The following is a 115343-nucleotide window of genomic DNA, read 5'->3' as shown; positions in this document are numbered from 1 at the left end:
GAAAAGGGCGGTATCTGATAGTCACCTTCGCGTTCGACCGAAAAAACCTTTCGTCCAGTCTGGTCAAGTTTCGTGATTTTCGTTCCCGTCGCGATGAAGAACTTGCCGTTGGGCTGATATGTGACATTTGCAAGATAGGGATCATCAATCCACACAATTTCAAACGTCTCTGTCCCACTTGCATTTTTCAAAATCGGCGCATTGGTCAGCTTCGAGGGTCTAAGCATTTCCGGATAGGTGACATCAAGGACTGTGCATTTTTCCAGAAATGCCAAAAGCAAGAGCATGGACAGCCCAAGGGTCAAAACACGATACATGCGTTTACTCAATGTCATGGCGCTGAACGTAAATGCTTGTTTCCGTGTTTGCCAGCTTTCGGGGTAACTTTGATCGCGCCCGCTTGACTCTCTGCGCATCAGGCCCGACAGAACGCCTATGATCTGGACCACTCTTCAAGTCGCTCTTGGTGGGGCTATTGGGGCATCGCTGCGTTTTCTCGCGGGCGTTGGTATCTTCAGGCTGACCGGGCCTGGATTTCCCTATGCGGTGCTCAGCGTGAACATTATTGGTTCGTTCCTGATGGGGGTTTTCGTGGTCTATGCGGCGCAACGCAGTGCGACTTATCTGTCGCCTTTCGTCATGACGGGTATTCTAGGCGGCTTCACCACATTCTCGGCCTTTTCGCTTGAGGCTTACACGCTCTTTGAACGTGGTCAGACCGGGGCGGCTGCGATTTATGTTGCAGTCTCCGTTATCCTGTCTATTTCAGCCCTCATTGCGGGTATTATGCTGACCAGAGGGGTTTTCGCATGAGCCGTGTTCAGACAGTTCACGTTGGCGATGATGAGGCCGAGCAGCGCCTTGACCGTTGGTTTCGGCGGCATTTCCCGCATGTATCCCAAGGTCGGATCGAGAAGATGTGTCGCAAGGGTGAAATCCGTGTTGATGGCGGGCGGGTAAAGTCCAATTTCCGTGTGGTCCCAGGTCAAGCTGTGCGCATCCCCCCGCTGCCCACTGAGGAGCAGATAGAGGCGCAGGCAAAGACCGCACATATTTCCAAAGCTGATGCTAAGATGATTCAAGATTGTGTGATATACAAGGATGACCACATCATCGCGCTGAACAAACCACCGGGTCTTGCGGTACAGGGTGGCTCGAAGACGTCGCGCCATGTGGACGGCATGGCCGCAGCGTTGAGTTTTGAACGTGACGACACGCCCCGCCTTGTCCACCGTCTTGACAAGGATACATCGGGTGTTCTGGTGCTGGCGCGCACGCAGGCCATGGCGTCGGCGCTTACGGCGGCTTTTCGTCACAAACACACCCGCAAGATTTATTGGGCGCTGGTCGCCGGGGTGCCTTATCCCAAGATTGGCACGATCAAATACGGTCTTGTCAAAGCTGCCGGTCATGGCAAAGGGGGCGAGGGGGAAAAGATGCACTGCATTCACCCGCGTGACGTGGACAGCACGCCCGGCGCCAAGCGCGCGCATACGGATTATGCGACCATGTGCTTTCTGGGGCAACGCGCGGCATGGATGGCGCTGGTGCCTGTTACGGGCCGTACCCATCAGCTGCGCGCGCATATGGCACAGATGGGGCATCCCATTGTGGGCGATGGCAAATACGGCGGCAGCGGTCAGGAAAATCAAGGCGATGGTTGGGGTGCGCAATTGGGCGATGAGATTAGCAAGAAACTGCATCTGCATGCCCGCTTTATCAGTTTTGAGCATCCTGTGACGGGCGAAGAGATCACCATTACTGCCCCGATCCCTGATCATATGAAACGCAGCTGGGATTTCCTTGGCTGGACTGAGAAAGATGTGCCCGCAGACCCGTTTGACGAGGATGAAGAATGGCAGACCTGAAGCTGGTGCTGTTCGATGTCGATGGCACCCTCATCGATAGTATTGCCCATATCGAGCAGTTGATGGCGCAAGCTTTCGCTCGTCATGCCTTGACCGAGCCAGCACTCGGCGCAGTACGTTCGTTGATCGGGATGTCGCTTCCTGTGCTTCTGGACCAGCTGCATCCGGGGTTGAGTGATCGTGACCTGCGCGCGCTTGGGCAGACCTACCGGGATATGTTCAGTGAAAGCTGCATCGCACTGCCTGCGGATCAAACCTCGCCATTGTTTCCCGGCGCTAAAGCTGCGCTTGATCGTCTTTCAACACGCGATGACGTGATCCTTGGGGTTGCTACCGGCAAGTCCCGCCGTGGTTTGGATCGGTTGCTTGAGGCGCATGGGATGACTGGGTATTTCATGACCACACAGGTTGCCGATGATCATCCGTCAAAACCACACCCTTCTATGATTGAAGCCGCCCTGCGTGAGAGCGGCACTGATGCCAGAGACGCGATCATGATCGGTGACACATCTTTCGACCTGCAAATGGCGCGCTCTGCCGGTGTTCTGTCAATGGGCGTGACATGGGGCAATCATACACCTGATACTCTGAGCCCGCTGGCGGATCATATGCTAGACAATTTCGATGAATTGGATGAAGCAATCGCTCAAATGTGGCAACCCGCATGAGCGAGTGGGCCGCAAAACGCTTTTGGAAAGCGGTCAAGTCTGTACCTGAACAGGACGGTTTTGCGATCCATCTTGATACACGACCGGTACGCACGCCTGCCAAGGCCCCATTGATTGTGCCGACCCAAGCCATGGCTGATGCAATCGCGCAGGAATGGGATGCGCAGGGTGAAAAGATTGATCCGCGCACGATGCCCGTCACCCGCTCGGCCAATGCGGCGATTGACAAGGTGCGCACACAGAAGGGTGAGGTGGTTGACCTGATTGCAGCTTATGCCGATAGCGACCTGATCTGTTACCGGGCTGCCGCGCCGGAACAGTTGGTAGCGTTAGAGACCGAGGGGTGGGATCCGCTTATAGCTTGGGTCAAACACCGCTTTGATGTGACACTGCAAAGCCATGTCGGTGTGATGCATGCCCCGCAAAACGCGGTAGTTATCGACCGATTGAAGGCGGAAGCCTCTACGTTCAACTCGTTTCAGATGGCGGCATTTCATGATCTGGTTGCGCTGTCGGGTTCTTTCGTGATCGGTCTTGCGGTCATTCACGACTATCTACCCGCGGCAGAGCTATGGGAAATCAGCCGAATCGATGAAATATGGCAGCAACAACAATGGGGCAGAGACGAAGAAGCAGCCGCCCATGCCGATATTAAAAGGGCTGATTTCCTACATGCAGACTATTTTTTTCGTCTTAGTGTCTGATATGCGGGCTATTTAGTCTAAACTGCGCTGGATTGTTGAACAGATCGAGAAAACAAACCTGACTCTTTGAAAAATCCTAGACTTTCCCTTGGGTAAATTGAGGCAAATGCCTTGACCTTAGGCGTTTGTTTTGGCCTTATTCTGGCTCACCGGGAGGATATGGTCCTCTCGCGTATCGTTCCCGGCTTACTCAGGCTGGAAAAACCGCCCCAACGGGCGGACCATCAGGAAGAGGTAAAAATGAATAAATCCGTATTTCTTGGCGCCCTTACCGTCGCAGGCATCGTTGCCAGTGGCGCATCGGCTGCCACGCTTGACGAAGTCAAGGCGCGCGGCAAACTGAATTGTGGTGTAACCACAGGGCTTGTCGGTTTTGCGGCCCCTGACGCGAATGGTAAATGGGAAGGTTTTGACGTTGGCGTCTGCCGTGCCGTTGCAGCTGCTGTGCTGGGCGATCCCAATGCTGTTGAGTTTGTTCCAACGACAGGCAAGACGCGCTTCACGGCACTCGCATCTGGTGAAATTGATATGCTGGCGCGTAACACCACTTGGACATTCTCACGTGATGTGGACCTGAAGTTCACATTTGTTGGCGTGAACTATTATGATGGCCAAGGCTTTATGGTTCCGAAAGAGCTGGGTGTGTCCTCAGCCAAGGAACTGGATGGCGCAACTGTGTGTATCCAGACCGGTACAACGACCGAGCTGAACCTGGCTGACTATTTCCGCGCTAACAATATCAGCTACGAGCCTGTGCCTATCGAAACCAATTCTGAGGCACAGCAGCAATATCTGGCTGGTGCATGCGACGTTTACACAACAGATGCGTCTGGCCTCGCATCCACACGTGCGACATTCGAAAACCCCGGTGATCACGTATTGCTGCCCGAGATCGTGTCTAAAGAGCCACTGGGCCCATTGGTCCGTCATGGCGATGATGAGTGGGGCGATATCGTTCGCTGGACTCTGAACGCGTTGATTACAGCGGAAGAGCTGGGTGTTTCCTCTGCTAACGTGGCTGATCTGTCTGCAGAAGCAGGTGATAACCCCGAAGTGAACCGCCTTCTTGGCACCGAAGGCAACTTGGGCGAAATGCTGGGTCTGTCTGCGGATTGGGCTAAAAACGCGATTGTTGCCGGTGGTAACTATGGTGAAATTTTCGAGAAAACCATTGGTGAGAAAACACCAATTGGTCTGGCGCGCGGTTTGAATGCGCAATGGACCGATGGTGGCCTGATCTACTCTCCACCATTCCGGTAAAACAGAATACAAAAGGGCGCGGTTACACTCCGCGCCCTTTTCCTATGTGACGACCAAAACAGATCCGGCCTACGCGCAACGACGCGATACATAAAATACACCGGACCAAAACAGGGAACGTCTTTGATGGCGACAATAACCGACCCGCAGGAGGAGTCGTTCAGGCTCTCTATGCTTATAAACGATACACGGTATCGTTCGCTAACATTCCAGGCAATCGCGCTACTACTGCTTATTGTTGCTATCGCCTACTTGGGGAACAATCTGGTAAACAACCTGCGCGCAGCAGGGCTAAACATCAGCTACGAGTTTCTAGGGTCATCTGCTGGCTATGACATCAATCAGACGCTGATCCCCTACACGAGCCAATCCACGAACATGCAAGCAGCATGGGTCGGTATTCTCAACACATTACTTGTGGCGGTGTTGGCGTGTGTGACGGCCACTATTTTTGGGGTAATCGCTGGCGTGCTACGCCTGTCAAACAACTGGCTTGTGCGTAAGCTAATGGCCTTTTATGTGGAAATTTTTCGCAATATTCCGGTTCTGATCTGGATTATTATTATTTTCACAATCATGACTGCAACAATGCCTGGACCGCGTGCGTTTCGTGGTGAAGACCCGTCTGCCACAATGTTGCTTGACGCCTTTGCGTTTACGAACCGCGGAGTTTATATTCCGGCTCCGGTTTGGGGCGCGGGCTCTATGGTGGTGGTGGCAACCTTCATCCTGTCCATCATCGCCGTCTTCGCCTATCGGCGCTACGCGACAAAGCTACTCTACGATACGGGTAAGATGCTGCCGGTTCTATGGCCCTCTGTAGCGATTTTCGTGCTACCCTCCCTGATCATGTTCTTCCTGATGGGAAGTCCGATCTCGCTAGATTATCCCGAGCTTAAGGGCTTTAACTTTGCCGGGGGTATAAAAATCGGTGGTCCGCTCATCGCACTTTGGTTCGCGCTGTCGGTATATACGGGTGCCTTCATCGCCGAGAACGTGCGCGCCGGTATCATAGCCGTATCCAAAGGCCAGACAGAGGCTGCCTCGGCCCTTGGTTTGCGCCCTGGGCGCGTTATGAACCTTGTTGTATTACCGCAAGCACTGCGTGTGATTATACCGCCGCTTATTTCGCAATACCTCAACATCACTAAGAACTCTTCATTAGCGATTGCCGTTGGTTACGCTGACATCACTGCGACCCTTGGTGGCATCACGTTGAACCAGACGGGCCGTGCTATCGAATGTGTGCTTCTGTTGATGCTGTTTTATCTCGTCATCTCATTATGCATTTCAATCATCATGAACATCTACAACAATTCAATGAAATTGAAGGAGCGCTGATCTCATGTCTGATACACATGCACACTCCGTAGCCTTTGTTCGTGAAACAGAAATTCCTCCTGCGCTGCCACCTGCCACGGCCACGGGACCAGTCAAATGGATGCGCGAAAATCTCTTTGCGACTTGGGCAAACGGGTTACTGACCGTTGCTGCACTTTATGTGATTTTCCTGATCCTTGGCTCTACATTGCCTTGGATATTAGGCGGCATCTGGAACACAGACAGCCTTGCAGAATGTCGTGAGGCGCTTAACGGCGTTTCTGCGGCTTGTTTCTCGGTACTGGCGGAACGCTGGAACCAATTGCTGTTCGGGTTCAAATACCCGCCCGATCTCTATTGGCGACCAACAATAGCCTTTGTGCTGCTTTTTGCAGCCATGGCACCTGTGTTGTTCTTTGACCTGCCGCGCAAGCTGCTGATCTTTACAGGCATCTATCCGTTTCTCGCCTATTGGCTGATCTGGGGCGGGACGATCTTCGCGCCACTGTTGGCATTAGTGGGCGTAATTGCCGGCTTCCTTGTCTACAACCACTTTGTCAAAAACAGTTTTGCCACAGGTTTTGTAGGTGGAATTGTGGCGGTTTTTTTTGTGTGGATTATTGGTGGGGCTCTCATTCCCGATACAGCATCCAACAACGCGATGTTGCAGGCGGTTCCATCCCGCGACCTCGGTGGTTTCATGCTGAACATGATGCTGGGTATTACATGTGTTTCGCTGTCACTGCCCATCGGCGTTGCGCTTGCGCTGGGCCGCCAGTCTGATCTGCCGCTGATCAAGGGTGTTTGTGTGGTCTTTATCGAATTCGTGCGCGGCGTGCCGCTGATCACACTTCTGTTTGTCGCAAACGTCATGCTGGCTTACTTCTTCCCGCCCGGATCCGGCGTTGATCTGTTCCTGCGTGTGGTGATCATGATCACAATGTTCTCGGCTGCCTATATCGCCGAGGTGATCCGAGGTGGTCTCGCGGCATTGCCCAAAGGGCAATATGAAGCTGCGGACAGCCTTGGTCTTGATTATGCACAGGCGATGCGTCTGATCATTCTTCCACAGGCCTTGAAGATTTCCATTCCGGGCATCGTGAACATCGCCGTGGGGTTATTCAAAGATACAACGCTTGTCTCGGTCATTTCCATGTTCGACATCGTCGGGATGATCCGCGGACCAATTCTGGCATCAACCGAGTGGAACGGGGTCTATTGGGAACTGTTCATGTTCGCATCCATCCTGTTTTTCGTTGTTTGCTACAGCATATCACAATACTCGCAATGGCTCGAACGCCGCCTTGCGACAGATCACCATTAAATGGGGAGTTACGGCATGGCCGAGACCGCACAAATGCAGGTATCCGACGAAGTCGCGATCACCATCCAGAATATGAATAAATGGTATGGTACGTTTCACGTACTGCGCGATATTAACCTGACGGTAAATCAGGGCGAGAGGATTGTGATCTGCGGGCCGTCAGGTTCTGGCAAGTCCACCTTGATCCGCTGTATCAACGCGCTTGAGGAACATCAGCAGGGCTCGATCACAGTTGACGGTACGCTGCTATCCTCTGATCTCAAGAATATCGATAAAATCCGCTCTGAGGTCGGTATGTGCTTCCAGCACTTCAACCTGTTTCCGCATCTGACTATTCTGGAAAACTGCACACTTGCCCCGATCTGGGTGCGCAAGACGCCTAAGAAAGAAGCCGAGGAAACGGCGATGCATTTTCTGGAAAAGGTGAAAATTCCGGATCAGGCCGATAAATATCCCGGCCAGCTATCAGGCGGTCAGCAGCAGCGGGTGGCGATTGCGCGATCCCTGTGTATGCGCCCTCGTATCATGCTATTTGACGAACCGACTTCGGCCCTTGACCCAGAGATGATCAAAGAGGTGCTCGACACGATGATCGAACTAGCTGAAGAGGGCATGACCATGCTCTGCGTGACCCATGAGATGGGCTTTGCCCGTCAGGTTGCCAATCGGGTGATTTTCATGGATCAGGGCCAGATAGTCGAACAGAACGAACCTGAAGAGTTCTTCAATAATCCCAAGTCGGATCGTACGAAGCTGTTTCTCAGTCAGATCCTGGGGCACTGACGGTAAAGGCGTTCAGTCGGCATCCAAATCTTTGGGTGTCACGAAGTCGATAAGCTGCATACTGCCGAATTTCAGATCGGACCATGTAGCAATATCGGTCTCTGCGATCAGTGTTGCCGCAGTCGGATATTGTCGAAATTTTGGGTGATCTGGCTTCTTGGATATGAGCAAGCTGGCGAGTGAAGCAAATCCCGGATTATGACCGATCACCATCAGATCGCTATCCGGGGCTTTCTGGATATGGCGCAGGATCGTGTCGGGCGATGCGTGATATAGCCCGTTTTCGAAGGAGGCGACGGGTCTTGGTTTCATAGGTTCAATTGCCAGCGCACAGGTCCACTTGGCCCGCTCCGCCGTTGAACATAGAACCGTGCCAGGGATATGGTTTTTGCTGACCAGCCATTCACCCATAAGCTTGGCTGCGGCCCGCCCACGATCATTCAAAGGTCTGTCATGATCGTCCAGCGCTAGATCGTCCCAGCTGGATTTGGCATGGCGTGTAAGGATAAGTTTCAGAGCATCACCTGTAAAATTTCACCAAAGACTAAACTTCTATCAATGTAACAACGGTTTCAATCAGATTGTAGGGCAATTATTTTAGGCGCACTTGGCCTCACTCTTTACGCTTGAATGGTAATGCCAAGCTCCATCCCAGTTTAGAGGGACGCTCATCCTGCCATTGCAAGCCGATTAACATAGCGTCATGGCCTTCACCGGGCTGCGCTATATATGTGCCGAAAAGCCGATCCCAGATGGACAGGGAAAACCCATAATTACTGTCATGCTCTGCCCGGTGAACGGAGTGATGAACGCGGTGCATGTCCGGTGTCACGAAGACCTGCCGCACCATAGCATCCAGCCAGAGCGGTAACTTGATATTGGCGTGATTAAACATGGCGGTGCCGTTCAGGATAATCTCGAACAGGATAACCGCCAGCGCGGCGGGTCCCATCAGATAGACTAACCCAATTTTCAGGACCATAGACAAGGCGATTTCTACCGGATGGAACCGGATTGCAGTGGTCACGTCGATATCAACATCCGCGTGATGCACTTGATGCAAACGCCACAGAATTGGCACCTTATGAGTGATCAGATGTTGTAGCCAAATCGCGAAATCCAGCACAAGGATCGAAATCATAACTTCAAGACCAAAGGCCCAGTCGAGGGTATTGAATAGCCCCCACCCGTTTTCAGCAGCATCATAGGCTGCACCAACAGCCAGCAGCGGCATGGCAAGGGCCATTGCACGCAAAGTGAGTGTATCGATGATGATGATCGCCCAATTGGTTGTCCAGCGCGCAGCGCGTGTTTGCGTGCGGGCACGCCTTGGGGCCCAAGCCTCAAGCGCTGCGAATAGGGCAAAAAGGCCTGCAAATATAGTTAGGCGAACAAGGGCTTCATTTTCCATACGATGAAAATACGGTGATCCGCCATTCAGGCAAGAGACGCGATGCCGCGCCACGACCACGTTTGCGTGAGCTAGGCCCGGATTATTGAGCCTGCGCCATGATCCGTGAACAGCTCTAGTAAGCAGGCATTGGGCGCGCGTCCGTCAAGTATAACGACAGCGCGCACGCCAGCGCTCAACGCGTCCAGCGCGGTTTCAGTTTTCGGGATCATGCCGCCGGCAATGATCCCGTCTTTGGTTAGAGTGCGGATATGTTCTGCGGTAAGTTCTGTGACGACCTGCCCGCTGTCGTCCTTCACCCCCGCAACATCGGTCAGTAGTAACAGCCGGTCTGCTTTCAGCGCAGACGCAACAGCCCCTGCGGCTGTGTCGCCATTGACGTTGAATGTCTCGCCATTTTGACCCGTCCCGATAGGGGCAACAACCGGGATGATCTCGGCTTCGTGCATTTGATGCAGCACGGCAGGGTTCAGGTTTACAGGGGTTCCGACAAAGCCAAGTTCCGGGTCTGTCGGCTCACAGATCATCAGGTTAGTATCCTTGCCCGACAGCCCGACAGCCCGTCCCCCCTGACCATTGATTGCCTGTACGATACGTTTGTTGACTTTACCGGACAGAACCATCTCAACCACCTGGACCGTAGTTTCATCGGTGATACGCTTGCCGTTCAGAAATTCCGATTGCACCCCCAGCTTGGACAGCATGTCATTGATCATCGGACCGCCGCCATGGACGATTACAGGGTTCACGCCAACCTGCTGCATCAGGACCACGTCACGGGCAAAACTGTCCATCGCCTCATCACTGCCCATCGCGTTACCACCCAGCTTGATCACAACAATCGCGCCGTCATAGCGCTGTAGGTAAGGAAGCGCTTGGGACAGGGTCCGGGCCGTCGTAATCCAGTCTTGGTTCATGGCATTCTGCTTTTTCATCTCAGGCCTATTGGTATCGGGAGTTAACAGGACTGCCAAGTTGCGTTTCACTAAGGGCGTGTTACGGTTGCACCATTGGCACAAGGATGATCGCGATGGCCAAAGCTGACACCCGTAAAACCATGCTACTGACCGGTGCCAGCCGGGGGATTGGGCATGCCACTGTGCAGAGGTTCAATGCGGAAGGCTGGCGGGTGCTGACGTGTTCTCGCCACCCGTTTCCTGCGGAATGCCCGTGGGGCGGCGGGGCCGAAAATCACATCCAGATCGATCTGGCAGACCCAAAGAACACAATTGAAGCTATTGAGGTCATTCGCGGCAAATTAGATGGCCACCTGAATGCACTTGTCAACAATGCCGGAATTTCACCTAAGGGCGAAGATGGCGGACGGCTGAACACGCTTGAGACCGATTTGCGCACATGGGGCCATGTGTTTCATGTGAACTTCTTTGCCTCTGTGGTTCTCGCGCGTGGGCTTAAAAACGAATTGGCGCGCGCCAAGGGATCGGTGGTCAACGTAACCTCGATTGCGGGTAGTCGGGTGCATCCTTTTGCGGGCGCTGCCTATGCGACCTCCAAAGCGGCCTTGGCGGCGCTCACACGGGAAATGGCCTTTGATTTTGGCCCAATGGATGTGCGCGTTAATGCCATTGCACCAGGTGAGGTTGAGACGGCGATTTTATCACCCGGGACCGACAAGATTGTCGAGAAGCTGCCCATGCAACGGTTGGGTCAGCCCGAAGAAGTTGCTGCTGCGATACTGTTCCTGTGCTCTGAGGAAAGCTCTTATATTTCGGGAACCGAAATAGAAGTGAACGGCGCGCAGCATGTGTGAGGTGTGAGAATTTTCTGCGAAAATTCGTTACCTTACACCTCTGACAGCTTGTCTAATATTCTTGCCCAGCTTCTTATGCCTTTATGGAAGCTCTCAAGATCATATTTCTCATTTGGCGAATGGATTTGATCATCATCCTTGCCAAAACCGATCAGCATGGCGTCCATACCAAGAATTTCCTTGAAATGCCCGGCAATCGGGATTGACCCGCCGCAACCTGTGAAGGCCGCAGCATTTGGCCATTCGTCAGACAGGGCCTGACGGGCCTGCTCAAACGCCGGGTGATCCGTTGCCATTTGCGAGGCGGAGGATGCCCCATGCTGATCGAACGTCACACTACAATCTGGTGGCAGTTGGTCTTGCACATAGGCGCGAAATGCTTTGCGGATGGCATGGGGGTCCTGATCACCCACCAGACGAAACGAAATCTTGGCAGTTGCTTTTGAAGGCAGGACGGTCTTGAACCCATCGCCTTCATATCCGCCGGAAATTCCATTTACCTCGCAGGTTGGGCGCGACCAGATCATTTCAAGCGCGGTGCGACCCTGCTCACCCGCAGGGGTGGACAGGCCGACTTCACGCAGAAATTCGAAATGGTCGAAATTCAGATCATCCCATTGGCCAGCGATATCGGTTGGTAGTTCTGGAACACCTTCGTAGAAATCAGGCAATGTGATCCGTCCCGTTTCATCATGCAGGCCGGCAATGATCTTGGCGAGCACCCGGATCGGGTTCATCGAAATACCACCATACATACCGGAATGCAGGTCTTTGGACGGGCCAGTTATAGTAATTTCCTCGCCGAGCAATCCACGCAGGCGCGTCACAATCGCAGGTGTCGTTTCACCAAACAGGCCTGTGTCGCAGATCAGTGCGATATCCGCCCGCAACTCATCTGCATTGTCCTTCATAAAAGGCACAAGGGATGGAGAGCCGCTTTCCTCCTCACCTTCGAAGAATATCGAAATCTTCGCAGGTAGCGATCCGTTTACAGCTTTCCAGGCGCGACATGCCTCCACAAACGTCATCAACTGACCCTTGTCATCGGACGATCCGCGCCCCCGGATCACCTTTCCTTTTGGTGTGTCCTCGATGGCGGGCTCAAAAGGGGGGCTATCCCACAGGTCAAGTGGATCAACAGGTTGCACATCATAATGACCATAAAACATGACGTGCTGACCGACCTCTGGCCCGTGGGCTACGACCATCGGATGGCCGGGGGTCCGTCGTTTCGAGGCTTCAAACCCGATCGAGTTTAAATCATCCACCAACCAGTCTGCTGCCTGATCGCAAGCATCCTTGTAAGCCGGATCAGTACTGATGGACGGTATGCTCAGCAGCTTTAATAGCCTGTCAGTTGCGTCCGGAAGGTTTTCGTCTATATGCGCAAGTACTTTGTCCAGTGCCATCTGGATACACCCATTTTCAATATCAGCCCTTTTTGAGACTAACACGACCGTGATCACTGTCCAGCCATAAGTCACTGGAATATTAGCGAAAGTTGCGGTAGCTAGAGGTTTCTGCAACGAGTGAAGAAACAATATGAGAGACAGGATTATATTGATTGCAATTCAGAACTCGACCGGCGGGACAGGTCATGCTGAGTTCCTCGGGTTCAAAATGATATATGGCCAGAAATTGAGTGGTTATTGTCATAGATCAATGAAACCGCAATTCCCTGTACATAGAACTGCAGGGGCGGCAATATGTACCCTTCGCGGGTGTAGTTTTTCGCATTACACACATCAAATATCCGAGATGAAAGCTGCCTGATTTGACTTATGATACTGCACTCGATGCCGCTCTGAACCGCCTGCATGAAGAAGGCCGCTACCGTACTTTTATTGATGTGGAACGTGTGCAGGGTCATTTCCCGCGTGCAGTCTGGTCACGACCTGATGGATCGCGTCAAGACGTGACAATCTGGTGTGGCAACGACTATCTAGGCATGGGACAACATCCGGTGGTCCTGTCTGCTATGCATGAAGCAATTGATAGCGCTGGTGCCGGATCTGGTGGGACACGGAATATCTCTGGTACAACGGTCTATCATAAACGGCTTGAAGCGGAATTGGCTGATCTGCATGGTAAAGAGGCAGCGCTTGTCTTTACGTCAGCCTATATTGCAAATGATGCAACGCTGTCGACTTTGCCAAAACTTTTGCCGGGGCTTGTGATCCTCAGTGATAGCTTGAATCATGCATCAATGATTGAAGGTATTCGGCGTAATGGTGGCGCTAAACGCATTTTCAACCATAATGATCTGGGCGATTTACGTGCGCAACTCGAAGCGATTCCGGCCGATGTGCCAAAGTTGATTGCGTTTGAATCAGTTTATTCCATGGATGGTGATTTCGGCCCGATTGAGGCGATCTGCGATTTGGCCGACGAATTCAACGCGTTGACCTATATCGATGAGGTTCATGCCGTGGGCATGTACGGGCCGCGCGGTGCAGGTGTGGCTGAACGGGATGGCCTTATGCACCGCATCGACATTATTAACGGCACGCTCGCCAAGGCTTATGGCGTTATGGGGGGCTATATCGCTGCAAGTGCCAAGATGTGTGATGCCATACGATCTTATGCGCCGGGTTTCATTTTTACGACGTCCTTGCCGCCTGCAATCGCGGCGGGGGCTGCAGCATCCGTGGCGCATCTCAAGACAGATCAGGCCCTGCGCGATTTGCACCATCAATGTGCTAATGTTTTGAAGCTAAGGCTGAAAGGTTTGGGTCTACCAATTATCGATTATGGCAGTCATATCGTTCCGGTTCATGTGGGCGATCCGGTAAAGTGCAAGATGATCTCGGACAGATTACTTGATGATTTTGGTATTTACGTCCAACCTATAAACTTTCCGACTGTTCCACGCGGAACAGAGCGTTTGCGCTTTACGCCGTCACCTGTGCATAATGGGCCGATGGTGGATGCATTGGTGCATGCAATGGATGAACTTTGGGGTCATTGTGCACTCAGCAGAAACGAACAATCAGCCTGATAAGTTCTGTACGTGCATAATCACGTAAAGTTGTGCTATTGTTCATTTAAACGTAGCGACTCATACCTGAATCGACTGCGAAACGGGGAAACGGAATAAAGCGGGCAGAGTGGATGTTGGGGCGCAAAACGCAACTCAATCCTGAAAAACCGGAGGAACGTCGAGGTTTCGACGCTTTCGATCTGCGTCTTGGCGATATAATGCGCGGTGAGCGTGCGACGCTTGGCAAATCCCTTCTCGATGTGCAGCGCGAGCTTAAAATCAAAGCCAATTACATTGCTGCAGTCGAAAATGCCGATCCTTCTGTGTTTGAAAGCCCTGGCTTCATTGCTGGCTATGTGCGTTCTTATTCCCGGTATCTTGGCCTTGATCCTGAATGGGCTTTCGAGCGGTTTTGCAAGGAAAGCGGGTTTGCCGGTGTCGAGGGGTTGTCCGGTGGGACTGCAACCAAGTCAAAAACTCAGCAAAACACCAAGAATGCTCGTATCGTTGATGACCCGTTCGGCGGTACATTTGGTGGCCATGCGCCAATTGGTGATGGGCTGTTCAGTAGTATCGAGCCGCGCGCCATTGGATCAACAATTGTTCTGCTTGGGCTAATTGGTCTTCTGAGCTATGGCGCATGGTCTGTTCTGCAAGAAGTGCAGCGGGTGCAATTTGCTCCTGTGGATCAGGCTCCAGGCGTGGCTTCGGATGTGGCGAGTTTTGAAGCAGACGCGAGTTTGCCTGAAGGCGAAGATTTGGCATCAGAATTTGTCGCGCCCTCTGCTGATGCGCTGGACCGGCTGTACCGCCCACAAGTTCTGGAAGCGCCAGTATTTACTGCCCGCGATGGCCCTATTGCTTCGCTTGATCCTAATTCAATTGGTGCATTGGTCGATGAGCCATCAGAACGGCTTGCTTCTGCTGCAATGCCTTATACACCGGATGACGCACCAGTTCCGACCCATCCGGCACATGCGGCACCTGTGAAGGTTGTAGAAGACACTGCGCCAGATGTAGCTCTGTTCGCTGTGCGCCCGGCTTGGGTTCGTGTATCGTCCTCGGATGGAACAATCCTGTTTGAAAAAATTCTCGATGCTGGCGAACAATATGTGCTGCCGCAAACCGATGAAGATTCTATCCTGCGGGCCGGGAATTCAGGATCGCTTTATTTCAGCGTTAAGGGTAAAACCTTTGGCCCCGCAGGTAATGGCACATCCGTCGCCAAGAATGTAGCGCTGGGCGTAGAGGCGATCACCGAGAACTATGCCGAGGCCGATCTGGATGCAGACCCGGCTCTGGCCGATATCATAACCGCTATGGCCGAGACTGAGACGCTGGAAGAGGATCCTTCTGCCGCGTCGGAATAGTATCGGAATAACATCGGAATAATTGGCCAGATTCGTTGCGGCGATAGCCTGTTCGCTCTATATCAATGATGACTTGTAGAAAGCGGATTTGATCCCATGTCACTTCATGCCATCCGCCCCTGGCGGCAGATTGATCGCAGGACGTCGCGCAAGATTTACGTGGGCTCAGTCCCTGTCGGGGGCGACGCGCCGATTTCGGTGCAAACAATGACGAACACGGATACATCTGATATCACAGCAACCATCGCGCAAGTTCAAGCCTGTGCCGAGGCAGGTGCGGATATCGTCCGTATCTCGACGCCGGATGAAAGCAGCACCCGCGCCTTGAAAGACATTGTTGCAGAAAGCCCGGTTCCCATCGTCGCGGATATTCATTTCCACTACAAACGTGCGATTGAAGCTGCCGAAGCCGGTGCGGCCTGTCTGCGGATCAATCCAGGCAATATCGGTGATGCTTCCAGGGTACGCGAAGTGATCAAAGCCGCCAAGGATCACGGTTGTTCCATTCGGATCGGGGTCAACGCAGGCTCGCTTGAAAAACACCTGCTGGATAAATACGCCGAGCCTTGTCCGGAAGCCATGATCGAAAGTGGGCTCGATCATATTCGCATCCTCGAAGAAAACGATTTTCAGAACTACAAGATCAGCTGTAAGGCGTCTGATGTGTTTCTCGCGGCCGCCGCTTATCAGGGGCTGGCCGAAGCAACGGACGCGCCGATTCATCTGGGTATTACCGAGGCAGGCGGGCTGACCTCGGGTACGATCAAATCTGCTATCGGACTTGGAAATCTTCTATGGATGGGTATTGGCGATACGATCCGCGTGTCGCTATCTGCTGATCCGGTCGAAGAGGTAAAAGTCGGCTACGAAATCCTGAAATCCTTGGGCCTGCGCCACCGCGGCGTAAACATTATTTCCTGCCCATCCTGCGCGCGGCAAGGCTTTGATGTGATCAAGACCGTTGAAGCATTGGAAAAGCGTCTTGAACATATCAAGACCCCCATGAGCCTTTCTATAATTGGTTGCGTGGTCAATGGGCCGGGCGAGGCATTGATGACCGATGTGGGCTTCACAGGCGGTGGGGCCGGATCAGGCATGGTGTATTTGGCTGGCAAGCAAAGCCACAAGCTGAGCAATGATCAGATGATTGACCACATCGTTGAGCAAGTGGAAAAGAAAGCCGCCGAGCTTGAAGATGCAGCTGATATGGCGGCCGAGTAGGGTTGATTTCTCATTTATACGTAAAAAGGCAGGTCTATGCTTAAGATTGTCATATGTAGCATTGTCCTATGTATCGTCGGAGTTGCGGCTTATGTGCGGCTTGCTTCGCTAGACGTAAAGCTGTTGCATGTAGATCCCGAAACTGCTGAGCGACCATCCGTACCCGGTCATGTATTGCTTCGCAAAGGCGGGGATATTGAACCGGTGATCTATGACATGACCGCCGAGGTTTTGGCGCAAAAACTGGCTGGGATTATTGAGGCTACTCCACGCACCTCTTTGCTTGCGGGCGATCTTTCGGAAGGCCATGCAACATATGTCACGCGCTCGGCGCTATGGGGCTTTCCGGACATAATTTCGGTTAAGGTAATCGATTTGGGGGCCGGCCAGTCTACTTTGAACATCCTGTCGCGGCTGCGTTTTGGTTACGCGGACATGGGTGTGAACAAGGCACGTGTGGAATATTGGTTAGGGCAGCTCTAGTGTTTAGCTAGAGATGCAGCCATCACCGGTTTCACGCCACATTGGTACATTAAGCGACATCTCACACCGGGCCTGAAAAATGCGCCCGCCGACAGTAAGGCATCTGAATTCCCCCAACTCGACGCGGTTGCCTTGTTTGTCGGTGCAGTAACATTCCACCGTTTTGCCGGATGCCGCCGTAGCGGTGAGCGAAAAAGGCGCAGACAAAACCAGAAATATGATCGCAATTCTTGACATTTAGTGATGATAGCACAGTCAATCCCTCTTGACCAAGCCTCTGCAATTGGACAACAGGTGGGCCATGGTTCCATTGGATAAACTTCAGCAAATCACCGAAAGGTTTGAATATCTTGAGGCAAAACTTGCCTCTGGAAATGCGGATAATGACATCGCAAGTCTGAGCCGCGAATATTCAGAACTCAAACCAGTGGTTGAACAAGTTGCCGCCTATAGGCAGCTTTTGTCCGATCTCAAAGAAGCGGAAAAGCTACTGGCGGATCCCGAAATGAAAGCTCTGGCCGAAGAAGAGTTGCCAATGATCAAGGCGCGTCTTCCAGACGTTGAGGCATCTCTGCAATTGGCGCTGTTGCCGAAAGATGCAGCGGATGCCCGCCCCGCAATGGTGGAGATCAGACCCGGCACAGGTGGGGATGAGGCGGCTCTGTTTGCGGGTGATCTGCTGAATATGTATCGCAGATATGCCGAAGCCAAAGGCTGGAAGTTCGAGATCGTCGAGGAACAGCTGACTGAACTTGGGGGGATCAAGGAAGTCACCGCGCATGTGCAAGGCGTAGGCGTCTTCGCGCGGTTGAAATATGAAAGCGGTGTGCATCGGGTCCAGCGTGTCCCAGTGACAGAATCCGGCGGGCGCATCCATACATCTGCTGCGACAGTTGCCGTTTTGCCCGAGGCAGAAGAGGTTGATATCAACATTCCGGCCACAGATATTCGCATTGATACGATGCGCGCCAGCGGGTCGGGGGGCAGCACGTCAACACCACGGATTCGGCAGTGCGCATTACGCATATCCCGTCTGGTATTGTTGTGACGTCATCCGAGAAATCTCAGCACCGTAACCGCGAGATCGCAATGCAGGTGTTGCGTGCCCGGCTTTATGATCTGGAACGCCAGAAAGTAGATGAGGCCCGTTCGGCCGACCGGAAGGCCCAAGTCGGCAGCGGAGATCGGTCTGAGCGGATCAGGACGTATAACTTCCCCCAAGGTCGCATGTCTGATCACCGGATCAACCTGACGCTTTATAAGCTGGATCAGATCATGCAGGGCGATCTGGATGAAACGATCGATGCGCTGGCTGCGGATGCGCAGGCGAAGTTGCTGGCTGATATGGACGCATGATCGCGTCTGAGCTTTTGAAGGCGGCCATTACACGTCTGACAGCCGCTGGAATTCCCGATGCTCCACGCGATGCGCGCCGTCTTCTGGCCCACGCGCTGGGGGTGTCTGCGGATCGGATTACCTTGATCCTGCGTGACCCTGTGCCGGATACCAAGCAGCCGATATTTGAACAGTTGGTTGTTGCGCGTTGCAAACATCAACCCATTTCTCAGCTTACAGGGCTGCGTGAGTTTTATGGCCGCGATTTTAGGGTCATGCCAGATGTGCTGGACCCCCGCCCTGAAACCGAAACCCTGATCGAAATTGCGTTGCAAGGGTCTTTCGATACCGCGTTGGACCTTGGCACTGGATCGGGTTGTATTCTTTTATCCCTGCTTTCGGAACGGCCATCCATCACGGGGTGTGCCACAGATATCTCTGGTGCGGCGCTTGCGGTGGCGCGCAGCAATGCGGATCGGTTGGGTTTGGCCGGGCGCGTTGAGTTCCTGCAATCGGACTGGTTCACGCAGGTAAAGGGGCGGTTTGACCTGATCGTCTCGAACCCGCCATATATCACGGCGCAAGCTTACGATGCGCTGCCCCGAGACGTGCGGGACTTTGAGCCGAAACTTGCCCTGACACCCGGTGGTGACGGGCTTGGACCGTACCGCGCCATAGCCACGCAGGCACCTGCTTTTTTGAGTGAGGGTGGGCGAGTTCTGGTCGAAATCGGGTATGATCAGGGCGCTGCTGTTCAAGCACTGTTTCAGCGCGCAGGATTCGCAAGCGTCGAGATTTTCCCAGATATTGATGGCCGGGATCGCGTGATTAGCGCGAAATTGGCGGTTTAAGGCCTAAATCCAGCAATAATTGCTGTACGCACTCAGAATCCCCTTGCAATAGAGGCACCGCACATGCTTACCCTATTCATGGTAAGACGAGGTGAATTTCACCCCTTACGTTTAAGCCAAAAACAAAGGTCTCGATCCTAGTCATGGGGACACCGCAATTGGAAGCGGACAGGATCGAAAGATGGCCGATATACAAAGGCTGGAATCAAATTAATATGAGATCATCGAAGTCACGGTCGCGGGGCAAAGGGAACCGCAACAATAACAATCGCTCTATGGGCAATATCATCAATCGAGTTTTCGATAGCTCTGGCCCAGAAGGCAAAGTGCGCGGTACTCCTCAGCAGATCATTGACAAATATCTGACGCTGCACCGCGATGCGCAATTGTCCAATGACCGCGTGGCCGCAGAAAATTTTCAGCAACATGCGGAACATTATGCCCGCATGATGGGTGAAGCTCAGCGTGAAATGGACGCGCGCCGCGAAGCGCATGAAGCCCAGCAGCGCGAGCGTCAGCAAGAACGGGCGGAAAGCAATGCAGAGCAATCGGGTGATCAGCAACAGTCGAAACAAACCCGCCAAAGCGATGATGCACCCAGCGACAAAGGCAGGGACGCGGCTCAGGCTAGTCAGCCGGATGTCATTGATCTAAGCAACGAGAACTCTGACAGTGGTTTGGTTGAGACGATCGAAACTGCGCCCAAAACACCAAAGCCCCGTAAACCGCGCGCACGTAAGCCAAAGGTTGCCCCGGCAGAAGAAGCCCCGCAGCCTACGTCTGAGGAAAACGGACAATCCGCTGCGGAATAATCACGTTCTAGCGATTTCGCGGGCCAGGGCGCAGAAACCCTCCAGCGAAATCTGCTCGGCGCGTTCTGTCGGGGAAATACCTGCAGCCAATAATCTATCCTGGATATCGGGTGCCAGCGCTTTCAGAGAAGACCGCAGCATTTTGCGCCTTTGATTGAAAGCCATTGCTACGATACGTGACAGGAGCGCTGCGTCAGCTTCAAAGCGTGGTTTATCAAGACGTGTAAGGTGGACGACAGCTGAACGGACTTTGGGTGCCGGAACAAATGCCTCTGGCGGCAAATCCATTACGATGCGGGCGTTGCAGCGCCATTGTGACAGCAGTGCGAGGCGCCCATAAGCTTTGCTGCCCGGTTGTGCGACGATCCTCTCGGCCACTTCGCGCTGAAACATCAAGGTCAGGCTACCCCAGAATGGTGGCCAAACAGGCGGTGTTAACCAGCGCACCAGCAGCTCGGTTCCGACATTATAGGGCAGGTTCGCAATGACCCGCACAGGTGGTGTCAGATGGGCCAATACATCGACCTCTAACGCATCGCCATGTATGATATGTAACCTGTTGGGATAGGTCGCAGAAATCTCTTCCAGAATGGGCAGGCATCGTGCATCTTTTTCGACGGCCAGAACGCGGCGTGCGCCTTCTGCAAGCAAAGCACGGGTCAATCCACCAGGGCCGGGGCCAACTTCAAGAATATCCGATTGCGACAGATCACCTGCCTGTCGGGCAATCTTGGCCGTCAGGTTAAGGTCCAGAAGAAAATTCTGCCCGAGCGCTTTCTTTGCGCTAAGCCCATGGGTGGCAATGACCTCGCGCAGCGGCGGTAGATTATCAATCGCCGCCATGACATCCGCTGGTTCTGCCCGCCATATCCCAGGCAAGGCGCAAGGCGGCAATCAAGCTGGTTGGGTCGGCGATCCCTTTGCCCGCGATGTCAAAAGCCGTGCCGTGATCCGGCGAGGTCCGGATGAATGGCAAGCCAAGCGTCACATTCACCCCACCCGCGAAATCCAGCGTCTTAATCGGTATCAAGGCCTGATCATGGTACATGCAAACGGCCACATCATAACTGGTACGGGCAGCTTCGTGGAACATCGTATCTGCCGACCGGGGGCCGGTGATATTCAGGCCCTGACCGCGAAGGCGTTCAAGAACAGGGGTGATGACGTCAATCTCTTCCCGGCCCATTGTGCCACCTTCACCAGCATGAGGGTTCAGACCAGCCACGGCCAGACGAGGGGAGGCGATTCCAAATTGTGTTTGCAAAGCGGTTGCTGTGATCCGAATTGTGTCTTCCAGCAATGTTTCGGTCAAATCAGTTTTAACCTGTTCCAGCGCGATATGGATTGTCACAGGCACCACGCGCAAGTCAGGACAGGCCAGCATCATGACGACACGCTCAACCCTTGCAAGCGCCGCCAGATACTCTGTATGGCCGGGATAGATGAAATCTGCACCGTCCTTGAGAGCTTTCTTATGGATTGGCAGGGTGCAAAGGGCGCTTGCCTGACCATCTGTGACCAGCTTCACGCCTTGGGCGATTACATCGATGACGGCTTGCGCATTTGCCGGGGCAGGGACCCCCGGTGAGTTTGGCGCAGGGAAGGGATGGTGTAGCAGTGGCATATCAGTAGCCTGCGCCACTTCGGACATATCCGACACTTCAGACACCGGACCGTCCACGTGCGATTTGTCTGCAATCAATACAAAGGGAATACTACCTTGCAGCTCGTCCCAGGCTTTCCGTGCTATCTCAAGGCCAATACCTGCAGGTTCCCCACAACTCAGCGCTATGGGCGCGCGCCTAGTTTTCGATGATGATGGCATCTGCGCGCAGCTCTTCAAGAAAACTGTCCGCGTAAGAGGTCAGGCGCTGATTGACCAATTGCGATCTGATCTGAGCGCGTAGATCAACCTCTTCGCCCTCTTCATCAATGGGCGTTTCGGCCGTTCGCCCGCACAGCATCAGAAACACCAGAAACTGATCATTCTGACGGGTCAGGGATGTGGAAGTCTCGTTATTATCCAGCTTCGCCAGTTCCAATGCAATATCAGCAGGCACTTCTGGGATGGGCAGCGTAACGCGTTCGAAGTAATCACCCGGCAGTTTTTTGGCAGGCGTATACAGATCGTCACAAGTATCGACCGAATTCGCCAGTTTCTGTGCTTCTGCCTGTGCTGCAGCACTACGCCCGCCGGGAATTAGGACAGTGGCGTATTCCAGTGCAAGCGTGTCTGGCTCGGCTGTTTCAAGTTCTTCCAATGCGCGCAACTGAAAGAGGCCAAGCGCTGGGCCAAGGGGGATCGGGTCCGTCACCTCACCTGGTTGCAGGGTCAGAACGGCACTGCGTAGTGCTGGCGGGACATTTGCCAGTGGCAACCATTCCAACCGCCCACCCGCGCCACGGGTCGGAGATGCTGAGTATTGCCGTGCTGCTGCCGAAAACGCGCTTTCTGTTTTGAGGGTTTGCGACAAGCGATCTGCCAAGGTCCTGTTGCGCACCTCAACTTGCGGTGCCAGTGGCAATATAATTTCTGCCAACAGGACACGAGCCCCACTTTGGTTGGTAGACAGGGCCAAGGCGCGATCGATTTCGGCATCGCTGACCTGTGATCTTGGGCCAAAGCGACCTTGTACATAATTTCGCCAAGCAAGACCTGCTGTTACGAAATCACGAAAGGTTTCTTCGGCCACGCCTTCCTGTGCAATTGCCTGAATGAATTGCTCGGCGCTCAAGTTGGCACGCCCTGCGAATTCTTCCATACCGGTTTGAACCTGTTCCGGTGTCGGGTTGATACCAGCGCGGCGGGTTTCTGACAAACGCAGGCGGTCTTCGATCAGGCCATCCTTTGCCTCTTTGTCCAGATCGCCGGGTGTGCGCAGTAACGTCAGCAGCTGTTTGCGTTGGTCAATCTCGTATTGCGTGATTGCCATATTATTGACGGTTATAGCCGTCTGGAAAAGCCCCTGCGCCTGCCCAATAGCCGGGAATAGTATAAATGTCAGGACGAGAATACGGAGAAAGGCGTGTAAGGTGGTTGTCATTCTGCTCTGCTCAATCATCAATTGCACTGTCTTGCGAAACTGCTGTCATTGGCCCCGCTTGCCCCGAAACCTGCGAGTTGGACAGAGAGATTCACATCCGTTGTCGGGGTTACATTAGTCGAAGACGTAAAGCGGCGCGAGACCGAAAGATCAACCTTTGCACATTCGTTTTGATAAGTTAGCCCGATGGCAGCACGGGTCGCGTCATCTGTTACAAAATCATACCGTGCGCCGCCTGACAGGGTCCAGTGGCGACGAAACCTGTAAGACCCTTCGATACTAAGTTCAGCAGTATCAATTGGTCTATCCTCGGTCACATCTGCTTCAAGCCAGACAAGACTGGAGCCGAGAGTGTAATCCTCCGTTGTCCAGTTCAAAAGCATCTCGTTGCGCGCAAAGGTCAAAGTATCATCGAAAACGGCGCGGTTGATCAGGTTCAGACGGTCGCCAACCTTTAGCTGGGCGGCGACGAGCCAGTCCGACGATTTGCCATCCAAGCCGCTGGAAGGGGCGAATTGTTCGTAATCCCTATCTCGAAGAACGCGTCCAACGGTCAGGCCCAATGACCATCCTGTTGGCGCTTCGCGCGTATAGGTCAGCCCAAGGTTCAGGCGATTGCCCTGCTCCTGCGCATCGACACCGGGAAAGCGGCTGAAGGCGAACAGGTTCGTTTCGTCAAATTCAACAAGCAGGCTGTCTTCGTTCTGCACATTCCGCGTGCTGTCCTTGGCAAGAACCAGCTGCGCGACGGGTTCCAGAAGATGGGTGGTTCGCGACGACTGCCGTATCATTGGCCAGCGCCATTCTAGTGCGGCATAGGGTGTTACTTCTGTCTCATCACCGAAAACCAGACGTTCATCCTGTCGGATTTCGTAGAAATCGGCGCGTAATTCGCCTTCCAAGGCCAAAATCATTCCGTTGTTCAGAGTCCAGTCCCGTCGCCAATCTGCGACGGTGGATAAGCGCAAGACGTCACGGGCAAGCCCGCTATCCGTCGCATCGAAACTTGCGCGCCGGTATTGGCTGTTCAGCTCAAGCTGAAGGCCGGCCGTGCCACCGATAAGAGAAGGTTCAAACCGTTTGCGATATATTGCATCCCCAACGATCGTTGGAAGCGTTCGGTTATTATCTCCGGCGCGTAAAGATTGGAAAGTAACAAGTTCTGCACCAATGTATTCGTCCCGACGTGTGCGATCTATGGTGATTGCACTGTCCAGACGGTCCTTCTCGGAATAACCGTAAAGGAGCAGGTATCCGGGGTCAGATGTTATCTCGACATCGAAGCTTGCTGTAAAGCCTCTTGGCAAAGCGAAAGTACCATCGGCAAACAGATAACCCCGGAATGTATCATCTGTAAGGTTATCCTGAGTGATCGCGCCATTTATCTCGATCTCGCCAAAAGTGAATTTCTGACGATAGCGCGTTTCCAGTGTGCGCGCGTCTTTCGTGGTGATCCAAGGTGTAAGCGTCACATCCGCATGATCGCCCAAGGTGAAGAAATAAGGCACCTTTAATCCAATGCCCAATTGCCCATTTGATCGCAGTTCTGGTACTAGAAAACCACTGACCCGCTCTACGGCAGGGTCGGGAAGGCGCAGGCGTGGGATATAGAAAACAGGGATACCCGCGACCCGCAGGCTGGCATCTTCGAAATATAGTTGCCGTTCCTGTGCGTCATGAACGACGCGTTTTGAGCGAATTTCCCATAAAGGTGTTGGATTGCTTTCGCAGATACGACAACTGGAGGCGACGGTCTTGTAAAGTTGGGTATAGCGCCCCTCGGTTCTACGGATTTCATTTGCTGCGAGTTGTAATTGCCGGTCGAACACCAGCCGTGCGCTTTGCAACACACCTGCCTGCAAGTCACCGTCAAGCTGCGCGAAATCTGCGATAAGAACGGTATCGTTGCCATCCAATAAATATAGAGGCCCTGTGACGGTTAGCTGGTCTGTCACACCATTGTAGCTGACCGAGCTTGCCCGCAAGCGCGTCCCGTCATGCAGGACTTCTACATTGCCTGTTGCGCTTAGTTGTTGGGTGTCGCGGGCAAAAACTACGGTATCGGCAGACAGAGTCGCTGTCCCAGACTCCTGCGCGACAGTTGCGAGCGGGTGCAGCAATAGCGCAAGCGCCAGTATCGCCCCCGCATTATCCATCCTCCGTATGCAGCAGCAGGCCCAGCGACAAAAATATCCCGGCCAAAGGTGGGGCCCAAGCCGCAGCCAATACGGGGATTTGGCCATTAACCCCAAGAACCTGTGCAAAGTTGCGCAGGAAATAGATTGAGAAGCCAAATAAAACTGCCAAAAGTACCATCACACCAGTGCGCCCAAACCGCGTATGACGCATGGTAAAGCCTGCCCCGATCAGCACCATGGCGACGAGCAAGAAGGGGGTTGCAAGCTCCATCTGAAACCAAACCCGATGCTGCAAGGCGGAAAATCCCGCGCGGTCAAGCTGATTAATAAAGGCAGGCAGTTCCCAAATGGGAATGGCACTGGGGCTACCAAAGCTATCACGTATCTGGTCCTGCGTGAGTTCTGAAGGTATGTTTAGCGTTTTGTATGTCTGAGCACCCTGTTCGGGATTTTCACCCTCTGCAAAGGTCCAGCGTTTGGCATTTGATAAGACCCATTTCCCAGGTCTCAAAAGGGCGTCTTCCGCCTCAATACGGTAGGTTGTCATCGCCTGTGCATCAAAGCCATAGAAGCTGACACCAAAAAACTGCGTGCCATCCAGATTAGAGCGCGCGGCGCGGATCACGATTTGACCATCCGTTCCAGCTTGCCGTAACCAAAGCCCTTCTTCGCTTAGCGACGATGTACTTGCACCACCAGTTTTATAGCGGTTCGAGACAATCTCGTATTGTTTCGAGGTTGCTGCCACGATTGGGTTCAGGGCGGCAACGCCCACAGCACCAAAGAGGAAAGAAGTTAATACCGGAGCAAGAAGCGATCTGAGGGCCGAACGTCCCGACGCGCGCGCCACAACCATTTCCGAGGTCCTTGCCAATCCTAGAAACAAAGCAATTGTGGAAAGGATCACAAGCAGTGGCAGCATTCTGTACATCGCTTCCGGTGCATTCAGCAAAGCCAGTTCGGCGGCTTGGGGTAGGCCCAAATCCTGGCCACTGAAGCGGCGGATTTGTTCAACCATATCAATAAGGATCACGATCCCGAAGAATACCCCGGTGACAAGTGCGAACGACCAGACAAACCGACGGGCGAAATAGAGATCCAGCTTCATGTGGGCCTCCGTAATTTTGCGCGCCGTATCTTGTTCATTGAAGCGATCCACAGAAAAGTTGCAGTTGCCAGCGCGCCCAAAGCCGGGGCCAGATAGGCAAGGCCCCACATATTTTCGTTCGAGCGTGCCATATCTTCAGACGCATTGGCTGCCATTTGCACCAGAATGATCAACACCACTGCACCAATAATCTGACGCCACACGCCGAAGCGCGAAAACCCTCCGATCATCAGCGTGGCAAACCCCATCAAAGGCACCACGATTGCCAAAAGCGATTTTGCAAATCGATCATGCCCTTCGAACCGAAAATCCGCTAATCCGCCGCGTGCGCTATCTAGATCAGCTTGGCTGGGGTTTAGCAAAACCGATGTTGGAAGCTCCCGCAGATCGCGGATGCGCATGTCGCCAGCATGCATCAAAGCGCCAATGTCATAGGCAAAATCGTCGAAAGCGATGGTTGAAAGTTGCCGGCTTTCCGGTTGGTAAGTCTGTGCCAGCCCATTGATCATCACAAGCCGAGGTCCTGTATCGGCACGCACCAGAAGTGCCTTCTCGGCGGTATAGGTCACAATTGCTTTAGGGTTGCGGCTGTCTTCGAGAAATAGTTCTTTCAACTCTCCGCGGTCGGAAATTTCGCGAATGTAGACGGATATATCGCCAGTCGGATGCAGAAACTGCCCCTCTTTCAAAAATTGCGCGACGATATCACGGGAAATCTCGGCACTGCGCGAAGCAAGTTCACTTCGCGCGGCGGGCACCAGAATATGGGCCAGAATGGCAACCATAGCTGCAACAAACACCCCGAAGAAGAAGACTGGGCGCGCAATGCGAACAGCGCTTGCGCCAGCAGTTTGTAACACGACCATCTCGCTTTCAGCGCTCAGGCGGTTGGTAACATATACAGCGGCCACAAAGGCTGAAATCGGCAACACGATCAAGATCACATATGGCAGTGTCAGGGCGGTAAACTCCAGAAATACCAACGCCGATTGGCCATCGCTGATTAGTTGGTCAAATAACCCAATAGCACGATTGACCCAATAGACCGATACTAGGACAAGTGAGAAAAAGCCAAACAGGACCAGAAGCTGCGACAGCATGTATCTGTCGAGATCGTGCCACGTTCTGTCCCCCTTCTTTGTTCTCAGCGCGAAATTAGGGGAAACTCTGCCTGACCACCAGACCTGAAGCACGGGTTCTGGTGTTCCGGGCGGGGGCGCGCTAGCTATATGGAATCCCCAAGTTATGAGGTCATATATGACAACGCCCCTTTCCCCTGATTTTATCGAGACTGATATTGACCAAATTAAAGATGCAAAAGGTAAACTTGCTGTTTTCGTCCCTGAAGCCGGGTCTCTTGATGTAACGGCCCGCCGGGTCAACCGCTTGACGCGCGGTGCTGTGGCACGTCTCGTTGGTAGCGAGACCTTTGGCAAGCTGGGGGTCGGCAAAACGCTTACACTGGCTTTTCCTGCAAATGTTGCTGCTGATGCGGTCGTTGTCGTTAAACTGCCGCGCCGTCCGTCCGTTGAACAGGCACGTAAAGCTGGGGCGAGCTTGGCGAAGGAGCTTGGCGCGGACCCATTTATGGTGCTTTGCGGTAATCTGGCCCGTGCAGATCAGGTCGCGCTTGGTCTTTGTTTGCGGGCCTATGAGTTTGACGATCACAAGACTGCGGATAAGGATGGTAAAGGTGCCGTCAGCTTCATGGTGAATGATGCGAAGGGTATAAAATCAGCGTCGGCTGTGAATGGCGCCATTGCCGAGGGCGTTTTCTTCACCCGTGATCTGACGAATGAACCTGCCAATGTCCTGACCACAACAGAATTCTCAGATCGTCTTGCCGCGCTTGAAGCTCTTGGTCTCAAGGTTGAAGTTCTGGAAGAGAAAGAGCTGGAAAAGCTGGGCATGCGCACATTGCTAAGTGTGGGGCAGGGTTCGGACAGCCCGACCAAGGTTGTGGTTATGCAATGGAATGGTGGCAAGAAGGATGACAAGCCCTTTGCGCTTATCGGTAAGGGCGTGGTGTTTGATACAGGTGGCATCTCCATCAAACCTGCCGCCGGTATGGAAGACATGACTATGGACATGGGCGGTGCTGGTGTCGTGGCAGGGGTCATGAAAACCTTGGCGATGCGTAAGGCAAAAGCCAATGTAGTGGGGCTGGTGGGTCTGGTCGAAAACATGCCGTCCGGCAATGCGACACGCCCCGGTGATGTCGTGACCTCCATGAAAGGAGACACGGTTGAGATCATCAATACCGACGCAGAAGGCCGTTTGGTTCTGGCCGATGTTCTTTGGTATGCGCAGGAAAGGTTTGAGCCGGTTGGTTGCATTAACCTTGCAACCCTGACCGGGGCGATCATTATCGGGTTGGGTCACGAAAATGCTGGTGTCTTCTCAAACAATGATGCGCTGTCCAACGCGTTCCTGAAAGCCGCAAATGCCGAGGAAGAGGGTGCGTGGCGTTTGCCCTTGGGGCAGGCTTATGACGACCTGCTGAAATCGCGGATTGCCGATATGAAGAATGTGGGCGGCCGTGCAGCAGGCTCAATCACGGCAGCGCAGTTCCTGCAGCGATTTATCAAGCCTGAAACGCCGTGGATTCATCTCGATATTGCCGGGGTTGCTTCGGTCAAGACTGAAACGGCTTTTGCACCCAAAGGGGCTACAGGCTGGGGTGTGCGCGCGCTCAACCGTCTGATCGCTGATAATTTTGAGGAGTGATGGCCGAGGTTTTCTTCTACCATCTGACCCGTCAGCCATTAGAAGTCACCTTGCCCATGCTTTTGGGCAAGGCGCGCGGGGCGGGTTGGCGTGTTGCGGTGCGCGGCAGCTCTGCCGAGCGGCTTGACTGGTTGGATGAAAAACTGTGGGTGATGGATGATGGCTTTTTACCCCATGGCCGCTTGGGAACTGGGTTTGATGCTGATCAACCGGTCTTACTAACCGAAAGCAGTGATCTGCCGAACAAACCCGATTGCCTGATTTCGGTAGATGGTGCCGAGCTTTCAGCGGATGAAATCAAACCGCTGACACGCGCAATGATCATTTTTGACGGTAATGATGAAGATGCCGTGGCCCATGCACGTGTGCAATGGAAGACCCTCACCGAAGCTGGCCTGTCCGCACAATATTGGTCGCAACAAAGCGGCAAGTGGGAGAAAAAAGCGGAAACTTAATAGCCGATAACTTATTTGGCCAAATAATGTTCCGGCTATTTCCCGCTAATGGGAAAAATAGTTTCAAGCGGAGGATAGCGCACATAATTGCACCCTTCTGAATTTGATATACTCGCTTAGATAATATGGCATTACCTGCGTGATCTCTATGTAAATCAGAGGTCCGAGTGCCAAATTGAACCAGAAAGGTTTTCATATATTATGAAAACACTGACGGAATTTTTGCTGAGTATCTATCCTATTTATAGCCGGATAAGATCTTTTTCATTTTCTCAATTCTCGGAGGATGTGCTTCTATACACGTTACTGCCTCGCAAAAAGGGGGTCTATGTCGATGTGGGAGCTTACCACCCATGGAAAGAATCTAATACCTATAAGCTTTATCTTCGCGGGTGGAGCGGTTTAACAATTGAGCCAAACCCAAAGTTTATTCCGCTTTTCAAGATAATGAGGCCACGAGATACTCATCTCAATATTGGCGTCTCCAAGAATACCCAAAAATTAGAATATAACTATTTTAAAGATCCTAAGAATAACAGCTTTGATAGTAACCAGTCTGATAGAGTGCAAAGTGACGTCATAAAAAAGCAATTAATCGATTGCATGCCTTTAGACTATATTATCGATACTCATCTGAAAGATGTTCAGATTGATCTATTATCGATTGATTGCGAGGGATATGATTTTGAAGTCCTCTCGACCATTAATTTCCAACATGCACGACCATCGGTTATCGTTATTGAGGATTTTGATATTTTCCTAAAGCAATGGAATGCAAACCCTGGCAGCAAGATAAATGAATTCTTGTGTGAAAAAGGTTATGTTCACGTCGCGCAAGGTGTTCTGAGTTCCATATATGTTGATAAAACGACCTTAGAGACTAACGATTGCAAAGGTTTCGATCTTTCGCATTCTTTAGTTCACAGGGTTCGGACCGCTGCGGAAAGCGGTTGATATGCTAACTTTCATTATCCCTGTACGTCATCCGGCAACGGTCAAGAACTGGGCGCGGGTTAAGGAAACGATGGCCTTAACGCTGCGTTCAGTTGCCGGGCAGGATCATCCTGATTGGCATTGTGTCATTGCTGCTGATCACGAAGCAGATTTGCCAGAAATGTCGGAAAAATTTACGGTTGTTCCCACAAGAATTCCGGCAGCGCATCTGCCCAAAAATGATATTGCTGCGCGTAATGCAATTGTGCGTCGCGATAAAGGAAAAAGGTTATATTCCGCCTTTAATGCTATTCGCCCAAAAGGGCATGTTATGTTTTTGGATTATGATGATCTGGTCAGCCGTCGTCTTGCGGGCATATCTGCAAATGCGCCCACGGCAAGGGGGTGGTTCTTTGATGAAGGGTATCTTTTTAGCGGCACCCGTTTTGCATTTCTGAAAAAAACGGATTTTTTCCGACTATGTGGGAGTAGTCATATTATTAATAGTCAAAAGTTTGATGATATTAACGAAAATGATTTTCCGACTATCGATCGTATGCTGGGAAGTCATATTTATATTAAGGACGATCTTGATCTGGAAAATAGTCCATTGCAAAGGCTTCCGTTTCCCGGGGCTGCATATCGCGTAGGTCATTGGTTTGCGACCAGCAAATCTGTAAGCTCATGGCGTTGGATTGCAAATATGCGCCATCCACGATCAGGCCTGCGCGCTTTGAACAACAGCTGTTACATGGGGCGTCGCTTCCGCGATGAGTTTTATGGTTAGTGCGCCGATGTTTCACTGCTTTTGTGTCTAGCGAACAAAGGCTTCAGAATTTTGGTAACGACTGGGATCAAAAGCAGGCCAAGCATAAGTCCAAGGATGCCATCAATAGTTGCGGTCACAAGCCATGTGACAAATCCTGTCGCACGACCAACCATGTCTGCGGTGGTTTTGGCGATATGCTTGATTTCTTCATAAGGGAGGTGCCAGCCTAAATCGTGAAGCCCATGCACAATGATATTACCCCCAACCCATAGCATGGCAGCAGTGCCAATCGTGGCGATCAGTGTCATCAGGGTTGGCATGAAATGCACAATGCCACGTCCCAATGCCCGGGTAGTGGCAAGCCGCCCAACTTTGCTGAGTTTTAGCCCCACATCATCCGCCTTTACCAGTAGCGCAACCGCACCATAAACAAGGGCCGTAATCCCAATGGCCACGGCTGCCAGCGTTACACCTTGTACCCAGATATTATCGGCTTCAATCGCCGCGAGTGAGATTGTCATGATTTCGGCGGACAGGATGAAATCGGTCTTGATAGCGCCTTTGACCCGCTCTTCTTCAAGATGCGCCGCGTCAAGGGTTTCGGCTTCTTGCGGTCCATGTTCTTGGTGCGGCACGATTAGATGCCAGATTTTCTCGGCGCCTTCAAAACATAAATAAGCCCCACCTAACATAAGAAGCGGTGTTATCACCCATGGTAGAAATGCATTAAGAACAAGCGCCAGAGGTAACAGGATCACTAGTTTGTTGAAGAAAGACGCCCGTGCGATTTTCCAGACGATGGGCAATTCACGCGCGGCAGGCAGGCCGGTGACATATTTTGGAGTGACAGCAGCATCATCAATGACAACGCCCGCAGCTTTGGCACCAGCTTTGGTGGCCTGCGCTGCGACATCATCCATTTGCGTCGCAGCCAGTTTGGCAATTGCGCCGACGTCGTCGAGAAGTGCCAGCAATCCGCTCATAACATTTGTCCCGTGCCTAAATGAACTGAATTACCATTCCAGAACAAGTTTGTCGCTCTTGATCTCGACCCGTTCAAAACGTTCCAGATACGCCATTCCCAGTAGGGACGTATCAAGTGCCCCTTCATTGACCCATGCGATGAGGCGGCCTTCATCGAATTCCCCGATACTTACATCATCAAGGGTTACGCGGGCCGTGCGGACCTCGCCATTTGCGGTCAAGGCGCGGCCTGAATAGTTGAGTGTGTCCAGATCGATACCCACGCGCTTGGCATCCCCTTCGCTCAGAACGATATCTGTCGCCCCCGTATCGACCACAAATTCCACAGGTTCGCCTGCGATGTTGAGTGTCAAATAGAAGTGGCCATCCCCACGGCGGGGGGCTTCGATGCGGCCTTCCTCGGCAAAGACGGCTTGTCGCGGAAGAACAGTGTCGCGCAGATCATTCCACAGACCTATACCAACAATCACGCCAACAAAAATCAATGCCCACAAAGCAGCCTGCCGCGCCATCTCGCCCATGCGCTCACGGTTGGACATGAAGAAGTATCCGCCAATCACACAGCCCAGCAAGACAAGGTAGATCAACCGTCCAAATTCGTCTTCGCCCATCACGTGGACCCTTTTGTTGGTTTTCTGCCTATATAGGTATGTTTTTAGCCGGTTGCGACAAGTCCAAAATCGCGCAGGCCATCCAAAACGAACTGCACCGAAAGAGCAGCTAGCAGCATCCCCATCAACCGCGTGACGACTTTGATGCCCGTTGCGCGCAGAAGACGTTCCAACAAACCCGAAGCCATAAACATCACAAACACAGCCAAAACAACAACGAACATCACCAGATGTATGCCAAGAACATCCAGCCAATCCGCCTCTGGCGTACTTGTCAGCAGGATCATGGTTGCAATGGCACCGGGGCCGGCGATCAAGGGCATGGCCAGTGGAAAAACGGACGGATCGTCTTCATTTTGTTCTGCCTGATCTTCACGGCGCTGCGTGCGCCGTTCGAACAACATTTCCAACGCAGTCAGAAATAGCAAAAGCCCACCTGAGATGCGAAAGGCCGCCAATGAGATGCCGACGAATTCCAGCACGGCTTCGCCAGCCAATCCGAATAGTGTCAGCAGAAACACTGCAATAACGCAGGATCGCAATGCGATGCGAAAACGCTGCGATTGGGTCATGCCTTGGGTCAGGGCTACAAACAGCGGGGCCAGCCCGATTGGGTCGATGATCACAAACAGAGCGACAAAGACAGTTATGGCAAAACTTAACTCCATTCAGCTTTCGGCCTTTTCCAGCTTCTCCTGCGCCCTGAGCCACATGACTTCGGCGCGGTCCTGCGCCTCCATCACTTCGGCATATTTCTTCTGCCATACCTCACGTTTCTCGGCCATATCTTCGTGATAGACTTTGGGGTCACCAAGGCGTTTGGCCAGCGTATCTTGCATCTCAGACAGCTTTTCGACGCGTGCCTCACATTTGCGAACCTCGGCGCGCAGCTCCAGGATATTTTCACGACTGGCACGTTTAGGCTTTGGCTTGTCTTTGGCAATTTTTTCGGGCGGGGTCAGTAGCATTTTTCGATAGCTTTCCAAATCACCCTCGTATGGATCTACCGCCCCGTCTTTCACCAACCATAGGCGATCCGCGACAAGTGATAGAAGATGCATATCATGACTGACCAGAATAACCGCGCCAGTATAGGCAGTCAGCGCTTCGACCAGCGCTTCGCGGCTTTCTATATCGAGGTGGTTGGTCGGCTCATCCAGAATTAGCATATGCGGTGCGGGCAAAGTGGCCAGCAGCAGCGACAAACGCGCTTTTTGCCCGCCTGATAAACGCCCCACGACGGTTTCGGCCTGATCCGCCCCAAGGCCAAAGCCTGCCAGTCGGGCGCGCAATTTGGCTTGCCCTTCATTCGGGCGTTCCCTTAGCAGGTGTTGCAAGGGCGTTTCATCCACGTGCAACTCTTCGACCTGATGCTGAGCGAAAAAGCCGATCCGCAGTTTGCTGGATTGATTGATCTGACCGCCCATCGGGTCCAATCTGCCAGACAGCAGTTTTGACAAAGTCGACTTGCCTTCACCATTGCGCCCCAAAAGTGCGATGCGATCGTCCTGATCAATGCGCAGGTTCAGGTTTTTAAGAACAGCCGTGCCATCATAGCCGACTGACACGCCTTCAGTTGCAATGATTGGCGGGGACAATTCTTCAGGTTTCGGGAAGCTGAAAACAGTACGGGCTGCGTCTTCTGGTGCGGTGATCGTCTCCATCTTTTCCAGCATTTTAACGCGAGATTGGGCCTGCTTCGCCTTGGAGGCCTTGGCCTTGAAGCGATCCACAAAGCTTTGCAGATGGGCGCGTTTCAATTCCTGCTTTTTCGCCGCCGCTGCCTGAACGGCACGCTTGGCAGCCCTTTGGCGCGCAAATTGATCGTAAGGCCCAGTATAATAGGTGAGCTGCTTGTTTTCGAGATGCAGAATGGCGTTTACGGCGCGGTTCAAAAGCCCGCGATCGTGCGAGATAATGATTACCGTATGGGGATATTTTCCCAGATAGTTCTCAAGCCATAGCGCGCCCTCAAGGTCTAGATAATTCGTCGGTTCATCTAGCAGCAGCAGATCAGGCGCGGAAAACAGCACGGCCGCCAACGCCACACGCATCCGCCATCCGCCGGAAAAGGCAGAGCATGGCTGTTGCTGTTCTTCATGGGTAAAGCCCAAGCCCGCCAGGATCGATGATGCCCGCGCTTCGGCAGACCATGCGTCAATATCTGCCAGCCGGGTCTGAATATCTGCGATACGTGCGGGGTCGCTGGCGCTGTCTGCCTCGGCCATCAGCGCGGCACGTTCCGTATCAGCTGCAAGGACTGTATTGATCAGCGAAACCTCATTCGACGGCACTTCTTGCGCGACCCCTCCGATACGCGCGCGCGATGGCAAAGAGATGTCGCCGGATTCAAGTGGAAGCTCTCCCCTGATGATGCGGAACAAGGTTGTCTTGCCTGCACCATTGCGGCCAATCAGGCCAACCTTGTGACCCGTTGGGATGATGGCAGAGGCGTCCTCCAGCAGGGGACGACCTTCGACGGAATAACGCAGATCAGTGAGCCGTAACATGGGCGCGGTGTGGCGGAACACGCGGCAGGTGTCAATTGGGCGCTTTTCACCAGCGTGACCCCATGATACGGACGCGCCAAATTACAACTCAACGGAGCTGAGCCCATGGCCATTCAACGCACATTTTCGATTATCAAACCCGATGCCACCAAACGCAACCTGACCGGCAAGATCATTGCCAAGTTCGAAGAAGCGGGTCTGCGCATCATCGCGTCCAAGCGTATCCAGCTGACACTGGCGCAGGCGCAGACATTTTACGGTGTTCACAAAGACCGCCCATTCTTTGATGAACTGTGTGAGTTCATGATTTCCGAGCCGATTGTGGTGCAGGTTCTGGAAGGCGAAGACGCAATCGCAAAAAATCGCGAAGTTATGGGCGCAACAAACCCGGCAGAAGCGACTGATGGAACGATCCGCAAGGAATTTGCTCTGTCAATCGGCGAGAACTCTGTTCACGGATCAGATGCCCCGGAAACCGCTGCTGAAGAAATCGCTTTCTTCTTCTCAGGCCTGGAACTGGTCGGCTAATCAGGCGGCAAAGTTTTTGGCCCCGCCCAAAGTGGCGGGGCTTTTTTATGTGGACTACTGTCAAGCCTGACTAGCGATGCCGCGAGTGCTCAATCCGTCTTCCAACGGCAGCTTAGAGCCCACTTTGACCGATGCTGCGCGATGCACGAATGGCTGTTTTGCACAAAAAACTCCTTCGCTCACGTTTTCCCGAAAATGTAAATTTACCTTAAGGGACTTTAGGCGAGATCCGAACCAATACGTGTGAAACGCTGTGTAAGCCGGTCAATAAATACTCCAAGATGCGGCTGATCACGCGCCTGCAAGCGGGTCACAATAAAAACTGGTAGCGTTGGAAGCTCCAATTCTGGAGCCAAGGCGACCAAACTGCCAGCGGCGAGTTTCGGCAATACGGCTGCTCCTATGCCTAGCTGCACTGCAACCAACTGTGCGGAGAAGGATGAGACACGCAGCTTTGCGTTGATAAATCCAGCAGCGCGGGCCGCTTTCATGTGATCTTCGTGCGCTAAGGGTGGCAACAGACCAACAAGAGGAATTTCCTCGAAAGGAGATTGATTTGACAAGCTTTGTGCAAGGATACCTGAGCAAAATATGCCATATTCGACATCCATGATTTTGCGGTATACGAGTGAAGGCTCTCCGTGGTGAGCCACGCGGATCGCTATGTCGACATCTCCACGTGCTACTTTGCGATATTCAGTTTCGACGCTGTATTCGACGGCGCAATGGGGGTGCAATTCAGAAAACTCGGCAATCTCGCCGAGTACTATGTCTTGAAAACCGTCACCGGACGATATCTTGATGGTGCCGCGCAATGGTGCTGCTGCTGAAGCACTCGTCAGCTCACGGTCTAGCTGCCTGGAGGTCTGGCGCGCAATATCTACAAACGTCTGCCCTCGGAACGTTAACCGACAGCCATCCACATCGCGTTCCAGTAGTACTGCATCTACAGCCAGTTCAAGCTTTGACAAGCGCCGCGATACAGTTGACACAGATGTGCCCAGAAATCGTGCAGCTCCAAGAAGGCTGCCACGCTCGGCCACAGCTTCCAATAGGCGTAAGTCATCCCAGTTCAGCGGTGATTTCATCAAGTTTTGCTTTCCATTTTTGCAAATCTATTTGGCCTTTATGCATCTTTTTTGCAAATATAGTAGCCCCATATCTCGTTTGTTGCGGCATCCGCCGAACGATCAATAGTAAGAGATGGACATAGAATGACTTCAATAAAAACAGCAGTGGTAACAGGGGCTACAAGCGGTATCGGGGAAGCCATCGCGCGCGCGCTCATTGCCAATGGCTATAACGTAATGTTGGCAGCGCGGCGCGTGGACAAGCTTGCGACACTTGCAGACGAATTGGGGGCAAAGGCAGCCTATCACCCGACAGATGTGACAAGACATAGCAACCTCATTGATCTTGTGGCAGCGACTGAGGTCGCATTTGGCCAAGTTGATGTCTTGGTAAATAATGCAGGGATCATGCCGCTGTCTCTCTTTGAAACCCGCAAGGTCGACGAGTGGGACCGGATGATTGACGTGAATCTCAAAGGAACGCTTTACGGTATTGATGCCGTTCTTTCTCAAATGGTGTCTCGGCAGGACGGACATATCGTGAATGTTGCGTCCATCGCGGGGCTGCAGGTTAGCCCTGCATTTGGAGTGTATTCGGCTACAAAATTCGGTGTGCGGGCACTGAGCGAAGGATTGCGCCAAGAAATTGCGGGCAAGAATGTTCGTGTGACAACGATCTCTCCGGGCTCGGTCGCGACAGAACTGTTCTCAACAATCACCGACCCAGCTGTTCTTGCCGCGATGCAAGGCGGCTTTCCATATGATCCCATGCAACCCCGTTCAATCGCCGATGCGGTAATCTATGCACTCAGTCAGCCAACCTCAGTGTGTGCTGGTGAGATAATTGTCCGTCCCACGGGGCAAGGCGCGATGAGTTAAAATACGCTGACAGGCCCGGTCCACACGACCGCTTCAATGCCTTTTCAATTAGGTTAAACCACATGTGGCCTGCACCCTCGCAGGCTGCATGGCCCTAATGCGTTTCGGAAAATCAACTGTTCTTATTGGAACAGATCCTTAGTCAGTGTTCTAAAAGCTCAATAGCAGCTATTCGCAAAAATGTGGCCAAGGTCCGCTCCGTCCCGCGCAGTCGATCTTGACTTTGAGACGCAATGGGTTGGTCTCTTCGCGCATGTTGCAGTAGTGTTTACCGCGCTGCGTAAGTCTTTTCTTATTCGTGCTTGCCTGGATGCAGGACCACCAAGTACCGCTTTCGGTACGCGCTGGTTGATTGGGATGCTGCGCTTTTTTGCTATTGATTATTCCGACCAGAACCTGCTCGCAGCTGTCAGCCGCGCCGTTGTCCAGCATGGTATTTTTGCGGGGCCAATAGCCCAAAGTCTAACTTACGGAATTGATATGGGGCGGCCAATATGTGCACTCCATTTTGGGTGCGGCGTAACAGTTGGGATCAGTCGCGCTTTAGGATGGGCCAAATATAACCTATGAAAGAATAGAGCATCGCGAATTTTGGAGAGATGTAATGATAGATCATATCACTTTTGGGGTTACTAATTTCTCTCGTTCTATTGAGTTCTATGATCAAGCATTTGCGCCTCTTGGAGTAAACCGGTTGTTCGATGTGCCCTTGGAGCATTCTGATGGCGTAAAGGTAACTGGCTACGGTGATAAACGGCCTTGGTTTTGGCTTGCGGAACAAAATGCCACGACTGGAATGTTACATATCGCCTTGCATTCGGATGACCGAGCCAGTGTCGATGCGTTTCACGCAGCTGCACTACGAGCAGGAGGAATAGATAACGGACCGCCGGTCTTAGGCGTCATTACCATGCGGACTATTACGGCGCGTTTGTTCTTGATCCTGATGGACATAACATTGAAGCCGTATGCCATCATCCGCAAGGTTAATGATGATTGGGGAATACGAGACAACTTCATCTCAGCGCTTTTTGATAATCCCGATGGCGTCCAACTCCGCCTCTAATTTGCTGAGACCCGTATCGTGGTTCTCGGCTTTCAATGCATCGAAGCGCTTGCGCAAGGCGGCTTTCTCGGCCCCTTTACAATCGTTCCAGGGACGACCCTGTAGGGCCATGACCAACACATAATAACCGATGAAATGCGGTTTTGTGCCGTTGCGCAACAAGGCCGCATAAGCCGCGTCAGCACCAAGATCGTAGAGCTGCTGGGCGGTCGTGATCCCGACCTGCGCCAGACTTTCTTCGTAGGCGGGACCAAGGTTACGGATACTGGTGACGGGATCGGACATGAGACCAGATTAGCCCCATGTCCGATGTATTTGAATGCTCAACAAGCCTAAATACTCGCCCAATCCATGAATCGAACGGGTGGCGCAGGTTTGGGAGGTTTTCTATCCTGCTCCACCGGCTTTTGCGGTTGTTGTGCCATGATGTGCTCCTTTTTTAAGGTAGCGTTTCTGCCTCAGACCTTCAGGCCACCATCGAATAAAGGCAAAAATCTGTTTTTATTGTGTCAAAATGATGGCAGACGTGTTGGCGATGCAGATTGGTCACGCTGATATCAAGGGATATGAAGGATGTGATTTGATCTAATATGTTAGAAAACTATCATTGGAATATGTGGAGGTGGGGCATATGCGCTTATTGGTTTTCCTGATATATTTTTTGCCTGTAGCTGCCTTTGGCCAAGATAGAACACCTAGCCATTGTATCGCTTTGGCACAGAACACGCCGGGTCTGGAATACCTTCATAAGGCAAGTTGGCAAGACCCGCTGGCATCTGAGACGGTTCGGCTCAGTTATGTTGCCCACTCGACATATCTATTGCAAACGGCAGGCGGTTTAAGCGTTGCCACGGATTACACCGGGTTTCTGGGAAGTGCTGATTTGATCCCTGATGTCGTCACCATGAACCATGCCCATGACAGTCATTGGACCGCCTTGCCTGATCCACAAATCTCTCATGTTTTGAAAGGGTGGGAGGATGGGCGCACGCCTGCTGATCACCACCTTGATCTGGGGGAGATGCTGGTCCGCAATGTCCCTACCGATATTCGCAATAGCTATAGTGGTGGGACCGAGAAGTATGGCAACTCGATCTTTGTGTTTGAGGTGGCGGGTCTATGTATTGGTCATTTGGGCCATTTACACCACGAGCCGGACCCCGCGCAATATGCCGCTTTGGGGCGATTGGATGTGGTTATGGCGGCGGTGGATGGCGGCTTAACCGTGGATTTGCCGACAATGATCCGCATCATGAAAAAGTTGAAATCCTCGGTCGTGTTGCCGATGCATTGGTTTAGTGGCACGTCGCTGGATGTGTTTGTGGCTGGCATGCGTGATGAGTTCGATATCGATCGTCGCGACAGTAGCGATATTGAGCTGTCTTTGCGTACCCTGCCCAAACGCCCGACGGTAATCGTGTTGAACCCGTCATACCTAAACGCGGAATAGACGTTTAGTTTCTCTGACTTTCATCCCATAACTTGGGCCATGTTGAACCCTGTAACAGATAAAATACGCGCTAACCTCAGAGCCATGTTGCCTGAGGCTGCTTTTCGCCCTCTGGCCCAGTCCTATCTGGAGGAACCTCGTGGCCGTTATGCTGGTGCGGATGGGTTCCTGATTGCCCCTGCCTCAACCGAAGAGGTCGCAGAGGTGGTAAAGCTCTGCGCAAAGGCTGGCGTCGGTATTGTTCCTTATGGCGGCGGCACGGGGTTGGTGGGCGGTCAGATTGCGCCCCCCGGACCTACACCTGTGATCCTGTCGCTTGAACGTATGACTGCGATCCGTGCGGTTCTGCCCGAAGAAAATGTGCTGGTGGCTGAGGCTGGTGTCGTGCTGCAAACTATTCAGGATGCTGCAGACAAGGTGAACCGGCTGTTCCCGCTTTCGTTGGCGTCAGAAGGTTCTGCCCGGATCGGGGGCAATCTGGCGACAAATGCTGGGGGTGTGAACGTCTTGCGCTACGGGAATGCGCGCGACCTATGTCTTGGGCTGGAGGCCGTGCTGCCTGATGGATCGATCTTCAACGGGTTGACGCGGTTGCGTAAAAACAACACGGGCTACGATCTGCGGCACCTTTTAATTGGCTCTGAGGGGACATTGGGGATCATCACCGCCGCCAGCCTTAAACTGTTCCCGAAACCTGCAGCTCAAGGCGCAGCCCTGATGGTTGTACGCAGTCCCGAAGCCGCGTTGGAGTTGTTTGCACTGACGGGTAATCATCTGGGCGGGCAGGTCTCGGCCTTTGAGTTGATCAACCGCATGGGTCTTGATTTTCTAAGCGAGGTTGGCCCAGAGGTCAAAGCCCCCTTTGCCCAGACACCAGACTGGATGGTACTGATTGATATGGGCGCAGTAGCAGGGGTCGATCCTTCCGCTGCGTTGGAGGCGCTGTTCGCCGATGCTGCTGATCGAGGTCTTGTGACAGATGGGGTTATCGCCCAATCTCTGGCGCAGCGCGCCGAGTTCTGGGCAATCCGTGAAAATATCCCCGAAGCAAACCGCCGGATTGGGTCTGTATCGTCTCATGACACATCTGTTCCAATAGGTTGCATCCCTGAGTTTATTGTCAGAGCGAAACAGGCGTTGGCTGAGATAGGGGAATTCCGGATCAACTGTTTTGGTCATGTGGGTGACGGTAATCTGCATTACAACGTCTTCCCGATGCCCGGCAAAACCCGCGCGGATTACGAGGCCGAGCGACCACAGGTCAAACGCGCCATCCATGATCTGGCGCACGCCTTGGGCGGCTCCATCTCGGCCGAGCATGGTATCGGGCGCCTGAAAGTAGACGATCTAAAACTCTATGGTGATCCGGGGAAACTGGCGGCGATGCGGGCGATCAAAGCGGCACTCGACCCGAAAGGCATCATGAATCCGGGTGCAGTTGTGTAGGCTTAGGGTTTGATCTGCCAAGTGTTGTCCTGTCTGATCATCATTTGATTACTTAGGGGGTAGCTACCTTCCTGAACGAATTTTGTAGCCAATTCTCTAAGTGTTTCTTCGGCTCCTTCTGAGTTCTCAGGCGCAAAGATAACTAGGTCGCGATTTGGGACTACTACGATCACAGAACCGATTTGCTTCTCAATGCCGCTCCAAAGAGTGTCGTCAAGAAGCAGACTTGCTTCATAATTTCCATCTAATGAAAAGAAATACACTCCATTACCATTGATCTCAGGCCTCCAGTTGCGCGCAATACGGTTGTCGTTGGCCAATGCTAAAGCTGTCCGAAAATCTAAGCCTAAATCAGATAAGTCTTCATCTTGAAGATACCTCAGGCTATTCGGCAAATCCTCTACTAAGAAAATACTTAGCCCATCGACAAGCGGCAATGAGACCGTCGCGCTCGCTTGTGTCAGTCCTTCTGCGTAATCAGCTGTCCGAATTACGGGTAAAATGTTTTTGATATCAATAGAATCTTTAGACGTTACTTCAAAAATGCTGATGATTGATCGGTTGATAAAATCATCAAACAATTCCTGCCTTTCGGCGTCGTTTTCAGCGCTTTGCAGTAGTTTGTGCAGATTATCAGGATAGCTCACGTGGCTTTCATTATCATCCCCACTGAACTCGATCGATTGATTATTGAAATCGATCTGAGGATTTTTGATACGTGGATCTGCTTTCATAGCATCCAGCTGTAAAGCCAGTGTGTCCTCGATAGTTTCAGGTCGCGGTATGTCTGCGTGCAATGCGTGGGTCAACAGGAGTGAAAGAGTTAATGCTGAAAGTGCTTTGTTTGATCTAAATGTTCTTGAGAAGAAGCTTAACATATTACGCGCCCTCAAATTCACACAATACATGCACGTCCATGCCCAGAGCTTCTAATTTTGCGCGGCCACCCAACTCAGGCAGGTCGATGATGAAGGCGCAACCGATGACTTCTGCACCAAGGCGCTCGATCAGTTTGATCCCGGCCTCTGCAGTGCCACCGGTGGCCAAAAGGTCATCGACCAGTAGCACTTTTCCCCCGGCTTGCAGGCTATCATCATGAAGCTCCATCGTGGCTTCGCCATATTCCAGCTTATAATCCTGTGTTATCGTTGATCCGGGCAACTTGCCTCGTTTGCGGATCGGCACAAACCCGACGGACAGCTGATGTGCGATGGCCCCTCCCATGATAAAGCCACGCGCTTCCAACCCCGCAACCTTATCGATCTGCATGCCTGCATAAGGATGTAACAACTGGTCAATCGCCATTCGAAACCCGCGTGCATCCAGAAACAGCGTGGTTACGTCTCGGAACATGATCCCTTCATGGGGGAAGTCAGGAATGGTGCGGATGTAGTCTTTGGTGGTTTTCATGTGAGGTTTCTCCGAAGGGATGCGGTTGTGGCGGCCATACCCAAAAGCGCCAAGGCACCGCCGCGGTTAAGCCAGATCTGGGTTGCAGGCCGAGCGATACGGGTGCGCATTGCGTTGGCTGCAAGTGCAAAGATCAGTGCGTTTATGCCAGCTATGCCAACGAAGGTTGCGATCAGGATTACGGCTTGTGATGCGAAAGCGGCTTCGGGTTGGATAAATTGAGGCACGAAGGCGACGAAAAATGTGTTGGATTTGGGGTTCAGCGCAGTGACCGTTGTTAGATCACGATACACCTTCAGCGCGCTTTCTGTTTTAGAAGATGCGGTAGCTTGGTTAAAATCCGTTGGTTTGGCACGAAGCATCTTTATGGCCAGATAAACAAGGTATGCCGCGCCTACCCATTTGAGTAGGTTAAATGCCAAAGCGGAGGTTAGAAGGATCGCACCCAGACCAATCACCGAAACAGTCATCGCAATCAAGTCGCCCGTTGCAACACCCAAAGCGGAAGCGATGGCTACCCGGCGTCCTTGGGTCAGCGCATAACTGAACACAAGCAGCAGGGTTGGACCTGGTATAACGAGCAAAACGGTAGACGCGGCCACGAAGGCGAGCCAGAGATCAATACTCATGCACCCAACACCCGCGCGGCCACCGCATCCAGTTTGGCCACCAGCGCCGGGTCACGGTTTTCAGGTTGGGTCAGAATGGCGTAATCCAGCGACTTGTCGCACCCGTGGGGACAGCTCTCGCGGTCCTTTCCAAGTAGTTGAGGCAGGCGTGCGACCAGTTGTTTAGCTTTGTCGGCATTACCCATAAGTGTGGCAATGATTTGCGTGACGTCCACCTCTCCGTGGTCGGGGTGCCAGCTGTCATAATCGGTGATCATCGCAACAGAGGCGTAGCAAAGCTCGGCTTCACGGGCGAGTTTAGCCTCTGGCATATTTGTCATGCCGATCACGTCTGCTTTCCAGACTTCCCGATACATTCGCGATTCAGCAAGGGTCGAGAATTGCGGCCCTTCCATTGCCAGATAAGTGCCACCGTCATGCACAGTTATGCCTGCACCCTTCGCAGCTTCTAAGCACGCCGCACCAAGGCGGGGGCAGGTTGGGTGTGCGACGGAGACATGTGCCACGCAGCCCTGTCCGAAGAAGGATTTTTCCCGCGCAAATGTACGGTCTATGAACTGGTCCACGATTACGAAATCTCCTGGGGCCATTTCGTCGCGGAATGACCCGCAGGCGGAAACGCTGATGACATCGGTGACGCCAATGCGTTTCAAGGCATCAATATTTGCGCGATATGGAACGGTCGAGGGCGTTTGCACATGCCCGCGTCCATGCCGGGGCAAGAAAGCCATGCGCACGGCACCAAGCCTGCCAGTCAATACCTGATCCGAAGGAGCGCCCCAAGGGGTCTCTACCGTTTGCCATTGCGCATCTTCCAAGCCGTCAATGTCATAAACGCCTGAGCCGCCAATTACGCCAACCATCGTGTCCGCCATGCCAATTCCTTTAAGCTATTTGATCTGCCACCACTTTGCCTTGCACGCGCAGGATTGAAAATGCCCAAACTGCCCATGCTACGGCGCAATAGCCGCTATGCGATAGACGCATGACGGGCATACCGAAGAATACCCGTGCATTTATGTTCAGGTATGTTATGAGCGCCATCAATCATTATCCCGGACATAAAATGAGGCCAACCGCGTGAGACGCACTTTAATGGCGGCGCTTGCCAATAACGCAATTCTGAATGATCTGAACCTCGCGCCGACTGGGCCTTTGGGCTTTGAGCGCTGGCGGATCGAGATACTGTCTGGCTTGACTGTGGCTTTGGCTTTGGTTCCTGAAGCTGTGGCCTTTGCATTCGTGGCTGGGGTGCATCCGTTGGTTGGGCTCTATGCGGCGTTCATTGTTGGCCTGATCACAGCGCTGATCGGCGGGCGTCCAGGCATGATCTCGGGTGCAACAGGGGCATTGGCTGTGGTCATGGTTGCTTTGGTCGCCCAGCATGGGGTTGAATACTTGTTCGCCACTGTTGTTTTGATGGGGTTGATCCAGATCGGTGCGGGCGTTTTCAAACTAGGTAAGTTTATTCGGCTTGTACCGCATCCTGTGATGCTGGGTTTTGTTAACGGGCTGGCAATTGTGATCTTCCTGGCGCAGCTCAGCCAGTTTCAGGTGCCGGGCTCTGCCGAAAGTGCCGGACACGGTATGGCGAACGGGCAATGGATGACCGGCATGCCGCTTGTGATTATGCTGGGACTGACAGCGCTGACTATGGGTATCATCTGGGTAATGCCCAAAATTACCAACACGATTCCTGCGCCCTTGGCAGGCATTGGTATCGTTGCGTTGATCGTTATTGGCTTTGGCGTTGACGTGCCACGGGTGGGCGATTTGGCCTCTATTGAGGGTGGGCTGCCAGCGTTTCATATGCCGTTCGATCTGTCTGGCGCGGGTGGTACGGGCATCTATGGCGATTTGCTGGCGCCGCTGACGCTGGAAACCTTCTACATCATTTTGCCTTATGCTCTGATCTTGTCAGCCATTGGCCTGATCGAGAGCCTGCTTACGTTGAACCTTGTTGGCGAGATCACTGGCGAGCGTGGCGGCGCATCTCAGGAATGTATTGCCCAAGGCATCGCGAATACAGTCACCGGTTTTTTTGGTGGTATGGGTGGATGCGCGATGATTGGGCAGTCGATGATCAACGTCAAATCCGGTGGTCGGACGCGCATCGCCGGCGTTGCTGCGGCGCTTTTCCTGTTGAGTTTCATTGTTCTGGCATCGCCTCTGATCGAACAAATCCCGTTGGCCGCTTTGGTTGGCGTTATGTTCATGGTGGTCATCGGGACGTTTGCGTGGAACAGCTTCAACATCATGCGCAGGGTCCCACGGACGGATGCATTCGTGATCATCTTGGTGACAATTACCACTGTTATGTATGACCTCGCCATTGCTGTGGTTGTAGGGGTCATTGTCTCGGCGCTGGTATATGCTTGGGGCAATGCCACAAGGATTCACGCCAAAACTTATGATACACCGGAAGGCGCGAAGGTTTATCAGGTGCAGGGACCGCTGTTCTTCGGTTCCGCTGATGGGTTTGGGGAGTTGTTCACGCCAATACAGGACCCGTCGCTGGTAGTGATTGACTTTGCCGATAGCCGTGTGGTGGATCAATCCGCCTTGCAAGCGATTGAGGCCGTTGCGGGAAAATACAAAGCTGAGGGCAAGTCGGTTCAGTTACGCCATCTCAGCCGTGACTGCCATCAGCTTCTGACCAAGGCTGGCCAGTTGATGATCGACAGCGACGACGATCCGGATTACGCGCTTGCAGTGAATTATTCTGTAAAAACAGGGATATTGGCCGGCGGACATTAAGGTCAGACTTGTCATGTGCCCATAAAAATAACCGCCTCGTTTCAGAGGCGGTTATTTTTGAATAGCCATGTTGATGAGCTTTTGGCAAGCGATCAGAGATAGATCATAGCCAGCCTGGCAAACATTGTCAGAAATCTTCGACTTAGGCGTTAAGGCTTCGGGTTGATAACGGGGAGAGTTCCACCACCACCGGCTGCCGCACCAGAGTTATCTCCACCGCCGCCTGATGCTGCAATTGCGCCAACAACCACAAGCGCTGCCACTGGCAACACCCATCCAGGCAAACGATTTTGGGAATCTTCCTGAACTTCTTCGATGACATCGCCCTCAATTATCGGGTCGGCAAGATTGCCAGCATATGCGGATGATGTGATCACAGCAGTTGTCGCTGTTGCAACAACAATTGAACGAAACATAGTTTCAATATGCATTTTTTGTTCTCCAATTGAGATTTCCAACCTCATTAGTGGAACTCATGCGGATGACGTAACGACAAGTCAAGTGTTCGGCATTCTTAAAAAACACTGTGTCGTCATGAAGTAACATTGCATTTGCAGTGCAATTTTCAGTCCAGAGGCTCCAGCACTTCATAGCTCACATTGCTTTGCAAAGGCCCTGTCCACTGTGAGGATTGCCATATATATCCGGTCCGCGCATCTGCGAGGTGGGTATTTGTGAAGCTGATCTTGTCGCCCGAGCAGGTTTCCACCACTGGAATAACTTTGTGCAAAATCTCAACCAGTTCGATGGTCTTTTGAGTGCCCGATGAAAACCTGCATTCCACCTCAACTGTCTGTCCGGCGGGGCCACGCGCGCTCAGATGATATTGACGTTTAACCATGTCCGGCCAGTTTGGCACTGGACGATTTCGAACAATCGGATCATCAGGCTGCGTTGTTGGTGGTGCGAAATCATACCCGAGCCCGTGTGTTACAGCGACAAGACCACCCCGTAAAACAACCGAGGTTTGTTCCGGGGCAATATATGTCACACGGTCTTGCTGGGCCTGTTTGGCGATGGCGATATACTCAAGGCCAGTCTCCGGGGCTTTTACGCGGATCAGGGCGACGTTCAGCTCGTTGATGCGTTTACGGGTTAATTTATTGGCGGGCTTTGGCGCGGCACTATCTCTGTTAAGAACCTGTTTGGCGGCTGAAACGATCGGGCTTTCTGACCCGTTTGAGGAACAGCCCGCCAAGGCAACTGATACGATCAAAAGACATGCAGGCAATCTCATCTCCAGAAATCTCCCCAAGCGTCTTCTATGCGCTGATGACCTGCTGCGCGGATTTTAGGGTATATCCGGTCGGGAACAGCAAGTTTGGATCCCGCATCCCCAGAGAAGCCGCCAAGCTGCAGAGTGCTGGTGCGCCTGCTGCGTGTTGGCGCGACTGAACTGAGTGGGATCGTCACATTTAAACCGATTTTAAGTTTCTCATCCGCGCTGTCTTCGCTGACAGTCGTATAGGCTGATACGTCCCATCCGTTTGAGAAATAGCGCGATAATGTCAGGGTGGACCCAAAATCACCGGCTAAATAGCGCCCCACGTCCAGTTGTGCGCTGAGCCCTTTATAACCGGTATCCCAATAGAGCGATCCATGGCCAGTCACGACATCATAATCAAGAAACCCGAAAGCATCTTCGTAGTCGCGCTTTTTGGCATAGTTCAAGTCCGCTCCGATGGCCCAGTTTCTGGTGGCAGGTGCCCAGACCAACTCTGCCCCAACGGCACCGTATTCCCGTTCAAACATACCAAATGACAGGCGTGAATAGACAGTTGGGCTTACCTTCGTTTGGTAGGTGGCGACGAATTGTTCCAACTGGACAGTGGTACGATCATAGGATCTGTTATCGCTACGCGCGCTTGGCGTTGCAGGAATTAAGGCCTGAGTTGTATCGCCAGCAATCTGATAGCTCAACCTGCCAGATACGGAAAAGGCATTGGAAAACCTGTATCCTGCCTGTGCAACCAATTTTCCGATGGGATCAAATTCGTCACCAGACGTAACATCAAAGACGACAGCTGGCGCGATTGACCAGAAGAACCCTCTATCTTCTGGTGCGTCCCATCTGAACCCGTCTGGTCCCGCGTCTGTTGGCTGAATAGTTGCGGCATTCCAACTGTTCAGGCCGTCCTGCGGCCTGTCGGCGATCTGAGCAAAGGTATCGCGCGGGATAATAATGGTTTTGGTGGGAAAGCCGTTCAGATGTGGCACGACTTCAAAGGTTTCAATTGAAGCTGGCGCGAGTTGGGACATTACGCGCGCCACGCGGCCGGTGATTTTAGGGATCGACGCGTTATCAAGCGCGCTGACGCCCAGCCGGATGGTCCTTGCATCAGTCTGCAATACCACCAGCTTGATCTGTTCCTTGGCCAGTGCCGTTTGCACGGATTGTGTGAGGCTTTGTTGCTGTGTCGGCTGTGCGACCCATGTGGTATTGTCGCGGTTTGCAACGGGTCGGTCAAAGATAAGCGGTGGGCCATTTCCAAAATTCGGCGGAATCCGGGGCCTGTTCGGATTGCCTGAAATTGTGAACATCAGACCTGCTGTGTCCCCATTTCTACTATAGCCAAGTACGCTGAGGCCGTCAGCGATCTGGTATCGAATGCCGTAGCTGAACCTGCTGGATGGCTCAAACGCCTCATTCGCAAAATTGTCCGAGCTGTATTCCAACGATACATCCAGCCCATCCAAAGGCGTGCGCCAGACCAAACCGCCAAAAACACCGGCATCACCGCGAAACAGGTGATTGAAGCTTGTGCGTCTGGTCGGGTCAAAAGCCGGTCTGTTACCAAACGGGCTGTCCAGATCAGCTGTGCCGCCAAGCCGACCCCATCCAAGTCCGATGCTGCCGTCCAGCGATGGCAAGATGCGTTTACTGGCGACGATATATTCCGAGCTATCGCGGTTATTTCCGAACAGACCATTGACGCCGACTGCAAGGGCAGGGCTGTATTGGCCTTCGGAAAGGATCTGGTATTTGAAATTCAGCGAAGCAATGTCTGAGGAAATACCTCCGCCAATATCATTATACGTTGCGAAGCTCAGCGATGTTTCGAGTCTGGGCAAAGCTTGAAATGAGAGGTTCAGCGCATCTGTCTCGCTGTCTTTGGAGAAGCTGAGCGCGACCTCGGCATCCGGCAAAACAAAGGCTGAGGGGGTATCTAATATCCCTGTTATCCCGCGAGGTGTTAAACTGGTGTCGGAAACCGCAATAGAACCACAGCAGATCAGCGCAATCGCGCAGGGCATAAAACGTTTCACAGGTTTCGCTATCCGCAAGCTTTTGCCCCACGATCTTGTTGTTTTTTATCTTTATGACCTGAAGGCAACTTAAAAAACAAACAGTTTTTAACGATACCCTCCAAAAAGGTGTCGTATCACGTGATTACGGGGTTACAAGTTGGGGGATGAGTTAGCCGATATAGTTTTGAGAGATATAGAACTTTCCACAATTGGCCCCCTTTGGGTCAAAGGCCAAAGATGCACCGCCAGCGCGGAAACCCTGGTGCATGATATTATTTCGGTGGGCCGGCGATGACATCCATTGTTTGACCACCCAACGGGCAAGACTGTCATAAGAGTGGCTTGGGATTTGTCGCCCCTGAGCGGTAAAAACGCATCGTGATATATCTTGGGTGACAAACCTTACGCCACCCTCGATCCGGTATCTATGAATAGCACCAAGGTTTTCAGCGCCGCGCTGGTATTTTGCGCCAGATGCTCTTAAGCGGGTTTTCAGACTTCGTTGCCCACGGACTTGCGAATTATGGCTGACAGTCTGTGTTCTGGCCATCCATTTGGCATGGTTGGATGCAACTTTTCTGAGCCCCGTGTCGGATGTGATAGGCCGCAACCCTCGTTTGCAACGGTGCGTGTTTACGTAATATCGGACAGCGCTGTCAAAAAGCTGGGTCTGAATGCCCTTTGTAGGCACTGCTGCCTTATGAGCTGCTGTAATCTTACCGGGTGAACATGCTGCAGCGCTTGTTGTCCAGATTGCGGTAAGCGTGCAAATCACGGCGTAGCCAAAGTATTTCAAGCGCATCGAAATGTCTCCGAATATGTCATCGCAGGTTAATACGTCTAGATATTGTATAGTCTTGCAGAGTGGCAAAATTTGGCAATTTTTGAGACCAATTAATCTCAAAACACCTATCAATCGATGGCTTTGCGCCAGAACATGAAGCATCATATTGGAAACAAAGAGAATTTCTTCAGGCTATTTTTTCTAGAACTGTATCTAATGGGCAGTAAAAACTGTCTTTTTATTTATTAATATACACTTAGCAGCTTGACCGAATCGCGATGATCGCTAGTTAGTCTTTCCTTAATAAAGTGCTCTTTTTTATGTCAGCCATGTGGCTTGGTATAGTCGTCTTCGGCGGGAAGTAGAATTTATATACTTGAAAAGTAAGGTGATATTTTGCGCGAACCTGACCTGAACACTTTCATTTTTTGCCAAGCTCTGGGGGCTGAGATGGCGAAACCGTGGCATTTTCATGCCGGTCATCAAAGCAATGCATATCTGTCTCAACAAAGAGATCAGACTTACACAACTGTTAACGAGTATGCGCGCAGTCAGCGCCATCGGAGGATAAACTTATGACGTATCAACGCTACGATTGGACTGCCTTCACTGAACAAGCTCTTCTGTCAAACGGCGGCAACAGCATTGTCACAGGCAAAACATTTGTTATGCCTCAGAAAGCGAATGTATCGTTAACAGTGTTCGACGATGACAGCAGGTTGAGCGGTGACAATCACCGTGACCGTTCTACCGATGCAACTCAGGATGCATATATCAACGGCAGAAAAGTTGGCCGCGATAACGATCTGTACGCCGAACGCGTCTTCACGCTCCATGGTTCCGACGGAAAGACATATTACCTTGTTGAACTGGAGGTCGAAGATTTTGATGCGCCTGGTCGTGGCGACGATTTCTTTTCCTTCAAAGGTGATGTGCCACCTGCGGGCGTTACACTGACAGTTGGTGAAAGCCATGATGTCAGAGGTCAGGGTATTTCCTATAGTGAGCTGAGCGCGACACCGACAGAGACCAATGAAGCGCCTGAATTCACCAATCTGCCAGAAGACGGCATCATTAAGATCGACGAGAACGAAACCTCCGTCATCGATATAGATGCCTCTGACGCTGATAGCAGTGACCTTACATATTCTATCGTAGAAGGTGCGGACAGCGCGTCTTTCACTATAGATCCAAAAACGGGTGAGCTCAGCTTCAAATCAGCCCCTGATTTTGAGAACCCAACCGATGGTCACAGGCAGGACAATGTCTATGACGTCACAATCCGGGTCGATGATGGTTCAGGCGGTGTGACGGAAAAAACTCTCTGGGTCAAAGTGCAGAATGTGGATGAAAGCACCCCCGGTGAGGGCAAATGCTTTATTATAGAGGCTGAAACCATGTCGCTTAGCGGCGGCTTTGGTGTTGTTTCGGGCGATCAGGCGTCGGGTGGTGAACTGGTACGACTTGGCAAAGCTGGGACAACGGGCGAAATTTCCACAACATTTGACGGCCCGAGCGGCAATTACGATCTGGCGATCTACGCTCAGGATGAAACTGATGGTCAGTCAACCATTACGGTAAGCGTCAATGGCGTCGCAGTCGCCACCGTTGAGCTGAATAATGACAGCGATGGCAGAGGCAGCAATAATGGCGGTTTCTCCAAGATCGATATCCAGGACATCCAGATCAAGGATGGCGATGTCGTGACATTGTCTGCCGAAGGTGATGGCGGTGAATTTGTTCGCATCGACAAGATCGTTCTATGCCAAGACGGCGATCCGTGCCCTGAAGGGTTTGCAAAGCTCGACTTCGAAGGTCTGGATCGTGGCACAGTTGTCAGCGATCAGTTCGCTGGCGTCACCATAAGTGCGCAGCGGACTGCGAATAACACCGATGCCAACGACGCGATGATCTTCGATTCCAATAACCCAACAGGTGGCGATAGCGATCTTGCCTTTGACAATCAGGGTAACATTCTGATCGTGTCCGAGGACAATGACAGCAACGACCCAGATGACGCGGTTGGGGGCACGATCACCTTTGATTTCGACAATCCATCGGATTTGCATGACATCAAGATTTTCGATGTTGAAGAAGAAGGCGGAACGATCGTTCTGACGTTTGAGGATGGCAGCACGACGACTATTCCGATTCCAGCCGTTGGCGATAACCAAGAAGAAATTGTTGGCCTGAACGCCGCGAACGTAACGTCTATGGAGATCAATTTTGTAGGCTCCGGCGCGGTCGATGATCTCTGCTGGCGACCCGGCGACGCTGCGCCGGTTGTTGGGGGTCTTGAGGGCCGTGTGTTCATGGATGGCAATGACGATTCTGTTGATACGTCTGAGATGGGCGTTGCCGGTGTGACGGTGGAACTGCTGGACGCAGATGGGGCTGTTGTTGGCACGGCTGTGACCGGCGATGACGGGTCCTACAGCTTTGAGGATCTGGTGCCGGGCGATTATGCGGTGCGGTTCCCGACGGAGACGGCGGATGGCAAAGTGCTGGTGGACAGCAATGTCGGCGATGACGACACGGTGGACAGCGATGCGGACCAGAGCACGGGCGTGACCGCGCCTGTGACGGTGACGGCGGGTGCGACGACCTCGGATGTGGATGCGGGGGTTGAAGATCCCGGCACGGCATCTTTGGGGGGCCGTGTGTTCATGGACAGCGATGATGACAGCCAGGACAATGGCAATGGCGACGAGATGGGCGTGGCCGGTGTGACGGTAGAGCTGCTGGACGCAGACGGGGCGGTTGTTGCGACAGCCGAGACCGATGCGGATGGCAATTATCTGTTCGAAGACCTCGACGCGGGCGACTATTCCGTGCGCTTCCCGACGGAGACGGCGGATGGCAAGGTTCTTGTCGATGCGAATGTGGGCGACGATGCTTCTGACAGCGACGCGGACCAGACGACAGGCGTGACCGCGCCGGTCAGCGTGGCCATCGGCGACGCGATCCGCGACGTGGATGCGGGGCTTGAGACGCCTGCGCCGGTTGTTGGGGGTCTTGAGGGCCGTGTGTTCATGGATGGCAATGACGATTCTGTTGATACGTCTGAGATGGGCGTTGCCGGTGTGACGGTGGAGCTGCTGGACGCAGATGGGGCTGTTGTTGGCACGGCTGTGACCGGCGATGACGGGTCCTACAGCTTTGAGGATCTGGTGCCGGGCGATTATGCGGTGCGGTTCCCGACGGAGACGGCGGATGGCAAAGTGCTGGTGGACAGCAATGTCGGCGATGACGACACGGTGGACAGCGATGCGGACCAGAGCACGGGCGTGACCGCGCCTGTGACGGTGACGGCGGGTGCGACGACCTCGGATGTGGATGCGGGGGTTGAAGATCCCGGCACGGCATCTTTGGGGGGCCGTGTGTTCATGGACAGCGATGATGACAGCCAGGACAATGGCAATGGCGCCGAGATGGGCGTGGCCGGTGTGACGGTAGAGCTGCTGGACGCAGACGGGGCGGTTGTTGCGACAGCCGAGACCGATGCGGATGGCAATTATCTGTTCGAAGACCTCGACGCGGGCGACTATTCCGTGCGCTTCCCGACGGAGACGGCGGATGGCAAGGTTCTTGTCGATGCGAATGTGGGCGACGATGCTTCTGACAGCGACGCGGACCAGACGACAGGCGTGACCGCGCCGGTCAGCGTGGCCATCGGCGACGCGATCCGCGACGTGGATGCGGGGCTTGAGACGCCTGCGCCGGTTGTTGGGGGTCTTGAGGGCCGTGTGTTCATGGATGGCAATGACGATCTCTGTTGATACGTCTGAGATGGGCGTTGCCGGTGTGACGGTGGAGCTGCTGGACGCAGATGGGGCTGTTGTTGGCACGGCTGTGACCGGCGATGACGGGTCCTACAGCTTTGAGGATCTGGTGCCGGGCGATTATGCGGTGCGGTTCCCGACGGAGACGGCGGATGGCAAAGTGCTGGTGGACAGCAATGTCGGCGATGACGACACGGTGGACAGCGATGCGGACCAGAGCACGGGCGTGACCGCGCCTGTGACGGTGACGGCGGGTGCGACGACCTCGGATGTGGATGCGGGGGTTGAAGATCCCGGCACGGCATCTTTGGGGGGCCGTGTGTTCATGGACAGCGATGATGACAGCCAGGACAATGGCAATGGCGCCGAGATGGGCGTGGCCGGTGTGACGGTAGAGCTGCTGGACGCAGACGGGGCGGTTGTTGCGACAGCCGAGACCGATGCGGATGGCAATTATCTGTTCGAAGACCTCGACGCGGGCGACTATTCCGTGCGCTTCCCGACGGAGACGGCGGATGGCAAGGTTCTTGTCGATGCGAATGTGGGCGACGATGCTTCTGACAGCGACGCGGACCAGACGACAGGCGTGACCGCGCCGGTCAGCGTGGCCATCGGCGACGCGATCCGCGACGTGGATGCGGGGCTTGAGACGCCTGCGCCGGTTGTTGGGGGTCTTGAGGGCCGTGTGTTCATGGATGGCAATGACGATTCTGTTGATACGTCTGAGATGGGCGTTGCCGGTGTGACGGTGGAGCTGCTGGACGCAGATGGGGCTGTTGTTGGCACGGCTGTGACCGGCGATGACGGGTCCTACAGCTTTGAGGATCTGGTGCCGGGCGATTATGCGGTGCGGTTCCCGACGGAGACGGCGGATGGCAAAGTGCTGGTGGACAGCAATGTCGGCGATGACGACACGGTGGACAGCGATGCGGACCAGAGCACGGGCGTGACCGCGCCTGTGACGGTGACGGCGGGTGCGACGACCTCGGATGTGGATGCGGGGGTTGAAGATCCCGGCACGGCATCTTTGGGGGGCCGTGTGTTCATGGACAGCGATGATGACAGCCAGGACAATGGCAATGGCGCCGAGATGGGCGTGGCCGGCGTGACGGTAGAGCTGCTGGACGCGGCCGGTGCCGTGGTCGGCACAGCCGAGACCGATGCGGATGGCAATTATCTGTTCGAAGACCTCGACGCGGGCGACTATTCCGTGCGCTTCCCGACGGAGACGGCGGATGGCAAGGTTCTTGTCGATGCGAATGTGGGCGACGATGCTTCTGACAGCGACGCGGACCAGACGACAGGCGTGACCGCGCCGGTCAGCGTGGCCATCGGCGACGCGATCCGCGACGTGGATGCGGGGCTTGAGACGCCTGCGCCGGTTGTTGGGGGTCTTGAGGGCCGTGTGTTCATGGATGGCAATGACGATTCTGTTGATACGTCTGAGATGGGCGTTGCCGGTGTGACGGTGGAGCTGCTGGACGCAGATGGGGCTGTTGTTGGCACGGCTGTGACCGGCGATGACGGGTCCTACAGCTTTGAGGATCTGGTGCCGGGCGATTATGCGGTGCGGTTCCCGACGGAGACGGCGGATGGCAAAGTGCTGGTGGACAGCAATGTCGGCGATGACGACACGGTGGACAGCGATGCGGACCAGAGCACGGGCGTGACCGCGCCTGTGACGGTGACGGCGGGTGCGACGACCTCGGATGTGGATGCGGGGGTTGAAGATCCCGGCACGGCATCTTTGGGGGGCCGTGTGTTCATGGACAGCGATGATGACAGCCAGGACAATGGCAATGGCGCCGAGATGGGCGTGGCCGGTGTGACGGTAGAGCTGCTGGACGCAGACGGGGCGGTTGTTGCGACAGCCGAGACCGATGCGGATGGCAATTATCTGTTCGAAGACCTCGACGCGGGCGACTATTCCGTGCGCTTCCCGACGGAGACGGCGGATGGCAAGGTTCTTGTCGATGCGAATGTGGGCGACGATGCTTCTGACAGCGACGCGGACCAGACGACAGGCGTGACCGCGCCGGTCAGCGTGGCCATCGGCGACGCGATCCGCGACGTGGATGCGGGGCTTGAGACGCCTGCGCCGGTTGTTGGGGGTCTTGAGGGCCGTGTGTTCATGGATGGCAATGACGATTCTGTTGATACGTCTGAGATGGGCGTTGCCGGTGTGACGGTGGAGCTGCTGGACGCAGATGGGGCTGTTGTTGGCACGGCTGTGACCGGCGATGACGGGTCCTACAGCTTTGAGGATCTGGTGCCGGGCGATTATGCGGTGCGGTTCCCGACGGAGACGGCGGATGGCAAAGTGCTGGTGGACAGCAATGTCGGCGATGACGACACGGTGGACAGCGATGCGGACCAGAGCACGGGCGTGACCGCGCCTGTGACGGTGACGGCGGGTGCGACGACCTCGGATGTGGATGCGGGGGTTGAAGATCCCGGCACGGCATCTTTGGGGGCCGTGTGTTCATGGACAGCGATGATGACAGCCAGGACAATGGCAATGGCGCCGAGATGGGCGTGGCCGGCGTGACGGTAGAGCTGCTGGACGCGGCCGGTGCCGTGGTCGGCACAGCCGAGACCGATGCGGATGGCAATTATCTGTTCGAAGACCTCGACGCGGGCGACTATTCCGTGCGCTTCCCGACGGAGACGGCGGATGGCAAGGTTCTTGTCGATGCGAATGTGGGCGACGATGCTTCTGACAGCGACGCGGACCAGACGACAGGCGTGACCGCGCCGGTCAGCGTGGCCATCGGCGACGCGATCCGCGACGTGGATGCGGGGCTTGAAGACCCTGGCACGGCATCCTTGGGTGGTCGCTTCTTTATGGATATGGATAAAGACGGTCTAGAGGATGACGATGATACTGCTGTAAGTGGGGCGACTGTTCAGTTGCTTCTGGGTGGCATTGTCGTGGCAACCACCACTACCGATGCGGATGGCGCGTATTTGTTCGAAGATCTTGATGCCGGTGAATACGAAGTACGTTTCACCAACCCCGGCGACAAGATCTTTGTGGGGCCGAATGCGGGTAGTGATGATACCATTGATAGTGATGCAGTAGATAATGGTGACGGTACGGCGACAACTGCACCCGTTACGGTGTCTATCGGCGATGCGATCCGAGATGTGGATGCCGGGATTGCTGATCCGGGAACTGCTGCTATCGGTGATACTGTTTTCCTGGATGCAAATGGCAATGGCGTTCAGGATGCGGGCGAGACCGGTGTGGATGGCGTTACTGTTACCCTGTTCGATGATGATGGTACGGCTATTGACACAACAACTACGTCGGGTGGTGGACAATATCTGTTTGATGGTCTGGATGCCGGCACATACGCGGTTGGCTTTGAGGAGGTCGATAATTTTGACTTCACAACGACCGATGCGGGCGGATCAGATGCTGCAGATAGTGATGCCGATCAGGCGACTGGTCTTACTGGTGAGATCGTCCTTGATATCGGTGAGATCGACGACACGGTAGACGCTGGTCTGATTGCTGAAAACGAAGCGCCTGAAGCCGTTGATGACGAAGGGATGGTCTGTGCAACCAAGGAAGTCACAATCGACGTTCTTGCGAATGACACGGATGCAGACGGCGATACGATAAGTGTGGTCCATATCAATGGTACTGAACTTGCTGTCGGCGAAAGCATCACCTTGGCAAGCGGTGCAGATGTTACGTTGAATGCAGATGGCACTTTAAACTACGACAATGGTGATGCGGTTATTGATGGGGTTGCGGCCTCTGACATGCTGATCGGAACGACTGCCGTAGACAGCTTCACCTACTCTGTCTCTGATGGAAATGGCGGTGAGGACACTGCTACAGTCGACGTGACGGTCAAAGGCGCCAAGAATACGCTGGAAACCATTCTCGACTCGCTGCCAAGTGAGGCGACGACTGTTCAGGGCGGGTTCCAGGTTGGCAATGGGTATTCCTCCACGATCAACGGGACTGGTGATGCCCGGCTGGACGGCTTGAATATCGGCCTCGCCTTCTGCGTCGAGCGGGAGGAGGATTTCATTGCTGATATCGATGTCGATATGGCTGTTCTAGGCGGCACTGAAAGCCAGCTTACAGATGATCGGTTCAGTAATGATCTGGCCGAGAACATTGACATAATCAACTGGCTGCTCAACCAGGACTTCATATCTCAGGACAATGGGGATGGGACAGGGCAAAATTACACAGAAGCGGAGCTCCAGCATGTGATCTGGGGACTGACTGATGGCAATTCGACGATGAGCAATACAGGGTTTGTCGGTGGCTTCTATAATGGGACGCAAGAAAATGTGGATGAGCTTCTCGCCCTTGCTCGTGCAGAAGGCGAAGGTTTTGTTGCCGGAGAGGGGGATCTGGTAACGCTGATCCTTGACCCGAATGATACGCAAGCAGGTTTCTCAGAGGCAGATGATTACGATCAGGCCTTTATTGTAACCGTTGCATATGACGACTTAATGCAAGACTGCGTTTGCTGACTTTAAAAACATGAGGCGTTCTGGCTGTCTGCCTGAGCGTTGGTTTTCTGAAATAACAAAAAGGGCCGCTGTTTTCAGTGGCCCTTCTTGATTTTGAATACGACGTTTAACCTGACAACTGGTGCGGGCACTTTGTGGGGTGTTCACGTTGGTGGTTTACCCGTTCTCACGCGATGTGATCGGTTTCTCACGGGGCCGTGACGGTCTGGTCCAAGGCGAACTCTGTTTGTGCATATGTGCACCTATTTTGGCATATTTTATGGCTTTAGTGCATTGAGATGGCCGCCAGCACCCGCCATATTCATCTCATCAAACGGGCAACAACAGCCCAACACCTAGACACACAAAACCGGAGTACACAAAATGAAAACCCTTATCGCAACAACCGTTCTCGCCCTATCCCTCTCAGCCCCTGCCTTCGCAGATCAGGCGTTCTTCGCCCTGACAAACGACTCGGCCGCTGAGCGTATCGTGCAAGAAACCAGCGTTGGCGACACAGCCGCTGCCAAAGCAGGATTTGCACTGAGCAATGATTCCGCCGCTGAGCGCATCGTTCAGGACAACGTGGCAACACGTGGCGACACATCCGCCGCCAAAGCGTTCTTCGCCCTCAGCAACGACTCCGCAGCTGAGCGGATCGCGCGCTAATCCAATACCACTCCCCAGAACTCCGAAGCCGGGTCATCCAGAAATGGATGGCTCGGTTTTGGTTTGGTGCACCCCTTAGCGAGGACGTGGCGAAGATGCCTTTCAGCCAGCCTCTTCCACGGGCGCTGGATCAGACGAAGCCTGTTGCGTAATAGCTTGCTTTGTATTGCCCACAACAACCCCGTGACCGGCGCCAAGGGCTGTCATCAGAGATGCGTAGTTCAAGGAAAGCTGACGCAGACTGTTCACATATGCTGTGCGTGCATCCGAGACGCGTAGTTCTGTGTTGATCACGTCCAGAATAGTTATTTCCTGACTGGCAACCAGGCGTCTGGATAAGTTGAGCGCCCGCTGATTTTGATCAACGGCACGTTTGGAGGATGCCACAGCTTCACGGGTTTTTCTGAAAGCCTGTAAAGCGGTTTCGACCTCTTCAACAGCGGTCAGAACGGTTTCTTTCCAGATTAGATATTGCTCGTTCGCACGAGCCTCGGCTGCATCCAGGTTAGCACGCAGTTGGCCCTGATTGAAGATCGGTATTGTCAGCGTAGGACCAAAAGTCCAACTATTTATGCCGCTGTTTCCATCAAGACTCACATCCTGAAGTCTGCCGTTAAGTTGCAGGCTGGGGTAGAGTTGTGCTTCAGCAACCCCGATCTCAGCCATAGCAGCAGCAAGAGCACGTTCAGCGCGCTGAATGTCTGGCCGGTTGCGTATCAGGTCTGCTGGGACGCCGATGCTCAGATCATTTTTTGGCAATGGTTGCCCCTTGGAACCAGAAAGTTCCGGGGCCATGGATCCGGCTGGCTGCCCCAGAAGGGTTGCAATGCGGTTTTCCTGACGTGCCACCTCAGCCTGATTTGTGGGTATACTCGCTTGCGCGCTGCTGACGGAAGCTTCCGCCTGAGCGACATCGAGCTGTGTTGCACTGCCGCTTTCCAGAAGGGTCCGGCTATTTCGCAAGGTGACTTGTCTTGATTTCAGGTCCGCTTGACGCAAAGCAACCAGAGCCTGAAAATATCTGTAGTCTATATAGGCTGCTGTCAGGTTGGAGGTGAGAACCAGCCGGGAGAATTTCTCATCTGCGTAAGCGCTACCAAGGCGAGCCTGATCCGCTTGTCTCTGACGTTTCGACTGTCCAAAAATATCAACGATAAACGATATGCCAGCCCCGACAGTGCGTTCAAGAACTGTATCACGTCCTGATCCGCCTTGAGCTTCTAACGAAGCATCACCATTAACAGCCAGCAGGGCGCCTGACCCTCTGGCAATAGCTTCTGCTGCGCGAACCCGCTCTGCGGCTTGCAGAATATCGAGGTTCTGGCTTGCTCCACGTGTGACAAGGTCGTTCAGAAGTGGGTCATTGAAATTTTGCCACCACCCTACATTCACCAGATTGGCGGAGGCCGCGTCCGGAGCGGATTGGAAGTTCTGTGGTAGCGGAGTCGTGGGGTCCGTATAATCAGGACCCACCGCACATGCCGACAGGAAGAAACTGCAAACAATACAAATATGCCTAGCACCAAGTGCTAAGCCCGTTTTACTTTTGGGGCGCATAAGTTCTGCTCATCCAATAATTCTGCCTCAGCGTGCGAGTTCTTTATGACCACATCGCTTTCCCAAATAGTCACATGTCTGGGCGTTTCATGCCAAGGTTTTTTGGGTAAGTTTTATGGCTTTTGGGCAAAAACGCTTGAACATGTTGCATTTAGGTTAGGCATAAAATCTGAAAATCTGCATTGGAGAGATCGATTTTGGTTCACTAAAGGAGAGTGATCAGACGCAAGAAAATCAGATTATTATACATGGTTTAAGAAGTTACCTAACAATAATGACATAATTTTGAGGCCGATTTGCACTGTGAATACGCCGTGTCTCACATGCCGATAGTGCATAGGAATAAGAGACAGTTCCGTATTAAACACATCATTGTCCGAATTTCAAAAAACCTTTGAATTAAGGGTTTCGTGCCTCAAATAGCTGAGATTACTTGTAAAAAAATGTAAAATGCTGCAAATTGGCCCCAATTGGGCTCTTTTTATGACATAATAAGCTGCAATTCACGTCGAGTAACAAATTAGTAACTCTTGTACAAACTTACCCGATCTAGAAACCCGATATGCTCAATCTGATCATACAGTGGAGAGAATAAGATGTCCGTATCGTCGAAACTTAGACAGATATCCCGCCGTGACCTATTGAAATTGACGGGTCAGTACGGAATTACGTCGACATTGCTTGCGGCTGGCACGATGGGCGGTGCTGTAAGTGTTGGATCAATCGCAAAAGCTGCGGAATCCACATATGAAAAACGTTTCAAGAAAGAAGCAAAGCATACATTGCGGTTTGGGGCTTCTGGATTTAACGCACAGAACCTTCTTATTGAGCGTGCTGGTTGCCTAGAGTTTGCCCGCGATCTTGAGGAACGGACAGAAGGCGAAATTCGCGTCGAGTTCATTGGCAGTAACCAGATTTGCGGCCAGTTGAACTGCGTTGACAAGACACAGCTAGGTATTGTCGATATATATGCAGCCTCTACCCAGAACTCGGCTGGTGGTGCGCCTTATCTGAACGTGCTGGACTATGCCTACATGTTCCCAGGTCGCGCTTCACAATATCATTTCCTATATAGCCCTGAATCAAATCGCTTGCTGCGCGAGCCGCTTGAAAAGCGTCACGGCCTGAAGTTCCTGTTCTCGCATTGTGAACTGCGCGGCATTCAGCTTGGCCTTAAATACGAAGATGCTCCTACAATCACTAAGCTCGAAGAACTGTTCGGCACCAGAAGCCGTGTGACAGGTACACAACTTGGACGTATTGCAATGCGCCTTTTGAACCTGAACCCTGTTCCTGTTGCTTGGGAAGAAACGCTTGATGGCCTGAAGCAAGGTTTGATCGACGGTGCAGAAACATGGGCGTCTGCTGTGGCATATGCCAACATGTCACCTGTTGTATCGCAATCGGTTGACCTGAAGTTCTTCTGTGGCACAGAGCATACGTCGATGTCCGCGCCAGTTTTCGACAGTCTTGGCGAAGATTTGCAAGATGCTGTCATGGAATCTGCCTATCTTGCGCAAGCGCATGTTCAGGCAGCGAACGAGGCGGCTTTGATCAACACTGTTGGTTTCTCTGATCCCCAGATGCAAAATACGCTGTTTGTCAAAAACAATGTACGCCCAGCGTTTCTTGGCGACGATCAGATCAAGATTGCGGAGGAAATGTGCTCACCAGAATTCAATCCAGATCCTTGGACTGAGTGGCGGGAGCGCTTGAATAAATGGGCAGGTGGCATCGATACATATGCCGAAATATACCGTGTTGCTCGGGAAGTCCCGAAAGACATGCTGCCTGAAAATGTAGAGCCACGCAGATGGTGGAAATCGTAAAAAGTATCAGAAACAAGTCCGAGCATAAAAGATTGTGCTTGCGGAATTACAGCCAGAGATACGGCTTTGCTAGAGGTTTGAAAAATGAAACAGCTTGAAACACGCAGTCGAAAAAAGGTTGCGCTCAATCTGAAATCATCACTTGGGCGGTTGTCGCAGCTTTTAGGTGCTACAGCGATCGGATTGTTTGCGCTTTCTGCGGACGTCAGCGCGCAAGATGTTGTTCTTAAGGTTATCGGAAGCAATTCCGAAATTAAGGGTAAATTGCAGAACTTTGACGGTCAGCGCTATACGATCGAAACGATCATTGGTGAGATGATCATCGACGCGTTCCAAGTTGAATGTGAAGGCGAGGGTTGCCCGTCTACTGACTTGCAAAGTGGTCAATTCTCCATTGCTGGTAACTCCGACCTTGTCAAAGGGTTGCTACCGGCACTTCTGGAAGATTATGCGACTGGTATTGACGGAAACGCAGAGTTTGATGGTGAAGAAAACTCTCAAATTGCCAAATTGACCGGCGCAAATAATGAAGAAGTTGGTACCATCAATCTGGTTGGTGGAACGTCCTCTTCAGCGCTGCAGGATGTCGTGGATGAGAATGCATTGATCGCTCTGACCAACCGGCCTATCACAGATCAGGAAGTCAGAAGCTTCTCCAATGCAGGCAAGGGCAATCCAACAAGTTCTGGCCAACAAATTCTGGTGGCGCTTGACGGGCTGGTAATCGTGACATCACCTGATAACCCTGTAGAGACGATCTCGGAAGCTGATATTGCGCGGGTTTTCTCGGGACAAATCACAAACTGGTCGCAGCTTGGCGGTCGCAATGCAGCAATCAAGCTTTATGTTCAGCCTGCTGACAGTGGTACTGGTACAACTTTCAATGAGCTGGTGATGGGGCCTGCGGGTGCGCGGCTGACTTCAAATACGACTGAGTTGGCCTCTGACAGTGCGATTTCCGAAGCGGTGGCAAATGATCCAAATGGAATCGGCTTTTCAAGCTACTCAAGCGTGAACGACTCCAAGGCGCTTGCATTGCGCGGGGTTTGCGGTATCCAAACGCCAGCCACGCCATTTACGATTAAAACTGAAGAATACCCATTTGTCGGGCGCGTTCTGATGTACAAACCAGAAGGTGAAACTCCGGCTGTCGTGAACAACTTCATCGACTATATCGGGACGCATGAAGCACAAACTGTCATCGCAGAACGTGGATTTGTCGATCAGGATGTCGCTTTCTTGCCTAGCCAGGATCAAGGGTTGCGTTACGCAAACACGATGTGGCCTACGGACGCGGAAGCATCCCTGGGTGAACTGGGTCAGATGGTTCAAGAACTCATTCCTGCCAAGCGTCTGTCGCTTACATTCCGGTTCGAGCTAGGCTCATCACAACTGGATGCCCGGTCTCTGGCGGATATCGAGCGCTTGGCGGACATTCTGGCTGCCGGTGAAGTGTTCGCAAATAAGGAGCTTCTTCTTGTAGGTTTCACAGACTCCATCGGCGCTGGTAATTCGAACAAATTCCTGAGCCTTCAACGGGCGGAACAGGTTCGTGACACATTGGAGCAGCGCGCTATTCCCGGTTCGCTTGATAGAACACCGATCCGAGTTCTCGGTTATGGTGAAGCATCGCCGCTAAACTGTAATGACACTGACAGTGGGCGCGAAATTAACAGAAGAGTTGAAGTTTGGATTAGGGAGATCACCCGCTGAATACAAACTGTGGATTTGGTCATACGATCTGATAATATTGAACAATAGTATCAAGTAATATGAGCAAATCCTCAGACAGCCCTAAACCAATTCATAAATCACACGTCGCAACGGATACAGACTATGAAAAATCTCATTAGCCTCAGCATTGTCGGCCTCACTTCGGTTCTGGTCTTTGCTGGACCATCCACGACAAATGCTCAACCAGTCGAAATCACACGCGAACAGGTAACGACAAGAATTGACCTTGCCGCAAGACAGCGCATGCTGCTTGAACGAATGGCAAAATCAATATGCTTTGCCGACGCTGGCGTTCACGTTTGGGATAATGAACTTTATCTTCAAGGCGCGTATGTGAGTTTTGCTATTGCCCATAAGGGGATTTCTGAAGGGGACGAAAAGCTTGGTCTTCTTGCCGATGATAACAGGCAATTCAAGAATACATGGCGTGACGTGGACCTAACCTGGGTTACGTTGAGCCGCATTTATGATGAGTTCGTCAAAGAAAAAGAAATCGATGGGCGTAATTTCGAAAATGTCATGAAATTGACTGACAGTGCTCACGAATTGAGTAACGAAATTGTTGTTCAAATCCGATCAAACTACACAAAGTATCTTGGTGAAGGTGGGTTCGGTGACTCGATACTTCTCGACTTTTATTCACGCCAGAAAGAATTGTCGCAAAGGTTATCCAAAGAGGTTTGCCTGACATCGCGTGGAATTGATGCCGAAGAAAATTTGGCCAAGCTAAATGAAACGCTAAGGCTATTTCAGGTCTCATTGGACGGCTTTAGAACTGGACTGCCATCAATCGGGATCGATCCCCCGCCAACGGACCGTATTGCAGCCCAATGGAATCGGGCGAATGAGCGTTGGGAAGAAATTCGCGGTTTCGCCGAGGAAGTTGCACAAGGCGGCACGCTTGAGCAGCTTGAAATGGCAGATTTCGAATTCGGCATTGACCTTGTCCTGCGTGAAATTGAGAAATCCGTCTTCCTGCTGGCCGACCATCTGGCACGTGGAAGCTAAATAAAGCCTGACGGTCTCTGAAAAATTTCTGAAAACCTCGCACCGTAGCTTCTACGATGCGGGGTATTTTTTTAAGTATGTATTGGTCAAAAGTATAGGCTGTATTTTACCGCGCACCGTGCAGTTCTCGACTGATATAAACTTCGAATGATGTGTTGTTCTTAGCCCCATAAGTGCTCGAACCGCGAAATAAAGTCAGCCTTGACCTCCATTGGCGGGCGCGGCTTCAGTTCGACTGGCAATGTGACGCCTTCAGGCGGTGTGCCAAAAAAGCGATTGGCTTCTGTTATTGAAAACCCGGCGATCTGGGTCGCTTCAAGCCAGGCACTGATTTTATCAGCTTTCTTGATTTGTTTTTTGACTGTCGCGGGAATTGTAGCAGGCAATCCGAAACGTAAATTTATGGCGGACGTCAACCGGTTATCCAGCTCGGCATAGCCCGGACCAACAGCCGATTTCACAGGGCTGATCATATCCCCAATCACGTATTCCGGCGCGTCATGCAGCAAAGCCGCAAGCTGCCATTTTATGGGGCTTTTGGGGTTCATAGTCGAATAGAGTTGTTCGACCAGAATGGAGTGTTCGGCGACAGAATAGGGAAACTCGCCGAATGTCTGACCGTTCCAGCGCGCCACGAAGGACAGGCCATGGGCGATGTCCTCTATCTCGATATCCATTGGCGTTGGGTCCAAAAGGTCCAGCCTGCGGCCCGACAGCATCCGTTGCCATGCACGTGGGATTTTCATCTTTTCCCTCATTTAACCTACTGTTACCTATCCTTGCCTATCGTGCATTGTCGAGACACCGCGTGAGTGCTATCTGCACGTAACAAATTTCCCAGAAGGAGCAGGTCATATGGCCAAGGATTACACCGTAAAAGATATTTCGCTGGCTGACTACGGTCGCAAGGAGCTTGATATTGCAGAGACCGAGATGCCGGGCCTTATGGCTTTGCGTGCGGAATACGGCGACAGCAAACCCCTCAAGGGTGCGCGGATTGCTGGATCACTTCATATGACGATTCAAACTGCCGTTCTGATCGAAACATTGGTGGATTTGGGCGCAGATGTACGCTGGGCGTCTTGCAATATCTTCTCGACGCAAGATCATGCTGCAGCGGCCATTGCGGCAGGTGGCACGCCGGTCTTTGCGATTAAGGGCGAAACGCTTGAGGAATATTGGGATTATGCGGACAAGATTTTCCATTTCCCGGATGGCACCTGCAACATGATCCTTGATGATGGTGGCGATGCCACCATGTACATTCTCATAGGCGCGCGGGTTGAGGCCGGTGAAGAAGATCTGATTGCTGTGCCGAAATCTGAAGAAGAAGTCGCGTTATTCGCGCAGATCCGCAAACGCATCGCGCAGTCTCCGGGTTGGTTTGCAAAACAACGCGATGCAATCAAGGGTGTGTCCGAAGAAACCACGACCGGCGTACACCGCCTCTATGAATTGGTTAAGCAGGGTCAACTACCGTTCCCCGCCATCAATGTGAACGACTCTGTGACAAAGTCGAAGTTTGACAATAAGTACGGCTGTAAAGAGAGCCTCGTGGACGGTATTCGCCGGGCTACGGATACGATGATGGCGGGTAAAGTCGCTGTTGTAATGGGCTATGGCGATGTGGGCAAAGGTTCGGCTGCGTCCCTGCGAGGTGCCGGCGCGCGCGTCAAAGTTACGGAAGTGGACCCGATTTGTGCTTTGCAGGCTGCGATGGACGGGTTTGAGGTTGTGGTTTTGGAAGACGTGGTTGGCAATGCTGACATCTTCATAACCACAACGGGCAACAAGGACGTTATCCGCATCGAGCACATGCGTGAGATGAAGGATATGGCGATCGTTGGTAATATTGGCCATTTCGACAACGAAATTCAGGTAGCCGCACTGAAGAACCACAAATGGACCAATATCAAGGAACAAGTGGACATGATCGAAATGCCCTCGGGCAATCGTCTGATCCTTCTATCCGAAGGTCGTTTGCTAAACCTTGGCAATGCGACGGGCCATCCAAGCTTTGTTATGTCGGCATCATTTACAAACCAGGTGCTCGCACAGATCGAACTTTGGACCAAGGGCAAGGATTACAACAACGACGTATATATCTTGCCGAAACATCTTGATGAGAAAGTCGCACGTCTGCATCTGGATCGGATCGGCGTAAAGCTGACGAAGCTCGATAAAGAACAGGCGGATTATATTGGTGTTGCTGCCGATGGTCCCTTCAAACCGGAGCATTACCGTTATTAAGCTACTAAGGCTCTTCTTCTCTCCTATTCTCAAGCTTTGTCGCCTGTTGTCACGATGGGCGACTTTGCTTTGTATCTCTGTAGCCATCAGTGTGGGGTTGTGGCAATTGGTGGTTCATCCAGATACGCCGCTGCCCGATTTTTGGAATCCATGGAAACCATTGAAAATATCGGACCCGCTGACTCCGTTGACCAATTGGAAGATGCGTATTGCGGCGAATAATCCGGAAAGCTGCAAAGCTGTTCTGTCAGAAGCATGGATCGATTTTCAGGATATGTCTGATCTGAATATATCGCCGCAATGCGGGATCACCGGACGGGTAAAGCTAGGCAGTGCTTATTCTGCCAAACTAGTCCCGCTTGAAACCAGCTGCGCAGTGGCATTGCGCATGGTGATGTGGGACAAGCACGGGCTACAGCCTGCAGCGACAGAACATCTTGGCAGCTCAGTTGTGCGCGTGAACCATATTTCAAGTTATAACTGTCGCCCTCTACGGACATTATCCGGAACATCACGCCGTATGAGCACGCATGCCACGGCTGAGGCCATTGATATTTCCGGATTTGGTCTGTCGAATGGACGGCAAATTCGACTGAGTACAGACTGGAATGGCGACCCGGGTGCACAAGCTTTTCTACGTGCCGTGCGCGATGCGTCTTGTCGGTGGTTCGTGACAACGCTAGGGCCCGACTACAATGCCCTACATGCTGACCATTTCCATCTTCAATCGCGTGGGTGGGGTCTATGTAGGTAGGGCACGGTCAATCAATTTTAGGATTTTTCCTTTGTCACAGGCCAGTTTAGCTACTAACCTCTTGGATACCCTCTGATAAGTGGGGGCTGTGTAGCGGGTTCTTGCCCGAAAACTATTGTGGGAGTTATTCCGATGGGAAAAAGAGACGATCTTATTGCGCGATATGCAGATGATCTAAAAAATAAATGCGGCATGACGCCGGATATGGATTTGCTGACCAAGGTCACAATTGGCTGCGGTCCTGCGATCTATAACGCCGATGCAGCGACGGTTGCGTCAAGCCAAGCGGATGAGTTGGAAACTGTTAAGAACAACTTCCTGATTAAGAAGTTAGGCCTGAGCGATAGCCCTGATCTGATGGTGGCAATCAAAAGCGTTCTGGAAACTTACGGTATGTCTGAGCGGAATAAATACAGAGCTGTCGTCTACTATATGTTGACTAAGCACTTCAAAAAAGAGTCTATCTACGGCTGACGCTTTGATAGCTTTGACAAAACGCCCGCATTCGTGTGGGCGTTTCTTTTTATTAACCTTAACAAAATGATAAGCATAAGTCTTTGATTTTAAGGAACTTATACAAGTTCTTGTTTGTGTTTTGTTCTCTTTGATGTTATCACTACTTTATCGGGCTAGTAAGGCCGGAACCGAATTTATCAATCACGTGTGGTGCGAGATATAGCACGTGGGGTAGTGGAGGGTTCCGGGGGTCGGAGCCCTCCCATTTTTTGAAAACTCTATTCTTAACTTAATTTCAGCATGTTGTTGGGGAAGGTATGGTTTGAACTGAAACAAGAACAGGTTTTCAGATCAATAGGCATATACGGACAAATAGATAGAACATCGCCGTAATTTCAGACTAAAAGATAGTGCTTAGGGGATTATTGGTAGGAGAGCTCTTTGGTCTCGGAAGAAAATATTTCGGCAACGGTTCCGGATTGGTCAAGAGAAAATATTCGTCAATTTTGGGATCCTGGCCAAAAGCTGTTGCGTTCTATTCGTCGATATCAGGCGGCACAGAAACATCGCGGATTGGTAGGGGCGATCTTGTCGAAATACTGGGTTTTGTCTCATCGGTTCTGGTCCACGATTACCCAATGCGAGATTCACCTGAACACCCAGATTGAAGGTGGTTTACGGTTGACCCATCCTACTGGAATTATCATTCATCCAGACGCAAAGATTGGGCCCAACTGTATGATCTTCCATCAGGTGACACTGGCTGGCCCCGTTGTTTTAGGTGGCCATGTAGACATCGGGGCCGGGGCAAAGTTGCTGGGCCCGCTGACAGTAGGCGATGACGCCCGGATTGGCGCTAATGCTGTTGTAACCCAGAATGTACCTGCAGGGGTTACTGTCGCAGGCATACCGGCGCGGCCAATCGGACCCTCAGAAGAATGAAGGGCGGTCCGATCGCAGACCCAAAACCCATTTATATACTTCGGATACCTGCTTGGCCTTCTGCTGCCAAGTGAACAGGCTTTGCACTCTGTCTCGCGCTGCCTGTCCAGTTTCCGCCAACCCTTGCGGATCGGCTGAAATACTTTCCAAAGCCTCTCGGAAACCCGCAATGATGTCACCCCGCGCCCCAAGAGGAACTTTATAGCCCGTTTCTGTCGTAACAAGCTCACCGGGCCCTGCGTAATCGACGATCAGCGGGGCGATGCCCAAAGCCATGGCTTCCAGTACAACCCCGCCCCCAAATTCGCGGATAGAGGGGAACGATAACAAATTACACCCCGCGACCACATCCTGCACTGCATCATGCGCCACCCAGCCATGGAAACGAATAGCAGTCTCTGTCCCTTCGGCAACGGCCTGTGCTTTTAACGCTTCCAGCATTGGGCCATCACCAATCATATCCAACGTCATCTGCCCACCCCGCAATAGCGGCATGGCGGCGGTCAGTAACATATCAGGCCCCTTATAGGGTACCATTCGCCCGATAAAGCAGGCCCGCAAGGGCGGCCCTTCTTTATGCTCGGCGCGGCGGGAAAATCGCGCCGGATCAATGGCGTTTTCCGGGATATAGATGCATTTATCATGGTATGCGTCTGGTATTTCGCTTTCTGTATGACGTGACCCGACCAGTATAGCAGCTGTATTTTTTGTCGTGACTGTGCGCCCGGGCAGAAACCGGTAGACCCCCCTGACATAAGATAACCATTCCCGTTCTCTGCGGCGTTCAGCATCAAAACCTTTTGGCCATGGTACACCGCCATTCAAAGGACCGAGGATGAAGGGGATGCCGAGGTTTGCACATTTTGCGGCCAATGGGCTGGAGACGGTGGGACTAAGCGGGGTGACACGATGCACCAGATCATAGTCCCCAGCGCGCAATGCTGGGCCAAATTGCTTCCAGATCAGACGCTCAAAATATGGATAGGACATGGCCGAGACGGCTTGTAGCATTGTCCAACCTTTGCCTTCGCCCATTTTCAAGACATTGCCAATTTTCCAAAGTGGGCGTGCAAAGGCTTCCGAGTCGATTGCCGTGAAGTCTGTGCCTTCTTCCAGCCCCGCGCGCAGGAAAGCATCCCGGTTACGGATTTGGGTGACGATATGGGTTTGCGCGATACCACCCAACGCTTTGGCCAATGACCATCCAACAAGCGGCACGCTGACCCATTCCGGGTTCGCAGCTTCGGCAATCACCAAGACCTTTGGCGTGCGGGTCTTTTCCGGATTTTCCATTGTTTTACCCTCACATAATGGTGCGGGGGCGTTGAGCGGCCGCAGGCGTGAAAGTCTCTGTAGGCTTTGACGTTTCAGCATAGTCAGAGGTTTTTGCAGCCCGAAGGGACTCGGCATATCCAAGCAAAGATCCTGCGACTAGCCAGGTTAGTGAGGTGAGCGTCGCGTTCGGTATCATGTCGACAATATTTATCGCTAAAAGCAGGGATAACGGACCAATATAGGGTGATATTGTTTGTTTTGGGGCGTGCCTGAGACCGCGTGCGAGCAGCAGAAGAGGTAGGGCCAGAAGTCCAAATTCACCAAGGAATCCAAACCAGCCGAATACACCGATTACGATGATCCATCGTCCGTCTGTGACTGTCAGAATGTCGCCAGTCACAGCATCATGCAGGTGATTCCGACCCCAACTGCCCCATCCGAACAGTGGTTTTTGCGCTGCGCGTTCCAGCAAAAGATTTTCATTATTGAAGCGATGCTCAAGAGAGGCACCACGGTCATCTTGATACTGACGCGCTTGTTCGACCATTGCCTGGTCTGGGACAAGATCAGCGCCTTTCAGTAGGGGATAGGCGATGGATAGAAGCCCAAGAATAAGGGCGATTTTGAGTTGTAGTTTTTGGCTCATAAATGCCACCAGCGGAACCAAAATAACCATGAATAGAAGCGAACCCAAAGACTTGCAAAGAACCAGAACCACCGCCAGATAGACAGCCGCTGCAAGATACTTCATACGTGGTTTGCCTTTTTCGCTACGCCACAAAGCGACAGTGGCAACTACAGCGGTCATGCAGAAAAATGCAACCCATAGGCCATGGTACAGAAAAACCAAAGGCCTGAAGCCGCCGGACCGGACCATCTGTTCAAAACTGTGCTGGAAGTAGCCATATATCCAGACGTTGATTTGCGGACTAAGACGTACCTCTATCAGCATGGGGATTGAGTAGATGAGACCGCCAATAAACAGGGCTATCAGAATTTCACGCTGTGCATCCTGTGTTGCTAGAAATTGTCGCGCAAGAAGGAACGGAACAAACAGCAATGCCTGATTGATCGAAAGGGCTGCAATATCTTTTATAGCCAGCCCTGGCAGTTGGGTCAGCTGAAACACAATTGGTTCGGCATTGGTCAGAACTGTTGCCGCAGGGGTTATTACGAATAGGGCAACCAGTATGCGACCTAATGTTGAGTCTGGCAGGAAGGATATCTTTTTCCCAAGTACGAAGATGCAAACCAGTAGGCAGGCAAGGCTTGGAATTGTTTCTTTGCTAAATGCAGGCATCAACGGAAAGTCAAATGTTGCTGGTAGAGGGGGTAAAAAGAGATAACCCGCTAGAAAAGACCAGATCAATGCACGTGGAAGTGGCATGCGCCGAAAAAAACGAGCGTGACGATCGGCCAGATCAGCAACATCAAATATGCTAGACTGTTTGGCATAGCCTCTTTGGATTTCCCTTTCGGTTCAGTTTTAGCTTATGTCTGGGCCAAGACCGATAAATTGCGTATGAACCATAACAGTAGCATTTGGCGTTAGGCTACGATTATTGTCTGATTAGAGGTGATTTCTTTTTATAATTTTATGGTTAAAGTCGTGCTGCTGCGAATTGTTCTCTTGTTTATCGCGCGGCCTGTCCGAAAATGCAGTTGTAGTGAGTTTATATAGAAATTTTCATGACACAGAACAGATTGAACATAGCTTATATCTGCGACCTTGATCCATTGGAAAGTTGGACATTTTCTGGTGGAAACTCCCGTATTTACAAAGCGTTGCAGGATCATGTCGGGGATGTGGATATCCTCAGCCGCAGTTGGGGCAGTGTCGAGCCGGTTCGCAGGCTTATTCATCGCGCTCCTGTTGCAATCAACCTGCGTGTCCGTTGGCGAATGCAGTTGTTACTGTCTCGTCTTATCGCGCGTAAGGTGAAGAAAGAACTGTCTAGAAAGAAATACGATGTTTTATTCTGCCCATTCAGCTTTCATACCCTTGCTAATTTAGATTTGCCCTATCCGATTATGAAGGTTTTTACATCTGATGCGACCCAAACGATATATCGACAATCAGAGGTTGGACAGGCATTTGGATCCTACCTGTCATTGTCGCGTTATTTGGACCCTTGGGTTATGCGACACGAGAAAAGTGTTTTTCAAGCAAATGACCTGAACCTTTGGCCTTCTGATTGGCTAAAGGATCAGGCGGATGTTTTGTACGATCTGAAGCCAGAACAATCCCATATGGTCCCATGGGGCGGCGGTGTCACGGCGCCACCAAAGGATAGCCTTTCAATCGCGCCTATCACCGATGGCCCTGTGCGTCTCTTACTTGTCGGTCGGAACTGGTTTGCGAAGGGCGGAGCCGCAACATTCGCGGTGTTGCAAGCCCTTCTGAATCGCGATCTGGATGCGCATCTAACGGTGATTGGGTGCGTTCCACCACCTGAGCATACATGTGAACAGATGACAATTCATCCGTCATTGGACAAAGCAAAGCCAGATGAGCTTGCTGTTTTCGAAGACGCTTATCGGCAAGCGCATTTCATGGTCATGCCATCGTTCGAGTCGTATGGTTTTGCGTTTTGCGAGGCCTCGGCTTACGGGCTTCCATCTCTATGTCTGCGGGTCGGCGGCGTTCCGGTTCTGGACGGTGTAAATGGATTTGCGTTGCCAGAGGGCTCAGACGCAAATGCGTTTGCTGATAAAATTGTTTACCACCTTGAACGGCCGGATGTGTATGCCGCGCTATGCGGTACAACGCGGCAATATTTTGAGGATCGATTGAATTGGGATGCCTGGGGTTTGGGAGTCGCCAGATTGATCAAATCCAAGCTACATGAAAAGGAACTGGCTCAGTAGCCAGTTCCGTTCAGTACGACACCTACGGTTTTCACCATAACGGATAGATCCGTTTTAAGCGATTGCTCACTGAAGTACTTGCTGTCAATTGGCGCACGGTCCGCGAAGCTGCCTTCGTTGCGCTCTGAAACCTGCCAATAGCCAGTCAGACCAGGGCGCATCGCAAAATAGGCAGTGCCCGGATAAAGAATCCGCTGCTGTGGCATCATCGGGCGTGGGCCAACCAGTGACATGTCGCCGATCAGGACATTCCAAAGCTGTGGCAATTCATCCAAAGATGTCTTGCGGATCACGCGACCCACTTTCGTTATCCGTGGGTCATCTTTGAGCTTCTGCGTCAAGTCCCACTCTCGCCGTGCGGCTGGATTACTATTCAGATAGGCCTCAAGCTTTTCATCTGCGTCAGCAACCATACTACGCAGCTTCCACATCTTGAAAGAGATACCATTTCTACCGATACGCTTCTGGGCATAGAATGGGGATTTGCCATCAAGAGCAATTACTGCCGCCAAAGTAAGCGTAACCATCAGAACAGGGATGGCTGATATGAGCACCAAGGCAATATCAAATGCACGCTTGAGGTGATTCTTGTAAAAATCACGTGCTGTTGAACTGCTTAACTGCCGCTCAAAGTATTCGTTAACGTCGATATCGGCGAAAAATCGCCCATGATCCAATGCCATTACTCACTATCCTTCCACTCAATACACGTGGAGGACGTATAATCGATACGATACAAACCCCACTCATAACAGAAGGTGGGTTAGAATTTCATTTTAGCTTTATATTCAAGAGTTTAGCTAAAATGATATTTTTTAGCTGAAGTCTTCAGACACACACTACATTTCTGAAGTTCATACTAGCACACGCACCAAAACCGTCCCCGTTACTCCTTACACACACAAAACCGAGATCATTTTTCTGCTGTTACCAAATGCAGAGAATGGTCAAACCTTGACTTCCCGATGTCAAAAATATGCCGAAACTAGCCACTGTGGTCAAGCGGCCACGCCCTGAAAACTTAAGAAATCCTTAAAAAAGACGGTACTTTTGCTTAAGGCATTGAAAAGTTGAAAAACAATCTACAAGTTTTTCTATCACTGGAGAGAAAGGCTGAACAGTCCTGTCGTTTTTCGTTATTATTTGAATTTTTCTTAGTAAATCGTTGGTGATTCAGGTGCGCGTTTGACGGCATTTCGTTCAATTCTTATCCGGCGGTCAGAGGTGCGCACAGATCAGAAATTTGATCGGCGTAATGCCGCTAACGCCCTTTGCCATGAAACCGGTTGACCCTAAGTGTAACATAATGCTCAATTTCACTTGGTTTAAATGGTGTTTGTCAGATGGTAACTTATACTTTTTTGTGTCGGATCATGGCGAGTAAAATGCCTGTCCTGAGAACAATTTTTACAATTGCAACAATACTTATTTCCACATCCGCTTTTGCTGAGACCAAAGACGTAAAGGCTTATTTGTTCAGTAACAGTCTTGTCCACCATGCAAGCAATACTGAAGAAACGGTCGTACCCCATTGGCTGGTTCCTTTAGCGCAGGCCGCGGGGCATCGCTTTGCGGCGGATGGAAGATGGGGTTTCCTGCGAAATTTTGCGACAGAATTACCGCCTCAGTCAAACTGGGGTTTCGGTAGAATGCGTGGCGGGTTTCGGGAAGGTGGCTACAACACAATCATGATAAATCCTGCGAATTTTGTGCAGTACCTGCCGCCCGATGCCGCGTATGAGTGGGAGAACACGACAGGGGCAAGTCCGCTTAGCGCCACTTTGGATACATTCGATTGGGTTGCCTCAAAAATACCAGAAGCAAAATATTACATATACGAAGGTTGGGCAGACATGGGGGAATATGGTTTTCCGCCGTCTGACCAAAAATTGCAGGACTATCATAGCTATAATCAAGGCGTGTATCACGACTGGTACATTGACTATTACGATATGATTGCTGCTGAACGTCCTGATCTGGACATCGAATTGATACCTGTCGGTTCAGTCTTGTCGAAACTGCTGGTTGATACACCTTTGTCGGGTATTCCTGTTGAGGAACTCTACGAAGACTCTGCTCCTCATGGGCGTCCGACAATCTATTTTTTGGCGGCGTTAATAACATACAGCGCAATGTATGATGAGCCAGCGCCCGCATCTTTCGAAATCCCAGACACCATCCATCCCCTTGTACGTGATAACTATGCGGATTTGATCCAGACTATCTGGACGCAAGTGGGCACTTTCGGGAAAGAGACGCATACGCGGCACCGTAGCCATTTTCAAAATGCAACCAGCAACCCTTCGCTGGCTTTGAATTTGAACGGGATTTCGGATTGGACCAGTCAGCAGCCCTTCATCGATACGTTCAAGACAGCCCGCACCTGGACGGGTCATGCACCGGGGCAATGGGGGGCGTGGGACGCGAACAGGTTATCGGAAGAAGGGTATCTGGATGAAAATGGATGGCTAAAGCAAATTCCGCGTGAGTTGGAAAGCGTTGAGACATTCATACTGACCGAACAGCCTAAAGAAGCAAGATTATCAGGTGGGCGATATCGTCTGACTTTTGAGGGCGAAGGTAAGATCATCCTATCCGGAAATGTCAGTGGCGTAATCCGTAGAGGAAATGAAATCTCTTTCAAATACACTCCGGGGCCGGGATTGGTTGGTATTTCGATTACAGAAACCAATCCTGACAATTACATCCGCAATATCTCGGTGGTGAAGAAAGAGTATATTGAGCTTCACGAAGCTGGTGCCATTTTCAACCCGGATTGGACGCAGCATATTGCTGATTTTCGCGTCCTGCGCTTCATGGACTGGATGTATACTAACGGGTCCCCCGTCGTGGCATGGGAAGATAGGCCACAACTGTCCGACTACACCTATTCGCTGCGCGGTGTCCCTTTGGAGATCATTGTTGCCCTTGCGAATGAGCTGGGGGCAGACCCTTGGTTTACCATGCCGCATATGGCGGATGACATGTATGTCAAGAACTCGGCCATCTATGTGCGCGACCATCTTGATCCACGATTAATGGCGTATCTTGAATATTCGAATGAAGTCTGGAATTTTGGGTTTCCTCAGGCGGATTGGGCCCTGTCCCAAGCCGAGGCACGCTGGGGTGTTGATGCGGCAGACGATGCGTGGATGCAGTTCGCAGGGGTCAGGGCTGCCCAGATTGCGATGATCTGGGACAGCGTTTTTAGTGATGCCGCACATGATCGCCTTGTCAAAGTTATTGCGACCCATACAGGCTGGCCCGGATTGGAAGAAGGCTTGCTGACAGCGCCACTGTGGATAGCAGAGGACGGCTCAAACCCAGAGCCAGCCAGCTTGTTCGACAGCTATGCGATTACCGGCTATTTCGGCCATGAGCTTGGAACGCAGGAAGAGGTGGAGCGCGTACAGACGTGGTTGGATGAAAGTCTCGCGCTTGCTGAAGCGGCCGCTGATAAAGAAGGATTGCAGCGCGTGTCGCGTAGAGTATTTCTGGAAGAAAATCGCTTTGATCAGGCTATTGTGGATGCCTCTGAATTTCTTCGCGAAGGTTCGCTGAATGAACTGGTATCTGATTTGTTCCCCTATCATGCGGATGTAGCGCAGCAACATGGGCTGGATCTGATCATGTATGAGGGCGGAACTCATGTTGTGGGTCAAGATGAACTGGTTCGTGATGATGTATTGACGGATTTCTATATTGCCCTGAACTACAGCTCTGAAATGGGTGAGCTTTACAGAGAGTTACTGGATGGCTGGTACGAAGCCGGTGGTACGCTATTCAATGCTTTTGTGGATGTTGCTGCGCCGACCCAATGGGGAAGCTGGGGCGCGTTGCGATATTTGGGTGACGACACACCAAGATGGCGTATGCTTGAGGAATATAATGCTACAGTCGTTTTTGAAGATGATGTGCGCAGCCCAGAGTCATTTTGGCATGGGATCAGTTTGATTGGCACTGAATTTCGTGACCAGTTGGAAGGCACAACCGAGGAAGATACATTGCTTGGATTGACGGGCGATGATTTTCTGATCAGCCACGGTAAGGCGGACCGCCTGCATGGCGGGCCCGGCGAAGACAGAGCCTTGCTGCCAGGAAAGAAAACGGATTATCAGTTTTCCGGACAGGATGAAGTGCTATTGGCTGATGGGCCGGATGGTAAAATACAACTGGTCAGTATAGAAACGCTCTTGTTTGAAGAGCAGCCGGATGTTGAGGTGAAAGTCGCAGCATTGCGATGATCTTTGGCAGTAATTGCAAGCACATGCCGACCCAGAAACCTGATCTTTATTTTTGCTGACTTTCTCTGTTAAGTGCGGTCAGTGACTTTCAGTTTCTGGTGAATACATTGGACGTTAAACCTACTGCTTTGCCTGACGTGCTCGTTCTTCATCCAAGGCGATTTGAAGATGCCCGTGGGTTCTTTTCAGAAACCTGGAACAGGCAGGCCCTGAGTGCGCACGGTATCGAGATGGATTTCGTGCAGGATAATCATTCTTTGTCTGTTCCCAAAGGAACAGTACGTGGATTGCACTACCAGGCACCGCCGCATGCGCAGGACAAGCTCGTGCGCGTGGCCCGTGGGGCTGTTCTTGACGTGGCCGTGGATATTCGCAAAGGCTCCCCAACCTATGGCCAATGGTTGGGGGAGATGTTGTCGGCTGAGAACGGGCTGCAACTGCTCATACCCAAAGGGTTTCTGCACGGTTTCATCACACTGGAGCCGAATACAGAAGTCCTATACAAATGTACCGACGTTTATGCCCCTGATTGCGATGGGGGTGTTCATTTTGCGGATCCTGACCTTGGAATTGACTGGGGGATTGCTGTCGAAAAGGCGGTTCTGTCCGACAAGGATGCCAAGGCACAAGGCTTTGTCGATTTCGAAACTCCGTTCACCTACGAAGGGTAAAAAATGAAACTTCTGGTTACAGGTGGGGCCGGATTTATCGGTTCAGCCGTGGTCCGGCAGGCCATTGCGCAGGGGCTGGAGGTTGTGAACCTTGACGCTTTGACTTACGCCGCCTGCCTTGCCAATGTAGATAGCGTGGCGCAAAATCCGCGCTATAGGTTTGAGCAAGCAGATATCCGCGATCCGGCAGCGCTGAGACGTGTCTTTGACATCCACGCGCCTGATGCGGTGATGCACCTTGCCGCTGAAAGCCACGTCGATCGATCTATTGACGGTCCGGGCGCGTTTATCGAGACGAATGTGACCGGCACTTACAATCTTCTGCAAGCCGCACGTGATTATTGGACGGCCAAGGGCAAGCCAGAGAGTTTTCGCTTTCACCATGTCTCAACCGATGAGGTCTATGGCTCGCTCGGGCCCACTGGGATGTTCACAGAGGATACGCCCTATGCGCCTAATTCTCCGTATTCTGCGTCAAAGGCGGCATCGGACCATCTGGTGCGGGCTTGGGCCGAGACTTATGGCCTGCCAATTCTGCTTACGAATTGTTCGAACAATTACGGCCCGTTCCATTTCCCGGAAAAACTTATCCCTGTTGTTATTCTGAACTCTTTGCATGGCAAACCAATCCCGGTTTATGGGCAAGGCGAGAATATCCGCGACTGGTTGTTTGTGGAAGATCACGCCAATGCGTTGCTAACGGTTCTGGATAAGGGTCGGGTCGGACGCACCTACAATATCGGCGGCGAGAACGAAGCGCGGAATATCGATCTGGTCCATATGATCTGCGATATCCTTGATCGTGAGAAGCCCGACAAAACGAGCTATCGCAATTTGATTTCATTTGTCACAGACCGACCGGGTCATGATCTGCGCTATGCTATTGATCCGACCCGTATCCGTGAAGAACTCGGCTGGCGCCCGTCTGTGACGTTGGAGCAAGGGCTGGAACGCACCGTTGCATGGTATCTGGCTAATGAAAGTTGGTGGCAGGCTTTGCTGAACCGCGACGGTGTGGGCATGCGTTTGGGTCAGGCCGGATGAAGGTACTGGTTTTTGGAAGATCCGGTCAGGTCGCCAATGAGCTTGCGCGGCTTGATGGCGTCATTGCATTGGGACGCGGTCAAGTTGACCTTTGCAATCCGAACGCTGCGCGTGCGGCGATTGAGGATCAGCGCCCCGATGCCATCATCAATGCCGCAGCATATACGGCTGTTGATCAGGCCGAGCGGGACGAAGACGCCGCGCATCTTTTGAACGTAAGGGCGCCAGCCAAGATGGCACAGGCGGCTGCAGAATTCGCGATACCTTTCGTCCATATCTCAACCGACTATGTGTTTGACGGCAGTGGCCGCGCCCCATGGAAGCCCACAGATAAAATAGCGCCACTTGGGACTTATGGCCGAACCAAAGCGGCCGGTGAAGATGCCGTGCGCAACGCTGGTGGAGCCTATGCGATTCTGAGGACCTCCTGGGTGTTTTCCGCCCATGGTGCGAATTTTGTGAAAACAATGCTGCGGTTGGGGGCTGAGCGGGATGAGCTGAATATTGTCTCGGACCAGATCGGCGGACCGACCCCGGCAGCTGATATCGCTGATGCCTGTATGCGGACTGTAAAGCAGTTAGGGGATGGCGCACAGTCCGGAACCTACCATTTTGCAGGTGCGCCTGATGTCAGTTGGGCAGATTTTGCCCGGACCATTTTTGAGTTGGCAGGTATAAGTTGTATCGTAAACGATATTCCAACAAGCGCCTATCCGACCCCAGCGCAACGCCCGCTGAATTCACGCCTTGATTGTAGTGATACAATAGCCCTTCTGGGGATTGATCGTCCAGACTGGCATGAGGGGCTGAAAACTGTTTTGAATGACCTCGGAGACCACTGACATGAGCAAACGCAAAGGCATCATTCTGGCGGGGGGATCAGGTACGCGACTTTACCCGATCACGCAAGGTGTCTCCAAACAGTTGATGCCGGTTTATGACAAGCCGATGGTTTACTATCCACTCAGCATCCTGATGTTGGCTGGTATTCGTGACATAGCCATCATCACGACCCCTGATGATAGCCAGCAGTTCCAGCGCCTGATGGGGGACGGATCGCAGTGGGGTGTCTCACTGACCTATATAACCCAACCCAGCCCGGACGGCTTGGCGCAGGCGTATCTGTTGTGTGAAAAGTTCATGGACGGTGCCACCAGCGCAATGGTTTTGGGCGACAACATTTTCTTCGGTCACGGCTTGCCGGAAATGCTGCAGGGTGCGGATGCACGGCAAACGGGCGGGACAGTTTTTGGCTATCGTGTTACCGATCCGGAACGATATGGCGTCGTGGCAATGGATGAAGATGAAAAGGTCACTGCCATTGTGGAGAAGCCCGAAGTTCCGCCATCCAACTATGCTGTAACGGGGCTCTATTTTCTGGATGGAACGGCTGCTGAGCGGGCGAAAAGTATCAGGCCATCCGCTCGGGGCGAACTAGAAATCACCAGTCTTTTAGAGACATATTTGCAGGACGGCACTTTGGATGTGAAACGCATGGGGCGTGGCTTTGCGTGGCTGGACACAGGAACGCATGGCAGCTTGTTGGATGCTGGGAACTTTGTGCGGACTCTGCAATCGCGGCAAGGCATGCAGACCGGTTGCCCAGAAGAGATTGCGTTTGATGCAGGCTGGATCTCGGCAGAGCAATTAAGTGAGCGGGCGGATTTTTATGGAAAATCCGGCTACGGGGAATATCTGCGATCTTTACTGAGCTAAGGGGCGGGCGATGCTATTGCATGAGGATCGGCTATTTCCCGCAGACCCTGTTACGCGCAACATTGCTCGAACGCTATATGATCAGATAAAGCATCTGCCCCTGATCTGCCCGCATGGGCACACGGACCCTGTGTGGTTCGCTCAGAATACACCGTTTCAGGATGCGACTGAACTACTCTTGAAGCCAGATCACTACGTTCTGCGCATGCTTGTTTCGCAAGGTGTTACGCTGGACCAGCTTGGCTTGCCGCGTAGCGATGGCGGCCTCTCAGAGACCGATAATCGCAAGATATGGCATATCTTCGCACAGCATTATGATGCCTTTCTCGGCACACCATCTCGGTTATGGCTTGATCATACTTTTCAGAATTTGTTTCAGTTGGAACTGCCGCTCTCTTCGCAAACAGCTGATCGATATTTTGATACTATCACAGAGGTATTGCAAACGGATGCTTATCGCCCCCGCGCTTTATATGACCGCTTTGGAATTGAGATAATTGCAACCACTGATGCGGCCACAGATACGTTGACGCATCACAAGGCCATTATGGACAGTGCTTGGCCTGGTCGTGTTCTTCCGACCTATCGCCCTGACGCGATAACTGACCCGGATTATGACGGGTTTTCCAGGAATCTGCATAGCTTGGCTGAGCTTACTGGCGAAGATACACTTACTTGGTCCGGGTATCTTGCCGCTCATCGGGCACGTCGGGCTGTATTCATCCAGCATGGGGCGACAGCCACGGATCACAGCCATCCGACCGCTGCGACGGCTAATTTGTCTGAAGGTGAGTGTCAGGCCCTTTTTGCCCGGATCATATCCGGTGAGCCAACCCCGCAGGAAAAGGAGTTGTTCCGCGCACAAATGCTGACGGAAATAGCTGGTATGAGCGTCGAGGATGGGCTGGTTATGCAGCTTCATACGGGTGTTTTTCGTAACTATGATACTGGTATTTTCCAAACCTTTGGTCGTGACAAAGGGTTTGATCTGCCCGTGAAAGCAGAGTTTGTACAAAACTTGCGCCCGCTTCTCAATCGCTTTGGTCATGATCCGCGTCTGACATTGGTGTTGTTCACGCTGGACGAAAGCACCTACTCTAACGAGCTTGCACCATTGGCCGGAGTTTATCCATGTCTGCGTCTTGGCCCCGCATGGTGGTTCTTTGACAGCGCTGCTGGAATGATGCGTCATCGTGAGTTGACGATTGAGACAATTGGTTTTCGAAATACTGCGGGATTTAACGACGATACACGTGCTTTGCCTTCGATCCCGGCCCGTCATGATGTTGCGCGCCGGGTCGATTGTGCCTATCTGGCGCGCTTAGTGGCTGAACATCACTTGACTGTGGATCAGGCGGTCACGCTTGCCCATGAGCTGACAAATGGTCTTGTTCGCAAGACTTACAATCTTTGAAGAATGGAACCTGCTTTCATGATTATTGATGCGCATCAACATTTCTGGAAGCTATCTCGGGGCGATTATGACTGGCCCAATGACTCTGTGGCGCCGATCTTTCGAGACTTTCAGCCTGATGATCTGATGCCACAGCTACAGTCCTGCGATGTGTCAAAGACCGTGCTGGTACAGGCTACGGATACTATGGCGGAAACCGAATATCTGCTGGCTCTTGCTGAGCATTACGATTTCATAGCCGGTGTCGTGGGGTGGGTCGACCTTGTGGCTGCAGATGCTATTGAGACGATTGAGCAGTTTCGAAAGAATCCCGCCCTCAAGGGCTTGCGGCCAATGTTACAGAATATCGATGATACCGATTGGATCATAAAGCCCGAAGTTATGACGGCCCTTGATCATATGCAGCAGGTTGGGTTGCGCTTTGATGCGCTTATCCAGCCGCGACATTTGCCAGTGGTTGCATCTGTCGCGCAAGCTATGCCTGACCTTGGAATTGTAATAGATCACATCGCCAAGCCTGCTATGGGGGATGGGCTGATCCCAGATCAGGCATGGGAAAAAGATATGAAAGCCATCGCAAAGCTACCAAATGTATTTTGTAAATTATCCGGTATGGTGACTGAGATCGGACCTGATTGGGACGTTTCGCATCTTCAGCCCTTCAAGAACCTTATCATAGAAAGCTTTGGCCCTGACCGCGTTATGTGGGGCAGCGATTGGCCTGTGGTTGAACTGGCCGCATCCTACCAAGACTGGTTCGCAACAGCAAAGGACATGACACGCAACCTAACGTCAGAGGCGCGGGCGGCGATCTTTGGCGAAACAGCACAGCGGTTTTATGGGTTGGATGTCTAAGCCAACCTCAATGATGGAGAATATATAATGCAACGGATGGGAATGGTCATTGCCCTCAAACCCGAGCAAATACCCAGCTATAAAGAATTGCATGCCAATGTATGGCCCGAAGTTCTGGCACGTATTTCCAAATGCAATATCAAGAACTACTCGATCTTTCTGAGAGAGCCGGAAAATCTGTTATTTGGATACTGGGAATACCATGGCGCCGATTTCGACGCAGATGCCAAACTGATGGCAGATGATCCAAAAACACAGGAATGGTGGGCGGTTTGCGGACCCAAGCAGGATCCGCTTGATAGTCGGGCTGATGGTGAGTGGTGGGCGATAATGGAAGAAGTGTTCCACTTGGACTAAAATTTTTTGCCGTGCCTATTTGATCCAAACCTCAACACGGCGGTTGATGGCACGTCCCCATTCCGTATCGTCACACGCCATCGGAAGCGCTTCACCGAACGCTTCGACACGTAACTGGACGTCGGAAAACCCGACTGTGGCTGCGTCCTGCACTTCGCTCATCACGTTCTTTGCGCGCTCTGCCGATAGTTTCAGGTTCGCTACCGGGTCTCCATCTCCGTCACTGAAGCCAACAAATGTAAGTTCTTTACCATCGAAGGCCTGAGTTTCTAAAGCAAGCGCAAGGCGGGCGATGTTTTCACGGGATTGGGCATCCAATTCCCGTGATCCACCTTTAAAACGGAACGTGGTCGATAGCCGGTCACGATCGCGCAGCACATTGACAAGGCGCTGAAGTTGGCTCAGCGGCACTTCCTCCCCCGCACGGGAAATGGCATAGGCAAGCCTGTCCCCTTGACTGTTGAAATCTGACGACGTGATTGACTGATCCACAAAGCCCGCGCGGCGTATGACAAGATCAGCAGATGGGGATTCAGTGAACGCCAGAAACTCCCGCGCCATCAGTGGTAGACGACGGGCAGGGGTATAGAACATCAAAGGCAGGGTCAGTGGATAATCTTCGCTGCGCAGCGCAGTCAGGTTTGGAGCCTGCTTGAATCCGCAACTGCCCGAGATGCTGAGCGCCTTGGCATTGCCCACTTGTGTTAGCGTCGTCAGTCCGAGAGCGATATTGTCATTGGCAACTGTGTCCGCCAATTCCTCTGGCACTGCATGGAGCATGGATTGATCCGTGAAACCAACGCCTTGTGGGGCCAGAACCTTATCTTCGAACGCTTCAAAAACCCCGGTTTCTTGTAATGGGCTATGCAGCTCTATCGGAAAATCCACCCCGTTCAATTCCGACCATCTGGATAACTCGCCCGAGAAAACCTGAGCCAACTGTTCCAATGACAGGCTTTCCAACGGTTGCCCGCTTGACGTAATCGCAACGATCCCGTCCAGAGCGACCACCCGGGTCCGACGACCTTTTGTAAGATTAGACACACCATTGGTACGCGCCCTTTCCAGCTCTTCTTCCCGCGGTTCACGCAACACAAGTGCAATATCAGCCTCGTTATCGATCAGATCGGCAAAGCCTTGGGATGTCGTTGTGGTGCGCAACGTGAACCGCGCACGTACCTTTTCTGCATCGCTTAGCACGAAAGTCGATAATGTATCGCTTTGCACCTCGCGCAGAAGGCGCAGGTTTTTACGATCAGCAAATGCCTGAATAAGAGCCGGGACCAGTACGTCTGCCATCTGGCGTGTGCCGGAAAAGGTTATTTCGGCCACATAAGAATTCAGATCAGGGCAGCCGGGTCCGTCACAATCAACGCCTTGACCATCAAGGGTCAGCGGGCCGTAGATCGTTTCGACCCGGTAGAACTCCCCGTCATAGCCCAGCAATGTTCCTTCGATCTCGATGGCGCCATCGCGCGACGTCAAGCGCACGTCTTGCGCCAGCGCCAATCCTGTCAACATGCAAAAGAAAAGTGTCGCAACACTCAAGCGCTTGATAATTTTCACTGTTCCTGCCCACTCAGTTCTGGGCGAGTTTCAGGTCTTGCAAGATATTTTTCAACTCAAGAGTTTCCCCAATGCGTTCGCATCCCGGCGCGGCCAACCTGAGATCGTATTCCGATAGGGGCTGGCCGGGTATCGCTTGCCTGACGCGCGCACGTCCGTCAATGCTGCAATTGCGTTGTGTTATATGGGTTTTAAGGTTCAAACGAACCACACGACTGGTCGCGTCGCTGTTGAATTGATGCGAATAGATTTGAACGATGCGCGGCGATCCGGCTGCCGGATCGCCTAAACGGTATACCTCGCCATCACCTGATGCGTCCAAAATGGCTGCATCCGGGCCGTCCCATTGTACGGCAATACGCGCATATTGATCAAAATCGCGCGCACGCATTGAGGCTTCATGCCGTTCTTGATCTTCAAAAATGATCTCAAAATCAGCTATTTCGGCCAGAGCGGGCAGGGTCATATCCAACTGACCTGTCATGGAAAGCCGCGCGATGAACGACAGGCCTGCATGATGAATTGTAACGGTTTCAGATCGTCGACACGGGGCCATTACGGTGACAGATACCATAGCGCCCGGTTGGGCATTAAGCGTAATGTCCTCGTCGCAAGAATATCCGAAAACACTTATATCCGGCTGATCTATCAGCTGTGATATGGGCGGATCGTCCGTGGGTTTTACCAGCGCTGGCATTTGCAAATTGACCTGAACCGAAGGTAATTCCGGCAGAGTTTCCTCAAATTCCGGAGGGGCCAGAATTGGCACTGAAATTGCTGCCGGAAGAGTGTCTGCATGTGCCGCAGGCATCATACATACCGTGAGTGCCGCCATTTTGACGGTCGTTATTATTCTGCTCATCGCCTGCCTTGCCGAGTATTCTCGTTGCAAATCCAGTATTTATCCGAAATGTGGAAAAATTGTGGCACGCTTTCGCGCCAAGCAATTATTCGCCGTGTTCAGAGTGTCAGCTTATCTGACCGTGGCAATGTTTGAATTTCTTGCCAGAGCCACAGGGACATTCCGAATTGCGGCCCGGATTGCCCCAGGTAGAGCTGTCGCTTTCATCAAATCCTTGGCTGGCACTTTCCTCAGTCTCAAGCGCTGTTTTTGACGGTTGGGCCGCGGCTTGCAAGGCGTCTTGCTGTGCCATGAACTCTGCGATCATCTGCTTTTGTTCTTCTTCGCTCAGAGGACGGACTTTTGACAACTTCTCAGTCACATCAGACCGCAGGGAATCCAGCATGCCTTCAAATAGCTGAAAACTTTCGGTTTTATATTCGTTCAACGGGTCGCGCTGGGCATATCCACGGAAATTAATCGTTGCCCGCAGATGTTCCAAAGTCAGCAGATGTTCACGCCACTTGCCGTCGATTGTTTGCAACAGCATCTGCTTTTCGATGTTACGCATAGTGTCAGTACCAAAATCAGCGGCTTTTTTGGCCATGAATTCGTCAGACGCGTCACAAAGCCGCTCGCTGATGTCGCTGTCATCAACGCCTTCTTCCTCGGCCCATTCCATAACCGGCACGTCGATGCCAACTTTCTCAATCGTAGCAACATAAAGACCCTTGGTGTCCCACTGATCTGCATAGGTTTTAGGGGGCATGAATTGGTCCACCAGATCGTCGATAACCTGATGCCGCATATCTTGCGTGATCTCGGAAATATCCTCAGCTTCCATGATTTCGAGCCTCTGACTGAAGATCGCCTTACGCTGATCATTCATCACATCATCAAATTTCAGAAGATGCTTGCGGATATCAAAGTTGCGGCCTTCAACCTTGGCTTGTGCTTTTTCCAGCGATTTGTTGACCCAAGGGTGCACGATAGCCTCGCCCTCTTTCATGCCGAGGGTGCTGAGCACTTTTTCCAGCCGTTCGGAGCCAAAAATCCGCATAAGGTCATCTTCGAGCGAGAGATAGAAAGATGACCGTCCTGGGTCGCCCTGACGGCCAGATCGCCCGCGCAATTGGTTGTCGATACGGCGGCTTTCATGGCGTTCCGTTGCCAGAACATAAAGCCCACCCGCTTCTTTGACTTTTTCCTTCTTTTCGGCAACTTCAGCTTCAATTCTGGCGCGCAAAGTTTCCGGGTCGGCGTCTGGGTTCTCGGCCAGTTCTTGCAAAACATGCATCTCAACATTGCCGCCAAGCTGAATATCGGTGCCGCGACCGGCCATGTTGGTCGCAATCGTAACAGCACCCAATTTGCCGGCATCCGCGATGATCTGTGCTTCCTGTTCGTGCTGTCGCGCATTCAGTACATTATGAGGAATGTTCGCTGCTTTCAGGAGATGCGACAGGGATTCTGATTTTTCGATAGAGGTCGTTCCGACCAGAATTGGTTGCCCTTTTTCATGGGCTTCTTTGATAGACTCAACGATTGCCTGATATTTTTCCTGGGCCGTGCGGTAAATCGCATCGTGCTCATCTATCCGGGCAATTGGGCGGTTCGTGGGGACTTCAACAACGCCAAGGCCGTATATTTCCAAAAACTCCTCAGCTTCTGTTGCGGCTGTCCCGGTCATACCTGCCAGTTTGTTATAAAGGCGGAAATAATTCTGGAAGGTGACAGAAGCCAGCGTGACATTCTCGGGTTGGATGTCGCATCCTTCCTTGGCTTCGATGGCTTGGTGCAGGCCGTCTGACAAGCGGCGCCCCTTCATCATGCGACCCGTGAATTCGTCAACAAGCATCACCTCATTGTTGACGACCATGTAGTCCTTGTCCTTCATATAAACTTTATGCGCCCGCAGCGCTTGGGTTACATGATGGACCAATGTGATGCTTTCCGGCTCGTACAAGGATTGGTCTTCTGGCAGAAGACCCATTGCATGCAGGCGTTGTTCGATGAACTCGTTACCTTCATCTGTGAGCGTCACATTGCGTGTTTTTTCGTCCAGAGTGAAATGCTCGTCCTCAACATCCGGTATCAGTTTATCCACGGTAATATAAAGATCTGAACGATCCTCAGAGGGTCCCGAGATAATCAAAGGTGTCCGGGCTTCATCGATCAGGATCGAGTCGACCTCGTCCACAATCGCATAGAAATGCCCACGCTGCGCCATGTCGTTGAGGCTGGAGCGCATGTTGTCACGCAGATAGTCGAAGCCCAATTCATTGTTGGTCGCATAGGTTATGTCCGCTGCGTAGGCTTTGCGTTTCTCATCATCGGGTTGTTGTGGGTAGACAACGCCTGTTGTCAGACCGAGGGCTGTGTAGACCTTGCTCATCCACTCCGCGTCACGTTTGGCAAGATAGTCGTTGACCGTTACAATATGCACGCCCTTACCGACCAATGCATTCAGGTAGGCTGGGAATGTCGCCACAAGGGTTTTACCCTCACCGGTCTTCATTTCAGAAATGTTGCCCTGATGCAGGAAAATCCCGCCCATCAGCTGCGTATCAAACGCGCGCAGTCCAAGTGCGCGTCGTGCAGCTTCACGGACATTGGCAAAAGCTTCCGGAAGCAATTTGTCGAGGTTTTCGCCCTTTTGGGCGCGCATTGACAGCTGCTCAGTGCGTTCCTTGATCTGATCGTCGCTCAGTTTTTCGAACTCTGGCTCAAGCGCATTGATCTCTTCGACCAGAGGGCGAACAGCCTTTACCTTACGGTCATTTGGCGTTCCGAAGACCTTCTTTGTAATGGTTCCTATACCCAGCATATTTCCGCTCAATCCTTGGCTCAAACAATCGTGTCACGTGTCAGCCTTGCTCTCTCTTGCATCACAACATAGATCAACATGGGAATACACAAGCGTCTCAGACCTCTGGCGATGTAAGGGGCGGCTTGAATAGTGTCAACGGCACGGATAGTCCGTGACCCCCTTGGAGGCAGGTAATATGACCAGATTTTCAACACTTCTTCGTGCAACAGGCTTGGCTGTCACCGTTGCAATGCCAGTGGCAGCACAGGATGCAAGCACAGTTTTGGCGACTGTAAACGGCACTGACATTACGTTGGGGCACGTAATCGCTATGCAGGAACGTCTGCCTGAACAGTATAAAGCGCTCCCCGATGATCAGCTTTATGAAGGTATTATTGACCAGCTTGTGCAGCAAACTGCGCTAAGCCAAGCGATGGAAAAAGATAAGGACCGTGCGATTGAGCTTGCTATGGAAAACGAAGGCCGCGCGTTTCTGGCTGGTGAATTTCTGACACGTGTGGGTGTTGCAGATATAGATCCAAAAGCAATAGAAGAAGCTTATGCAGAGCAATACACCAATGCAGACCCAGAAGAGGAATATAACGCAGCCCATATTCTAGTTGAGAGCGAGGAAGATGCGGTCGCAATCAAGAAAGAATTGGATGGTGGTGCAGATTTCGTAGAACTTGCGAAAGAAAAGTCGACTGGTCCCAGCGGTCCCAGTGGTGGAGATCTGGGCTGGTTTGGCAAAGGTGCTATGGTTCCTGAATTTGAGCAGGCCGTTCTGGCTCTGAAGGATGGAGAGGTTTCTGAACCAGTTCAAACCCAGTTTGGCTGGCATGTTCTCATCCGTAAGGAAACCCGAACCAAGGATGCGCCTCCTTTAGAAGAAGTACGCGACGAGGTTGAGCGTGGGCTTCGCTCGGCGGCGATTGAAAAAGCTATTGAAGATGTCACCAGCTCAGCAGAAGTAATTCAAACAGAAGTTGAGGTTGACCCGGCATTGATCCGGAATAAAGATTTGCTGACTGAATAATCTTCTGCAAAGAGCACTTGAATGGTTACTTCTCCGCCGATCTCCCCCTTGCACCGAAAGGGGGTTCCCCGACTTGCCTGTTATAGCCGGTGTGCAATTCGCCGCGGTTGAAGCGGGTGTGAGATATGCGGGACGTAAAGATGTTGTGCTTGCCAGTATTACTGCTGGGGCATCGGTCGCGGGGGTATTCACGACCTCCGCCACCCGGTCAGCCAATGTCCTTGATTGTCAGCGCAAGTTGCATGCAGCGGAAGACCCGAAGCATGGCTTTGCCTTCCTTGTAAACTCGGGCAATTCCAACGCGTTTACAGGGCGACATGGTGATGCGTCTGTTGAACGGATGTGCCAGGCTGCAGGGGTGGCGCTGGGCATACCGGATGCTCATGTATACACCGCGTCAACTGGTGTTATTGGTGAGCGTCTGCCTGACGAGAAGATCACCGGTGCCATGCAACAGCTTGCCGCTACATTAGCGCCGGACAACATTGGTGATGCGGCCAAGGCCATCATGACGACCGATACCTTTCCTAAAGGAGCATCTGCACAGGTACAGGTTGATGGTACAGCAGTAAATATTGCCGGCATCGCCAAAGGATCGGGCATGATCGCGCCGGATATGGCGACGATGCTTGTCTATATCTTTACTGACGCCAGGATCAGCCAACCAGCGCTTCAGACGCTTGTGACAGACCTGAACAGCAAGACTTTCAATGCAATTACAGTTGATGGCGATACCTCGACGTCTGACACTCTTCTTATAGCTGCGACAGGGGTCGCGGACGTTGATGTCGAGGGCAATGACCAATTCGCCTCTGCGCTGCATGAGGTGATGCTGGATTTGGCGCATCAGGTCGTACGGGATGGTGAAGGTGCCTCGAAATTTGTCGAGCTGCGTGTCACAGGGGCAGCATCGGACAGTGATGCGCGCAAGGTTGCGATGTCTATTGCAAACTCGCCTCTGGTCAAAACGGCGGTTGCAGGAGAAGACCCGAATTGGGGCCGCATCGTGATGGCTGTTGGAAAATCCGGTGCTGTGGCTGACCGTGATAGGTTATCAATCCGGTTCGGCGATATCCTCGTGGCCGAGAATGGCTGGGTGTCCCCTGATTATAAAGAGGCTGATGCAGCCGCATATATGAAAAATCAGGATATCATCATCACAACTGATCTGGGTCTCGGGGCAGGGGTTTCGATCATGTGGACCTGTGATCTGACCCACCGTTATATCGAAATAAATGCGGATTACAGATCTTGAAGACTGTTCTTGTGTCCGCAGTTGCTCTGATCGACAGAGATGGCCGTGTTCTTCTGGCCAAACGTCCGGAAGGCAAATCGATGGCAGGTCTTTGGGAGTTCCCAGGCGGTAAGGTTGAGCCCGGGGAAACTCCGGAAATTGCCCTTATTCGTGAGTTGCAGGAAGAGCTTGGCATTAACACCTGGTCTAGCTGTCTTGCCCCTCTGACGTTCGCCAGCCACAGTTATGATAGCTTCCACTTGCTCATGCCACTTTTTGCCTGCCGTAAATGGGAAGGAGTGCCTCGGGCACAGGAAAAGCAGGTTTTGAAATGGGTGCATCCAAGAGATTTACGCAATTATCCAATGCCACCAGCGGATATTCCATTGATTCCTATCCTGCGTGACTGGTTGTAAAAAGGCGCTTGGTTGACTGAATTGTGCGCATTTCGCCACAATTCCGCCTTATATTCCCCCTTTTCGGCTATTAATTGCTGATAATATAACAGTTGACGAGTACATTTTTGCCAATTTCAGAACGATCTTTGTGGAGGAGGTCATGTTGAGAACAGTCACTGTAGGCAGTTGTGTGTCTATTCAGGGGTTATTTGTGAAAGCCCTGAAAGATGGTCGCATAAGAATTCAAGTCGGCCAGAAGTACTACGAAGGTTTCCCAGTAGAGCAGGTTGCAGCGTAAGATACTTATCGAGCATAGGATCTGGCCTGAGCTCAGCAGGTCAGATCCAACCCTTAAGATTTTCGTCGATAACTTCTGACAGTGCTGCAATATGCGCATCGTCGTCGTTTAGACAGGGGATATAGGTGAACTGTTTCCCGCCAGCTTCTTCAAAACTTTCTTTGATCTCTTCATTGATCTCTTCAAGTGTCTCTATGCAGTCAGCCGAAAAAGCGGGCGCGATCACGGCAATTTTTTTCTTCCCGCCTTCAGCCAGCCGCGCGACTTCTTCAACGGTATAGGGCTGCAACCATTCTTCCGGGCCAAAGCGGGACTGGAAGGTGGTAACAATATCACTGTCATCCCACCCCAGCCGTTCTTTTAACAGGCGTGATGTCTTCTGACACTGACAATGATACGGATCACCTTCCATTAGATAGCGCTTTGGCACGCCATGGTAAGAACAGACCAACACATCGGGTCGGTCCGTAATGTTTGCATAAGCATCCTCAACCGATTTGGCGAGCGCGTCGATATACGCGGGATGCTCAAAATATGCAGGCACAGTTCGTACTGACGGCTGCCATTTTTCCTGCATCAACGCCCGGAAAAGTTGATCGTTTGCCGTGGCTGAGGTTGCACCAGCATATTGAGGATACAGCGGAAAGAAGACGATCTTGTCGCAACCGCGCTCAACCATCTGACGCACTTTGGATTTGGTCGATGGGTTGCCATAGCGCATACAGAAATCAACTTCGACCTGATCGCCGTATTTGGCTTTCATTGTTTCGGTGATTTTTGCCGTCTGATCTTTTGTGATGGTCAATAAAGGGCTCTCGCCCTTGTCATGATTCCAGATGCTTTTGTAAGCCGCGCCGCTGGAAAAAGGGCGTTTGGTCAGAATGATCAGTTGTAGAAGCGGTTGCCAGATGAAGGGGCTGTAATCCACGACACGTTTGTCAGACAAAAACTCGCCCAGATACCGACGCATGGGCCAGTACGTGTAATCATCAGGCGTGCCAAGATTGGCCAGCAAAATGCCGATTTTACCAAATTTCACCTTTGGATGGTCTGTCGGGGCATGGGGTAGAGGTGTGCTGGACATCATGTTCATCATATTCATTTTAGTCGCCCCTTTCACGGGAATTCGTCTGTGTAACCGGTTTTGCGTCTTCGCCCAACTCTGTTGTGTTCAAAAAATCGGCAAGGCGCTTTTTTGCAGAGCCCGGCTGCAGCGGTTTTTGTTGGCTTGCATCAGGTGCCCAACCCGTGAGGAAAATCAGCTCAAAACTTGCTGGGATGCGCCCATCGTCTGTGCCGTAAACTTCTGAATATATACGTGCTGTCTCGGCGAACAGATTGCGTGGGGAAAAACTTTTCCGCCGCGCAGCCATTGCATTGCTTTCACCCATAGCCCGCAGATCATGCATCAAATGCAAAGCAGTTGCATAATCTGCAGTGCATTTTGTGTTGTCCGCGACTGGTAACGCAAGGCCTGCGCGTTGCAAAAGTGCGCCACTGTCGCGGATTTCAGCCATCGGAGCAATGCGCGGCGACAAACCGCCCGTCAATCGCGTTTCCGCTTCAGCCAAAGCCGTGCGCAACTCTGCTAATGTCTGCCCGCCCAGCATGACAACCAGCAATAACCCATCGGATTTCAAAGCATGGCGGCATTGCACGAGCTGCCCAACGGGATCATTCGCCCAATGCAGGCACATGGCATGTATAATCAGATCGTGGGATGCAGGCTCAAGATCAAGCAGGTCGGCGTCGTCTATCAAAGCCGCATCAGGCACCACATTTTGCCAGAAATCCCGATGCCCACTGATAATCGCTGGTGACGTAAACGCTCTGTTAACGTCCATCAGTCTTTCCTGAACTTCAAATGCCGCTTCGTCATGCAAGAACCATACCGGCCCGATGCGCTTTGCGCGTGCGCGATGCTGTAGCACCGCAGTGCGATCAAAGAGCGGTGGCGGGGATGGCATGATGTCTCCGATGTTCAAAGGTCTCGCAGCTACTTAGAGGTCCATGATGAGATTGCAAACCGCCTTACGTCTGGTCTACCCGGCGCAGTGTATATCCTGCGGTGCTATGGTGGATGATGATTTTGCCCTCTGTGGGGCTTGCTGGCGTGATACAGCATTCATACACGGGCTCAGTTGTAGCACATGCGGCGTGCCGTTGCCGGGCGAGGATACGGGACAAGATGAGCAATGCGGTGACTGCATCACCATCGCCCGCCCATGGCGGAATGGCCGCGCTGCGCTGCTCTACAAGGATAACGGGCGCAAACTGGTTATGGCGCTGAAACATGGCGACCGGACCGAGCTTGCAAGGCCCGCAGCGCGGTGGATGGCAAATGTCGCCCCACCGGTGGGGGAGGACACATGCGTTGTGCCGATCCCTTTACATTGGATGCGTTTGCTAAAACGACGATATAACCAGTCTGCCTTATTGGCCCGACGCGTAGCCGATATGCTGGGCGCGCAATATCATCCGAGCGCACTTTACAGGCCGAAGGCGACAGAAAGTCTTGATGGTAAATCCCGTGATAACAGGTTTGCACATCTTGAAGCCACGATTCAGCCACACCCTAAGCATGGTAAAGTGCTGAAAGGGCGTCACGTACTGCTGATTGACGATGTTATGACCAGTGGGGCAACTTTTGCGGCTGCTACGGAGGCTTGTCATATCGCGGGCGTTGATCACGTTGACGTGCTTGCTCTGGCGCGCGTTGCGAAGGACGTCTAAATCCGTATAGTTCCGCCAGCTCAGAAGGATGCACCATGGCCAATATTGAAATCTATACCTCGCCATTATGTGGCTATTGCCATGCGGCAAAAAAGCTTCTCAATCAGAAGAAAGCTAAATTTTCCGAGACCAATGTGGCGCTGAGCCCGTCCAAGAAGGCCGAAATGATCCAGCGCGCGAATGGCGGCAGGACCGTTCCGCAGATTTTCATTGATGGTAAACATATCGGTGGTTGCGACGAGCTTTACGCTTTGGACCGTTCCGGTAAACTGGACCCGTTACTGGCGGCGTGACCTATGAAAGTGGGGTTGATCCAGCTTTGTGCTTCGGATGACCCGGCTGCAAACCTGCATGAGACTTGCCGTCTGATCCGCGAAGCGGCCAAGGCTGGTGCTCAACTCGTGCTGACACCGGAAGTAACGAATTGCGTCTTAGCCAGCCGTGAGCATCAGATGGGTGTTTTGCAGATTCAAAAAGACGACCAGACCTTGCACTGCTTACGTGAAGAAGCGCATGCCCTTGGGATATGGCTTTTGATCGGGTCACTGGCATTGAAAACAGGTGACCTGGACGGGCGATTTGCCAATCGCAGCTTTCTGATTGATCCGATAGGAAAGATCGTCGCGCATTATGACAAGATACATATGTTTGACGTGCAGTTGTCTGCCACCGAGCAGTACCGGGAGTCGAAAGGATACCGCCCCGGCGACCAAGCGGTGTTGGCAAAGACGCCATTTGGCAAGATTGGCCTGACGGTCTGCTATGATCTGCGCTTCCCGCATCTATATCGTGATCTCGCGCAGGCCGGGGCAGGGATTATCACAGTCCCTTCCGCATTCTCCCCCGTAACAGGTGCTGCTCATTGGGATGTGTTACTGCGTGCCCGCGCGATTGAGACAGGGTGTTTCATCCTTGCCCCGGCGCAAACCGGCACGCACAAAGCAAGGGACGGGAAGCCACGCAAAACCTACGGTCATTCTCTGGTGGTGGCTCCTTGGGGGGAAGTGTTATACGATGCTGGAACTGAGGTTGGGACCGGCATTGTTGAGCTTGATCTTGACCAGATTAGAGATGCGCGACAGCGTGTCCCCTCACTCAGCCATGACAGGGACTATACGCGACCCTTATGACCGATTTGAAAGACTCACTTGCCGTCTCGCTATTCAGCGAGATTTTTATGACAGATCAGCTCGCCCGCAATCGGCTAAGCAAAGCCCTGCCCAAAGGGATGGAGCTGTCGCATTTCTCAATGCTTAATCATCTTGCGGGTCTGAGTGAGCCCAGAACCCCGGCTCAATTGGCACGTGTTTTCAATCTGACCAAAGGGGCGTTGACCAACACACTTAGCAAGCTGGAATGGGCAGGACATATCCACGTTACGCCAGACTGGGAAGACGCACGACGCAAGCAGGTTGTCATAAGCCCTGCGGGAAGACGTGCGCGTGATGCCGCATTACAGGCAATCGCGCCGATGATCAGCGGTATTGTCGATCAGATCGGGGCAGACAAAGTCCGCGCAACCCTACCTGTCTTGCGAGAGTTGCGCATCAGGCTGTCCGAGCAGGAAAGTTAGGGGCTATTCTGCCCGTTTTGAACTTGCTGTGACATAATTCACGGACAGATCGCGGCTGGACAATGACCAGCTCCATGCAATTGGGTTGAAGACAAATCCTTTCTTGTCTTCGAAGATTAACCCAGCCTGACTAAGCAGCTTTTCAAGTTCATCCGGCGTAATGAATTTGGACCATTCATGCGTTCCTTTCGGCAGCCAGCGCATGATATGTTCAGCCCCGATAATCGCCATCACGTAGCTTTTGGGGTTTCGGTTTATCGTCGAGCAGATCATCAGCCCATCCGGTTTTAACAGCTTTTGGCAAGCGGTTAGATAGGCCAATGGGTCAGCGACATGTTCGACCACCTCCATATTCAGGATCACGTCAAACTGTTCGCCCGCTTCGGCCAATGCCTCGGCTGTTGTGTGCCGATAGTCGATCACCAGCCCTGCCTGATCTGCGTGCAGTTGTGCGACGGGAATGTTTCGCTCTGCTGCATCTGCGCCAACAACATTTGCCCCTAATCGCGCCATAGGCTCACTTAGCAAGCCGCCGCCGCAGCCTATGTCCAGAATTCGAAGATTCTTAAATGGTTTGTCCTGCGTGGCATCACGGTCAAATTCATACTCGATCTGACTTATTATGTAATCTAACCGGCACGGGTTAAGCATATGTAATGGCTTGAACTTTCCGTTCGGATCCCACCATTCTGCCGCCATAGCTTCGAATTTTGCGATCTCAGAGGCATCGACAGTTGTGGTCATCGTGCTTAACTCTCTTGATTTAGTGCATGGTGGTTCATGTTTCAGGCGTTATATAGGGCATAATGGACAGATCGGCAGGACAAAACCGCGCGGCAGCGCATCTTTACCCGGCAATTGACCCGTTTGAGCAGCATATGCTTGATGTTGGCGATGGTCATCGCATCTATGTCGAGCAATGCGGGAACCCCGATGGCATTCCTGTAATTGTTTTGCATGGCGGTCCCGGCGGAGGGTGCAGCCCTGCGATGCGGCGCTATTTCGACCCGGCTCGTTATCGTATTTTTCTGTTTGATCAACGAGGCTGCGGCCGTTCCAAACCCCACGCGAGTGTCGAGCATAATACGACTTGGCATCTGGTACGTGACATCGAAAAAATCCGCGAAGCGTTTCATGTGGATCGCTGGGTTGTCTTTGGCGGGAGTTGGGGCGCAACATTGGCGTTGCTCTATGCACAAAGCCATCCGGATCGCGCAGCCTATCTGATCTTGCGTGGCGTGTTTCTTATGACACAAACGGAGCTTGACTGGTTCTACGGCGGTGGGGCGGGGGCGTTCTTCCCTGAGCAATGGAAAAAGTTTGCAGATATCATCCCCCATGATGAACGGGATGATATGATAGCGGCATATAACAGACGCCTATTCTCGGGCGACATTCCTCTAGAAACACGGTTTGCACGTGCATGGGCAGGTTGGGAAAATGCGCTGGCGGCTTTACATGTGAATGGCCCGGTAGGCGATAGCCCCGCAGACTATGCCCGCGCCTTTGCCCGGCTGGAAAACCATTATTTTACCAATCGCGGTTTTCTGGAATGTGACGGTCAAATCTTGAAGAACCGCGATGTCATTGCCCACATTCCAGCCACTATCGTGCAGGGTAGGTATGACATGATCTGCCCGCCCATTTCGGCACATCAACTGGCAGATGGTTGGGACCGCGCTGATTTGCGCATGGTCAAAGCTGCGGGTCACGCCTTGTCTGAACCGGGCATTACAGCTGAGCTGATCCGCGTGACGGATATGGTAAGGGATACCGATTGCTCGCTAAGTTTCTGAAACATAAAAACATTTATCCCAAGGCTTTACATAAGCCGTTGAGCCGTTAGGTTAAGCATAACAAAAAAATACCGGGAAGTACCAAGCCACGTGGCTGGATTAATACGGATTATAATACAACGGCTCCTTCTGGGGCTTGTGACACTGCTGGTTGTATCGGTCATCATTTTCACTGCGGTGAACATGTTACCAGGCGATTTCGCGGAAGCTATACTTGGCCAAGGGGCGACGCCTGAGGCCGTCGCTGGTATTCGTGAAGAACTTGGTCTGAACAAGCATCCGGTCATACGCTACTTTGAATGGCTTGCTGGTGTGCTTCGGGGCGACTTCGGGACGTCCATGAGCCAAGCCTTGTTTCAAAGCTATACGGGCACAAGTACCAGCAGCGGATTGGGAACTGTTGCCGAACAGATCGCTCCACGTTTCGGAAATACCATATTTCTTGCGACTGTTACTGCTACAGTGGCCGTTCCCCTGGCGATCACATTGGGCATTCTGACTGCGCTTTATCGCAATTCGGTTTTTGACCGGGCAATGAATATTACCACGCTCACATCGATCTCCAGCCCCGAGTTCTTTCTGGCCTATATTGTCATGTTGTTTCTGGCGACACTGAATCCGCTGTTTCCGCCGGTTAGCAGCATTTATGCGGATATGAGTTTCGCGGAACGGCTGGAAAAAACGGTATTGCCAGCCTTGACGCTGACCCTTGTGATCACTGCGCATATGATGCGGATGACACGGGCGGCGATTATCAATCTGCTTGCCTCACCCTATATTGAAATGGCGCGCCTGAAAGGCCTGTCACCAATGCGGGTGATTGTGAAACACGCGCTGCCAAACGCGCTGGCCCCAATCATCAATGTGGTTGCTCTGAACCTGGCTTACCTGATCACGGGTGTCGTGGTGGTTGAGGTTGTGTTTGTCTATCCCGGTATTGGCCAGCTTTTCGTAGATAGCGTGATAAACCGCGACATCCCCGTTGTGCAGGCCTGCTGCCTGATATTTGCCGCAGCTTATATTCTGCTGAACCTTTTGGCTGACATCCTGTCGATAATCTCGAACCCTCGCCTGAGGCATCCGAAATGAGCGTTTGGATTTGGGCTCTGGCTGCTTTGGTGGTTATTTCAATCGGCGGTTATGGCATGCGTGCTATTGGGCAGCTTACAACCGGAAATACACCGTTTTTCAGGGATATGCCTTATGGCGTGGCGTTTGGCTATGCGCTTGCATTCGCCTGCATTATGTTAGGCGGCTGGTATTATCTGCAACCGGCAGAGCTGGAAGGCGGCGCGCCGAATGCCGGTGTCGTTTTCTTCCGATGGGCGGTGCATGGCTTCGTTATTTTCTCTGTGGCTGCATATCTGTTTCGTCTTTTTGGCCGTTATATTGGCACCGAAGCGACGCGAAAGCTGTTTCGCACCATGCCCCTGACAGCCTCATTCGGTATTCTGGTAATCTTGATTTACGCGATTGTGTCGATATTTGCAGGCTGGATTGCCCCTTATGGCGAGGGCGAGATTCTTGGAGCTGCAAATGTTATCCCAGGTGGCGATCCTGCAACCGGCGGGAACCCGGATTATCCCCTTGGAACGGACCAGATCGGACGCGATATTCTCAGCCGCCTGATCTACGGGGCCAAAAATACGGTGGGTATTGCGTTTGCCACGACCTGTCTTGCATTTTTCATTGGTGCTTCTCTGGGATTTCTGGCGGCGACTTTGGGGGGCTGGCTGGATCAACTTCTGTCGCGCAGTGTTGATGCGCTGATGGCAATCCCGGCTCTGATTTTTGCGCTTTTGTTGATGACGATTGCGACTGTTTGGGCAAATGAATTCGGCATCAACCGCACCTATTTCATGGTGCTGATTATTGCGGTGATCGACAGCACGCGCGTTTACCGGTTGGCGCGGGCCGTGGGTCAAAACATTGTTGTTATGGATTATATTGAAGCCGCGAAGCTGCGGGGTGAAGGGTTAAGCTACCTGATTTTCCGGGAAATGCTGCCGAATGCCTATGCGCCCTTGCTGGCTGAATTCGGTCTGCGCTTCTGCTTCGTGTTCCTGACAATTGCGGCCTTGTCTTTCCTTGGTGTCGGGATCCAACCGCCTTTGGCGGATTGGGGTACTATGGTTAAGGATCTGTCCCAGTTCATCAACTATGCGGCTTTTGCGCCGCTTGCGGCGACCGCTCCGCTCTTGGCGGCAGGTGCGATTGCTTTGCTGACTGTAGCGGTGAATTTCCTTGTTGACTGGATGTTGCAGAAATCTTCAGGGCTAAAGGAATGACCCGCTTGCTGAAAATACGCGGTCTGAAGATTGAGGGCCGGTCTGATGAGACCTGGTCGTCGATCATCAGGGGCGTTGATCTTGATTTGAACAAGGGCGAGGTTCTGGGCCTGATTGGCGAGTCTGGTGCGGGGAAGTCTACCGTTGGACTTGCTGCCATGGGGTTTACCCGTGATGGCGTGCGTATCTCAGACGGTACGGTCGAGTTTGACGGGATCGACTTGGTGCAAGCCTCCGCAGACGTCAAACGGGACCTTTTAGGCAAACGCATCGCCTATGTCGCGCAATCTGCTGCCGCCAGTTTCAATCCTGCGCACCGGCTGATTGATCAGCATACCGAGGGACCCGTGCAACACGGCGTTCAAGGCCGAAAGGAAAGCGAAGAAGACGGCATTGAACTTTACCGCCGTCTACGCTTGCCGAACCCCGAAGAGATCGGGTTTCGCTATCCTCATCAGGTATCTGGCGGGCAGTTGCAGCGTGCAATGACGGCTATGGCCATGTCCTGTCGTCCCGATCTCATTATTTTTGATGAGCCGACAACAGCGCTTGATGTAACGACACAGATCGATGTGTTGGCTGCGATCCGCGATATCGTAGAGCAGTTCGATACAGCTGCGATCTATATCACCCATGACCTTGCGGTTGTGGCGCAGATGGCGGATCGGATCAAAGTGCTTCTGAAAGGTGACGAGGTGGAAGAGGCCGACACCCGCACCATGCTGTCTGCACCTACGGAAGACTATACCAAGTCTCTTTGGGCGGTACGCGGGTTTGAGCGGCCTGCAAAGCCTGCGGTTGCGCGCGCTTCTACACCTGTTGTGGCGGTGAAAGGCATCACAGCCTCTTACGGTAAGACAGATGTTTTGCACGATGTAAGTTTCGATATTCACGCCGGTCGCACTGTTGCTGTTGTTGGCGAAAGCGGGTCGGGCAAATCCACGGCTGCGCGCTGTATTACAGGGCTTTTACCGCCACGCATCGGCCATATCGAATTTGATGGGGTGCCGCTGCCTGCTGATTATCGCAAACGAAGCAAGGATCAGCTACGTCAGGCACAGATGATTTATCAGATGGCTGACACGGCCCTGAATCCGCGCAAGACCATTGGAGAGATCATCGGTCGCCCTGTAGAATTCTACATGGGCCTCAAGGGCCGCGAGAAACGTAAGCGTGTTGAATACTTGTTGGGCGAAATTGAGTTGGAACCAAGCCAGTACCTTCACCGCTTGCCGTCTGAACTGTCAGGTGGGCAGAAGCAACGCGTTGGTATCGCCCGCGCGCTGGCAGCAGAGCCGAAATTTATCATCTGCGATGAAGTGACATCCGCGCTGGATCAGCTGGTGGCCGAGGGTATTTTGAAACTTCTGGCCAGATTGCAGGATGAACTGGGTCTGAGTTATATGTTTATCACCCATGATCTGGCGACAGTAAAAGCCATCGCGGATGAGGTCGTCGTGATGAAAGATGGCAAAGTGATCGAACAGGGGCCAAAGCTGGACATGTTCCAGCCGCCACACCATCCCTACACGGATCTTCTACTTAGTTCTGTGCCGGAAATGGACCCGGATTGGCTGACAAACCTGTTACAAGAGCGCGGTCTGGATAACATAGGCGATGCCGCGACTGATAAACTGTAATACGAATCGCCTCATATCGGGGCTTAACCGGACGGAAAACCGTCCCACTTAATGATGAATAACGGGGAGAGATTTATGTCTCAGATGAATAGACGTAGCCTTTTGAAAACCAGTGTCGCCGCTGGTGTTCTGGCCGCCACTGGCTTGCCGGTCCGCGCGCAGGCAAAAAGGGGGGCAGACTGCGCCTCGGCATCGCTGGTGCCAATACCTCGGATAGCTGGGACGGGCGGACCCATTCGGACACTTACATAATCCTGCTGGCTTACGGGTGTGTTTTCGACTGCCTGACAGAAATCGGCGCTGATGGTCAGTTGAAAGGTGAGCTCGCAGAAAGCTGGGAAGCTTCTGCGGATGCCAAGACATGGACTTTCAAGCTGCGTGAGGGTGTGACCTTCCACAATGGCAAAGCCTTTGGGGCTGACGATGTGATTGCGTCGTTACAGATGCACACAGAAGAAGGTTCAAAATCTGCAGCCAAGCCGATTGTTGAACCAATCACCGAGATGAAAAAGCTGGGTGAGCATGAAGTCCAGTTTACCTTGTCTGCCGGTAATGCGGATTTCCCATTCCTGATGTCTGATTTCCATCTGCTGATGTATCCTGCCGGACAAATTGAAGAAGCGATTGCCAATGGTATTGGTACCGGGCTTTACAGCGTTGAGTCCTTCGATCCCGGCGTGCGCTTTGTCGGCAAACGCGTCGAAAGCCACTACAAAGATGGTGAGGCAGGCTGGTTCGATGAGGTCGAGGTTATCGCCATCAATGATGCGGCCGCCCGGATGAACGCTTTGATGACAGGTCAGGTCGACGCAATCAACCGCGTTGACTTTAAAACCGAAGCGCTGATGAAGGCCAATCCCAACGTCAATATCTTCGAGGTTACAGGCAACCAGCACTACACCTTCCCGATGCTGGTCGGCACTGATCCGTTTAAGGATATGAACGTCCGCAAGGCGCTGAAACACGCGATCAATCGTCAGGAAATGGTTGATAAGATTCTGCAGGGTCATGGTGCCATTGGTAACGACCATCCGATTGGCCCTGCCAATCAGTATTATGCGGCTGATCTGGAACAGAACTCCTTCGATCCGGACAAAGCCAAGTTTTATCTCAAAGAGGCAGGTCTAACCGAACTCAATGTGGACCTGAGCGCGGCGAACGCGGCCTTTACCGGCGCTGTTGATGCGGCACAACTCTATCAGGCCTCTGCCAAAACTGCCGGCATCAACATCAACGTGGTGCAGGAACCTGACGACGGATACTGGTCCAACGTTTGGCTGAAAAAGCCATGGTGTGCAGCTTATTGGGCAGGCCGCGCGACCGAGGATTGGATGTTCTCTTCCGCCTATGAAACAGGTGTTCCGTGGAACGACACAGGATGGGAAAACGATCGTTTTCAGGAACTTTTGCTAACTGCGCGGGCCGAGCTGGATTCGGATAAGCGGCGCGAGATGTATACGGAGATGCAAATGCTGTGCTCTACCGAGGGTGGCAGCGTAATTCCGATGTATGCAAACTATGTCGACGCCCATTCGACCAAGCTGACCAACAGCGGCACCATTGGCAATGTTTACCAGATGGACAGCACGCGCTTCATAGAGCGTTGGTGGTTCGCATAAAATTGAAGGGCGTCCTGCTGATCATGTAGGACGCCTTTACACCAAACTATCTTTGGTAGTTAAATAGATACCCTTTCTTTTAGGTATTATTGGGGCGCAATCACCCCTTGAAAGTTGTGAGCAGGCGGGCGACTTGCAGGTAAACTAAAGAAGTGGTCTTGCAGACTCAGGCTGGGATGCGTATATCGCCTTTAACAGCGGCGTGTTGGTTTCCACCCCCAACACTCCACCGGGAAATTTCAACGGGCCGCGCGCCCGTTTTTTATTTTGGAAGCTATGTCTGACCTGATTGCCAAAGCCGCTATCGATCGCCGTCTGGCTGAAATCGCCAAACCCGTTGTTGAGGGGTTGGGGTTTGAGCTGGTGCGCATCCGTTTGATGGGTGGCAAGATCGACACGGTGCAAGTGATGGCCGATAAGCCTGATGGTGGGATTGAGGTTGACGAGCTCGGCCAGATTTCGACTGAATTGTCAGCACATTTTGACGTGGAAGATCCTATTGCCGGGGAATATACGCTGGAAGTATCTTCGCCGGGAATTGACCGGCCTTTGACGCGTCTTAAGGATTTTGAGATGTGGCAGGGGTACGAGGCCAAGATCGAGACAGAGGAACTGATCGATGGCCGCCGCCGTTTCAAAGGAATAATCGCCGGTACCGAGGGCGATGAGGTGCTGATCAATATCGACGAAGGCACCGTCGGTTTGAAATTCGATTGGCTGTCGGACGCCAAGCTTGTGTTGACCGACGAGCTGATCCGAGAAGTTTTGCGGTCGCGTAAGGATGCGGGTGCAATAGACGAAACCCAATTTGACGAGATTCAAGAGATCGTCGACGGTGAGGAGACTACATAAATGGCAATTACATCAGCCAACCAGCTTGAACTATTGCAAACCGCCGAGGCTGTTGCCCGCGAGAAGATGATCGACCCTGAGCTGGTTGTGGAGGCAATGGAAGAAAGTCTCGCGCGCGCTGCCAAGTCTCGCTATGGGGCGGAGTTGGACATCCGGGTCTCTATTGACCGCAAGACTGGCAAAGCGACATTCACACGTGTGCGGACGGTGGTTGAGGATGATGCCATCGAGAATGACCGCGCCGAATTAAATGTCGAGGATGCTAAGCAATATCTAGATAACCCCGAAGTGGGCGACACAATCGTAGACGAAGTGCCTCCGGTGGAAATGGGCCGTATCGCGGCACAATCAGCCAAGCAGGTGATCTTGCAAAAGGTCCGTGAGGCTGAGCGTGATCGCCAATACGAGGAATTTAAAGACAAGGCCGGCACCATCATCAATGGTCTCGTCAAACGTGAGGAATACGGCAATGTCATTGTTGATATCGGTCGTGGCGAGGCTGTTCTGCGTCGGAATGAAAAGATCGGCCGCGAAGCATATCGTCCAAATGATCGTATCAGGGTTTACATCAAGGATGTGCGTCGCGAACCCCGCGGGCCTCAGATTTTCTTAAGCCGGACAGACCCGCAATTCATGGCCGAACTGTTCAAAATGGAAGTTCCCGAGATTTACGATGGCATCATCGAGATCAAGGCTGTAGCACGTGATCCGGGATCTCGGGCGAAAATAGCAGTTATTTCCTATGACAACTCTATTGATCCTGTCGGCGCTTGTGTCGGGATGCGCGGCAGCCGCGTGCAAGCGGTTGTAAATGAGCTTCAAGGTGAGAAGATCGACATCATCCCCTGGAATGAAGATCAGCCGACATTCCTTGTGAACGCGCTGCAGCCTGCCGAGGTCACGAAAGTGGTTCTGGACGAAGAGGCCGAGCGGATTGAGGTTGTCGTTCCGGATGAACAGCTTTCATTGGCGATCGGTCGTCGTGGGCAAAACGTGCGTCTGGCATCCCAGCTGACCGGGCTCGATATCGATATCATGACCGAGGAAGAAGAAAGCGCGCGGCGTCAGGCGGAATTCGAAGAGCGTACAAAGCTGTTTATGGATACGCTTGATCTTGACGAATTCTTCGCACAGCTTCTGGTCTCTGAAGGATTTACCTCTCTGGAGGAAGTTGCCTATGTCGAAACCGAAGAGCTTTTGGTCATTGACGGGGTGGATGAAGACACCGCATCCGAGCTGCAAGCCCGTGCGCGTGATTTCCTTGAAGCGCAGAACAAAAAAGCGCTGGAACATGCACGTGAGCTGGGCGCAGAGGATAGCCTGATCGGGTTTGAGGGGCTGACACCGCAGATGGTTGAGGCATTGGCCGAGGATAGCGTGAAAACGCTTGAAGATTTTGCGACCTGCGCAGATTGGGAACTGGCCGGTGGCTGGACCACTGTTGATGGTGAGCGTGTCAAGGATGATGGGGTTCTGGAGAAATTCGATATGTCCCTTGAAGAAGCGCAAACTCTGGTTATGACCGCCCGCATTCAATTGGGTTGGGTTGATCCTGCCGATCTGGTCTCTGAGGAAGAAGAGACCGAGGAAGCCGCAGAAACAACGGAGGTCGAGGCCTGATCTCAGGCCTCGATGGATCGGCTCATGAGCCGCAGTGGTCGCGAGAAACTGAATGAAGGTCCTGAACGGCGCTGTATTGCAAGCGGCGAGATTGGTGACCCTGCTTTGATGATCCGATTCGTGGTGGGACCGGAAGGTCAGGCCGTACCGGATATTCGCGGCAAGCTGCCGGGACGTGGAATGTGGGTGAATGCGACGAAAAATGCGCTTGAAACTGCGATAAAGAAAAAGGCTTTCTCGCGCTCGGCCAAAGAACAGGTTTTGGTGCCAGAGGGTTTGTTTGCACAGACCGAGAGCCTTCTGGCACAACGCCTGGTTGATCTTATCTCGTTGGCGCGCAAAGCGGGTCAGGCTGTGACGGGCTACGAGAAGGTGAAAGGCTTGCTGGAGACAGAACGCGCCCGCGTTTTGATTCAGGCAAGTGATGGTTCAGAGCGAGGCAAATCGCGCCTTCGTTCACCGCCTGGCAAAGATGTTTTTATAGGCTGTTTGACCTCTCAGGAATTGGGTTTGGCATTCGGTCGGGAAAGTGTGATACATGGCGCCTTAACAGCGGGGGGACTCGGCAAACAGGTTATTGCTGAAGCCAAGCGCTTACGAGGTGTCCGCGGACATGGCGGCGGAAAATCCCGCCCGAAAGGAAAAGACGACGTATGAGCGAGAATGACGGCAAAAAGCCTTTGGGCATTCGTGGTGGTGGACCCCGTGCGGGCAATGTGAAGCAGAGTTTCAGCCACGGTCGCACCAAAAACGTGGTGGTAGAAACGAAACGCAAACGCGTTGTCGTCCCCAAACCCGGTGCCGGAAAACCTGCCGGTGCTGCGACGGCTGCAAAAAGCGATCCATCCAAGCGGCCCGCTGGAATTTCGGATGCCGAGATGGAACGCCGGATGAAGGCGCTTCAGCTTGCTCAGGAGCGCGAAACTGAAGATGCCGCCCGCCGTAAGGCAGAGGAAGAAGCGCGTGCTGCAGATCGTGAGCGTCGTCGTGCCGAAGCCGAAGAGAAAGAGCGTGAAGAGCGCGAGCGTGAAGAACGCGCCCGGGTAAAGGCCGAAGAGGACGCCCGTAAACTGCGTGAGGCAGAAGAGGCGAAGACCCGTGCTGCTGCTCCGCCAGCTCCCGTACCGGGCGATATTTCCGAAAAGCCAACGTCACAACGCACGCCCAAACCGGCTGCCGCAGATCAGCGCAAGGACCGCGGCGATGATCGTATGGATCGCAACAAAGGTAAGGCGCGTGATGATAGCCGCCGCTCTGGTAAGCTGACGCTAAATCAGGCTCTGGCTGGTGGTGAAGGTAAACGGCAAAAATCCATGGCGGCGATGAAGCGTAAACAGGAACGCGCTCGCCAGAAGGCCATGGGTGGCTCTGTTGAGCGCGAAAAGGTTGTGCGCGATGTGCAACTGCCTGAAGCGATCACCGTTCAAGAGCTTGCGAACCGCATGGCAGAACGTGTGGCTGACGTCGTCAAATCTCTGATGACGAATGGCATCATGGCAACTCAGACCCAGACTATTGATGCAGATACAGCCGAGTTAATCATCGAGGAATTCGGCCATAAGGTTGTTCGGGTCTCGGATGCTGACGTCGAAGACGTGATCACCCAGACCGATGATGATCCCGAAGATCTGAAACCGCGCGCGCCTGTGATTACGATTATGGGTCACGTGGACCATGGTAAAACATCGCTTCTGGATGCAATTCGCAACGCACGCGTGACTGCAGGCGAAGCGGGTGGGATTACCCAGCATATCGGTGCTTATCAGGTCGATCAAAACGGCACAAAACTGACATTCCTAGACACACCAGGTCACGCCGCGTTTACGTCCATGCGGGCGCGTGGTGCTCAGGTCACGGATATCGTGGTTCTTGTTGTTGCTGCGGATGATGCTGTGATGCCGCAAACGATTGAGGCGATCAATCACGCAAAGGCAGCTGAGGTTCCTATGATCGTTGCGATCAACAAGGTTGATAAGCCCGATGCAAATCCTGACAAGGTGCGGACTGACCTTTTGCAACATGAGGTGATCGTTGAGAAGATGTCCGGCGAAGTTCAGGATGTTGAGGTCTCGGCAATAAGCGGGCAGGGGCTTGATAACCTGCTTGAAGCCATTGCGCTGCAATCTGAAATTCTTGAACTCAAAGCAAACCCTGATCGGGCTGCTTCTGGTGCCGTGATTGAAGCACAACTTGATGTAGGTCGTGGCCCTGTCGCGACAGTTCTGGTCCAGAATGGTACTTTGCGCCAAGGCGATATCTTCGTTGTGGGTGAACAATACGGTAAGGTGCGCGCCTTGATCAACGATCAGGGTGACCGCGTCAAAGAGGCCGGACCTTCCGTTCCGGTTGAAGTTCTGGGCTTGAACGGAACGCCGGAAGCAGGCGACGTTCTGAATGTTGTTGATACCGAGGCTCAGGCTCGTGAAATTGCTGTTTATCGTGAAAAAGCGGCCAAGGACAAACGTGCAGCCCTTGGTGCTGCGACGACCCTTGAACAGCTTATGGCCAAGGCGAAAGACGATGAGAACCTGACCGAAATGCCAATCCTCGTGAAGGCGGACGTACAAGGTTCTGCCGAAGCCATTGTTCAAGCGATGGAGAAGATTGGCAACGAAGAGGTTCGCGTTCGCGTGCTGCATTCCGGCGTTGGTGCGATTACCGAAAGTGATATTGGTCTGGCCGAAGCATCCAATGCGCCTGTGTTCGGATTCAATGTTCGGGCCAATACATCTGCCCGGAATACGGCAAACCAGAAAGGCGTCGAAATTCGCTATTACTCGGTGATTTATGACCTTGTGGATGATGTGAAGGCCGCGGCTTCAGGCTTGCTGTCCGCTGAAATCAAGGAAACCTTCATTGGGTATGCGACGATCAAAGAGGTCTTCAAAGTTACTGGTGTTGGCAAGGTTGCCGGGTGTCTTGTGACCGAAGGCGTTGCGCGGCGGTCGGCAGGTGTGCGTCTATTGCGAGACGATGTTGTGATCCACGAGGGCACTTTGAAAACGCTCAAACGCTTCAAGGATGAAGTGCCTGAGGTTCAATCCGGTCAGGAATGCGGTATGGCTTTTGAGAATTACGATGACATACGCCCTAACGATGTTATCGAGATATTTGAGCGTGAAGAAGTTGAGCGCATGCTGACGTAAGAAAGACGTAAGAAAAAGCCCCGACCCTTGGTCGGGGTTTTACATTTCTCAAACCGTTATTTACCAAACATGTAGTGCACGTAAAAGAATAGCTCCGACGTGTTTGCCGCACATCGTGTCGTAATCCCTCTTGACCCCCATACGCTCTGGGCGCACACATACAAGCAAGGTTCCTACGCCGTGCTAAGTGCGGCAGGGATGAAATGGGAATGTGGTGAAGGTGACCCAATTCGGGGCCTTAGTCCACAGCCGCCCCCGCGACTGTAAGCGGTGAGTGCGCGTCACATATGCCACTGGAGTAATCTGGGAAGGTCGACGTGCATCACGACCCGCAAGCCAGGAGACCAGCCTTGCATTGGTGAAATCAATCCGTCGGGTGAGACGGTAGAGGAGAAAAGAAATGCATATCGAACCAGGCGTCGTTACGGGCGCAAAAATAGTCCTGAGCTACGCAACAGCCGCAGGAGCAGCTGGTTATTCGGCGAAACTGATCTGGGACACCCTGAAAGAAAAAGGCGTTCTTTCTCTTGCCACACGCAGCATTGCTGCAACGGTTGCTGTATTTATCTTCTTTGAACTTCTGCCGCATATGTCGGTCGGTGTGTCCGAGGTGCATTTCATTCTGGGAACAACGCTGTTGTTGGTACTTGGCGCTGGGCCGGCCGCGATTGGTCTTGCGGCAGGGTTGTTAATCCAAGGCCTGTTCTTTGCACCAACTGATCTGTCGCAGTATTTTATGAACCTGACCACCTTGTTGGTACCGTTATTTGGCCTTCATGTTCTGTCATATCACGTCATTGCCAAGGGTACAGCCTATGTGGACCTCGACTTCAAACAAGTCTTTGCAATGTCAGCGGTGTATCAGGGTGGCATTGTCGCTTGGGTAGCATTTTGGGCCTTCTATGGCTCTGGTTTCGGGGGCGAGAATGTCAGTGCTGTCTTCTCGTTTGGCGCTGCCTATATGTTGGTCGTTCTGATTGAGCCTCTGGCTGATCTGGCCGTACTGGCGGGTGCCAAAGCGATCCGCAGCCTTGAAGGGTCACATTGGGTGACACCGCGTCTGCACGCCGCAAGCTAGTTACATCCTGATCACCTATCAAAGAAGGCCTTTCTGGGCCGTCTAAGGGCTGTTTAAAGAAAATTTGAGGTATTCAAAATGCATGGTAAAATACCTGCTACCGTCGTCACGGGCTTTCTTGGGTCTGGTAAAACGACACTGATCCGTCACATGCTTCAAAATGCAGATGGAAAACGGATAGCATTGATTATTAACGAGTTCGGAGATCTGGGCGTTGATGGGGATATTCTGAAGGGCTGCGGGGATGAAACCTGCTCTGAGGATGATATCATGGAGCTATCCAACGGATGCATTTGCTGTACTGTTGCCGATGATTTTATCCCAACCATGGAAAAGCTGCTGGCGCGGGATGTGAAACCGGATCATATCGTGATCGAGACATCTGGACTGGCATTGCCACAACCCTTGGTGCGTGCATTCAACTGGCCAGAGGTTTCCACTCAGGTGACTGTGGATGGCGTTGTGACTGTGGTAGATGGTGCTGCCGTATCTGAGGGCCGGTTTGCGCATAACGTGGTGGCCGTTGATGCGCAGCGGAAGATGGATGATAACCTTGATCACGAGACGCCTTTGTCTGAACTGTTCGAAGACCAGATTGCCTGCGCGGACATGATTGTGGTGAACAAGTCTGACTTGCTGGGCGAGGATGCAGCAATGGCTCTTGTAGGGGCTTTGAAAGACGAAAGCCGGGATGGTGTTCAGGTTCTCAAAGCATCAATGGGGCAGCTTCCGGTAGGTGTTTTGCTTGGACAAGGGATCGCCGCCGAGGACGACCTTGAGGCACGTCATGAAGTGCATCACCATCGCCACCATGATGGCGATGATCACGAGCATGAACATGGCCATGATGAGTTCGAAAGTTTCGTTGTAACATGCGGCGAGATTAGCGATGCGAAAGCTTTTGCCGAACAGGTGGCAGAGGTGATCCGTGCCCATGATATTTTGCGCTTGAAAGGCTTCGCGAGCGTTGCAGGCAAGCCATTGCGCCTGACTTTGCAAGCTGTCGGGCCCCGGGTGGATACGTATTTCGACCGGCCTTTCGGAGTTGATGAAACGCGAGAGACCCGGCTCGTGGTCATTGGTCAAGCAGGCCTGGATCACGCAGCGATTGAAGCTGCTTTGAACGCATGATTGTCGAGCGAGGTGATCCACGTGGTCCGCAGGCCTTGGCACTTCTGACGGCAAGCCATGAGCTTATGCGCACGCTCTTTCCGCCGGAAGATAATTACTATCTTTCTATTGATGCGCTTTGCGAAAACAATGTGCGTTTTTTCATTGCCCGAGACGGGCAAACTCTGCTTGGTTGCGGGGCTTTGAAAAAGACGGTCGGCTATGGTGAAATTAAGTCGATGTTTACCAGTGAGGCGGCGCGCGGCAAAGGTGTCGCGAGTGCAATTCTCAATCGTATTGAACATGAGGCCCGCGCCTTGCAGCTGCCCGCTTTGAAGCTTGAGACTGGGAACCTGCTTGAAGCTGCCCATAGGCTCTACGCGCGACATGGTTTTGTGCGCTGCAGCGTTTTTGGTGACTACGAAGAGAATAACACCAGCCTGTTCATGAAAAAGCAGCTCTGATGCACCTATTGGTCGCGACTCCGGGGGCGATTGACGATGGGCAAGAGCCGGTCGATTTGGGGCAGAGTCCAGCAGATATTGTTTTCATTTCCGCAGCGGATACAGAGTTGGCGGCGCTGTCAGCGGCACGCGATGAAATGGTTAATCCTCCATCAGTGCGATTGGCTAATCTGACCCATCTGCAGCACCCGATGTCGGTCGATCTGCATATTGAAAATTGCGCAGCAAAATCCGGTTTGATCATTGGCCGTGTGTTGGGCGGGGCGGGGTATTGGAAATACGGGCTTGAGCAGTATGCCGCCCGCCTGCACGAGACGGGGGTTTCGTTTGCTGCACTTCCCGGGGATGACAAATCGGATCCAGAGCTTCGCGCGCTATCCACGGTTTCGGGCGCGGATTACGATGCGCTTTGGGGATATATGGTCGAGGGTGGCCCTGAAAATGCTACGAATTTTCTACGCTACGCCAAAGCCATGTTGGACGGTACAGACCGACCTGAAGCGGCGCGGCCATTGTTACGTTCCGGTATCTACTGGCCTGGGGCGGGGTTGTCTGACCTGTCAGCTGTGAAGCAAAGCTGGACAGACGGCGCGCCGATAGTGCCGCTGATCTTTTACCGTGCATTGCTGCAAGGGGCGGGGCTTCATCCGATCAACCGATTAACCAAATCGCTTTTGTGGGAAGGGCTCAACCCGCTGCCAATCTTCGTAGCGTCATTGAAGGATGCGGTGTCTCAGGCGACATTGAAGCATCTGTTTGAGCAAGTTTCCCCCAAGGTTATCCTGAACGCCACGTCTTTTGCGGTAGGATCCCCTCATGATGGGGATGCAGAACATGCAAACCCGCTGACAACCCCGTCGGCGAACAAAGCTCCGGTGTTTCAGGTTGTGCTCGCCGGGTCGTCCGAAGAGGCTTGGGAGCAGGGTTTAAATGGCCTTTCGGCGCGCGATATTGCGATGAATGTTGCACTGCCGGAGGTGGACGGCCGTATCCTGACACGCGCGATCAGCTTCAAGGGCGAAGCTTATTTTGATGAAGCCACGGAATGTCCCATTGCGACCTACCGGGCCAGGGGAGATAGGATTAGCTTTGTCGCCAAGCTGGTTGCGAATTGGGCGCGATTAAGGGCGAAGCCCGTTGAGTCTCGGAAAGTGGCTCTGATACTGGCGAATTATCCTAACAAGGATGGGCGGCTTGCGAATGGGGTTGGTCTTGATACGCCTGCGTCCACCGTAGAAGCGCTACGGATCATGCGTGAGGCGGGCTATCAGGTCGATATGCCAGACAACAGCAAGGTGCTGATGGATCAGTTGATGGCAGGACCGACGAATTGGCTGACCGACCGCGCCACGACCGAGGGTGGTGAAGTGCTTGCGCTTGAGGTTTATAACAAGGCTTATGGTGCGCTCCCCTATGCTGTGCGCCAAAAGATCGAAGATCGTTGGGGTGCGCCCGAGGACGATCCGTTTTTCGCGGATGGTTTCAAGCTGTCTATCCACCGGTTTGGCAATGCAATTGTGGGGCTTCAACCTGCACGCGGATATAACATTGATCCGACAGAAACATATCATTCACCTGATCTGGTCCCGCCGCATAATTACCTTGCCTTCTACTTCTGGCTTCGCATGCATTGGGGGGCTGATGTGATTGTGCATATGGGCAAACATGGCAATCTGGAATGGTTGCCGGGGAAAGCTGTTGCTTTGTCAGAGGAGTGTTTGCCAGAGGTCGTTCTGGGACCTGTGCCGCATGTCTATCCGTTCATTGTGAATGACCCCGGCGAAGGCACACAAGCCAAACGCAGGGCGCAGGCTGTGATCATTGATCATCTGACGCCGCCGCTGACACGGGCTGAAACTTACGGGCCCTTGCGTGATCTGGAAGCTTTGGTTGATGAGTATTACGAGGCTGCGGGCGTTGATCCTCGGCGTATTACACATCTGCGCAAAGAGATACTGTCGCTGACATCGGCCACTGGGTTGGCCGATGATGTTGGCATGAGTGGTGCGGATGAGGACAGCGATCTGGCGAAGCTTGATGCCTATCTGTGCGAGTTGAAAGAGGCCCAGATCCGCGACGGATTGCATGTGTTTGGCTGTTCACCCACAGGTGTGCAGGAGCGGGATTTAACAATTGCGTTGACACGTGTGCCGCGGGGGATGGGTCTGGGCAAAACCAGTCGTTGATCCGCGCGATTGCGGATGATCTTGAGCTTGGTTTTGACCCTCTTGATTGTGAGATGTCCGCAGAATGGCAAGGCGCGCGGCCACAGGTTTTGACGGACATTCTTGACACCCGTTGGCGGTCCACCGGAGACACCGTCGAGCGGGTTGAGGCCTTGGCCGTTGCCCATCTGGATCATCTTGTGCCTGCAACGGGGCCATCAAGTCAGGCTGTTCTTGGCCATATTAAAAGTCACGTGCGGCCTATCGTTGAAAACTGCGGTGCTATGGAAGGCAAGGGGTTTCTGACAGCCCTGTCCGGGCAATTCGTCAGCCCGGCACCATCCGGTGCGCCGACACGCGGGCGGTTGGATGTCTTGCCCACGGGTCGGAATTTTTACTCGGTCGATAGCCGCGCTATACCGACGCCAACGGCTTGGGCTTTGGGTTGGAAATCTGCGAACCTTC

Annotated in this window: 100 protein-coding genes, 3 pseudogenes and 1 riboswitch (2 of these 104 only partly in view); of the genes and pseudogenes, 66 read left to right on the top strand and 37 right to left on the bottom strand. The window is 52.6% G+C overall.

Translation table 11 applies throughout. From position 1 onward, the window contains the following. Positions 1-449: the beginning of a hypothetical protein gene (locus tag ACZ1HF_RS10220; protein WP_472657399.1), read on the bottom strand. The gene continues 727 nt to the left of window position 1, outside the view; 449 of the gene's 1176 nt are visible here — the first part of the coding sequence; it begins with the start codon at positions 447-449; its stop codon lies beyond the left edge, outside the window. Here ACZ1HF_RS10220 and crcB point away from each other — a divergent pair. The 8 genes from crcB to ACZ1HF_RS10180 all read left to right on the top strand — a co-directional run bounded on the left by crcB (position 436) and on the right by ACZ1HF_RS10180 (position 7927). Further along, positions 436-813, top strand: coding sequence for a fluoride efflux transporter CrcB (gene crcB, locus ACZ1HF_RS10215; protein WP_472657398.1), 378 nt, complete (start codon positions 436-438; stop codon positions 811-813). The two genes, ACZ1HF_RS10220 and crcB, sit on opposite strands and share 14 nt — an antisense overlap. After that, positions 810-1868 carry an RluA family pseudouridine synthase gene (locus tag ACZ1HF_RS10210; RefSeq protein WP_472657397.1) on the top strand — a complete coding sequence of 353 codons (1059 nt, stop codon included), beginning with the start codon at positions 810-812 and terminating at the stop codon, positions 1866-1868. The genes crcB and ACZ1HF_RS10210 overlap by 4 nt, the downstream gene beginning before the upstream one ends. Further along, positions 1856-2536 carry an HAD-IA family hydrolase gene (locus ACZ1HF_RS10205; protein ID WP_472657396.1) on the top strand — a complete coding sequence of 227 codons (681 nt, stop codon included), beginning with the start codon at positions 1856-1858 and terminating at the stop codon, positions 2534-2536. Before ACZ1HF_RS10210 ends, ACZ1HF_RS10205 begins: the two co-directional genes overlap by 13 nt. Continuing rightward, the gene (locus ACZ1HF_RS10200; RefSeq protein ID WP_472657394.1) at positions 2533-3240 is read left to right on the top strand and encodes an ATP12 family chaperone protein; all 708 of its coding nucleotides are present in this window, start codon (positions 2533-2535) and stop codon (positions 3238-3240) included. Before ACZ1HF_RS10205 ends, ACZ1HF_RS10200 begins: the two co-directional genes overlap by 4 nt. A 240-nt stretch (positions 3241-3480) precedes the next feature. Then, positions 3481-4500: an amino acid ABC transporter substrate-binding protein gene (locus ACZ1HF_RS10195; RefSeq protein ID WP_472659026.1), complete on the top strand. Its 1020-nt coding sequence runs from the start codon at positions 3481-3483 to the stop codon at positions 4498-4500. A 126-nt stretch (positions 4501-4626) separates the two neighbouring features. Then, a complete protein-coding gene (locus ACZ1HF_RS10190) occupies positions 4627-5841 on the top strand; it encodes an amino acid ABC transporter permease (RefSeq protein WP_472657393.1) in 1215 nt (404 codons plus the stop codon). Between the two features lie 4 nt (positions 5842-5845). Further along, the gene (locus ACZ1HF_RS10185) at positions 5846-7144 is read left to right on the top strand and encodes an amino acid ABC transporter permease (protein ID WP_472657392.1); all 1299 of its coding nucleotides are present in this window, start codon (positions 5846-5848) and stop codon (positions 7142-7144) included. A gap of 15 nt (positions 7145-7159) precedes the next feature. Further along, a complete protein-coding gene (locus ACZ1HF_RS10180) occupies positions 7160-7927 on the top strand; it encodes an amino acid ABC transporter ATP-binding protein (protein ID WP_472657391.1) in 768 nt (255 codons plus the stop codon). A gap of 12 nt (positions 7928-7939) precedes the next feature. Here the strand turns inward: ACZ1HF_RS10180 and ACZ1HF_RS10175 are convergent, their stop codons facing one another. The 3 genes from ACZ1HF_RS10175 to argB form a co-directional block, all read right to left on the bottom strand. After that, positions 7940-8434 carry a SixA phosphatase family protein gene (locus tag ACZ1HF_RS10175; RefSeq protein WP_472659025.1) on the bottom strand — a complete coding sequence of 165 codons (495 nt, stop codon included), beginning with the start codon at positions 8432-8434 and terminating at the stop codon, positions 7940-7942. Between the two features lie 106 nt (positions 8435-8540). Continuing rightward, positions 8541-9338 (bottom strand): sterol desaturase family protein, encoded by a 798-nt coding sequence (locus ACZ1HF_RS10170; RefSeq protein ID WP_472659024.1) that lies wholly within the window; start codon positions 9336-9338, stop codon positions 8541-8543. A 71-nt stretch (positions 9339-9409) separates the two neighbouring features. Beyond that, complete coding sequence (gene argB / locus ACZ1HF_RS10165; protein ID WP_472657390.1) at positions 9410-10255, bottom strand: acetylglutamate kinase; 846 nt, start codon at positions 10253-10255, stop codon at positions 9410-9412. Between the two features lie 113 nt (positions 10256-10368). Between argB and ACZ1HF_RS10160 the strand changes: the two genes are divergently transcribed. Further along, positions 10369-11109 (top strand): SDR family NAD(P)-dependent oxidoreductase, encoded by a 741-nt coding sequence (locus ACZ1HF_RS10160; protein ID WP_472657389.1) that lies wholly within the window; start codon positions 10369-10371, stop codon positions 11107-11109. 32 nt (positions 11110-11141) lie between these two features. Here ACZ1HF_RS10160 and ACZ1HF_RS10155 read toward each other — a convergent pair whose 3' ends face one another. Next, entirely contained in the window at positions 11142-12518 is a 1377-nt protein-coding gene (locus tag ACZ1HF_RS10155) for a M20/M25/M40 family metallo-hydrolase (RefSeq protein ID WP_472657388.1), read from the bottom strand. A gap of 365 nt (positions 12519-12883) precedes the next feature. On the opposite strand from ACZ1HF_RS10155, the gene hemA reads away from it, so the two are divergent. The 7 genes and pseudogenes from hemA (at position 12884) to ACZ1HF_RS10120 (ending at position 20161) form a co-directional block, all read left to right on the top strand. Further along, on the top strand, positions 12884-14107 hold the full coding sequence (gene hemA, locus ACZ1HF_RS10150) for a 5-aminolevulinate synthase (protein WP_472657387.1): 1224 nt from the start codon (positions 12884-12886) through the stop codon (positions 14105-14107). 113 nt (positions 14108-14220) lie between these two features. Beyond that, entirely contained in the window at positions 14221-15459 is a 1239-nt protein-coding gene (locus tag ACZ1HF_RS10145; protein ID WP_472657386.1) for a helix-turn-helix domain-containing protein, read from the top strand. A 96-nt stretch (positions 15460-15555) separates the two neighbouring features. Continuing rightward, entirely contained in the window at positions 15556-16680 is a 1125-nt protein-coding gene (ispG, locus tag ACZ1HF_RS10140) for a flavodoxin-dependent (E)-4-hydroxy-3-methylbut-2-enyl-diphosphate synthase (RefSeq protein ID WP_472657385.1), read from the top strand. A gap of 36 nt (positions 16681-16716) precedes the next feature. Further along, entirely contained in the window at positions 16717-17163 is a 447-nt protein-coding gene (locus ACZ1HF_RS10135) for a DUF1499 domain-containing protein (RefSeq protein ID WP_472657384.1), read from the top strand. Positions 17164-17464: 301 nt separating this feature from the next. After that, positions 17465-18519, top strand: a pseudogene (gene prfA / locus ACZ1HF_RS10130) (peptide chain release factor 1). Then, the gene (gene prmC / locus ACZ1HF_RS10125; RefSeq protein ID WP_472657383.1) at positions 18516-19349 is read left to right on the top strand and encodes a peptide chain release factor N(5)-glutamine methyltransferase; all 834 of its coding nucleotides are present in this window, start codon (positions 18516-18518) and stop codon (positions 19347-19349) included. The pseudogene prfA and the gene prmC overlap by 4 nt, the downstream one beginning before the upstream one ends. Before the next feature lie 215 nt (positions 19350-19564). Further along, the gene (locus ACZ1HF_RS10120) at positions 19565-20161 is read left to right on the top strand and encodes a DUF4167 domain-containing protein (protein WP_472657382.1); all 597 of its coding nucleotides are present in this window, start codon (positions 19565-19567) and stop codon (positions 20159-20161) included. On the opposite strand, the gene rsmA is transcribed toward ACZ1HF_RS10120, so the two are convergent. Genes rsmA through lptF form a run of 6 tightly spaced genes read right to left on the bottom strand, consistent with a single transcriptional unit; the run spans position 20162 to position 27551 of the window. Then, complete coding sequence (gene rsmA, locus ACZ1HF_RS10115; protein ID WP_472657381.1) at positions 20162-21004, bottom strand: 16S rRNA (adenine(1518)-N(6)/adenine(1519)-N(6))-dimethyltransferase RsmA; 843 nt, start codon at positions 21002-21004, stop codon at positions 20162-20164. Continuing rightward, positions 20991-21986, bottom strand: coding sequence for a 4-hydroxythreonine-4-phosphate dehydrogenase PdxA (gene pdxA, locus ACZ1HF_RS10110; RefSeq protein ID WP_472657380.1), 996 nt, complete (start codon positions 21984-21986; stop codon positions 20991-20993). Before pdxA ends, rsmA begins: the two co-directional genes overlap by 14 nt. Continuing rightward, positions 21964-23205 (bottom strand): peptidylprolyl isomerase, encoded by a 1242-nt coding sequence (locus tag ACZ1HF_RS10105; RefSeq protein WP_472657379.1) that lies wholly within the window; start codon positions 23203-23205, stop codon positions 21964-21966. The genes pdxA and ACZ1HF_RS10105 overlap by 23 nt, the downstream gene beginning before the upstream one ends. A 17-nt stretch (positions 23206-23222) precedes the next feature. Then, positions 23223-25361, bottom strand: coding sequence for an LPS-assembly protein LptD (locus ACZ1HF_RS10100; protein WP_472657377.1), 2139 nt, complete (start codon positions 25359-25361; stop codon positions 23223-23225). Beyond that, entirely contained in the window at positions 25354-26451 is a 1098-nt protein-coding gene (lptG, locus tag ACZ1HF_RS10095; RefSeq protein ID WP_472657376.1) for an LPS export ABC transporter permease LptG, read from the bottom strand. The genes ACZ1HF_RS10100 and lptG overlap by 8 nt, the downstream gene beginning before the upstream one ends. Then, a complete protein-coding gene (lptF, locus tag ACZ1HF_RS10090) occupies positions 26448-27551 on the bottom strand; it encodes an LPS export ABC transporter permease LptF (protein ID WP_472657375.1) in 1104 nt (367 codons plus the stop codon). Before lptF ends, lptG begins: the two co-directional genes overlap by 4 nt. Before the next feature lie 157 nt (positions 27552-27708). On the opposite strand from lptF, the gene ACZ1HF_RS10085 reads away from it, so the two are divergent. The 4 genes from ACZ1HF_RS10085 to ACZ1HF_RS10070 all read left to right on the top strand — a co-directional run bounded on the left by ACZ1HF_RS10085 (position 27709) and on the right by ACZ1HF_RS10070 (position 31353). Then, positions 27709-29178 carry a leucyl aminopeptidase gene (locus ACZ1HF_RS10085; protein WP_472657374.1) on the top strand — a complete coding sequence of 490 codons (1470 nt, stop codon included), beginning with the start codon at positions 27709-27711 and terminating at the stop codon, positions 29176-29178. Beyond that, on the top strand, positions 29178-29633 hold the full coding sequence (locus tag ACZ1HF_RS10080; RefSeq protein ID WP_472657373.1) for a DNA polymerase III subunit chi: 456 nt from the start codon (positions 29178-29180) through the stop codon (positions 29631-29633). The genes ACZ1HF_RS10085 and ACZ1HF_RS10080 overlap by 1 nt, the downstream gene beginning before the upstream one ends. A gap of 201 nt (positions 29634-29834) precedes the next feature. Continuing rightward, positions 29835-30587: an FkbM family methyltransferase gene (locus ACZ1HF_RS10075; RefSeq protein ID WP_472657372.1), complete on the top strand. Its 753-nt coding sequence runs from the start codon at positions 29835-29837 to the stop codon at positions 30585-30587. Between the two features lies 1 nt (position 30588). After that, positions 30589-31353, top strand: coding sequence for a hypothetical protein (locus ACZ1HF_RS10070; protein WP_472657371.1), 765 nt, complete (start codon positions 30589-30591; stop codon positions 31351-31353). On the opposite strand, the gene ACZ1HF_RS10065 is transcribed toward ACZ1HF_RS10070, so the two are convergent. The 4 genes from ACZ1HF_RS10065 to ACZ1HF_RS10050 are packed head-to-tail and all read right to left on the bottom strand — an operon-like array spanning position 31350 to position 35440. Then, positions 31350-32318, bottom strand: coding sequence for a DUF808 domain-containing protein (locus ACZ1HF_RS10065; protein WP_472657370.1), 969 nt, complete (start codon positions 32316-32318; stop codon positions 31350-31352). The genes ACZ1HF_RS10070 and ACZ1HF_RS10065 overlap by 4 nt on opposite strands. Positions 32319-32348: 30 nt before the next feature. Then, a complete protein-coding gene (locus ACZ1HF_RS10060) occupies positions 32349-32930 on the bottom strand; it encodes a retropepsin-like aspartic protease family protein (RefSeq protein WP_472657369.1) in 582 nt (193 codons plus the stop codon). A gap of 44 nt (positions 32931-32974) precedes the next feature. Then, positions 32975-33598 carry a MarC family protein gene (locus ACZ1HF_RS10055; protein WP_472657368.1) on the bottom strand — a complete coding sequence of 208 codons (624 nt, stop codon included), beginning with the start codon at positions 33596-33598 and terminating at the stop codon, positions 32975-32977. After that, on the bottom strand, positions 33599-35440 hold the full coding sequence (locus ACZ1HF_RS10050; RefSeq protein WP_472657367.1) for an ABC-F family ATP-binding cassette domain-containing protein: 1842 nt from the start codon (positions 35438-35440) through the stop codon (positions 33599-33601). A 105-nt stretch (positions 35441-35545) separates the two neighbouring features. Here ACZ1HF_RS10050 and ndk point away from each other — a divergent pair, with 105 nt between their 5' ends. Continuing rightward, the gene (gene ndk, locus ACZ1HF_RS10045) at positions 35546-35968 is read left to right on the top strand and encodes a nucleoside-diphosphate kinase (protein WP_472657366.1); all 423 of its coding nucleotides are present in this window, start codon (positions 35546-35548) and stop codon (positions 35966-35968) included. 218 nt (positions 35969-36186) lie between these two features. On the opposite strand, the gene ACZ1HF_RS10040 is transcribed toward ndk, so the two are convergent. Next, positions 36187-37056, bottom strand: a complete 870-nt coding sequence (locus tag ACZ1HF_RS10040) for a LysR family transcriptional regulator (protein ID WP_472657364.1) — start codon at positions 37054-37056, stop codon at positions 36187-36189. A 126-nt stretch (positions 37057-37182) separates the two neighbouring features. On the opposite strand from ACZ1HF_RS10040, the gene ACZ1HF_RS10035 reads away from it, so the two are divergent. Together ACZ1HF_RS10035 and ACZ1HF_RS10030 are read left to right on the top strand one after the other, a co-directional pair. Beyond that, on the top strand, positions 37183-37917 hold the full coding sequence (locus ACZ1HF_RS10035) for an SDR family oxidoreductase (RefSeq protein WP_472657363.1): 735 nt from the start codon (positions 37183-37185) through the stop codon (positions 37915-37917). A gap of 604 nt (positions 37918-38521) precedes the next feature. Next, a complete protein-coding gene (locus ACZ1HF_RS10030; protein WP_472657362.1) occupies positions 38522-38983 on the top strand; it encodes a VOC family protein in 462 nt (153 codons plus the stop codon). On the opposite strand, the gene ACZ1HF_RS10025 is transcribed toward ACZ1HF_RS10030, so the two are convergent. Further along, a complete protein-coding gene (locus tag ACZ1HF_RS10025) occupies positions 38939-39268 on the bottom strand; it encodes a TfoX/Sxy family protein (RefSeq protein WP_472657361.1) in 330 nt (109 codons plus the stop codon). The genes ACZ1HF_RS10030 and ACZ1HF_RS10025 overlap by 45 nt on opposite strands. 346 nt (positions 39269-39614) lie before the next feature. Here ACZ1HF_RS10025 and ACZ1HF_RS10020 point away from each other — a divergent pair, with 346 nt between their 5' ends. Continuing rightward, positions 39615-40433 (top strand): MBL fold metallo-hydrolase, encoded by an 819-nt coding sequence (locus ACZ1HF_RS10020; RefSeq protein WP_472657360.1) that lies wholly within the window; start codon positions 39615-39617, stop codon positions 40431-40433. Between the two features lie 39 nt (positions 40434-40472). Beyond that, positions 40473-41879, top strand: a complete 1407-nt coding sequence (locus ACZ1HF_RS10015; protein WP_472657359.1) for an FAD-binding oxidoreductase — start codon at positions 40473-40475, stop codon at positions 41877-41879. A 2-nt stretch (positions 41880-41881) separates the two neighbouring features. Here ACZ1HF_RS10015 and ACZ1HF_RS10010 read toward each other — a convergent pair whose 3' ends face one another. From ACZ1HF_RS10010 to ACZ1HF_RS09990, 5 genes are read right to left on the bottom strand one after another with little or no spacing between them, the layout of a single operon-like run. Continuing rightward, positions 41882-42757: a DUF1444 family protein gene (locus tag ACZ1HF_RS10010; RefSeq protein ID WP_472657358.1), complete on the bottom strand. Its 876-nt coding sequence runs from the start codon at positions 42755-42757 to the stop codon at positions 41882-41884. Position 42758: 1 nt separating this feature from the next. After that, positions 42759-43289, bottom strand: coding sequence for an adenine phosphoribosyltransferase (locus ACZ1HF_RS10005; RefSeq protein WP_472657357.1), 531 nt, complete (start codon positions 43287-43289; stop codon positions 42759-42761). Further along, entirely contained in the window at positions 43286-43918 is a 633-nt protein-coding gene (locus ACZ1HF_RS10000) for a LysE family translocator (protein WP_472657356.1), read from the bottom strand. Before ACZ1HF_RS10000 ends, ACZ1HF_RS10005 begins: the two co-directional genes overlap by 4 nt. Then, positions 43915-44793, bottom strand: a complete 879-nt coding sequence (locus ACZ1HF_RS09995; protein WP_472657355.1) for an S-methyl-5'-thioadenosine phosphorylase — start codon at positions 44791-44793, stop codon at positions 43915-43917. Before ACZ1HF_RS09995 ends, ACZ1HF_RS10000 begins: the two co-directional genes overlap by 4 nt. 10 nt (positions 44794-44803) lie before the next feature. Further along, a complete protein-coding gene (locus ACZ1HF_RS09990) occupies positions 44804-44962 on the bottom strand; it encodes a hypothetical protein (protein WP_472657354.1) in 159 nt (52 codons plus the stop codon). A 36-nt stretch (positions 44963-44998) separates the two neighbouring features. On the opposite strand from ACZ1HF_RS09990, the gene ACZ1HF_RS09985 reads away from it, so the two are divergent. Continuing rightward, positions 44999-46675, top strand: a complete 1677-nt coding sequence (locus tag ACZ1HF_RS09985; RefSeq protein ID WP_472657353.1) for a SulP family inorganic anion transporter — start codon at positions 44999-45001, stop codon at positions 46673-46675. A gap of 149 nt (positions 46676-46824) precedes the next feature. Here the strand turns inward: ACZ1HF_RS09985 and ACZ1HF_RS09980 are convergent, their stop codons facing one another. The 4 genes from ACZ1HF_RS09980 to ACZ1HF_RS09965 form a co-directional block, all read right to left on the bottom strand. After that, a complete protein-coding gene (locus ACZ1HF_RS09980; RefSeq protein WP_472657352.1) occupies positions 46825-47106 on the bottom strand; it encodes a hypothetical protein in 282 nt (93 codons plus the stop codon). Positions 47107-47240: 134 nt separating this feature from the next. Beyond that, positions 47241-47912, bottom strand: a complete 672-nt coding sequence (locus ACZ1HF_RS09975) for a YjbF family lipoprotein (RefSeq protein ID WP_472657351.1) — start codon at positions 47910-47912, stop codon at positions 47241-47243. Next, positions 47909-49942 carry a YjbH domain-containing protein gene (locus ACZ1HF_RS09970; RefSeq protein ID WP_472657350.1) on the bottom strand — a complete coding sequence of 678 codons (2034 nt, stop codon included), beginning with the start codon at positions 49940-49942 and terminating at the stop codon, positions 47909-47911. Before ACZ1HF_RS09970 ends, ACZ1HF_RS09975 begins: the two co-directional genes overlap by 4 nt. Before the next feature lie 151 nt (positions 49943-50093). Then, positions 50094-50726: a CAP domain-containing protein gene (locus ACZ1HF_RS09965; RefSeq protein ID WP_472657349.1), complete on the bottom strand. Its 633-nt coding sequence runs from the start codon at positions 50724-50726 to the stop codon at positions 50094-50096. 557 nt (positions 50727-51283) lie between these two features. Here ACZ1HF_RS09965 and ACZ1HF_RS09960 point away from each other — a divergent pair. The 4 genes from ACZ1HF_RS09960 to ACZ1HF_RS09945 all read left to right on the top strand — a co-directional run bounded on the left by ACZ1HF_RS09960 (position 51284) and on the right by ACZ1HF_RS09945 (position 59638). After that, positions 51284-54487: an SdrD B-like domain-containing protein gene (locus ACZ1HF_RS09960; protein WP_472657348.1), complete on the top strand. Its 3204-nt coding sequence runs from the start codon at positions 51284-51286 to the stop codon at positions 54485-54487. Further along, positions 54471-57038: an SdrD B-like domain-containing protein gene (locus ACZ1HF_RS09955; protein WP_472657347.1), complete on the top strand. Its 2568-nt coding sequence runs from the start codon at positions 54471-54473 to the stop codon at positions 57036-57038. The genes ACZ1HF_RS09960 and ACZ1HF_RS09955 overlap by 17 nt, the downstream gene beginning before the upstream one ends. Further along, entirely contained in the window at positions 56975-58990 is a 2016-nt protein-coding gene (locus ACZ1HF_RS09950) for an SdrD B-like domain-containing protein (protein WP_472657346.1), read from the top strand. Before ACZ1HF_RS09955 ends, ACZ1HF_RS09950 begins: the two co-directional genes overlap by 64 nt. Positions 58991-59353: 363 nt before the next feature. Next, complete coding sequence (locus ACZ1HF_RS09945) at positions 59354-59638, top strand: hypothetical protein (RefSeq protein ID WP_472657345.1); 285 nt, start codon at positions 59354-59356, stop codon at positions 59636-59638. A 102-nt stretch (positions 59639-59740) separates the two neighbouring features. On the opposite strand, the gene ACZ1HF_RS09940 is transcribed toward ACZ1HF_RS09945, so the two are convergent. Beyond that, positions 59741-61195, bottom strand: coding sequence for an efflux transporter outer membrane subunit (locus ACZ1HF_RS09940; RefSeq protein ID WP_472657343.1), 1455 nt, complete (start codon positions 61193-61195; stop codon positions 59741-59743). A 596-nt stretch (positions 61196-61791) separates the two neighbouring features. Between ACZ1HF_RS09940 and ACZ1HF_RS09935 the strand changes: the two genes are divergently transcribed. The 3 genes from ACZ1HF_RS09935 (at position 61792) to ACZ1HF_RS09925 (ending at position 65766) form a co-directional block, all read left to right on the top strand. Beyond that, positions 61792-63024 carry a TRAP transporter substrate-binding protein gene (locus tag ACZ1HF_RS09935; protein WP_472657342.1) on the top strand — a complete coding sequence of 411 codons (1233 nt, stop codon included), beginning with the start codon at positions 61792-61794 and terminating at the stop codon, positions 63022-63024. A gap of 84 nt (positions 63025-63108) precedes the next feature. After that, positions 63109-64737: a phosphate ABC transporter substrate-binding/OmpA family protein gene (locus ACZ1HF_RS09930; RefSeq protein ID WP_472657341.1), complete on the top strand. Its 1629-nt coding sequence runs from the start codon at positions 63109-63111 to the stop codon at positions 64735-64737. Positions 64738-64860: 123 nt separating this feature from the next. After that, positions 64861-65766 carry a type IV pili methyl-accepting chemotaxis transducer N-terminal domain-containing protein gene (locus ACZ1HF_RS09925; RefSeq protein ID WP_472657340.1) on the top strand — a complete coding sequence of 302 codons (906 nt, stop codon included), beginning with the start codon at positions 64861-64863 and terminating at the stop codon, positions 65764-65766. 161 nt (positions 65767-65927) lie between these two features. Here the strand turns inward: ACZ1HF_RS09925 and ACZ1HF_RS09920 are convergent, their stop codons facing one another. Beyond that, positions 65928-66512 carry an HD domain-containing protein gene (locus ACZ1HF_RS09920; RefSeq protein ID WP_472657339.1) on the bottom strand — a complete coding sequence of 195 codons (585 nt, stop codon included), beginning with the start codon at positions 66510-66512 and terminating at the stop codon, positions 65928-65930. A 109-nt stretch (positions 66513-66621) separates the two neighbouring features. On the opposite strand from ACZ1HF_RS09920, the gene ahcY reads away from it, so the two are divergent. The 4 genes from ahcY to ACZ1HF_RS09900 all read left to right on the top strand — a co-directional run bounded on the left by ahcY (position 66622) and on the right by ACZ1HF_RS09900 (position 70168). Further along, complete coding sequence (ahcY, locus tag ACZ1HF_RS09915) at positions 66622-68016, top strand: adenosylhomocysteinase (RefSeq protein ID WP_472657338.1); 1395 nt, start codon at positions 66622-66624, stop codon at positions 68014-68016. A 160-nt stretch (positions 68017-68176) separates the two neighbouring features. Then, a complete protein-coding gene (locus tag ACZ1HF_RS09910) occupies positions 68177-68770 on the top strand; it encodes an extensin-like domain-containing protein (RefSeq protein ID WP_472657337.1) in 594 nt (197 codons plus the stop codon). Between the two features lie 132 nt (positions 68771-68902). Next, the gene (locus ACZ1HF_RS09905; RefSeq protein ID WP_472657336.1) at positions 68903-69244 is read left to right on the top strand and encodes a DUF2853 family protein; all 342 of its coding nucleotides are present in this window, start codon (positions 68903-68905) and stop codon (positions 69242-69244) included. Between the two features lie 510 nt (positions 69245-69754). Continuing rightward, positions 69755-70168, top strand: coding sequence for a serine O-acetyltransferase (locus tag ACZ1HF_RS09900; RefSeq protein WP_472657335.1), 414 nt, complete (start codon positions 69755-69757; stop codon positions 70166-70168). On the opposite strand, the gene ACZ1HF_RS09895 is transcribed toward ACZ1HF_RS09900, so the two are convergent. Next, a complete protein-coding gene (locus ACZ1HF_RS09895; RefSeq protein WP_472657334.1) occupies positions 70157-71461 on the bottom strand; it encodes a glycosyltransferase family 4 protein in 1305 nt (434 codons plus the stop codon). The two genes, ACZ1HF_RS09900 and ACZ1HF_RS09895, sit on opposite strands and share 12 nt — an antisense overlap. Positions 71462-71471: 10 nt before the next feature. Continuing rightward, positions 71472-72743: a hypothetical protein gene (locus tag ACZ1HF_RS09890; RefSeq protein ID WP_472657333.1), complete on the bottom strand. Its 1272-nt coding sequence runs from the start codon at positions 72741-72743 to the stop codon at positions 71472-71474. 389 nt (positions 72744-73132) lie between these two features. Between ACZ1HF_RS09890 and ACZ1HF_RS09885 the strand changes: the two genes are divergently transcribed. Next, positions 73133-74311, top strand: a complete 1179-nt coding sequence (locus ACZ1HF_RS09885) for a glycosyltransferase family 4 protein (RefSeq protein ID WP_472657332.1) — start codon at positions 73133-73135, stop codon at positions 74309-74311. On the opposite strand, the gene ACZ1HF_RS09880 is transcribed toward ACZ1HF_RS09885, so the two are convergent. Beyond that, entirely contained in the window at positions 74305-74994 is a 690-nt protein-coding gene (locus tag ACZ1HF_RS09880; protein ID WP_472657331.1) for a sugar transferase, read from the bottom strand. The genes ACZ1HF_RS09885 and ACZ1HF_RS09880 overlap by 7 nt on opposite strands. 702 nt (positions 74995-75696) lie before the next feature. Between ACZ1HF_RS09880 and ACZ1HF_RS09875 the strand changes: the two genes are divergently transcribed. The 8 genes from ACZ1HF_RS09875 to ACZ1HF_RS09840 all read left to right on the top strand — a co-directional run bounded on the left by ACZ1HF_RS09875 (position 75697) and on the right by ACZ1HF_RS09840 (position 84612). Next, positions 75697-78555, top strand: a complete 2859-nt coding sequence (locus ACZ1HF_RS09875; RefSeq protein ID WP_472657330.1) for a calcium-binding protein — start codon at positions 75697-75699, stop codon at positions 78553-78555. Positions 78556-78662: 107 nt separating this feature from the next. Further along, complete coding sequence (gene rfbC, locus ACZ1HF_RS09870) at positions 78663-79226, top strand: dTDP-4-dehydrorhamnose 3,5-epimerase (protein ID WP_472657329.1); 564 nt, start codon at positions 78663-78665, stop codon at positions 79224-79226. A 3-nt stretch (positions 79227-79229) separates the two neighbouring features. Beyond that, a complete protein-coding gene (gene rfbB, locus ACZ1HF_RS09865; protein WP_472657328.1) occupies positions 79230-80270 on the top strand; it encodes a dTDP-glucose 4,6-dehydratase in 1041 nt (346 codons plus the stop codon). Continuing rightward, on the top strand, positions 80267-81112 hold the full coding sequence (gene rfbD / locus ACZ1HF_RS09860; RefSeq protein WP_472657327.1) for a dTDP-4-dehydrorhamnose reductase: 846 nt from the start codon (positions 80267-80269) through the stop codon (positions 81110-81112). Before rfbB ends, rfbD begins: the two co-directional genes overlap by 4 nt. Position 81113: 1 nt before the next feature. Beyond that, a complete protein-coding gene (gene rfbA, locus ACZ1HF_RS09855; RefSeq protein ID WP_472657326.1) occupies positions 81114-81986 on the top strand; it encodes a glucose-1-phosphate thymidylyltransferase RfbA in 873 nt (290 codons plus the stop codon). Between the two features lie 10 nt (positions 81987-81996). Continuing rightward, on the top strand, positions 81997-83400 hold the full coding sequence (gene uxaC / locus ACZ1HF_RS09850; protein ID WP_472657325.1) for a glucuronate isomerase: 1404 nt from the start codon (positions 81997-81999) through the stop codon (positions 83398-83400). Between the two features lie 18 nt (positions 83401-83418). Next, positions 83419-84255 (top strand): amidohydrolase family protein, encoded by an 837-nt coding sequence (locus tag ACZ1HF_RS09845; protein WP_472657324.1) that lies wholly within the window; start codon positions 83419-83421, stop codon positions 84253-84255. Between the two features lie 27 nt (positions 84256-84282). Beyond that, positions 84283-84612, top strand: coding sequence for an L-rhamnose mutarotase (locus ACZ1HF_RS09840; protein ID WP_472657323.1), 330 nt, complete (start codon positions 84283-84285; stop codon positions 84610-84612). Between the two features lie 15 nt (positions 84613-84627). On the opposite strand, the gene ACZ1HF_RS09835 is transcribed toward ACZ1HF_RS09840, so the two are convergent. The 3 genes from ACZ1HF_RS09835 to secA form a co-directional block, all read right to left on the bottom strand. Continuing rightward, positions 84628-86178, bottom strand: a complete 1551-nt coding sequence (locus tag ACZ1HF_RS09835; protein ID WP_472657322.1) for a phosphate ABC transporter substrate-binding/OmpA family protein — start codon at positions 86176-86178, stop codon at positions 84628-84630. 13 nt (positions 86179-86191) lie between these two features. Beyond that, positions 86192-87040, bottom strand: coding sequence for a hypothetical protein (locus ACZ1HF_RS09830; RefSeq protein ID WP_472657321.1), 849 nt, complete (start codon positions 87038-87040; stop codon positions 86192-86194). A 106-nt stretch (positions 87041-87146) separates the two neighbouring features. Next, positions 87147-89846, bottom strand: coding sequence for a preprotein translocase subunit SecA (gene secA / locus ACZ1HF_RS09825; protein WP_472657320.1), 2700 nt, complete (start codon positions 89844-89846; stop codon positions 87147-87149). A gap of 178 nt (positions 89847-90024) precedes the next feature. Here secA and ACZ1HF_RS09820 point away from each other — a divergent pair, with 178 nt between their 5' ends. The 3 genes from ACZ1HF_RS09820 (at position 90025) to ACZ1HF_RS09810 (ending at position 92514) form a co-directional block, all read left to right on the top strand. Beyond that, positions 90025-90864, top strand: coding sequence for a peptidylprolyl isomerase (locus tag ACZ1HF_RS09820; protein WP_472657319.1), 840 nt, complete (start codon positions 90025-90027; stop codon positions 90862-90864). A 73-nt stretch (positions 90865-90937) separates the two neighbouring features. Beyond that, positions 90938-92119 carry a bifunctional glutamate N-acetyltransferase/amino-acid acetyltransferase ArgJ gene (gene argJ / locus ACZ1HF_RS09815; protein ID WP_472657318.1) on the top strand — a complete coding sequence of 394 codons (1182 nt, stop codon included), beginning with the start codon at positions 90938-90940 and terminating at the stop codon, positions 92117-92119. Beyond that, entirely contained in the window at positions 92116-92514 is a 399-nt protein-coding gene (locus ACZ1HF_RS09810) for a (deoxy)nucleoside triphosphate pyrophosphohydrolase (RefSeq protein WP_472657317.1), read from the top strand. The genes argJ and ACZ1HF_RS09810 overlap by 4 nt, the downstream gene beginning before the upstream one ends. 320 nt (positions 92515-92834) lie before the next feature. On the opposite strand, the gene hemH is transcribed toward ACZ1HF_RS09810, so the two are convergent. Together hemH and ACZ1HF_RS09800 are read right to left on the bottom strand one after the other, a co-directional pair. Further along, positions 92835-93890 (bottom strand): ferrochelatase, encoded by a 1056-nt coding sequence (gene hemH, locus ACZ1HF_RS09805; protein ID WP_472659023.1) that lies wholly within the window; start codon positions 93888-93890, stop codon positions 92835-92837. 7 nt (positions 93891-93897) lie between these two features. After that, the gene (locus ACZ1HF_RS09800) at positions 93898-94761 is read right to left on the bottom strand and encodes a methyltransferase domain-containing protein (protein WP_472657316.1); all 864 of its coding nucleotides are present in this window, start codon (positions 94759-94761) and stop codon (positions 93898-93900) included. 46 nt (positions 94762-94807) lie between these two features. Here ACZ1HF_RS09800 and ACZ1HF_RS09795 point away from each other — a divergent pair, with 46 nt between their 5' ends. From ACZ1HF_RS09795 to ACZ1HF_RS09780, 4 genes are read left to right on the top strand one after another with little or no spacing between them, the layout of a single operon-like run. Beyond that, complete coding sequence (locus ACZ1HF_RS09795) at positions 94808-95527, top strand: ComF family protein (RefSeq protein WP_472659022.1); 720 nt, start codon at positions 94808-94810, stop codon at positions 95525-95527. Between the two features lie 35 nt (positions 95528-95562). Next, entirely contained in the window at positions 95563-95820 is a 258-nt protein-coding gene (grxC, locus tag ACZ1HF_RS09790; protein WP_472657315.1) for a glutaredoxin 3, read from the top strand. Between the two features lie 3 nt (positions 95821-95823). Beyond that, on the top strand, positions 95824-96657 hold the full coding sequence (locus ACZ1HF_RS09785; protein ID WP_472657314.1) for a carbon-nitrogen hydrolase family protein: 834 nt from the start codon (positions 95824-95826) through the stop codon (positions 96655-96657). Continuing rightward, entirely contained in the window at positions 96654-97100 is a 447-nt protein-coding gene (locus ACZ1HF_RS09780; protein ID WP_472657313.1) for a MarR family winged helix-turn-helix transcriptional regulator, read from the top strand. Before ACZ1HF_RS09785 ends, ACZ1HF_RS09780 begins: the two co-directional genes overlap by 4 nt. Before the next feature lie 3 nt (positions 97101-97103). On the opposite strand, the gene ubiG is transcribed toward ACZ1HF_RS09780, so the two are convergent. Beyond that, positions 97104-97844, bottom strand: coding sequence for a bifunctional 2-polyprenyl-6-hydroxyphenol methylase/3-demethylubiquinol 3-O-methyltransferase UbiG (gene ubiG, locus ACZ1HF_RS09775; RefSeq protein WP_472657312.1), 741 nt, complete (start codon positions 97842-97844; stop codon positions 97104-97106). 62 nt (positions 97845-97906) lie between these two features. Between ubiG and pip the strand changes: the two genes are divergently transcribed. The 13 genes and pseudogenes from pip to cobN form a co-directional block, all read left to right on the top strand. Further along, a complete protein-coding gene (gene pip / locus ACZ1HF_RS09770; RefSeq protein WP_472657311.1) occupies positions 97907-98896 on the top strand; it encodes a prolyl aminopeptidase in 990 nt (329 codons plus the stop codon). A gap of 90 nt (positions 98897-98986) precedes the next feature. Then, positions 98987-99985, top strand: a complete 999-nt coding sequence (locus tag ACZ1HF_RS09765; RefSeq protein ID WP_472657310.1) for an ABC transporter permease — start codon at positions 98987-98989, stop codon at positions 99983-99985. Continuing rightward, on the top strand, positions 99982-101184 hold the full coding sequence (locus tag ACZ1HF_RS09760) for an ABC transporter permease (protein ID WP_472657309.1): 1203 nt from the start codon (positions 99982-99984) through the stop codon (positions 101182-101184). The genes ACZ1HF_RS09765 and ACZ1HF_RS09760 overlap by 4 nt, the downstream gene beginning before the upstream one ends. Beyond that, positions 101181-102824, top strand: a complete 1644-nt coding sequence (locus tag ACZ1HF_RS09755; RefSeq protein WP_472657308.1) for an ABC transporter ATP-binding protein — start codon at positions 101181-101183, stop codon at positions 102822-102824. The genes ACZ1HF_RS09760 and ACZ1HF_RS09755 overlap by 4 nt, the downstream gene beginning before the upstream one ends. Before the next feature lie 75 nt (positions 102825-102899). Continuing rightward, a pseudogene (locus tag ACZ1HF_RS09750) lies at positions 102900-104443 on the top strand (ABC transporter substrate-binding protein). A 276-nt stretch (positions 104444-104719) separates the two neighbouring features. Beyond that, positions 104720-105295 carry a ribosome maturation factor RimP gene (rimP, locus tag ACZ1HF_RS09745; RefSeq protein ID WP_472657307.1) on the top strand — a complete coding sequence of 192 codons (576 nt, stop codon included), beginning with the start codon at positions 104720-104722 and terminating at the stop codon, positions 105293-105295. After that, entirely contained in the window at positions 105296-106915 is a 1620-nt protein-coding gene (gene nusA / locus ACZ1HF_RS09740; RefSeq protein WP_472657306.1) for a transcription termination factor NusA, read from the top strand. Between the two features lie 24 nt (positions 106916-106939). Further along, positions 106940-107572, top strand: coding sequence for an RNA-binding protein (locus tag ACZ1HF_RS09735; protein WP_472657305.1), 633 nt, complete (start codon positions 106940-106942; stop codon positions 107570-107572). Continuing rightward, positions 107569-110061 carry a translation initiation factor IF-2 gene (gene infB / locus ACZ1HF_RS09730; protein WP_472657304.1) on the top strand — a complete coding sequence of 831 codons (2493 nt, stop codon included), beginning with the start codon at positions 107569-107571 and terminating at the stop codon, positions 110059-110061. Before ACZ1HF_RS09735 ends, infB begins: the two co-directional genes overlap by 4 nt. 150 nt (positions 110062-110211) lie before the next feature. Then, a riboswitch (cobalamin riboswitch) is annotated at positions 110212-110428 on the top strand. Between the two features lie 33 nt (positions 110429-110461). Then, positions 110462-111139, top strand: coding sequence for an energy-coupling factor ABC transporter permease (locus ACZ1HF_RS09725; protein WP_472657302.1), 678 nt, complete (start codon positions 110462-110464; stop codon positions 111137-111139). 78 nt (positions 111140-111217) lie between these two features. Then, entirely contained in the window at positions 111218-112270 is a 1053-nt protein-coding gene (cobW, locus tag ACZ1HF_RS09720) for a cobalamin biosynthesis protein CobW (protein ID WP_472657301.1), read from the top strand. Then, positions 112267-112713 (top strand): GNAT family N-acetyltransferase, encoded by a 447-nt coding sequence (locus tag ACZ1HF_RS09715; RefSeq protein WP_472657300.1) that lies wholly within the window; start codon positions 112267-112269, stop codon positions 112711-112713. The genes cobW and ACZ1HF_RS09715 overlap by 4 nt, the downstream gene beginning before the upstream one ends. After that, a pseudogene (gene cobN, locus ACZ1HF_RS09710) lies at positions 112713-115343 on the top strand (cobaltochelatase subunit CobN) (it continues 1049 nt past the right edge of the window). Before ACZ1HF_RS09715 ends, cobN begins: the two are co-directional and overlap by 1 nt.

The sequence above is a fragment of the Litoreibacter sp. GN1-5 genome (genome assembly GCF_055693805.1).
Note: the sequence above shows the minus strand (reverse complement) of the source record. Positions and strands in the feature narration are given on the sequence as shown.

Excerpts from the sequence above, each read along its gene's own strand:
- hemH (WP_472659023.1), bottom strand. The coding sequence starts at position 93,890 with ATGATGAACATGATGTCCAGCACACCTCTACCCCATGCCCCGACAGAC.
- rimP (WP_472657307.1), top strand. The coding sequence starts at position 104,720 with ATGTCTGACCTGATTGCCAAAGCCGCTATCGATCGCCGTCTGGCTGAA.
- ACZ1HF_RS10035 (WP_472657363.1), top strand. The coding sequence starts at position 37,183 with ATGACTTCAATAAAAACAGCAGTGGTAACAGGGGCTACAAGCGGTATC.
- ACZ1HF_RS09930 (WP_472657341.1), top strand. The coding sequence starts at position 63,109 with ATGAAACAGCTTGAAACACGCAGTCGAAAAAAGGTTGCGCTCAATCTG.
- ACZ1HF_RS10050 (WP_472657367.1), bottom strand. The coding sequence starts at position 35,440 with ATGTTACGGCTCACTGATCTGCGTTATTCCGTCGAAGGTCGTCCCCTG.
- ndk (WP_472657366.1), top strand. The coding sequence starts at position 35,546 with ATGGCCATTCAACGCACATTTTCGATTATCAAACCCGATGCCACCAAA.
- ACZ1HF_RS10060 (WP_472657369.1), bottom strand. The coding sequence starts at position 32,930 with ATGGGCGAAGACGAATTTGGACGGTTGATCTACCTTGTCTTGCTGGGC.
- uxaC (WP_472657325.1), top strand. The coding sequence starts at position 81,997 with ATGCTATTGCATGAGGATCGGCTATTTCCCGCAGACCCTGTTACGCGC.
- ACZ1HF_RS09715 (WP_472657300.1), top strand. The coding sequence starts at position 112,267 with ATGATTGTCGAGCGAGGTGATCCACGTGGTCCGCAGGCCTTGGCACTT.
- ACZ1HF_RS10080 (WP_472657373.1), top strand. The coding sequence starts at position 29,178 with ATGGCCGAGGTTTTCTTCTACCATCTGACCCGTCAGCCATTAGAAGTC.
- ACZ1HF_RS09895 (WP_472657334.1), bottom strand. The coding sequence starts at position 71,461 with ATGGAAAATCCGGAAAAGACCCGCACGCCAAAGGTCTTGGTGATTGCC.
- ACZ1HF_RS09885 (WP_472657332.1), top strand. The coding sequence starts at position 73,133 with ATGACACAGAACAGATTGAACATAGCTTATATCTGCGACCTTGATCCA.
- ACZ1HF_RS10030 (WP_472657362.1), top strand. The coding sequence starts at position 38,522 with ATGATAGATCATATCACTTTTGGGGTTACTAATTTCTCTCGTTCTATT.
- ahcY (WP_472657338.1), top strand. The coding sequence starts at position 66,622 with ATGGCCAAGGATTACACCGTAAAAGATATTTCGCTGGCTGACTACGGT.
- ACZ1HF_RS09840 (WP_472657323.1), top strand. The coding sequence starts at position 84,283 with ATGCAACGGATGGGAATGGTCATTGCCCTCAAACCCGAGCAAATACCC.
- ACZ1HF_RS09960 (WP_472657348.1), top strand. The coding sequence starts at position 51,284 with ATGACGTATCAACGCTACGATTGGACTGCCTTCACTGAACAAGCTCTT.
- ACZ1HF_RS09995 (WP_472657355.1), bottom strand. The coding sequence starts at position 44,793 with ATGGCGGACACGATGGTTGGCGTAATTGGCGGCTCAGGCGTTTATGAC.
- ACZ1HF_RS10040 (WP_472657364.1), bottom strand. The coding sequence starts at position 37,056 with ATGAAATCACCGCTGAACTGGGATGACTTACGCCTATTGGAAGCTGTG.
- lptF (WP_472657375.1), bottom strand. The coding sequence starts at position 27,551 with ATGCTGTCGCAGCTTCTGGTCCTGTTTGGCTTTTTCTCACTTGTCCTA.
- ACZ1HF_RS10185 (WP_472657392.1), top strand. The coding sequence starts at position 5,846 with ATGTCTGATACACATGCACACTCCGTAGCCTTTGTTCGTGAAACAGAA.
- ACZ1HF_RS10135 (WP_472657384.1), top strand. The coding sequence starts at position 16,717 with ATGCTTAAGATTGTCATATGTAGCATTGTCCTATGTATCGTCGGAGTT.
- ACZ1HF_RS10160 (WP_472657389.1), top strand. The coding sequence starts at position 10,369 with ATGGCCAAAGCTGACACCCGTAAAACCATGCTACTGACCGGTGCCAGC.
- ACZ1HF_RS09795 (WP_472659022.1), top strand. The coding sequence starts at position 94,808 with ATGAGATTGCAAACCGCCTTACGTCTGGTCTACCCGGCGCAGTGTATA.
- ACZ1HF_RS10120 (WP_472657382.1), top strand. The coding sequence starts at position 19,565 with ATGAGATCATCGAAGTCACGGTCGCGGGGCAAAGGGAACCGCAACAAT.
- ACZ1HF_RS10020 (WP_472657360.1), top strand. The coding sequence starts at position 39,615 with ATGCGCTTATTGGTTTTCCTGATATATTTTTTGCCTGTAGCTGCCTTT.
- ACZ1HF_RS10210 (WP_472657397.1), top strand. The coding sequence starts at position 810 with ATGAGCCGTGTTCAGACAGTTCACGTTGGCGATGATGAGGCCGAGCAG.
- ACZ1HF_RS10155 (WP_472657388.1), bottom strand. The coding sequence starts at position 12,518 with ATGGCACTGGACAAAGTACTTGCGCATATAGACGAAAACCTTCCGGAC.
- ACZ1HF_RS09890 (WP_472657333.1), bottom strand. The coding sequence starts at position 72,743 with ATGCCTGCATTTAGCAAAGAAACAATTCCAAGCCTTGCCTGCCTACTG.
- ACZ1HF_RS09755 (WP_472657308.1), top strand. The coding sequence starts at position 101,181 with ATGACCCGCTTGCTGAAAATACGCGGTCTGAAGATTGAGGGCCGGTCT.
- rfbB (WP_472657328.1), top strand. The coding sequence starts at position 79,230 with ATGAAACTTCTGGTTACAGGTGGGGCCGGATTTATCGGTTCAGCCGTG.
- ACZ1HF_RS10005 (WP_472657357.1), bottom strand. The coding sequence starts at position 43,289 with ATGAAAACCACCAAAGACTACATCCGCACCATTCCTGACTTCCCCCAT.
- rfbA (WP_472657326.1), top strand. The coding sequence starts at position 81,114 with ATGAGCAAACGCAAAGGCATCATTCTGGCGGGGGGATCAGGTACGCGA.
- ACZ1HF_RS09780 (WP_472657313.1), top strand. The coding sequence starts at position 96,654 with ATGACCGATTTGAAAGACTCACTTGCCGTCTCGCTATTCAGCGAGATT.
- ACZ1HF_RS09785 (WP_472657314.1), top strand. The coding sequence starts at position 95,824 with ATGAAAGTGGGGTTGATCCAGCTTTGTGCTTCGGATGACCCGGCTGCA.
- ACZ1HF_RS10000 (WP_472657356.1), bottom strand. The coding sequence starts at position 43,918 with ATGAGTATTGATCTCTGGCTCGCCTTCGTGGCCGCGTCTACCGTTTTG.
- ACZ1HF_RS09940 (WP_472657343.1), bottom strand. The coding sequence starts at position 61,195 with ATGCGCCCCAAAAGTAAAACGGGCTTAGCACTTGGTGCTAGGCATATT.
- prmC (WP_472657383.1), top strand. The coding sequence starts at position 18,516 with ATGATCGCGTCTGAGCTTTTGAAGGCGGCCATTACACGTCTGACAGCC.
- ACZ1HF_RS10015 (WP_472657359.1), top strand. The coding sequence starts at position 40,473 with ATGTTGAACCCTGTAACAGATAAAATACGCGCTAACCTCAGAGCCATG.
- rsmA (WP_472657381.1), bottom strand. The coding sequence starts at position 21,004 with ATGGCGGCGATTGATAATCTACCGCCGCTGCGCGAGGTCATTGCCACC.
- ACZ1HF_RS10010 (WP_472657358.1), bottom strand. The coding sequence starts at position 42,757 with ATGTTAAGCTTCTTCTCAAGAACATTTAGATCAAACAAAGCACTTTCA.
- ubiG (WP_472657312.1), bottom strand. The coding sequence starts at position 97,844 with ATGACCACAACTGTCGATGCCTCTGAGATCGCAAAATTCGAAGCTATG.
- pdxA (WP_472657380.1), bottom strand. The coding sequence starts at position 21,986 with ATGCCATCATCATCGAAAACTAGGCGCGCGCCCATAGCGCTGAGTTGT.
- ACZ1HF_RS10190 (WP_472657393.1), top strand. The coding sequence starts at position 4,627 with ATGGCGACAATAACCGACCCGCAGGAGGAGTCGTTCAGGCTCTCTATG.
- ACZ1HF_RS09980 (WP_472657352.1), bottom strand. The coding sequence starts at position 47,106 with ATGCATATTGAAACTATGTTTCGTTCAATTGTTGTTGCAACAGCGACA.
- ACZ1HF_RS09830 (WP_472657321.1), bottom strand. The coding sequence starts at position 87,040 with ATGAGCAGAATAATAACGACCGTCAAAATGGCGGCACTCACGGTATGT.
- ACZ1HF_RS09800 (WP_472657316.1), bottom strand. The coding sequence starts at position 94,761 with ATGCCATCCCCGCCACCGCTCTTTGATCGCACTGCGGTGCTACAGCAT.
- ACZ1HF_RS10075 (WP_472657372.1), top strand. The coding sequence starts at position 29,835 with ATGAAAACACTGACGGAATTTTTGCTGAGTATCTATCCTATTTATAGC.
- pip (WP_472657311.1), top strand. The coding sequence starts at position 97,907 with ATGGACAGATCGGCAGGACAAAACCGCGCGGCAGCGCATCTTTACCCG.
- ACZ1HF_RS09875 (WP_472657330.1), top strand. The coding sequence starts at position 75,697 with ATGCCTGTCCTGAGAACAATTTTTACAATTGCAACAATACTTATTTCC.
- ACZ1HF_RS10195 (WP_472659026.1), top strand. The coding sequence starts at position 3,481 with ATGAATAAATCCGTATTTCTTGGCGCCCTTACCGTCGCAGGCATCGTT.
- nusA (WP_472657306.1), top strand. The coding sequence starts at position 105,296 with ATGGCAATTACATCAGCCAACCAGCTTGAACTATTGCAAACCGCCGAG.
- ACZ1HF_RS09905 (WP_472657336.1), top strand. The coding sequence starts at position 68,903 with ATGGGAAAAAGAGACGATCTTATTGCGCGATATGCAGATGATCTAAAA.
- ACZ1HF_RS09920 (WP_472657339.1), bottom strand. The coding sequence starts at position 66,512 with ATGAAAATCCCACGTGCATGGCAACGGATGCTGTCGGGCCGCAGGCTG.
- ACZ1HF_RS09880 (WP_472657331.1), bottom strand. The coding sequence starts at position 74,994 with ATGGCATTGGATCATGGGCGATTTTTCGCCGATATCGACGTTAACGAA.
- secA (WP_472657320.1), bottom strand. The coding sequence starts at position 89,846 with ATGCTGGGTATAGGAACCATTACAAAGAAGGTCTTCGGAACGCCAAAT.
- ACZ1HF_RS10180 (WP_472657391.1), top strand. The coding sequence starts at position 7,160 with ATGGCCGAGACCGCACAAATGCAGGTATCCGACGAAGTCGCGATCACC.
- ACZ1HF_RS10055 (WP_472657368.1), bottom strand. The coding sequence starts at position 33,598 with ATGGAGTTAAGTTTTGCCATAACTGTCTTTGTCGCTCTGTTTGTGATC.
- ACZ1HF_RS09965 (WP_472657349.1), bottom strand. The coding sequence starts at position 50,726 with ATGCGCTTGAAATACTTTGGCTACGCCGTGATTTGCACGCTTACCGCA.
- ACZ1HF_RS09945 (WP_472657345.1), top strand. The coding sequence starts at position 59,354 with ATGAAAACCCTTATCGCAACAACCGTTCTCGCCCTATCCCTCTCAGCC.
- ACZ1HF_RS10205 (WP_472657396.1), top strand. The coding sequence starts at position 1,856 with ATGGCAGACCTGAAGCTGGTGCTGTTCGATGTCGATGGCACCCTCATC.
- ACZ1HF_RS10145 (WP_472657386.1), top strand. The coding sequence starts at position 14,221 with ATGTTGGGGCGCAAAACGCAACTCAATCCTGAAAAACCGGAGGAACGT.
- cobW (WP_472657301.1), top strand. The coding sequence starts at position 111,218 with ATGCATGGTAAAATACCTGCTACCGTCGTCACGGGCTTTCTTGGGTCT.
- ACZ1HF_RS09735 (WP_472657305.1), top strand. The coding sequence starts at position 106,940 with ATGAGCCGCAGTGGTCGCGAGAAACTGAATGAAGGTCCTGAACGGCGC.
- ACZ1HF_RS10200 (WP_472657394.1), top strand. The coding sequence starts at position 2,533 with ATGAGCGAGTGGGCCGCAAAACGCTTTTGGAAAGCGGTCAAGTCTGTA.
- rfbD (WP_472657327.1), top strand. The coding sequence starts at position 80,267 with ATGAAGGTACTGGTTTTTGGAAGATCCGGTCAGGTCGCCAATGAGCTT.
- ACZ1HF_RS09760 (WP_472657309.1), top strand. The coding sequence starts at position 99,982 with ATGAGCGTTTGGATTTGGGCTCTGGCTGCTTTGGTGGTTATTTCAATC.
- ACZ1HF_RS10025 (WP_472657361.1), bottom strand. The coding sequence starts at position 39,268 with ATGTCCGATCCCGTCACCAGTATCCGTAACCTTGGTCCCGCCTACGAA.
- grxC (WP_472657315.1), top strand. The coding sequence starts at position 95,563 with ATGGCCAATATTGAAATCTATACCTCGCCATTATGTGGCTATTGCCAT.
- ACZ1HF_RS09935 (WP_472657342.1), top strand. The coding sequence starts at position 61,792 with ATGTCCGTATCGTCGAAACTTAGACAGATATCCCGCCGTGACCTATTG.
- ACZ1HF_RS09925 (WP_472657340.1), top strand. The coding sequence starts at position 64,861 with ATGAAAAATCTCATTAGCCTCAGCATTGTCGGCCTCACTTCGGTTCTG.
- ACZ1HF_RS09950 (WP_472657346.1), top strand. The coding sequence starts at position 56,975 with ATGGACAGCGATGATGACAGCCAGGACAATGGCAATGGCGCCGAGATG.
- argB (WP_472657390.1), bottom strand. The coding sequence starts at position 10,255 with ATGAACCAAGACTGGATTACGACGGCCCGGACCCTGTCCCAAGCGCTT.
- infB (WP_472657304.1), top strand. The coding sequence starts at position 107,569 with ATGAGCGAGAATGACGGCAAAAAGCCTTTGGGCATTCGTGGTGGTGGA.
- ACZ1HF_RS09990 (WP_472657354.1), bottom strand. The coding sequence starts at position 44,962 with ATGGCGCTCATAACATACCTGAACATAAATGCACGGGTATTCTTCGGT.
- ACZ1HF_RS10170 (WP_472659024.1), bottom strand. The coding sequence starts at position 9,338 with ATGGAAAATGAAGCCCTTGTTCGCCTAACTATATTTGCAGGCCTTTTT.
- ACZ1HF_RS09845 (WP_472657324.1), top strand. The coding sequence starts at position 83,419 with ATGATTATTGATGCGCATCAACATTTCTGGAAGCTATCTCGGGGCGAT.
- ispG (WP_472657385.1), top strand. The coding sequence starts at position 15,556 with ATGTCACTTCATGCCATCCGCCCCTGGCGGCAGATTGATCGCAGGACG.
- ACZ1HF_RS09955 (WP_472657347.1), top strand. The coding sequence starts at position 54,471 with ATGACGATCTCTGTTGATACGTCTGAGATGGGCGTTGCCGGTGTGACG.
- ACZ1HF_RS10105 (WP_472657379.1), bottom strand. The coding sequence starts at position 23,205 with ATGACAACCACCTTACACGCCTTTCTCCGTATTCTCGTCCTGACATTT.
- ACZ1HF_RS10085 (WP_472657374.1), top strand. The coding sequence starts at position 27,709 with ATGACAACGCCCCTTTCCCCTGATTTTATCGAGACTGATATTGACCAA.
- lptG (WP_472657376.1), bottom strand. The coding sequence starts at position 26,451 with ATGAAGCTGGATCTCTATTTCGCCCGTCGGTTTGTCTGGTCGTTCGCA.
- ACZ1HF_RS09725 (WP_472657302.1), top strand. The coding sequence starts at position 110,462 with ATGCATATCGAACCAGGCGTCGTTACGGGCGCAAAAATAGTCCTGAGC.
- ACZ1HF_RS10070 (WP_472657371.1), top strand. The coding sequence starts at position 30,589 with ATGCTAACTTTCATTATCCCTGTACGTCATCCGGCAACGGTCAAGAAC.
- crcB (WP_472657398.1), top strand. The coding sequence starts at position 436 with ATGATCTGGACCACTCTTCAAGTCGCTCTTGGTGGGGCTATTGGGGCA.
- ACZ1HF_RS09820 (WP_472657319.1), top strand. The coding sequence starts at position 90,025 with ATGACCAGATTTTCAACACTTCTTCGTGCAACAGGCTTGGCTGTCACC.
- ACZ1HF_RS10100 (WP_472657377.1), bottom strand. The coding sequence starts at position 25,361 with ATGGATAATGCGGGGGCGATACTGGCGCTTGCGCTATTGCTGCACCCG.
- ACZ1HF_RS09975 (WP_472657351.1), bottom strand. The coding sequence starts at position 47,912 with ATGAGATTGCCTGCATGTCTTTTGATCGTATCAGTTGCCTTGGCGGGC.
- ACZ1HF_RS10065 (WP_472657370.1), bottom strand. The coding sequence starts at position 32,318 with ATGAGCGGATTGCTGGCACTTCTCGACGACGTCGGCGCAATTGCCAAA.